Raw genomic sequence first — 115,343 nt, forward strand, 5'->3', positions numbered from 1 at the left:
AAGATATATAATCTCGTTATGAGCGATATAGAGCCGAGTTTCATCATTGATGAAAGCGGGGGACCCGATTAGTAGGGGTGAATTTTGCGAAACGATTGTAATGGTCGCTATCGTGAATAGGGCAGCCTGGACGTGCCCGAATCCGTCAGCTAACCTCGTAGGCGAATGGCGTCAGGATTCCGCAAGCATTGGGGTATCCCGTGCTTTTTTTGTGATGTTTTTTAACGTAAAGAGGTGATTCTCATGAGAGATCCCAACAAAAAACGACGTTGGCGGTTAACGCCTCCGAGAGTGCTTGTATGCGGGTTTGCTTTTATTATTTTATTAGGTGCGCTCCTGCTTATGCTTCCGATATCGAATGCGGATGGTAAGTCCTTAAGCTTTATTGACGCGCTATTCACAGCGACTTCAGCCGCGTGTGTAACCGGTCTTGTCGTAGTGGATACAGGTACTCATTTTACGATGTTTGGCCAGATCGTTCTGTTGACGCTCATTCAATTAGGTGGTCTTGGCTTTATGACAATGGCGACGATGTTTGCCATCGCGTTTCGGAAAAAAATATCACTGCGTGAGCGGCTTATTCTTCAAGAAGCGATGAATCAGGGCACCATGGAAGGGATTGTCCGATTAATTCGCAAAGTTATAGGATATGCACTCGTCATAGAAGGTGCAGCCGCGTTATTGTTCTTTGTACGTTTTTCTTATGACATGCCAATTGGACAAGCTGTTTATTATGGTATTTTCCATGCAATTTCCTTATTTAACAATGCGGGCTTCGATTTGTTCGGGCCGATTACTGGACCGTTTTCGAGCTTAACCAGTTATGTAGGTGACCCGATCGTTAACTTGGTAGCGATGTTCTTAATCATATCCGGGGGTATCGGATTTATCGTACTATCTGAATTGTATGATTATCGACGTACACGTAGACTGTCTTTGCACAGTAAAGTCGTGTTGTCGACGACAGGCTTCCTGATCGTAGTTGGTGCTGTCGTCATCTTTATTTTTGAGTTTACGAATACGAAGACGATGGCCAATATGCCTTTGATGGATAAAATTTGGGCGTCCTTCTTCCAGTCGGTTTCACCGCGTACAGCAGGGGCGAACAGCTTAAATATCCCTGATATGCGACAAGCATCTCAGTTCTTTATCGTCATCCTGATGTTTATCGGTGCATCTCCAGGTTCCACCGGGGGCGGTATTAAGACGACGACCTTCTCGATTCTAATAGGTGCTGTGCTGGCTATGACTCGCGGCAAAGAAGATATCGTAATGTTCAAATACCGTCTTGCTAAAGATCGTATATTCAAAGCGGTTACGTTAACTTTGCTTGCACTTGGACTTGTATTATCCGTATCGATGATTCTGTCGACGACAGAAGATCAGGAGTTTCTCGCGATATTATTTGAAGCGACGTCTGCTTTCGGTACAGTAGGCTTGTCTATGGGCGTTACACCAGAGCTGTCTGCGTTCGGTAAGGTGCTCATCAGTCTGACGATGTTTGCAGGGAGATTAGGGCCGCTCACGTTGGCGTATGCTCTAGGGCCGAAGTCGGAACGTGAATTGTACCGACATCCGGAAGGTAAAATAACGATAGGCTAATGAAGAAATGGGTTAACGTATTTAATACGACCAATATAGATGTTTAGGATTGTTTACAACTTAGAACAGACTTAGAAAAGATTAAAGCAAGCTTTAATGGATGAGGAGAAATTATACACTATGGAAGTTCAACAATTTGCTGTTATCGGAATGGGACGCTTCGGCTCCAGTTTGGCTCGTGAGTTAATGGAGCTTGGTCATCAAGTGCTCGGTATTGATAAAAGTGAAGAGGCAATCGAAGAAATCGTTGATGATATTACCCATGCGGTTGTTGCTGATGCAACGGATGAAGAAGTACTTCGCTCACTCGGAATTCGCAACTTCGACTGCGTTATTATCGGCATAGGTGATAACATTCAGACAAGCATTTTGGTAAGTATTCAAGTAAAAGAACTGGGTGTGAAGAAGGTTGTCTGCAAGGCGCTGTCTGAGCTTCACGGCAGGGTGCTTGAGCGGCTAGGTGTGGATCGTATTGTTTATCCAGAGCGGGACATGGGTATTCGGATGGCGCACCATCTGGTTTCACCAAACTTGGTTGATTATATAGAGTTGTCCAAAGATTACACAATAGCAGAATTGAGTGTACCCCAATGCTTGGACGGTGTTAGTCTAAAGGCACTCGATTCTCGAGGACGTTTCGGCTGCAGTATTGTTGCTTTGAACAAGCCAAACGGTGACGTTATCATCGCTCCGACAGCAGATGATGTACTGGCTGCTAATGATGTAATGGTTATGATTGGTAAAAATAGGCAAATTGAAGAATTTGAAGAAGATATGATGTATTAATATTATCGTTTACGAAGGTGCACGTGTATTATATGAGACGAGAACCGCTTCTTAAATAAGGAAGCGGTTCTTTTTTATTGAGAAGTAGCGAAAGGGAAATCGTATCGTTCAAGAAGAAGCTAAATCGTCCATATTCCATGATTCGGAGCGGTGGGCTGCCTCCGACATAAAGAGGCGAAGTGCTTCACCTAGCGGCGCTTGCTCTGCGTAAACAAGTGAGGTTACTCGCTCTGTATGTTTCAGCTCCTCCATATCGACAGCAATCAAGTTGTTGTCCTCCAGCGATGCCCTGCGCAAATAGGATTTGGGCAGCAAAGCAACAGCTTGTGTTGTAGACAGTAATCGAATAATTGCTTCAAATGAGTCGATCTCCATACGAATGTCTGGCATAATACGATGTTTGCGGAATAGGTCATCAATCAACTTGCGGTACCAAGTTCCATGGGAGAATAGAACCATCGGGAGTGCATTTAGGTGGGTCATTTTCCATTGTTCCAGTGGAGCCATATCATGTGTGCGCGGGACGACAAGCATCAGATGGTCAGACAACAATGGTATAGATACGAGTCCTTGTTCCTTAATGGCATCCGCAACTAAGCCGAAGTCTACTTGCTTCTCTCTTACATACGAAATAATTTCATGCGTCTTGCCGGTGACAGCTTTTAATTGGGCATCGGGACATTGCTGCATAAACACCTCGACGAATAAAGGCAGCGTCGTCTGAAGTGTCGTGAGGCTCGCTCCGATTGTTACGGTGGATAGTCCTTCTGATTTATAAGCAGCAATCGACTTCAAAAAGTTTAGTTGTCTGCTGCGGATGTCGAGTGCAAATTCATAGGTCATTTGACCGACCTTTGTCAGCTCTAGTCGCTTGCCTTGTCGATTGAAGAGCTGTACATCTAGTTCTTGCTCCAATCTCCCGATTTGGCGAGAAAGGGCAGGCTGTGAAATATTGAGCCGTTTAGCTGCTTGGTTCAAGCTGGTGTGGTCTACGACTGTGGCAAATGTCTCTAGCAAATCTAACATGGAACGTTTCCTCCTGTGATCAATGATCTTGTTTCTATATTTGAAAAAACAGTAGGATTCCTTCTTTAGTCATACCCTTATGCATATAGGTTATTAAAATTATAAAAACATTGCAATTCCATTATAAGAGTAGAAGGAGTATGATGGAAGTGTCACAAGTTGTTCACAAGTATAAAAAAGCCGTAAGCGCTTGCAGAAAAGCAGTCTATTTGTCGAATTAGCGGGTAATAAGGAGTATGGATGGTTGTGACAAATTATTGACGCTTTCGACAACGACTAGTAAAATGAGGATGCCAATCTACCAAAAACTACATGCACGCAACGGAAAGGGGAAACGACAGAGAATGAAACGAGGTTATTTTTACTCTCGAAAGTTACACTCGTTACTAGGAGTTATACCATTGGGCTTCTTTATGATTACGCACATGGTCTCTAACTTCTCTGCATTCGAAGGCGGGCTTGATTCTTTTCAGGACAAAGTAGCACTTATTAACGGATTGCCGTTAGTGCTTGTCTTAGAAATATTCGGAATCTGGCTGCCACTCTTATACCATGGGGTGTACGGATTGTACATTGCTTATACAGCACGCAACAACGTAGGCAATTTCAATTACGGCCGTAACTTTGCATTTTTAATGCAGCGTATAACCGGAGTTATTACATTTATCTTCGTAACTTGGCATGTTTATGAAACGCGTGTTCAAATTGCACTTGGCAACTTGCGTTCTGAAGACCTAGGAACTCATATGAACAGTATTTTTGCGAATCCGTTCATGTTGGCGTTCTATGTTGTCGGTGCTGTTGCAGCGTCGTATCACTTCGCGAACGGTTTGTGGGCATTTTTTGTAAGCTGGGGTATCACTGTAGGTCCTCGCTCGCAAAAAGTATTCTCCAAAATTTGCATGGGCTTGTTTGTAATTATGTCTGTGTTGTTCGTGTTGGCGATCGTCGGCATGCGTCAAGAAGAGTTCGAAGCGGCAAGCGCGTTCCTCGCGTCTGCTAAATCGGTTATTGGTTAAGGGAGGAGCAACTCGCGATGGCTAAACAGAATATTATCGTCGTAGGCGGCGGTCTAGCTGGCTTGATGGCGACCGTTAAAGCAGCAGAGGCAGGCGTGCATGTTGATCTGTTCTCTTTGGTACCTGTTAAACGTTCTCACTCTGTGTGTGCGCAAGGCGGCATTAACGGAGCTGTAAATACAAAAGGTGAAGGCGACTCCCCTTGGGAGCACTTCGATGATTCAATATACGGCGGAGATTTTCTAGCGAATCAACCGCCAGTTAAAGCAATGTGTGATGCGGCACCAGGTATTATTCACTTGATGGACCGTATGGGCGTTATGTTTAACCGTACGCCTGAAGGTTTGCTTGATTTCCGTCGTTTCGGTGGTACGAAGCACCATCGTACGGCATTTGCAGGCGCAACAACGGGACAACAGCTGTTGTATGCTTTGGATGAGCAAGCTCGTCGTTGGGAAGCTGCAGGACTCGTATCTAAGTACGAGCATCATGAGTTCTTATCGGCTGTTATTGATGATGATGGCGTATGTCGTGGTATTTCCGTGCAAGATTTGCACACGATGGAGACACTTACATTCAGAGCAGATGCAGTTATTCTTGCTACAGGTGGTCCTGGTATCATCTTCGGTAAGACGACGAACTCTGTTATTAACACGGGAACAGCAGCAGCTGCTGTATACCAACAAGGCGTTAAGTACGCAAATGGTGAGTTTATTCAAATTCACCCAACGGCAATTCCAGGAGACGATAAGCTTCGTCTTATGTCTGAGTCTGCTCGTGGTGAAGGCGGTCGTATTTGGACATATAAAGACGGTAAGCCTTGGTACTTCCTTGAAGAGAAGTATCCAGCATACGGAAACCTTGTTCCGCGCGATATCGCGACTCGTGAAATTTTCCATGTGTGCGTTGATATGAAGCTTGGCATCAACGGCGAGAACATGGTCTATTTGGACTTGTCCCATAAAGATCCAAAAGAGTTGGATGTTAAGCTCGGCGGTATTATTGAAATTTACGAGAAATTCATGGGTGATGACCCTCGTAAAATTCCGATGAAAATCTTCCCTGGCGTTCACTACTCTATGGGTGGTATGTGGGTAGATTACAACCAAATGACGAACATTCCAGGTTTGTTCGCTGCTGGTGAGTGTGAGTACCAGTATCACGGTGCTAACCGACTTGGTGCGAACTCCTTGTTGTCCGCAATCTACGGTGGTATGGTTGCAGGACCTAAGGCAGTTGAATATGTACGCGGCTTGTCTAAGTCTGCGGAAGACATTTCTTCTACCGTATTTGATCGTGAGAAGAATAAGCAATCCGACAAATACGAGAAGCTGCTTAAAATGGACGGCAAAGAAAATGCGTATGTACTTCACAAAGAGCTTGGCGAATGGATGACGAACAATATGACGGTTGTTCGTTATAACGATAAATTGCAAGAAACGATTAACAAGATCAAAGAGCTGAAGAGCCGCTATGCTAATATCAACATTCATGATACGGCTCGTTGGAACAATCCGGGCGTGGCGTTTACTCGTCAGTTGTGGAACATGCTTGAGCTTGGAGAAGCGATGACGCTGAGTGCTTTGCTTCGCGATGAAAGCCGTGGCGCTCACTACAAGCCAGACTTCCCAGAGCGTGATGATGAGCGATTCCTCAAAACTTCCATTGCTTCATGGGCAGCAGATGGTCCTGTCATTAGCTATGAAGAAGTAGATACATCCTTGTTGAAGCCGCGTAAACGTGACTATTCGACGGACAAGAAGAAAGGGGAATAACGATGGCGGAATCGATGACAGCTACAAAAAAAGTTAAGTTTGTTGTGACGCGCCAAGATGCTCCGGAAGCAAAGCCATATACGGAAGAGTTCGAAATTCCTTACCGTCCGAATATGAACGTCATTAGCGCGCTGATGGAAATTCAAAGAAACCCTGTTGATCATACAGGCAAAGGAACTGCTCCTGTCTGTTGGGAATCGAACTGTTTGGAAGAAGTGTGCGGTGCTTGCTCGATGGTCATTAACGGCAAGCCTCGCCAAGCGTGTACAGCGCTTGTTGATAAGCTAGAGCAGCCAATTAGACTTGAGCCTATGCGAACGTTCCCTGTTGTTCGTGACTTGGTTATTGATCGCAAGCGTATGTTCAACTCTTTGAAGAAAGTCAAAGCTTGGATTCCGATCGATGGAACATACGACCTTGGACCAGGTCCGCGTATGGCTGAGCCGAAGCGTCAATGGGCATATGAATTGTCTAAATGTATGACATGCGGTGTCTGCTTGGAAGCTTGTCCGAACGTAAATGACAAGACGAGCTTTATTGGCCCAGCTCCAATCTCTCAGGTTCGTTTGTTCAATGCTCATCCAACAGGTGAAATGAACAAAGATGAGCGCTTAGAGACATTGTTGGATGATGGTGGTATTGAGGGCTGTGGTAACTCACAGAACTGTGTACGTGCATGTCCGAAGGGTATTCCACTTACAACATCTATTGCAGAAATGAACCGAGATACAACTAAACTTATGTTTAAGAACTGGTTCAAAGTATAATCATACAACGAGCACTCCCTTGCGACTTAACATTTTTATTACGCAAGGGAGTGTGTTTTTTATACGAATGTGACGATTGGTAGCAGGAATATTAGATATTTTGTCAAATATATTGAAGGAAGCAAAAAATGTAATAAAGCGTTTACAAAATTTTCTCGAGATCGTAACTTTTTACCTCACAGTGAGTAATACATTGTATACTACACATGAAAAGACATCCTCGTCTAAAAGTAAAAGCGTGCTAACTTTATCCAGATAAAGAAAAAAATGTGGCTTTTGGAGTTAACGATTAGAACGTTCCTACCGATATACAAATTATTCCGTGCAAAGATGACAGTGCTTACTAGTGTAAGGAAAGACATACAAATGAATCGGTACGCGCTCTTAATTGGGATTTGAGTTTGAATAACGGGGGGGCATCATTCATGATGGTTCAATGGTGCGAAAATGAAAAAGTCACATGGGGTTCGAATGGTTTGTATCGATGTATTAAGCCATTGGTTGATGAATGGGATCCTCTAGGATTACTTGCTTTGGGCGCACCTGATGATGAGTATGACTGTTTAACATTATACCTAATGGAAAGATGCTTAGAAGATTGGAACCGCTCACAACTAACACATGATTTATGTTCTTTCATCGAAGGCCATTTTGGAATAGGGCCTTGCATGATGAAAAGAGAGCGTGCACAGCTTTGGCATGAGCATATTGATCAATTCAGTTATGTACTATGCACCCACCGTGAAACACTTGAACTTGAAGTGCACAAGTTTATTGAGGTTTGCAGAACGAAGGCTAACTAGACATAAATTAAAACATGAAACCATACAAGTATCAAATCCATCCGTATTTAAAAAAAGAGTGTGCACACCTCCGACGTAACGGAAGGGTTCACACTCTTTTGCTTGCGGTTGATTCCATTCATGGACAAGGCAGATGGTTACTTGGTTACTTCATAAACCTCTTCAGCCATTTTAGTGCATTTCGAGCACCTGGGTATCGGAAGGGAATGTCAAGCCAAGTAGATTGAACGAGCAGGCTCTTCTCATGGGAGAACGTAGAGAAACTGAATTGGCCATGGTAACTGCCTATACCGCTCTCACCGACACCGCCAAATGGTAAATAGGGAGTTGCTAGGTGCATCAAGGTATCGTTGATACAGCCTCCACCAAACGATATTCGATCGGTTATTAACTGCTGCACGGCATGCTCTCGTGTAAACAAATAAAGGGCAAGCGGCTTCGGTCGGTCTGTTATTACCTTTATCACTTCTTCTATATCCTCATAAGGAAGGATCGGAAGAATCGGGCCGAAAATCTCATCTTGCATAACGCTGCTTTCCCACGTGATATCGGTTAGGATAGTTGGTTCGATCCGACGCTTTTCCTGATCATGACGACCGCCAAAAGCGATTTTTTCACCGTCTACATAGGAGGTAAGTCGAGTAAAGTGCCTATCGTTAATAATCGAAGGATAGTTATCGCTCGTTAGAGGTTCATCTCCGTAAAATTGCTTCACGACTGCTTGCAAACGTGAAATCAAAGCATCGTGTTGAGAGCGATGAACATAGACATAATCAGGGGCTACGCACGTCTGGCCCGCGTTCGTCCATTTTCCGAAAGCTATACGCTTGGCTGCTAGATCGATATCAGCATCATGGTGCACGATGCAGGGACTTTTTCCACCTAGCTCCAACGTTACTGGGATTAGTCGTTTCGCAGCAGCCTGCATCACGATGCGGCCGACAGCTGTACTTCCCGTAAAGAAAATATAGTTAAATGGAAGCTCAAGCAGCGCTTCATTCGTTTCGATTCCACCTTCAACGACAGTAACAAAGGAAGGAGGGAACAGCTCCTCTATAAGGCGCGTCATCAAGGCACTCGTATGGGGCGCCAGTTCTGAAGGCTTGATTACAGCTGTGTTGCCTGCTGCGATAGCTCCTATAAGTGGAGAGATGGCAAGTTGAAAAGGATAATTCCATGGCACGATGATGAGTACGGAGCCATAGGGTTCCGGAATAATGTACCCTTTGCTGCCTATATGAGTAAGAGGTGTACGAACTCGTCTGGCCTTTGCCCATTTTCCAACATGCTTCAGTGCCTGTCTTGCTTCATGCAGGACGATTCCAATTTCCGTGGCATAGGCTTCTGTATGGCTTTTGCCCAAATCACGATGCAATGCTTCTGCAATTTCCAGCTCATAACGGTGAATCCCATCGATGAGCGTTTGTAGAGCTTCACGTCGCTGCTGGATATCCCGTGTTCGTCCTGTATGAAAATACTGCTGTTGGCTCTGTAATAGCTGCTCCATTGCTGTCCGGCCTCCTTAGCTGTTATGTATATAACTATTTAATCACATTTAATAGATAGTATTCAAAAGAGTCTTTGTAGGTTTGCATTGGTAACAGTCGTCCTTCATAATAAATACATATCAGATGAAAGTAGGGATAATCTTTGGCACCACGCCCGAGCAACTCGTCTACAAGGCTGGAACCAGCACAGAAACCGACGGATCAGACTCAGCCGGCGACATGGACTTCCAAGAAGATGACCCGAAGAACGTTTATAAAGTATGGCATTGGTGCAGCAGTTGGAGTACCTTTATTAAGTGGAGCTTATGCGAAATGGGTGGAGCCTTATCAGCTTAAAAGGAGGACGCTCACGATAGCGTCTGAACGTATTCCTGCCTCCTTTGATGGTGTGACCATTGCCCACCTGTCAGACCTTCACTACGGTGAATTCGTGACGAAGGATCATGTAGCCAACATTTTTGCACAGATAATGGCTAGTAAGCCTGATATGATCTGTTTTACTGGCGACTTGGTTGAAGACCATGTCATGCCTGCAGAGGCAATCATCGAATTAATGCTTAAGCTTCAGGCTCCTCTAGGTAAATATGCAGTACTGGGCAACCATGATTATGTGAGAGATAGTCGAGCCTATCTTAGTAGTGATCCAACAGATCTCGTTACCGCTTCACTGGAAGCCGCGGGTTTTCATGTACTAACAAACAAGCATCATCAAATTCATTATAAAGATACATCTATAGCAGTGGCTGGTATTGATGATGCACTGGAAGGCAACCCTGATATGGAGACAGCGCTTTATGGATGCCCACCGAATATATGGTGCATGCTGCTGGCCCATGAGCCGGATTGGGCTGATATTGCGAGTCGTTATCCTATCGATCTTCAGCTGTCAGGACATAGCCATGGCGGGCAGGTACGCGTTCCGATAGTCGGTCCGCTTATGCTTCCTTTGATGGCAAAGAAATACCCTGATGGAATGTATCAAATTTCGCGAAATCAGGCGAAATTTCCTGAGAAACCAACTTTGCAATTACATACAAGCCGAGGAGTAGGCATGACGCTTATGCCGATTCGGTTCTTCTGTCCACCCGAATGGACGCTTATCACTCTACGAAAAGAAACGAAATCATCCACATCATAAGCTATCAAACAGATATGATTCAAAAAATTGCCGCGATTAGAAATGTTAGCGTTAAGATGAGATAATTATCTATTGCCGAGCTTCCTGCAAATCTATTAAGATCATAGTAATATCTTAATTAGAAGAGCAGAATTGCGTATTTGAGAGGAGGCAGCACCAACTATGCAAACCATAGCTGTTTTATCAGACATACACGGTAACATGCAAGCATTGGAAGCCGTATTGCTGGACATTGAACGGCAGGGTGCTGATAAAATCATTTGTTTGGGCGATCTCGTTGGTAAAGGACCGAATCCTACAGAAGTGACCGATTTGATTTTTGCACAATGTGATGTTGTTGTGCGAGGGAATTGGGATGAGCTCGTTGTTAACATACAAGATGATGAGAATTTCAGCTGGCATGCTGATAAGTTAGGTGTAGAGCGGTTGGCTAAGCTCAAGCAGCTGCCATTTTCCTATGACTGCATTATTAGCGGACGCCATGTACGAATGCTGCATGCCTCCCCACAAAGTGTTTACCATCGTGTACAACCTTGGGATGATAAGGAGAAGCGTCTAGGCATGTTCGAATTTACAGCGCAGTTGAATGATCCGCTTCATCCGTGTCAGTCACCGGATATCGTCATATATGGTGATATTCATCAAGCGTATTTACAACATATTCAAGGTCGTACGCTATTGAATTGCGGGAGTGTCGGCAATCCACTTGATATGACACAAGCATCCTATGTGCTGATTACAGGGCAATTGGGCAGTATTGAGCAAGATTCGTTCTCTGTTCAATTTTGTCGAGTGCCTTATGATATCGAGCAGGCCGTACGAGCAGCTGAGAGAAGCGATATGCCTGCCGTTAAGCCTTATGTCCGTGAATTGAGAACAGGTGTGTACAGAGGCTTGCAGAAGCCTGAGTGAGCATGTCTATGCTGCCATGATCTCGGTTAGTCACGGCTGCTTTATTATACGTATACGTTAACTAAAAAAAGCGGTCTTACTTGAAAGGATCAATTGTCCTTCTCGTAAGACCGCTTTTTTTACTATATGGACTTTTTCAGTGTATCTGAAGTGACTAACCCTAAAGATTAGGTTCGACTTCGCTTCGCAAATATTTTTCCGTATTCACCGTGAGGATGAATGTCTGCATGCTCAGTTTGGATGGTGGAGTGAGTAATATTGTATTTCTCCTTAAGGGTCTCATTTATAGCCAATATGACGCAATAAGGTTGAATATTTTCTCTCACAAAGACATGAGCCGTTAACGAATAATGATCGCTAGATATTGCCCATAGATGCATTTCATGAACATCCTCTACACCTTCAACTTCATGAATATCGGCGCGGATTTGTTCAAGATCGAACTTGTCAGGGACAGCTTCCATAAGGATGCAGTACGATTCCCGAATAATACGTGCCCCACCTAGGAAAATAATGCAGCCGATTACGATACTGATGAATGGATCGAACCAGATCATACCTGTGAAATAAATAAGCAGAGCAGATACGATAACGCCAATGGAGCTTAGTAGATCTCCGATAAAGTGCCATAGGGCACTTTGTACATTTAAGTTTTCTTCTTCTTTCATACTGCGGCTTAGTACGATCGTAAGAACGATATTGACGACAAGTCCGATGCTGCTAATAATAAGCATCAGCTGGAAGTCGATATCAACAGGATTAAAGAAGCGGCGTACACCTTCGATAAAGATACCAATAGAAATAATTGCTAATGCTAATCCATTTAGAAAGGACGCTATAATTTCGAAGCGCAAGTAACCGAACGTGTAGCGAGAATTAGATGCGCGTCTGGCCATATAAATGGCAGTCATACTCAAGCCGAGTGCGATGACATCAGAGATCATATGGGCCGAATCAGATAAGAGGGCTAGTGAGCGAGACATAATACCGCCGACGATCTCGACTATCGTAAAAAATAATGTGAGCAAAAGCGTAATCCATAACGTTTTTAAAGAAGAGGATTGTACTTTAGCATGCTCTAAATGGTGATAATCAGTAGATGGCAATGGTGCAGATTTCATTTCAAATCACCTCATTTTACATTTGCTTTACCTTTTGTTACACAACCGTAATATTGCTGTTAACGTCACATAATGTTCTGAGGGTAATATAATAGCAAGACCCCCTTTTGATGAATATATATCCCTTGAATAGAACCTGCGATGGCAGGTTCTTTTTTTATTTATCGGACTTGGAGACGTTGTTCGTAATAGAGATAGGGTGATCAACCCTCTTATGAGAACAAATAAAGCTGTTCATCGACTCGAAAGAATGAGTGATAAGAACAGCTTGTGCGATCAGGTATGTAGCGGTACGATTTGTTTTTGTTTTGCTTTGTAATACACCCAAGAGGAGAAGCCGATTTCTTGTAAGCGAGCCTGTACCTCTTCCCACTCATCTCCAACGCGTTCTGGCTTATGTGCGTCAGAACCAAATGTAATATCAACTCCAAAATAAAGTGCGCGCTCCAAAATAGCATCCGAAGGATACCATCCGCCGCTTTTCTTTGTTTTGCCTGAAGTATTGACTTCGATTGCGATTCCTTGTTCAGCGACAATACGCAAAGTCTCATCTATCACATCCGGCGCATCAATATCGGAGAATGCTGGATAGTTTCCTTTCATCGCATCGATATGGCCAAGTATTTGGAACATATTTGAACGTGCTGATTCCTGAATAAGTCGGTAATATTCTGTTTTGACTTCTAGGTGTTGAGCGGTGTTCAAGTCTTTCCAGCGCGATTTGTTGAAGATGCTGACATTAAAAGTATGGTGAACAGAACCGATAATATAATCAAATGGGTAGCGGGATAATGTTTCGTGATACAGCTTCGCATATTCAGGGAAGAAGTCTGATTCAATCCCAAGCAGCACATCGATACGACCTTCATACTCTTGCTTTAACGTAAGAACCTCTTCCACATAAGCTGGAAATTCACTTTTACGCATTGTAATCTTTGGGAAGGGCTGTTCCTCTTCATAGCCAAAGTATGGAGTATGATCCGAAATACCGATCACCTGTAAGCCTCGCGCTATACCAGCTTCAATATAATCTCTAATTGTGCCGTTAGCGTGACCGCATCGAACGTGGTGAGTATGTAAATCGAACTTCATGATGCACTGCACCTCCTCTATTTGTTGTGAACCGACTCTTCCTATTTTTACTCGGAACTAACAAATTGATTCTCAGGCATGCCTTTCAAGTCGTTCAAAAATTGCTGCATAGCTGAATTTAAGTAGCGTCCCGAACGGTACATTACGCCAACAGGATGGGCTATTTCTAGTTCATTGACTTGCACAATTTTCATCGTGCCGCGTTTAAGTTCGTTGCTGATCGTTAGCTTGGAGACGATGGCAGCACCAAGATTCAGCTCTACCATTCGCTTTACTTCTTCACTACTGGATAAGTCCATAACGACATGTGGATGGATGTTGTGCTTGCGAAATACGTCATCTGCAAATCTTCTGCCGACTGTATCAGGTGACAGCATAATAAGCGGAACGTCCTTGAGCATGTCCATCGTAGCATGAGTGTACTGTGCTAATGGATGATCAGGGCTAACAACGAGTTCGAACGTATCATAATAAAGGACTGATGATACTAAGCTCGGACTTTTCTCCAGCAAATAGCCAATGCCAATATCGACGGTCCCGTTTTCGATCTGAGCAACGATTTGAGAAGAAGACATAGATAGTATCGTTGTCTTAATTAGCGGGAATTGATCCTGAAAATAAGACAAGATACGCGGCAAAATCTGAATGGCAATCGATGTCGTCGTGCCAAGTACGATATGACCTTGCGGTATTTGGTTCAGATCAGCAAGCTTCTGCTTAAGGTTATCTACTGTATTCAGAATTTGCTCAGCGTGTTCCAGAAATAGCTTGCCACTGTCCGTTAGTGTAACAGGTTGGTTGCGATCAATTAGAACAGTCTTAAACTCATCTTCTAAGCTCTTAATTTGAGCAGACACAGCGGGCTGAGTAAGATTCAGCAACTCACCAGCCTTACGGAAGCTCATTGTTTTTGAGATTGTCAGTAGTGTTTCCAGTTGGCTCAAGTTCATGACAGTCAGTCCTCCTCTTGATACCGGATTTATATGTAGAAACAAGAACCTTGACCTGTTACGTTAGTTAGCGTGAACAAGTAAAGTTAAACCATACCGTGCTTTGTAAATAAAATTTGTCATAATGATTATTATAGATGAAGGGGTGGAAATGGGCAATGATTAGCCATTTCTTCCATTTAAAAGTAAAAGTTTTCATCTTATTCCCAGACAAAAAAGCTTGGAATAGGGAGAAAGAAGTTGATTCCTTAGCCTAGTAAGTCTTTATTGACGCAAAGTTTATCTTACCGCAAAATATGAATAATCGCTCGCTTGCTCAAATATAGTGATGGCTATCCAGCAGCAGCATATAATAGCGATAAACAAACAGGTGGATGAGCCTCATGAGGAGGAAAAGAATGATTACGAAGCAGCAACGCAGTTGGATGATGTATGACTGGGCTAACTCTGCTTTTGCTACGACGATGATAGCGGCTGTGCTGCCTATTTTTTATCAGACAGTGGCAGCTTCTACACTCGACAAACATGTGGCGACTAGCTACTGGTCTTTTACACAGACAACGGCCATGATTCTCGTTGCGCTGATCTCTCCCTTACTTGGGGCAGTGGCTGATTTGTCACAGCGTAGAATGGCTATTTTGAGAGCGTTTGCATGGACGGGTGCACTAAGTTGTGTGCTTATGAGCCTAGCCGGTACCGGTGATTGGCTGCTTGTATCGGCCTTATTTATTGTCGGTACGCTCGGTTTTTCTGGTGGTAACACTTTCTATGATTCATTGCTTCCCACTATTGCTTCATCTGAACAAAGGGATGAGCTATCAGCTAGAGGGTATATGTACGGCTATATCGGTGGAGGCATATTACTTGCACTGAACATTTTGATGTTAGAAAAATATTCATGGTTCGGTATTTCCGACAAGCTGACTGCTACACAGATTGTATTTGTATCTGTTGGGATCTGGTGGTTCCTTTTCTCTCTTCCATTGTTCCGTACGATAAGAGACCCTAAAGAGTGGAATAGGAAACCGGTTCGTTTTTATGCGAATCAAGGGTTTAGTCGAGTCATTCGTACCATTCGTGAAATTCGTCGTTATCCAGAGCTGTTGAAATATTTACTGGCATTTTGGTTCTTTAATGATGGTATCACTACGATTATTAGTATGGCTGCTATTTATGGAGCTCAGCTTGGTATCGGAACAACGCATTTAATTGCTGCGCTTCTTATTACACAGTTTGTAGGTATTCCTTTTACCTATTTATTTGCCAGATTTGCAAAACGCCTTGGCTCCAAGCGTTCCTTGTATATCTCCTTATCGATATATATGATTATCGTCCTGCTCGGTTATTATATGCAAAACGCAGTTCATTTTTACATTCTTGCCATTATGGTCGGCATGGTACAAGGTGGAAGTCAAGCAGTAGCACGGTCCATTTTTAGTCAGTTAGTTCCCAAAGGACGAGAGTCAGAATTTTTCGGCTTCTTCAGTCTTTCGAGCAAAGTATCAGCTTCCATTGGCCCAGCTGTGTTCGGAGTAGTTGGTTTGTTAACAGGCTCTACAAGGTTAGCTATTTTATCTATTTTATTGTTCTTTATTGTAGGTATATTGTTGTTTATGAGAGTAGATATCGCAAAAGGAAAAGTTGAAGCGGGTGAAGGTTAGCCATAACCATTATGGAGCTGTGGGGAGGACTCGAACATGGAAATGATCAAGGATATCGATCGTAATCGCCGTATTGAACAGTATGCATTGAACGCCTGGCCAGCTCTCCAAACGAATGTACTTGATGGATGGTTGCTTCGCTTTGCCGATGGGTATACAAAGCGTTCTAATTCGGTAAGCGCTATCTATAATCAGTCAGAAGTCCAATCTTATGATCAGCTATTAGAAAAGATCCAGATTTGCGAAAGATTATATGAGGGTATGGGTCTTGATGTTATTTTTAAGATGACGCCTTTTGTACCTAATTCTCTCGATGCTCTGTTAGCTGATGAAGGGTATCAATATGTCGAACCTTCCAGTGTACACATTCTTGAATCGCTGCATGATCTGAACGGGCTTGAGGAGTATCGTGAACAAGCAGAGTCATCGAGACTAGAAGTGGAAGTATGCGAATATATAAGCCAGAAATGGCTGGATATCGTAGCGGACTTTAATCATCTCTCCACACAGAATCGCCAAATTACAAGACAACTATTATCGGATTCGCTGCTGCGGAAAGGATTTTTCATTTTATATGTGGAATCTGTTCCTGTTGCTTGCGGATTAGGTGTAGTTGAAGGAGATTATATCGGTCTCTATGACATCGTTACAGCTGAGCCTCATCGCAACAAAGGCTATGGAGAACAGCTTATTAGAGGGATATTGAATTGGGCTATGTCAGTTGGAGCGACGAAAAGTTATATCCTTGTCGTGCAGAGCAATCATAGCGCGAAAAGATTGTATGAGAAGCTGGGCTATAAAGAGATCTATACGTACTGGTATCGTGTTAAAGCAAATAGCAATAAAGCATGATGATGTTGTCAAAATGGAAAAGGCAGTTCCAGTCCTACTGATGTTATGCTGGACGGAACTGCCTTTCTGTGTAATTAGAGGACTAGTAATCGGCCTTATTTCGGCTTCCCATACGGATAAATAGCTTAACGATTTCTACAATCGGCACAATGCTGAATGCAGCTGCGACAACGATCAACCATTGCTCGCTATTCAAAGGCACAACGCTAAACAATTCGTTCATATAGGGAACCCAAATGACGACCAGTACAAGAACACCTGCTGCTAGTGCAGCCCAGTTCAAGTATCGGTTGGAGAAGACGCCAATTGTGAATATCGATTTTGTATTGGAACGAACGTTGAACACATGAGTGAGCTGAATGAGGCCCAGTGTAGCAAAGGCCATCGTAACAGCTACAGCTTCATCATAATGGGTATGTCCCCACCAATAGGTAAGCAAAGTTAAGGCTGCTTCCAGCAATCCTTGATAAATAATGCTAGTGCCAACACCACCTGCGAATACGCTTGTTTCAGAACTACGCGGCGGTTGTTTCATAATGTCTTGTTCCGCTTTCTCCAGCCCAAGCGCGAGCGCTGGCAGCGTATCGGTGACGAGGTTAATCCACAGGATGTGGATTGGGAACAAGATCTTCCAGTTCAACAGTGTAGCAATAAATAACGTGACAACCTCACCCAAGTTGGCGGAGAGTAGAAACTGGATTGTTTTTCGAATGTTGCTGTACACTTTACGTCCTTCTTCTACAGCGACAACGATGGTAGAGAAGTTGTCATCCGCTAGCACCATATCCGATACGCCCTTGGATACATCCGTTCCCGTAATCCCCATCCCAATCCCGATGTCCGATGCTTTTAAGGCTGGAGCATCATTGACACCGTCGCCTGTCATCGCAACGACTTTGCCATGTTTTTTCCAAGCTTGGACAATCCGTACCTTGTGCTCAGGAGACACTCGGGCATAGACGGAGTACTGGGTCACTTTGCTCATGAAGGTTGGTTCATCCAGCTCGTTAAGTTCACGACCCGTGAGCACGCCGCTCTCATCTTGAATAATGTCCAGTTCCTTCGCAATAGCGGCGGCTGTATCGCGATGGTCGCCCGTTATCATAATTGGGCGAATGCCAGCTTCTTTGCATATGCGGACGGCTTCCTTTACTTCTTCACGCGGTGGATCGATCATGCCGACTAATCCGATAAAGGTTAGATTGGCTTCAACCTCGTTTGGTTCCATGGAATGTGGAAGCTCAGGCTTATCACTGTAGGCAAGAGCAAGCACACGCAGTGCCTTCTGAGCCATCGTTTTGTTGGCAGCCTCAATATTGCGCCGATGCTCTTCAGACATATCCACCGTTTGATTGTCAATATGGATGCGGCTGCATCGTTCTAATAGCACGTCAGGTGCGCCTTTGGTCATTACACGAAATACTTTGTTGCCTTCAGTAGGCGGCATTTCATGCACCGTCGTCATTAACTTGCGATCCGAATCAAAAGGAAGCTCAGCCCGGCGAGGGAACTGCTCTTCTCCTTCACGCTTATCAAAATTCCGATGCAGGGCAAACTCGACGAGTGCCGTTTCGGTAGGGTCACCTATATAGTTGATTCCTTTTTTACCGGAATGATCAGAACTACCTGCATTACCTGCATCCGTATCGGTTTCCGTCATTTTCGTATCATTACATAATGTCATGACTTGGAGTAGAATATCGCTCCCTGATATCGTGCTCAGGTCTGTTTGCTCGTCTTGCAGCCCGCTGTTGACATAGACCTGCTTTACCGTCATTTTGTTCTGAGTAAGGGTCCCTGTTTTATCTGAGCAAATAATTTCGGTACTGCCGAGTGTTTCAACAGCTGGCAGCTTGCGGATGATCGATTTTCGCTTCGCCATTCGCTGCACGCCAAGAGCCAATATAATAGTGACGATAGCAGGGAGTCCTTCTGGAATCGCTGCCACTGCCAAGGAGATGGATACGAGCAGCATCTCGAGCCACGCTCGCCCTTGGAACATGCCTACACCGAATATGATGACCGCTACAACAATAATAATGATGGTGAAGTATTTACCCAGCTCATTAAGCTTCTTTTGCAGTGGAGTGATATCTTCATCTTCTTGCGAAATAAAGCTGGCTATTTTGCCGACTTCCGTATTTTCAGCTGTTCCCGTGACGATACCGACACCACGCCCATAGGTAACACTGCTGGACATATAGGCCATATTTTTTCGATCACCAATGACGACATCGGGCTTGTCCAAAGGAGCTGTATCTTTTTCAACGGGTACCGATTCCCCCGTTAATGCAGCCTCCTCAATTTTGAGAGAGGCTGATTCAATCAGCCTTATATCGGCAGGTACAACATTGCCGGCTTCTAAAACGACAACATCACCTGGTACGAGATCCTCAGCCTTTACCTCAATCGTCTTGCCACCGCGTATAACGCGGGCGTTGGGTGACGACATTTGCTTAAGGGCATCTAGTGCTTGTTCTGCCTTGTTCTCTTGCAGTACGCCGAGAACAGCGTTGAGTACGACAACGACAAGAATGATGATCGCATCCGTCAACTCGCCAAGAATCCCGGATATTAAGGCAGCGACAAGCAGAATAATAATCATCACATCTTTGAATTGAGCGATCAGCTTTGCGATAATAGACTTACGTTTTGCTTCTTGCAGCACATTTTTTCCGTATCGCTCAAGTCTTGCGGCAGCTTCAGCTTCTGTAAGGCCGTTCCGCGAAGAATCGAGCTTGGCAATGGTTTCATCGTAAGATAGTGTGTAATAAGCCTCTTGCGAGGATGTACGGTCTTGCTGTTTCTGTACTTGTTCCACTGATGTCATCTCCTAGCGATTAGTCTTGTACATAGAGCGAGGCCGTGTACAATCGTACAAGCCCTCGAGTAGGATTAGAGACTTGATGTTCAGTTACCTAGCGTCGATTAAACAAATAAGTATCGATAAGATATAGTAACGTCATTAACAAGATTTGAAGCTGTACAACTGGGTGATAAATCGGACCGCGATTGCATAACGGCACACAATAGCATGTGGAAAAACGTACAAATTCATTCGTATCTCATATATGTTTAGTCAAATGGGAATGTTCATGGTTAAATAGAGTTATACGTGAGCAAGGTTAGCAAGATCATTAATGAAAAGTTCGTTACTGGTAAGGAGGAGCGGGAGATGCACGATTCTGTCTGCAGCGATGAACAGGCTTCGATTCGCCACATCGGCATTATGGATATTGGATCGAACTCCGCCCGTTATATGATAGCTAAGTTGTATGGGAATCGTACCTTTCATATGTTGGATCAAGGAAAGGAAACGATACGGCTCGGAGCTGGATATGACGAAGAAGGGAGTATTCCAAATCAGAAGGTGGACGAGCTGCTGTCGGTCATTCATCGATTCAAACAGCTCGGAGAAAATTATCAGCGTTGTGAATGGATAGCGGTTACGACCGCAGCCATGCGCAAAGCTGCAAATGGTGAGTATATAGTTCGCAGAATTTATGAGGAAACTGGCATTACCGTACAAATGATTAGTGGGGATAGTGAAGCCTATCTCGATTATGTTGCTGTATTATCAACAGTTGATGTTCAAGATGCGGTTATTATGGACATGGGCGGCGGTTCTACAGAATTTATATGGATGGAGAATCGTCAGTTCAAAGAGAGTATTAGTTTGCCAGTCGGAGCGTTGACGATCGCGGAAGATTACGAGGTTGAAGATGCACTGACAGCAGACACGGAGACCTATCTTCGATCCATGACTCGCTATTGGTTAAGGCATGTACATTGGCTCAAGGAAGCCCAAGGGTTGCCACTGGTGGCTATTGGAGGGACGCTTCGCACGTTAGCCAAGATGGATATTGATGAACGGGAGTATGGAGTCGACTCCTTGCATCATTATGAATTTATGCCTGAAGAGGTTGAAGGCTGGCATCAGCGTATAAAAGGGATGGACTTGGAAGAGAAGCAGGCGCTGCCTGGTTTGTCTAAAGATCGAGCAGCTATACTGACAGGATCTCTAACTTTTATAGATGAATGTTTGCTTCGATTCGACTCATCCAAAGTAATGGTCAGCGCCAAAGGTGTGCGTGAAGGTGTGCTGTTCGATATGCTGCGTGGCGAAGGGATACAACTTGATCATCCACTGAAATTCAGCATTTATCATCTTCAGCAACGTTTGGGCTTGAATAGTAGACAAGCTGATCGGTTATGGCAGCTTACGAATGCCCTTATGCGACAGTTCCAACCTATACTTGGTTGGGAAGAGGAGTGGCAGAGGGTTGTTTATGCAGCTGCGCAATTACATGATATAGGCGTATCTGTAAGCCATATGGAACGGGAACGTCACACCTTTTACATGATTCGTCATGCCGAGTTATATGGTCTGACACCTCGCCAAATTGCATTGAGCGCCCTCGTAGCTACGATGGACTTTAAGCATAAGGTTCCTAGGGAGTGGGCGGCAGTAGAAGCCATTCTTCAACCTGGAGATCAGACTATGGCTGCTAAAATGGGGTTAATTATGCGCTTGGCGCTTGATTTAATTCGCGGATACGGCTGCCAAACAGCAGAAGATGTGTCCTGTATCGTTAAAGATGGGGAAATCATTCTTAAGCTGCAAGGATCTGCTGCTCAAATCCCTTGGCGCGGAACGGAAATGTATGCACTTCGTGCCGGTTGTCGACGTTGGCTGAAGCGAGAATTGAAGCTGTCCTGAGCTGTGTAAAACATTAGAAACGAGTAATAAACAACAAACAATAAGCCGCTCACAAGCCTGCTGTGTCGAAATAGACGAGCATAATAGGCTTGATGGCGGCTTATTTGCTGTATCGTTACATGTATCTGGTAAGTTAAATATCGTACCTGAACGGATTAACGGATTAAGAAGACCAAATAGGATCTTCAATCACGATAGGGCGGTTATGTTCTAGCGGAAGTCCTGTCTCATAGGAATGATTGCCAACGGCCAGCTGGAGTGCTTGTTTGGCAGCATCTACATTTGGCATTTGCGCATTGTGCATCCAGGAAACTTCGTTCCAATGTGTAGGTTGTGTTTCAACCGTAGCTTTACCATCCACAGAGGCAAGCTCTCGTGCTCGCCAATAAGTGAGAACAGCCTTAATAGCACGTTCTGCATCCACGGCAGCAGCTTCCCACATATCCCATACACTTGTACTTGTTAGCTGTTCCAAACCTGTTGGATCAGGCCATGGGCGCCGTGCTTCGTTCATGACATCATACGGGGCAACTTTTTTCTTGTACATCATCGGCTCAATTTGATTAAAGGTAACAATTCGTTTCAAACCATATGGATCATGGAAAAGCTTCTGTGCTTGCACCATATCGCGTATGGATTCATTCCAAGCTTCGCGACGTATTTTTCCAGCAAATTCAGGATAATGAGCTGCTACGACTGCTTCAAACGAATCTAGCATGTTCGCTGAGAAGCTGGGTCCTACGTCAATCCATTTCCATACCGGAGTTCTCCACGTTTCCACTCCGAGCTTGCGCTTGGCCACATGGGTATCCATCAGCACCTCAAAACGTTGGTGATCCCATTTCTTGAACCCTGACCGTACAAATACATACGGATGCATATGACGATCAAGAATATGATGCAGTAGAAATCCCAATACATAGACTGCATCGGCACGATTTGTAGGATTAGAACGTGTGAGCAGATCCATTAAGACAGGGCCGCATTGTTGATTATGCATGGCACTGCCGACTTTGTTCATCGTCTTATCTTGTTTCCAAGGCAGGAAATGATGATAGAACAAGAAGTCTGGACCTTGGCAGCCCATATTGAACCATTTGCTATGCGATTGGTTGTCGATCCACGAAGAAAGGCCTGCCTGCTTTATTACTTCTTGGCCGAAAATCATATGAGTCCAAATGTTAGGCATAATTCTTCCCCCTAAACATGTCATATTTTATCTGTAATCCGATTTCCTTCTATACTCTACAAAGATGAACGGCTCATTGTCTATTGTCAACCCTTTCTCTATGTAAATCGGTTTATTCCAAAGGGATCATGAGCAATAGCTGCAATTGTAGACTAGCATGATAAAGCGTTTACATGTACACTAAGTAGTGTTCTATGTGTTATCGTTAACATATAAGAATTTTCATAAAGGTTGCTTAGACAATATGTGGAGAGATAGGTGGAGAGAAGTATGGAACAGTTCCGATTACCGAAAATTGACGTGCCTAAGCTGGAACTGCCTCAAGCAGTAAAGCAGGTATTGGCAGAAGCAGAAGCACAGTTAGCGCATCGACCGAAGCTGCTGAAAATGTTCAAAAATTGTTTCCCTAACACACTCGAAACGACGACAAAGCTATTGGATGACGGCACTACCTTTGTTCTAACAGGAGATATTCCAGCCATGTGGCTGCGCGACTCCGTTGAGCAAGTGATTCACTATGTGCCATTTGCTAAAGATGATGCAGATCTTCAACGCATTATGGGTGGACTTATTAAGCGTCATATGTTCTATATTAACTTGGATCCGTATGCAAATGCATTTAACGAAACGGCAAATGATTGGCATTGGGATGCGAACGATCAAACCGATATGTCCCCTTGGGTGTGGGAGCGCAAATACGAGTTGGATTCCATGTGCTTCTCGATCCGTCTTGCCTATATGTATTGGAAAGAGACGGGGCGCACCGATATTTTTGACACGAACTTTAAGTCAGCGATGCGCAAAATCGTAGATGTCTGGAAAACAGAGCAGCGCCATTTTGAGCAATCTCCATATCGTTTCCACCGTGAAAATTGCCCAGATATCGATACATTGCGCAATGATGGGATGGGCATGCCTGTAAACTATACAGGAATGACATGGTCTGGCTTCCGCCCTAGTGACGATGCTTGTGACTTCCATTATCATATTCCGTCCAATATGTTCGCAGTCGTATCGCTTCGTCACATGCAGGAAATCGCGAAATACGGTTTCCGCGATGAAGCTCTCGTAGCGGAGATGCACAAGCTGGAAAAAGAAATTGATCATGGCATTCAGCTATACGGTGTCGTGACGCATCCGACATATGGCCGCATTTACGCTTATGAGACAGATGGATACGGCAACAACTGCTTACTCGATGATGCGGGTACACCAAGCTTGCTCTCGATTCCTTATCTTGGGTATGCGTCAGCTGATGATCCGATTTATCAAAATACGCGCCGCTTTATTTTAAGTAAGGAAAATCCGTTCTACTTTGAAGGAAAAGCAGCGAAAGGTATTGGCAGCCCGCATACACCAGACGGCTACATTTGGCATATGGCGCTTTCGATGCAGGGCCTGACAGCTTCTTCTGATGAAGAAATGTTGAACATGATTACGATGTTGGAATCTACGGATGCAGATACAGGATTTATGCATGAGGGTTTCCATTCGGATGATCCTTCTATTTTTACACGTCCATGGTTTGCTTGGTCGAACAGTTTGTTCGCTCAGCTTGTTCTTAAAGCGATGCAGCGTGGATTGCTTAAATAGTATAAAATGGGATATACAGTAAGAACGAGCGGTGCTCGTTCTTTTTTATTCAAGAAACTTGAAATAAATATGACATGTAAGTAGTGATTTATAGGCTGATTTCAGTATAATAGTCTTAGTGTTTTCGGGTGTATAGGACGTATGTTACATCTTGAACATACTTCTTGGTGTCAGAAAGGGGCGAAAGATGTAAGATGAAAGCCGAGTGGGTACATCCTTTTTTACAGTCTGCATGCAGCGTTATTGAACAAATCTTACAAGTTCGCCCAGAGCGTGGGGAACTTGAATTGTTAGCTTGGCATGGGACACATGATCTACATATCCAAATTGCCTTGACAGGTCAGATGTCAGGTGTTGTTGCATTTGGATTGAAAGAAGGGGCAGCAGTGAAGATGGCTTCCGCGATGATGGGAGGCTATCCGTTAGAAACGCTAGATGCGATGGGGGAAAGCGCGATCTCAGAGTTGGGCAATATGATTAGTGGCAACGCTTCAACGATGCTGTACAATCAAGGCATCCATGTCGATATTTTGCCGCCGCAGCTCGTTCCACTGCAAGCTATACCGAACTGTGGAACCAATGCAATGGCAGTTCCATTGCATGTACATAATGTTGGTCGTCTGGATATTATGATGAAGATAGAAGGATAAACGCAGAGTGCATTCATGATGGATCATTGGTCCTATAAGGAAAGTTGCTGTACAGAAGAGGTGGAATTATGAGTTATACGAACAATCATTCATTGCGCGATAAAGTCATTCTTATTACAGGTGCATCGAGTGGCATAGGCGCTTTAGTAGCTCGATATGCAGCAGAAGCAGGTGCCGTTCCCATTCTGGCTGCCCGATCTACAGAGAAACTAGCAGAAGTGTCGAGCCAAATTACACAACGACATGAATGTATCACCTTGGATGTAACGGATGCAGCGGATGTAGAGCGGGTCATTCATGATGTAATCGACCGCCACGGTCAACTTGATATTTTAGTGAATAATGCGGGCTTTGGCTTGTTCGAGCTTACACATGAGATGGGGCTTGAACACTTTGAAGCGATGATGGACGTGAATTATATGGGGCTTGTTCGCTGTACGAAGGCAGTTCTGCCGGATATGCTAGAGCGTCAAAGCGGACATATCGTCAACATTGCTTCAATGGCTGGAAAAATAGGGACTCCTAAATCAGCAGGATATGCGGCATCCAAACACGCGGTACTTGGCTTTACGAATTCGCTGCGCATGGAGCTGGCGCAAACCGGTGTGAAGGTGTCTGCGATAAATCCGGGACCGATTGATACTCCATTTTTCCAGTTAGCTGATCCAAGCGGGCAATATGTGAACAACGTGCGCTGGTTTATGATGAAGCCGGAGAAAGTTGCTCGTCGCATTATTCGTGTCATGGAACGTCAGACTGCTGAAGTGGATATGCCTTTGCTAGGCGCAATCGGTACGAAGCTGATGCAATTATTCCCGGGACTATCTGGTCGCGTTGCAGGACGTATGTTGAACAAAAAATAAAGGCAGCCACTTGGCTGCCTTTTTTATATGAATATACGCATAATTGCTCAAATTACAAAGTTGGTTTATCAGTACAATTTACTCATTTACTCCAGAACGGTGCGCAGCGTTAGCTGAATTTCTTCCTGCGTTTTCGCTACAACTGAATCTGGGGCCTTAATGCCGAAATCACCAAATGTTACTTTGGTTGCTCCATCCAGATACAACTTTCCATCTTTGAACATCGATTCTGCTTCAAAGCGCACTTCTTTTGTTTTCCCTTTTACAGTCAGCTTGCCGTTAATGATAAACGATTGTTTTTTACCTTCTGTCCAAGCTGGATTCCACTGTTCAAAGGATACTGCCTCGAAAATTGCTTCAGGATGAGTGACTGTGTCAAAATATTCAGCGGCTTTTAGATGACCGTCACGATCGCTGTTACCCGAGTTGATTTGGTTCATATCTCCTTTGGCAATTGCTTTCATTTGTGCGGGATCCTGCAAGTTAAAGTCCCATGTACCCGTAATCCCGTTCATTTCAAAATTAACGGTTTCTTTGGATGTTGTAACCGAGAAATACACTTTAGATTCCTTGTTTATCGTCCATGACTTATTCATTTGTTCGGCTGTCAGTGTTTGGGCTTCGCTTACTTGCTTCGTATTTTCGCTGGCAGCTGCTTGGATGTTAATATGGTTGCCTACATAATAGTCGTATAGTGCGTAACCTCCAATACCGATTGTAGCTGCTGCTGATACCGCAATGATTATTATTTTTTTCTTCATCATATCCTCCTACAGTAAATAAGCTCTCGTATTCTCGTATTGCTTGCCTCATGTGGTTTATAAGTATCATAATAATGGGTTAAGCTGAGATGGCCTTGAGCGGTAGCTGAAAGTTTCCTGAATGCGTTCAATGGCATTTACAGTGCGTTGGCCAGTTATGTCCGGCGTAAACATTAAGTTTGTATTCAGCAGGCATTCAGCGGTTATTCAGTTACGTCGTTGTTGATCGTGTACAATAGAGTGGAGGGGTGAGAACAGTTGCTTCTAGTAAAAGGAATTAAAATACTGCTCGTTGATGATGAGCCGAATATATTAGAGTTTTTGGAAATGGGATTGGAGAACGAAGGCTTTCAAGTATTTACAGCTCAAAATGGTATGAGTGCAGTTACGATGGTCAAGGAGCATCAGCCTCATGTTGTCATCCTTGATGTAATGATGCCCGGTATGGATGGCTTCGAAGTATGCCGGATGCTAAAGAAGCTGCACAATGCAGCGATTATTATGTTAACGGCAAAAGATGAAGTCGGGGATCGCGTCAAAGGGCTTACGTTAGGTGCTGATGATTATATGGTGAAGCCGTTTAGCTTTGAAGAGCTGCTTGCACGTATTCATGCTCGAATTCGTAACCATTACCCACATTTATTAAGTGAGGTTGCTATTGGACCATTCCGCATTGATGATAGAAAGTTGGAGATTAGTTATAACAAGCAGGTGCTGGATTTGTCTCCGACGGAGTATGCGCTGCTGAAATATGTAGTGACCAATCATAGTCTTGTTTTAAGCAAATCCATGATTTTGGATCATGTATGGGGCTATGATTTCGGTGGAGATGACAATATCGTGGAGGTTTATATTCGCTCTTTGCGCGATAAGCTGAACGATCGAGAGCATCAAATAATTCGAACTCGGCGAGGTGCCGGGTATTGGGTGGAGATTCAGGGATGAAGCAGAAACAAGATCGCATACGTCGATTTTTTGAACCGAACTCGCTTCGTTTTCAGCTGCTCTCGCGGTCGCTGTTTATTTTATCTGGACTGCTGCTGCTGATCGGTATTGTGCAGTATACATTCATGAAACAGTTCCTCTATCAAAATAAAGCGGAAAGTTTGCTCAGCCAAGTGCGTAATATTCCATATCAACTATGGGAATACACGGATCAAATGCAAGGCAAAAATGAATATGTAGATGCGCTGTTGTCTCTTCGTACGCCTGATGTTCAATTTGCCCTTGTCTACACAGATGGCTATGTAAAAGATTTATTTGTTGACCCCTATAACAAAGGAACGCCGCGCATGCCTGAAGTCATCTATACAGAAGTGCTGGAAAGTGGCGTGTGCGACTTCAAATATAAAATAACAGAGGACGAGCATGGTGGAGAGCATTTAGTTGTGCTGCAGCCTATCAAGACGGATAACAAAGTCACTGGACTTGTACAGGTTAGTTCGCCAATCGGTTCCTTAAAAAATGTGCTTATTCCGCAGCTTGTTACCTATTTAGGTGCTTCTTTGCTTGCACTGCTAATTGGCTTGTTTATGTATTTGTCTGTACTGCGCCGTACGTTGAATCCTTTGTCTCATATGGAAAGAACCGTTGAGCACATCAACTCGGGCAATCTAGCGCAGCGGCTGCCTGTTGATCAAGGACAATTAGAAATCGATCGTGTATCGATTGCATTCAACGGCATGCTTGAGCGGTTGGAACAATCATTTAAGTCTGAACAGGAAGCAAAGGAACAGATGCGCCGTTTCGTTGCAGATGCTTCTCATGAGCTTCGTACGCCATTGACTTCGATTCGTGGCTTTCTGGAAGTGCTGATGCGAGGGGCAGCTTCTAATCCGGAACGGTTGGGCAAAGCATTGAAGAGTATGTACGGGGAAGCAGAGCGTTTGCATAGGCTCGTAGAAGATCTGCTGAGTCTCGCGAAGCTGGACCGTGAACCTATTATTCAATTACAGTCAGGGGCGATCGATCGCGTCATCTTCGATATGGAGCAGCAGCTTTTATTGCTGGCTGGTGATCGAACCGTACAATTGGATGTTGAAAAAGAGGCGCTGTGCTTATTTGACAAGGATATGATGAAGCAAGTCATTCTAAACTTGTTCCATAATGCGGTACAGCATACAAATGCGAAGGAAGGCGTAATTCAACTGTCGCTCCGTTATACAGGGAATTGTGTTGAAATCGATATAAAAGATAATGGAGTTGGGATTGCGGCTGAACATGTACCGCATCTATTTGAGCGATTTTATCGGATTGATTCGTCTCGCACGCGTAAATGGGGTGGAGCAGGCTTGGGACTTTCCATTACCAAATCGATTATCGATAAGCATAATGGGAGCTTGCATGTAGAAAGTGAGCTTGGTAAAGGTACGTTATTCCGCGTGATACTACCTTCTGTGAACCAATCAGCAGGTTCTAAGTAAAGAAAATGGTCGCTCGAATCATGAAGAAAGTTGGAGGATGCTCCTTCATTCGTTATAATGATAGGAAGAGCAATCATCGATGGGATGCAGAAGAGAGGAAAATGAATCGTGACATTAACATTTAAACAATTACCTATAGATACAATTTATGCAGATAAGTTGGAGCAGCGAGGTATCGTAACGCCTTCGCCTGTACAGGCGGAAGCGATTCCTGCTGCTGTTGAAGGACGCGATGTGCTGGCTCAATCCCAGACAGGAACAGGTAAGACGCTGGCGTACTTGCTGCCGGTTCTTACACGTATCGAGCTGGATAAAAGCGCTTTGCAGGCAGTAGTTGTCGCGCCTACGCAAGAGTTGGCGATGCAGATCGTGCGCGAGGCAGAAGCGTTGGCGGGCGCGGAAGGGCTTATCGTGGCACCGCTTATCGGAGGCGCGGCCTTGAACCGCCAGCTGGACAAGCTGAAACAGCGTCCACAGCTTGCAGTAGGTACGCCAGGGCGTATTCGCGAGCTATTGGACATGAAGAAGCTGAAAATGCACGAGGTTCGCACGATCATCATAGACGAGGTGGATCATGTGCTGCGTCAAAGCGGGGCAGGAGATACAGAATATATCATGAATCGAGCACTACGTGATCGTCAGCTGTTATTCTTCTCTGCGACGTTGCCTGCTGAAGTGAAAAAGCTTGCTTCGGAATGGATGAAGGATCCCGTAAATGTCGGTATCGAACCGGATAAACGTGTTGCGGACACCATTACGCACTCCTTTATCGTATCAGAGGAGCGCGACAGAATAGACATGCTTAGACGTCTTGTGCGTCACTACAACCCGAAAAGCTCCATTGTGTTTGTCAATGATTCGGACATGATCGGCGAGTGGGAATCGAAGTTGAAGTATGCTCATTTATCAGTAGGTACTTTATATGGGAATGCTCCGAAGCAGGAACGAGTTCAGGTACTGCGCCGATTCCGTGAAGGTGAGTTCCAACTGCTGCTCGCGACCGATGTCGCTGCTCGTGGCTTGGATATCGCTGATCTCGAGATCGTATTCAGCTTGCAGCCTGCAATCAGTGCGGAGCACTATGTACACCGTGCAGGACGGACAGGACGTATGGGTCGTAAAGGGATATCTGTAAACCTGATTACGGAACGTGAGCTTTTCATTATGCGTAAGTTCGAGCGTGAGCTTAATATCGAAATTCAAGAATGGTCGTACTCTGATGGCAAAGTTCGTCTTGTTGAAGAGGGAGCGGTCAAGCGCAAACCTCAAGCGCGCAAGCCAGTTGAAACTCGACAATCTAGCTCACAGCGCAAGACGAACGATCGCCATCGCGATAAGAAGAGTAAAGGTGCGCCAAAGTGGTTGAAAGCGAAGCAGCAAGACAATGGGGATAAAGGCCGCCCTCAACAATAACAGGGGATTAAAGTCGGTCACTCACCATAATAAAGAAAACAAATGCTAGCGCCCTAGGGCGCTAGCATTTTTCTTAACGAACATGCAATTTATAACGGATATCTTCATTTGCAAACTTGTACACATATAACAAATATTGACCCGGCTCCGCTTCGTACGAAGCATTCATGCCGCGACCTTCCAGCTCAAGTGGATACACAACAGGTCGCTCCAAATCGCCTTCCTTAAATAACATCCAGTTTACGCCTTCACCAGCTTGCTTCTCCAGCTCAATGCGCAAATCGGATGGCTTGTCCACAGTAACGAGGAAAATGTCCTGCGTATCTGTACCTTCAAGCGCCCCAAGCGTTGTCCGATTCATCGGCAGTGGGTTGCTAACTGAATCAGGTGTATCATTAGGCTCAGATTCAACCAATGGTTCCAACTCTTTATCCGGTTTTGTTTCACCATCTGGCGAAGATGCTGCCTTCACTTTTAATTGATACGGCTGCTCGCCAGCACCTATTTTATATACAAATACATAATACGTCCCCGACCTAGCGGATACAGAACCTGTTAAGCGATTTCCTTCAACTTGTGTCGGATAACCTGCGAAGTTGGCCATATCAGATTCATGATAAACAATCCAAGCTAAACCATCTTGATTGGCTGCTTCCAGCTCAATGCTCCAATCCTCTTCTTTGCTCACTTCAAAACGGTAAATATCCATGTAGTCTTCGTCATTCACTTTACCGCTTACGACTTTCCCGGAACCGTCCACAACGACTGCCTCTTCCGGCTTGTTGTTTGGCTCAGCGTCTACATTAACTTGCTTATCGTCAGGCTGTTGACCGCTGTTGCCGTCTTCTTCACCTGAACCGTTATCGCTACCATTTCCGTTGCCATCTTGGCCGCCATTGTTACCATTTTCACCACTACCGTCTTTGTCACCATCATCCGGCTGTTGACCAGTACCTTCACCGTCTGGAAGTTTGCCGTGGAACACAACATCATAAACAAATCTTCCTTCGTTATCTACACGATAGTTTGTAAAATAAGCAGTTACTGTTTTATAGCCGTTCCATGGCTGCTCAGACAACGTACGCAAGAAGCCGTCTGCGAGCTCGCTCATCACTTTCCAGTCATCTGTTTTTCCAGTAGACATAGTGCCCGTGTACGTTCCTCTAAGCTCAAATGTATTGAAAAATGCAGACTTCTTCTCCTGCGTAACGACATCGCTTATTCGAGCTACACGTGTAATTTCATCGTAAATGGAGGATGCAGACTTCGGCGCAAGTGGGCTCATATAGTCGTCAGACACCAGAGGTACCGTCATGCTGTCAAACTGCGCAACATGATCCGCAATGGAACGCTGATACGCTTCATTCGTATGTGCATTGATGCTCAAGTAATTAAGCTGCTCACTATAAGCTTCTGCGTTTCCGCTTCGAATGGCCGTATGGATGCGATCAAGCTGCATCATATCGTTTTGATACAAGTAATCATATAGGGCAAACGAATAGTTATAGAAGTTCCACGTTCCATACTTCGAATTTACAGTGTCTGATACGGTAAAACGTGTCCCTCTATCATATTTTATGTTGCTTACGACTGATTTTCGCGGCTTAATGCCCTCAAGACGTGTCGCTCCTGCAAAGAATTCAGCTCCGCCTTCCTCAAACCAAGGCATACGTCCTCCGTCATACAGTTGACCTTGTCCCCAGCCGCCTGGTACCCCGTAGCGCCCTTGTAAATAATGCGTAACTTCATGTCTAAACAATTCTTCAAGGCTGTAAATACTCTGTTCAGCTGTTCGATCGTATGTAAAGAACGTCCCGTCTCCTTCAATGTAAATACCGCCGTTGTTGGTCTCATACCCATATAAATATTTGTTCATCCGATATTCATCCGGATTGTTGTAAATGACGACCGTAAGCACATCGTCCACATTTCCTGGTTCCAATGCTTTATCATGACCTGTCACGCGGAAAAATTGAGCTTGTACTTCTTTAGCTGCCCAGTATAAACGCTGGATCTGATCATCACTCAAATTTCCACCTGTTTTAAATACAACTTTGCCTTCGTCGAAAACAGTCTGTTTCGATAAATATTTCTCTTTTCCCGCTTGCTTCAGCGCGTCCATGTTTACTTGATTGCCGTTAGCATCCACTCGAGCATAGTGTTGTTCAATCTGAGCTGCCGCTTCAAAGTATAGTTCACTAAGCGCGGAATCTTTCTGCATCACATCCGTAAGGATACGATTTGCCTGCATTGGATCGCTATAGTAATGACCGAGCGCCCCCGTGAAGTAAATTGCATTGTTTGTTAACCAGACATGGTCTTGAGAACGTGGGCCGTTTTGAGCCAAACGGAAAAATTGATCCAAGTAAGCGTCTATTGCTCCTTTGAACGAAGCTTCGCGACTTTTATCATCCATGCGCCACATCAAATTGTAGCCCACACCATCTATAAGGCTAAAGTAAGAATTAGATGCAGCATTGTCATTTGCCAAAACATCCACACGGTCGACAAACTGTTTCACAACTTCAGCCAAATGATTAATCGTATCGACATCAACGGTGGAATTCGAAATCATTTTACCTGTGGAGCCAATGACTTTGTTTTGAACATCCGTTCCCCAAGTAAACGCTGAATTTTGAGTAATGGCCGTAATGGCAGGCATCACTTTTTCACGATAGGCTGTTGTATTAAGCTTGGACAATCCGTCATTATAGAAACCTAAATAATAGCCTGAACGGAGCACCTCTACCAAAGTAGTAATGCCTTTTTCATCTTCTGCTGTAAATGAAGCCCCGCTTGCTGCAAGCTGATCCACAATGGCCTGAAAACGTGCTTCATCTTCATAAAAACGCTGTACATCGTCATTATATTTAAACAATTCGGGCATTTGCGTCCATTCAATGCTCATTAGCAGTTCAGTTAACTGGTCGTACGGCATTGCGTTTAATTGCGCCATACTATAGGTGGACTGCTTGTTACTTAGAACGGATCTACTCTCTTGCTGAGGAGCAGGCTGCTGTTGATCCAAGCTGCCAATCGGATCTGCAAGCACATCTGCTCGCGCACCTTTACCTGATACCATTTTCATAACATCAGAATGTGCTGGCATTTGAGATAAATCACTGTTTACCTTGTTGTTTGCCGCGCGACTATTTACCTTACTGCTGCTCGTCGCACTCTCAGCCGCTACTGTCACCGGACCGCTTATCGCAACAACTGCCGCAATAAACATTGCTGTACATCTAGACCAACTTTTTGTTCTCATGATGCAAAATTCCCCTTTGTGAGTATTAGATTAATATTCGTTTGATTATATGAACATTAATTAATATATCGGAAGTAAAAGGGGCTAATGACATGCAACTATATGACTGTTTTTACTTACAAAAGCGGGTCTTTAGTACGGGGAATATTATTGGGGACTGAAATTGATGAATGATTGAGCATCGAGTATACGCTATTTATATGTATGTAGTGTTGAAATATGGAAAAATATCTATATACTCATAGAAAGATGCTGAATAATGTAAATAATTAGTTGGCATTTATATTTAACCCACACCAAGTGTAAACCCTCAAAGCTCGATCTTCGTTGATGATCTACTACTTTTATGATTAACGTATAGAGAGGGGAATCCAATTGTTATTTTATACTCGTCGTTGGAAAATCATTGTTGTGTATTGTCTTGTTCTAACATTATTGGCTGGATGCACAAGTGGGGACAAGGGTGAGCTGCCTCCTTTGCCTGAGGATGGATCTGGGACCATTAGAATCTTATTCGGGGATGAGCAGCAGTTTATGAACGAGTATGGAAACACGTTCAATGTAAAATACCCTGAAATAAAGTTTGAAATTGTATCTACCAAAGAGCTCTATGATTCACTAGGCCCTGATGACGATTACTATGAAAACTATATTAATTTTGTGAAAAAGAAAAAGCTCGATGTTGTCATGCTACCTCAATCTGACTATGAGCATTTTTCGAGTGTAGGGGCGTTATACCCAATCGAGTCGCTTATCAAAGCGGAAAAATATCCGATTGATGATTTTCATCCGGGTGTCATTGATCTATTGCGAGAGCTAGGAGGGAACTCTTTGAATGGGCTAGCTGTCCAATTCGACTCGTCTGCGCTGTTTTACAACGTAGATTTGTTCAAGGAATATGGAGTAGAGCTTCCTCGTCATAAAATGTCGGTACAGGAGATGCTGCAGCTCGCAGATCGTTTCAATAGCAAATCCGAGGCAGAAAAAGATCGAGTATACGGATTCCACAGTGAATATATGGCCCCTACACAAATGCTGTTCTCATTAGCGGAAATGTCGAATCTCCAATTTGTAGATGCTACCGCAGAAAAAATAGTAATGGACAGTGAGGCATGGAAATCTATATTTGTTAGTTATGCAGAGCTTGTAAAGGAAGGTAAGACGAATCTAATTAAACCGACTAGCGATATGAGGCCGGGACAAGGATTCGCACAAGGAAAGGCAGCAATGACAATCGGAAGCTTATTTATGATCGAGCAAATTCAGAATCCTCATCGCTATGGTCAAGATGAAAATCAGAAGAAAAAAGCGTTCGAGTGGGGGATGGTTACGGTCCCTATTGATCCAGCTAATCCAGATGAATCTTCTATGATCCAGTTGAGTAGTATTTTTGCAATTACGAAAGATTCGATTAACAAGCGTGCTGCATGGGAGTTTGTAAAGTTCAGCGCTGGTCCCGAGCTCGCTCGTATTCATAGCCGGAATGTTAATAAATTAACAACACGAACGAAGTATCAGCATGAGATTGCGGGCAAAAGTACGGAAGCGTTCACGTTATTGAAGCCAGGATCAAATGCTCGTGCTTTATATCGAACCTTTTATAAAAACAACGTATCTGATGAGTTCTATGCATCGTTTCAAAATAAACTAAATGAATCTATTATGGCTGTTGCTGATGGGAAAAAGTCGCCTGAGCAGGCGTATGAACAATTATTGCCGGAGCTTCAGAAGGACTTGGATATAGATCGTCAAAAGAGAGAGGACAAGAAAGCGAAATAATAAAAATAGTAGCTATTTAGGTGCGTTCAGCAGCTCTTCTATTAGAGTTGGGGGACGCACTTTTTTGTACGTGTGTAAGAAGTAAATAAAAATTAAGAATTTACAAATTTATGAACAAAGGATAACTCTTTTATACAGTTCAAAGGAAATACGAGGAATTTATAAAACCAAAAGATGGTCTATCTTATCTAGTAATTTAGAAGGAGAGTGGAGAAATTGAAAAGAGAGAGTTATTCACGTCATGGGAAGCTGCTGCTTGTGTTAAGTCTGGTCGTCACGATGCTGGCAGCTTGTACAGGAGGCAGCAAAAGTGATTTGCCTCCTCTGGCAGAGGATGGTACCGGTAAAATTAGAGTCATGTACTGGGGCGAAGAAGAATTTTTGCTCGATTACGGGACGCCATTCAATGTAATGTATCCTGATATTGAGTTTGAGGTTGTGCCAATGGCTGAGTTAAGGCGCTCTATAGAACCTGATGATAACTACACGGAAAAATTGACCGAATTTATAAAAGATAAAAAGCTGGATGTAGTGCTGTTAAATCAAGAAGAATTTAAAAAGATTGCGAATGAAGGAATGCTATATTCACTAGATGCGCTCATTCGAGACGAACAATATCCAATCGATGATTTCCACCCAGGTACCATTGATATTCTGCGTCAGATGGGAGGGAACTCTTTATATGGATTATCCTCATACTTTGAATCGTCTGTCCTATTCTACAATGAAGATTTATTTAAAGAATATGGGGTGGAGCCGCCTCGACCTAACATGTCGGTAAATGAAGTGCTGGAACTAGCCGAACGATTTGAAAGCAAGTCCAATCAAGGTAAAGATCGCATTAACGGTATACATAGCGAGTATATGAGTCCTGGTATGATGCTGAGGTCTTTTGCATCTATGGCTGGCTTGCAGTTCGTTGATCCGAAAGCAGAAAAAATCGTAATGAACAGTGAAGCATGGAAAAAGCTGTTTATCCAATATGCTGAACTAGTGAAAGACAAGAAGACGAATTTTATTGAACCAGACAAACAGGATGGTTATGCCCACGGATTTCTCGAGGGGAAGTCGGCTATGCTCATAGCGGATTTATGGATGATGGACAACATTAGAAGTGCTCAACTACACAATCAAAGTAACAAGAAAAAGACGTTTACATGGAATATCGTCCCTGTTCCCATTGACCCAGCTAAGCCAGACGAATCTCAAATGGTCAAATTTGGCGGCATTTTTGCGATGCTGAAAGATGCCACGAACAAGCGCGAGGCATGGGAGTTTATCAAGTTTAGTGCAGGTCCAGAAATGGCTAAAGTTAATGGCAGCTTTTCTAGTAAGTTAACGACACGTACGAAATATCAAAAGGATATTTGGGGAGCTAACATGGGAGCATTTACGAAGCTTAAGCCTTCTCTTTCTCCTTCTCTTCAAGAGACACTTACTAAAAATAAAATATCGGCATCATTTATTGAACAGATAGATCAGTCTATTTATGAGGCCATTCATTCTGTTGTGGATGGGAAGAAATCCTCAGAGCAGGCTTACACTGATCTGCTGTCAGAGCTTCAGAAGCATTTGGATGAAGCCAGAGTAAAAGGACAGAAAGAAAAGGATAAGCCGAAAAAATAAGTTTTAAATACGGTTTGAGGAAAAATATGATACTTCTATTTTCTAGTAGATATATAAAAGGAGAGAAAAGACGTTGAAAAAGATACATGTTGGACGTCATGGGAAGCTGCTGCTTATATTAAGCCTCGTTATGACGATGTTATCTGCTTGTACAGGAGGGGCTAAAAGTGAGCTCCCGGAGCTGCCTGAAGATGGTTCGGGTAAGATTCGAGTGATGCACTATAGCGAACAGCAATTTATGAGTTTCTACGCGGTTCCTTTTAAAGTGAAGTATCCGAATATCGAATTTGAAATTGTTCCAGCAAGTGAATTTTATGGCTCCATAGACCCTAATGATAACTATACCGAGAAATTAATTGAATTTATAAAAAAGAAAAAGTTGGATGTGGTGCTGCTGGATCAAAAAGAATATGAGCAGGCAGCTAGTCAGGGAATCTTATATCCGTTGGATTCGCTTGTAAAAGACGAAAACTATCCGATTGATGACTTTCATCCAGGGGTTATTGAACAATTGCGGCAGTTAGGTGGAAATACGCTGTATGGACTGGCTACTGCTTTTCAATCTTCTGCCCTGTTTTACAATGTAGATTTATTCAAAGAATACGGTGTAGAGCTGCCGAGGCACAAAATGTCTGTAACAGAAGTATTGGAGCTTGCCGAGCGGTTTGAAAGCAAATCTCAAAAAGATAGTGATCGTATATATGGAATGAATAGCACATATATGTCTGGTGGACATATGTTGCAAACTTTTGCGTCCATGGCAGGGCTGCAGTTGGTTGATCCGAAAGCTGAGAAAATTCTCATGGACAGTGAAGCATGGAAATCGCTATTTATTCAATTTGTGGAGCTTATCAAGGATAAGAAGTGGAACATTGCTGCGTCAAATGGTTATAACAACTATGATCCATCCTTCACAGAAGGAAGATCAGCTATGACGATAGGCCATACATGGATGATGAAGCAAATGAAATATGCTCAAGATTATGACAAAGATAAAAAAATGTTCAACTGGGAAATGGTGACGGTCCCTGTTAATCCAGCTATGCCAGATGAATCATCCCAGATTCAAATGAGCAACATTTTTGCGATGACGAAAGATTCGACTAATAAACGTGCGGCATGGGAATTTATCAAATTTAGTGCTGGTATTGAAATGGCCAAAATTAGAGGGAAATCTTCAGGAGAGTTGACGACGCGTTCAAAATATCAAAAGGATCTATACGGAAAAAGTGTAGAAGCGTTTACGATGCTGAAGCCGTCAACTGCTCCAACGGTTCGTGAGACAATGGTAAAGAATAACGTATCGGACATCTCATTTTTCGGAAATGCAGAGAAAGCCTTTGAAGAAGCGTTTAAGTCCGTTGTCGATGAGAAAAAGACTGCAGAGCAAGCTTATGAAGAGCTAGTACCAGAACTTCAGAAGCATTTGGATGAAGCTAGACGGAAAGGGCAAGAGGAACAAGCAAAAAAGAAAAAATAAGCGCTCATTAGCATGCATGGATCAACAACAAAAACATAATAGAACACAAATAATAACGAATGCTGTCACAAAGTGCAGCATTCGTTTTGTTTATACAGATAGACAGCTAAGAAACATACATCATGAAAACTACGGTTGTTGATGAACCAATCTTATACGTACGCACATCATATAAAACTCATATTTTCTGCTGAATGGCTGTAGCACTGCTCCCTCTAACGGTCGCTATTGATGTTATTTGCACAAAATCGCCCATAGTAGAATTTTAACGGTCGTAAGAGCGCTTATTTTAGCAGTAAGGGCGAACATCACCGTTTCAACTGGCAAATAAGCTTTCTGGCGTCCTTTAAAACTTAGAATAAGTAAAAATAAGCTGAATAGCCTCTATGACAACCGTTAACGGAATAATGAGTAGGTTGGCAGTTGATTATCGAATATTTGAGTTGTAAAACTCACTTCTTTAAGGACGAGAAGGTGATTATTTGGCATGCGTAATTTTCTAATAGATGGTTATTCAACAGGCGTGCATGAAAACAAATAATGTATAGATAGGGAGAGGAAAATGAACATACTAAGTCGGTTTAAACAATGGAAAATCGTTGTCATCGTAAGCCTCGTCGTCGTACTGCTAACGGCTTGTACAGGGGGAAATAAAAGTGAGCTTCCTCCTATGCCTGAGAGCGGAGAAGGAACGATTAGAGTGTTGTACTGGAACGAAGAGCAGTTTATGAAAGACTATGGATCATCTTTCAATGTGAAGTATCCCGACATTGAGTTTGAAGTAGTTTCAACGGGTGAGATGTTTCAATCGATTGGACCGGATGATGATTACCATCAGAAGATGCTCGCATTTGTGAAAGACAAGCGGCTTGACGTTGTCATTTTGAATCAGCCTGATTATGAGCGATTTTCATCAGAAGGATTACTGTATAAAATAGATTCGCTTATCGAAGATGAAGAGTATCCAACTGCTGATTTCCATCCTGGAGTTATTGACCTACTGCGGGAAAAGGGCGGTAATGCGCTGTATGGATTAGCTGCTCATTTTAGTGCTAGTGCCTTGTTCTATAACGTAGATCTATTTAAAGAGTATGGGGTTGAGCCTCCACGCCATAAGATGACTGTAAATGAAGTGCTGGAGCTTGCAGCGAGGTTCGATAATAAATCTAACAGTGACAAGGATCGTATTTATGGATTTGATGCCGAAAGTAGGGAGCTTGGCTACATGTTAATTCACCTTGCGGACATGTCCAATTTGCTGCTAGTTGACCCGAAAGCGGAAAAAATAGTAATGGATAGCGAAGCATGGAAGACTTTGTTTTTCAATTATGCTGAACTTGCAAAGGAAAAAAAGATCAATTATTATGATCGCGCGAGCAATGTATTTGGATCTGGGTTTTATGATGGAAAAGCAGCGATGATGATAGGAGAAGAATGGGCGATAGGGCAAATGAAAACGGCCCAATATTTAAGCAGCAAAAATGGAGCAAAGCCAAAAGCGTTCGAATGGGGGATGGTTACCATTCCTGTCGATCCATCTAGACCAGACGAGTCGAAGATAATAACGTTATCCAGCATTTTATCGATGATGAAAGATGCGCCTAACAAGCGCGGGGCATGGGAATTTATTAAGTTCAGCGCAGGAATTGAAATGGCTAAAATTACGGGTAAATCAGAAGGAAAACTGACGACACGGACCAAATATCAAAAGGATATGGCTGGAAAGAATGTAGAGGCATTTACGATGTTGAAACCAGCGACCAATTCACCATTTTTATATGAAACGCTAAATAAAAATAAGGTGTCTCAGGAGTTTTTCCAAAATCTATTTACGGAATTAAATACTACTTTCAAGGATATTGCTTCAGGAAAAGTCACTCCGGAACAAGCATATGGAGAGTTGCAAATAAAGCTTCAGCAGCAGTTGGATACGGCTAGAGAAAAAGGCGCTGCGCAAAAAGCTAAGATCAAGAAATAACACTTGAGTAATAGACGACCAGTGAATCCATTAGGACTTGCTGGTCGTTTTATATTCATTGATTTTTATAATAAATCGTTACACAGCCTCAGTTGTGTCATGGCAAATGCAGTTTTATACTTTAACTAAGAACATATATGGATGTTTATCCATAGGAAGTAAATTCACACACAAATTACCTCTTGGTTGCAAAATACACTTCATCTTTATTTCTTCCATCACATTTGATCAAACACAGAATGAACCAGCTTAATACGTAAGCGCTTTATTATTAGTGAAGGCTGCGTCCCAGCTACTCATCATGATCGTTTACATCTACCCAAGCTCAAGAAATGTATAGGCGCAGTATTACTATATGAAATAGTTAAAGAGAGGGGAATGATCATGTCTAGTTGGACTCGTCCATGGAAGTTGGTTGTCGTGTTAAGCCTTGTTGTTTCGCTGTTAGCTGCGTGTACAGGAGGAAGTAAGAGTGAACTGCCGGAGCTGCCTGAGAATGGGGCCGGGAAAATTACGATTATGCATTATGGCGAAGAGCAGTTTATGAGCGAGTTTGGCAATACATTTAGTGTGAAGTTTCCTGAGATTGAACTTGAAGTAGTCGAAATGCAAGATTATTTCCAATCACTAAAGCCAGAAGATGATGGTGATAAGAAACTTGTTGAGTTTATTAAAAATAAAAAAATAGACGTTGCTATGTTGAATCAAGACAATTACGAGTCTCTTTCTTCGGCAGGGGTGCTATATAAGCTAGACACCATCATTCAAGATGAAAAGTATTTAATCGATGATTTTGCACCTGGTGTCATGGATTTGATTCGTGAGAAAGGTGGCAATGCAATTTACGGATTGCCGACATCGTTTAACAGCCAAGTTTTATTTTACAATGCAGATTTATTTAAAAAGCACGGTGTAGATCCGCCAACGAACAAAATGTCTGTTACGCAAGTTCTTGATTTGGCCAAGAGATTTGATAGCAAATCTAAAGACGAGAAGGACCGTATTTATGGCATTCATACAGGATATTGGAGTCTCGCCGATTATTTGCTTTATCTCGGGGAGGCAGCGAATATGCAAATCATCGATCAAAAAGCAGAAAAAGTAGTGATGGATAGCGATGCTTGGAAAACGCTATTTTTCGATTATGCGGAGCTTGTGAAAAGTGGGAAAATCAACGTGAATGACCAGAATGCTAACGGAGGATATGATCCCGGTTTCGCTGGCGGCAAGTCGGCTCTTGGTATTGGTCAGCAGTGGACGATTGAACAAATGAAGTATGCGACGCGCTACGGTCCAGATGGGAAACCAGGCAAACCATTCGAATGGGGGATGGTTACTGTCCCTGTAGATCCAGCGAATCCGGATGAGTCTTCCTTAGTAGAGCTTTCTGAAATTTTTGCGGTTACGAATGATTCACCAAATAAGCGCGCAGCATGGGAATTTATTAAGTTCAGCGCGGGACCAGAGATGGCCCGTATCAATGGCCGTTCGACTAGAAAGCTAACAGCTCGAACGAAATATCAAAAAGAAATTAACGGAAAGAGCATGGAAGCCTTCACGATGCTTCGCCCTGCTAAAAATAGTTATTCTGTATACGAAACCTTAAATAAAAACGACGTGTCGGGGGATTTCCACTCGACGTTGACGATGAAATTAAATGAAGCGTTGACGGCCGTGAAAGATGGCAAGAAATCAGCGGAACAAGCCTATGCGGATTTACTGCCAGAGCTACAGAAGGCGCTTGGAGAAGCGAAGCAAAAAGGAGCAAAGGAGAAAGCAAAGAAAAAATAGCCGCTTACATCAAGCGGGTTAGCAAAGCACGCCCAGCAGCTTATCCAATAAGCAGACAGGGCGTGTTTTTCATTGCTGCCAAGGTTAGTTGTAATGTGAAAATTATGGATATATAATTTAACTTGTGCATGTTGATAGGTACATATATGTTTTCAAAGCAATCCGGATGCTTTGTTTACGTCCTTCCTCTTACGTCTAGCATTCTATCTACGGCCCATCTGAAAATCCTCTTAGATCACACATCACCATATACGAAGATATGATTTCAATTGATAATTTCTTGTGATAGTAAGGCTGTGTCACTCGTATTTCACCATGACCTTTACCTCCATTGAATTATTAGACGCAGTATAACTATAGTAATTGCCTTAATAGAGAGGGGAATGAACATGTCGAGTTGGACACGTCAATTAAAGCTAGTAGTTGTGTTAAGTCTTGTCGTCTCATTATTGGCCGCTTGTATAGGTGGAAGTAAGAGCGAATTGCCTGAGCTTCCTGAAAATGGCGCGGGAAAAATTACGGTCATGCACTGGAGTGCAGACCAGTTCATGAATGAGTTGGGAAATACGTTTAATGTGAAATATCCCGAGATTGAGTTTCAAGTAGTCGAGTCTAGTGAATTTCATGATTCTTTCAAACCAGAAGAAGGGGAAGGGGAATACGACAAAAAGCTTGCCGAATTTATTAAAAAGAAAAAAATAGACGTCGTTATGATACAGCAAATGGAATACGAGAAGTTGGCCAAAGCAGGAGTTCTACACAAGCTGGATACGATCATTCAAGATGAAAAGTATCCGATGGATGATTTTTATCCTGGTATTGTTGATTTGCTCCGTGAAAAAGGAGGTAATGCGATCTATGGGCTGCCTAGCGGGATAAATTCTATGGCTTTATTTTATAATGTAGATTTATTTAAGAAACACGGTGTAGAGGCTCCTACACATAAAATGTCGGCTCAACAAGTGCTCGATCTAGCGCAGCGATTCCCAGGTGGGTCCGATGAAAAAGAACGTATTTATGGAATCCATACGGAGTATCGGCCTGTAGGTGACCATATGTTATCATTTGGAGAAATGTCCAACCTTCAAGTTATTGACCAGAAAGCTGAGAAAGTGGTTATGAACAGTGAAGCTTGGAAAGAGTTATTTACTAGTTATGCTGATTTAATGAAAGACAATAAAATAAATGTGATAGATATGAAAAATCAAGGCGGTTCTTATGGAACTGGCTTTTCGGCAGGGAAGGCAGCTATGGTTCTCGGTCATACCTGGATGTTCGAAGAAATGAAATATGCAGCCCGATATGGTCCAGACGGGAAACCAAGTAAACCATTCGAGTGGAATGTGGTTACGGTGCCTGTTGATCCAGCTAATACGGATGAATCTTCTAGTGTGAGCTTGGGTGAAATATTTGCAATCACGAACAATGCGGTGGACAAGCGAGCGGCTTGGGAGTTTGTTAAGTTTACGACTGGTCCTGAAATGGCCAAAATTAACGGGCGCTCTACTCGAAAATTAACGGCGCGAAAAAATTATCAAAAAGATAAAGACGGCAAAAGTCTAGAAGCTTTCACAATGCTGCGCCCTGCGAAAAATAATTATTCCCTATACAGTGCGTTAGAAAAAAATGATATATCTTATGAATTCAACCAGACATTAACTACGAAATTGGATGAGGCACTTACAAATGTGAAAAATGGCAAGAAATCTGCCGAACAAGCTTATAATGAGTTGATTCCTGAGCTTCAGAAGGCCCTTGAAGAGGCGAAGCAAAAAGGAACCAAAGAGAAGGCGAAGAAAAAATCGTAGGGTAATAAAAGAAAATAGCAGCGCGATAGCGGGCACGTCCAGCAGCTTATCCCAATAAGCAGGCAGGGCGTGCTTTGTTTATTCGCTTATAGCTTGCGGATTCGATATAATGGCATAGAGAGGTGAATGGAAGATGAATCCTTTATTAGAGGTCAATCAATTAACAGGTGGATACAGCATCGGCAGGCCTGTTGTACATCAGGTAACGTTTGCTGTGAAGCCTGGTGAAATGGTCGGCTTGATCGGCCTGAATGGCGCAGGCAAAAGTACGACGATGAAGCATATATTAGGCTTGCTTGATCCACAACAGGGACAAGTGCTAGTCAATGGAAAGCAGCTTAGCAGCGGGGCTGAGGCGTATCGTGCAGCGATAGCTTACGTGCCGGAATCGCCGCTCATGTATGATGCGTTAACCGTGTATGAGCATTTAGTCTGGTCAGCTACTGCTTATGGCGTAACCGAACAACAATTTGAAGAGCGAGTTGATGAGCTTGCGAAGCTGTTTCATATGGAAGCTCATTTACATAAGGCCGCGCAGCATTTATCTAAGGGAATGAAGCAGAAGACGATGCTGATGTGTGCGTTTATCGCACGTCCTCCACTCTACATTATAGATGAGCCGTTTCTAGGGCTGGATCCGCTTGGTATTCGCTCGCTGCTTCAATATATGAAACGGATGAAGGAAGAAGGAGCTGCTTTGCTTATCAGCTCACATATCCTTTCTACCATTGAGCAGTATTGTGATCGTTTTGTCCTGCTTCATCATGGCAAGGTGCTTATTGACGGTACCTCACAGCAATTGAAATCGGGCCTTGAGACTCGTGGGGTAGCCATGTCAGAGCAAGCTCGTTTAGAAGATGCGTTCTATGCTTGGGTCGGGGATGATAGCGTATCATCGGAGGTTCCTGATGAGAGATAGCGTTGAGCGTTCAGCGAGTACTTCTCGAAGCTCGTACGAACAAGCTGATGTGCGCAAGTGGATACATCCAGAAAAACTATGGGCGGATCGAGTATTCTCGTATTGGCAGTCGATCATTCCTTACGTAGGGTATGTAATTCGAAGTGGATTCGGATTTATGATAGCCTTGTTATTTGTTGCAGGAACAGCTCTATATGCATCTTACTTGGAGCGTGTACCAGCAGACTTTCCTGTTCGATGGTTGGCATTGGCTATTTTAGTGCCTACGCTTGTTCATATGACGTATCGGACATTTATCGTGGAAGCAGACCGTGTGTTTTTTCTGCGTATTGCGCATAAAATGCAGCCTTATTTAAGACGGAGTGTTCGATATAGTCTTATTCCTCGACTGCTGCTGACGGCAGTTGTATGGACAGTCATTTGGCCTATATATCAGCGGGTGGAAGTATCACCTAAGCCTTATTTGTTAATGCTTATCGTTTTGCTAGTATTGAAGCTAGTCGTAGCTTATGGCGTATGGGTAGAACGGCATGTGACAGATAAAGATTCTTTGTTTTGGCTTGATTGGTCACGTAAAATCGTATGCGTACTATTTATCTGGGCTTGGTTGTGGTTTCCTATACCCGCCGCAGGTCTGCTCTCGGGAGTGATTGGCATTGTTTATTTGTTGGGGCTCCGTCGTGTGTCTGTTTTAACTTTTGCTTGGGATGCACATATGGAGGCAGAACGTGTTCATCAACAGCGAATCCAGCAATTTTTAAGCAGCTTTGTAGACTTGCCGGCAATGGATGAGCGAAGATATGCACGACCATGGATGAATTTGCTCGGCAATCGCTACTCATTCCGTCAACCCTATGCCTACCACTACATGTTGGCCAAGACTATTATACGCAGCGAGTGGTTAGGTATATGGATGCGTTTAACGGTGATCGGAACGCTGCTTATTACATTTGCGAAAGATACGCCTTGGAACGGATTGCTGCTGCTGTTATTCCTTGTAGCTATTAGTGCGCAAAATCGGACCTTGTTCCAACTTCATAAGCACGATGTATGGTACCAACTGTATCCGCTTTCTCCAAGTGCGAAGAAAGATGCAGCACTAACATACAGCTCAGCATTTCATCTCCTATCTGCGCTTATCCTGCTCGTACCTGTTATACTGGGTTCTACTTCGATCATGTACCGAGCTGCAGCAGCAGGAATCGCTGTTTTGATCGTAGGATGTACTCGATGGTCTCGTGGACGCTCGAAGCTGCAAGATGAAGATGAAGAAGATTAATGCAAAATAAGCCGGGAGTACAAGCCTCTTTACCGACTATCGGTAGAAGCTTGTGCCCCGGCTTTTATAATGGAACGTTTAGTTCCGTTCACGTCAAAGTATTAAAAATTATCGGGAAAGCCTACTTAGGATTCTTTAGGCATCCCACTTAGATGCTCATGAATCAATTTCCACTGGTTGTTATCTTCTCGAACAAATACATTGGTAGCTCGACCGCTGCCAGATGCAAATTCACCATGGATATATCCTTCCCAATGATACGTGTACAAGCAGGTAGCTTGAACTTCGCTCATAGCAATCCACTGCATATCAGAGGCAGCGTATACTTCTTCTCGTACGAGATCCCACGCTTGCTCGAAATAGTGCTGGATTTCATGATGTGTTCTGCACGTTCGATTGGAGAACCAGTAGACCGCATCAGGATGAAGCAAGGTACGAACTTGATTGAAATCATGTGTGTTCGTGGCTTCTATATAGTTAGCTAGTGCCTGTTCATAGGTGTTCATATCAATATTACTTGCTCACTTTCGATGAAGTCAGATCAAGAACACCTTGATAGATCGTATCAAACAGCTCAGGCAGATGTTCTTCTTCAATACAAGAGAATGCAACGCGAAGATCCGTCTCACCTAGAGCAATTGTGCCGATGCCGTACTGCTCCAGCAAGTGGACACGCAGATCTTCAGCGGACACCTTGCTAAGACGCAAGCACATAAAGTAGCCGGAGTTGAAAGGATAATAGCTCCAAGCACCTTCATATTTACCGCTGTCGAGCAAGGATTTGACGACGTTCGCACGAGCTTTCATAATGTTAAACTTTTCTTGCTTCTGTTCCGCAAAGGCAGGTGACTGAAGTGCCTTAAGCACAAAAGTTTGAGAAGGATGAGGGCCGCTCGATATGGTCGAACGAATAATACCCATAGTCTTCTGCTCTAAGGCAGCAAGCAGCTTTTCGGAAGTAGATGCATAGGTGATGAACCCTACACGGAAGCCCCATACATATTCTTCTTTCGTTGCGCCGTCTACCTTCACTGCTAGTACATTTGGATGCAGAGATGCCAACGCCCCAAATAGAGATTCTTGTACGGAATCTTCAAAGAACAAGCCGTAGTAAGCATCGTCTGAGACAACGACAAGCTTCATTCCGTTCTCAGCTGCCTCGCGAATAACGGACACAATAGCTTGCGCTTCTTCTCCTCCCGGTGTATATCCTGTCGGATTGTTCGGGAAGTTAAGCAATATGATTGCTTTTCCTTTGCTGGAATGCGCTTGAAGCACTTGGCGTAAACCATCACTATTGAATTTCATTTCGTCGTTATATAAAGGATAGTAAGCTATTTGTGCACCGCGACGAATATTGAAAGTTAGCTCGTAATTCTCCCAGTTCTTATCGGGCATCACGACGATATCGTCTTCATCTGCAAACAAATCTGCAACGATGCTTAAGCCATGCGTCAATGCATTCGTCACGATAGGATTGCTAATAAGCTTCCCTTCCAGAGAAGGTGTTTCTTTGAAAATCTTTTCCTTCCAAATACTGCGAAGCTCAGGCTTACCAGCAGGAGGGGCATATGGATAAAGATCCTTTGGTTCGAAGGCGGACAGCTGATCTTGGATGACTTTTAGATGCATGGGTCCTTTGCCTTCTGTTGCAATACCGATTGTTGCATTGAATTTTTTCGCTTTAGCTGATGCTTCAGCAGACTGGTTCAAAATCCCCTCTTTAGGGAAATAAATGAGCTGTCCAAGGCGGGATAACATGCTGTACACGTGTTCATTTTCTTGACGAATGGATTCATTCAATTGCTGAGCTAGTGGGTTCATCATCTTCATCCTTCCAACGTCGATAATAATCGGTTACACAATGCCTTTATTATAGCACTCGCAGGAGAGATCGTCATCGTCGTAGTGGAAAAGGGTGGATATTTATAGGCTGCTATTTCGAAAAAGAAGAAATTGGACAAATGAGAAGGAGAAAACATGTAATTAAATATCGAAATGAGCAGGAAAAAAGCTTATGCTTATATAAATGAAATAGAATTAGTTTAAGCACGGAAAGGGGAGTATACAGATTGCTGCACGCATCAGCGTCTTCTTATGTACTTAAGCCAGGAATTGCTAAAATCACTTGTGAACCGAATTGGAAATGGCTGAAGCGGGAGAAGCCGCTGGAAAACTTCGACTTATTCTATGTTTGGAGTGGAGAAGGACAAGTCGTGCTCAATGATCAACCTTATGAAGTAAGTAAGGGAAGCTGCTTCTTATTCAGGCCTGGCGATCATACGAGTGCAACGCATCATCCGCAGAAGCCATTAACGCTTACCTATATTCATTTTAATATTGATGCTGATGTTACAGCTATACCGAAGCCATATCGACAGTTAACGGAGACGGTAGACTTTGAGCATTTGCTAGCACGATTCGTTCGATTGCATGTGACGCAACCTTTTGGAGCTGAGGTAGAAACACAGCTTGTATTGAAGCAGCTGATGATATATCTTCTGCGTGACGAGCTTGAAGAACCACAGGACCGGAAATTAAGCCAACAGTTAACGATGTCTGTTCATGAGGTTGCTAACTATATTCGGCAAAATCCAGGACTTTCTCATCGGATTGAAGATCTAGCCAAGCGGGCGCAGCTGTCGCCGCGTTATTTCTCTGTTAAATTTAAAGAGCTTATCGGTGTATCTGTACAAAATTATATTATTCGCTCACGTATTGAGCGGGCTGAGCATTTGCTTCATCATGCAGGCATGAATGTGACGGAGGTAGCTGACGCCTTAGGCTATCGAGACATCTTCTTTTTCAGCAGGCAGTTCAAGCAGTATACCGGAAGAAGTCCTTCTGAAATAAGATAGCGAAGCCGGTGATACTTTTTACACGATTCTGCGTACATATTTAAGGCACTGTGGAAGCAGCTGCTGGTATGAGGAATGAAATACAGCCTCTTTCTATGATAAAATAGGCGTACATAACTTTATAGTTAAAGAGGGGATTAACTTGTCTAATCAAAGCAATTTGAAAGAGTACGGCATTTTGTTAAGCGCAATCGAAGTTCATGGCAAAGAATTTTCTTCTCGTATGCGCGGTTACGATGCAGATGAGGTCAATCATTTTTTAGACCAAATTATTAAAGACTATCAAGCGTTTGAACATGTTATTGCTGACCTAGAGAAAGAAAATAAAGAATTGAAGCACAAATTGAATCAATCGGCACCCTCTGCGGCTCCTGTGAGCCTTAGTGCTGCTGTGCCAGGCTCAGGTCAGTCACAGCAATTGGAAGATTTGTTGAATCGCGTTCGTGATTTGGAGTTCCATTGTTGGGGACGAACAAAAGGGTAACGAATATACAGATTCCGAACCTGCATAGGTAAGTAAAAAAAAGCATCCCGTATACGATTATAAGTCGTAATACGGGATGCTTTTTTTCGTGTTTTGTTGTGAAAGCTGCCAATTTAGTGTGTTGGTCGTTTCGTAGACTTGGCATGAAGGGTACCTAGCGATTCGCCCATCTTCACACGTGAACCAAGCTCTAGATCGGAACTAGGCGTGAAGGTGTCGTTCTCTGTAAGCAACACGATCGTAGAACCGAATTCAAAATATGCCATATCTTGTCCACGCTCATAGGCAGGAAGCACGGCATCGTCTGCATAACGAATGCTGCTTACATTTAATGCTCCAACTTTGACGACAGATACCTCGCCCTGTTCATGGCGAATATACGTTATCAGTCGCTCATTGCGACTGAGCACTCTTGGCATATGGCGCAGGCCAAAGTCGTTAACAGGATAAACTTTACCCGGTACATGCTCACTTTCGACAGTTGTGCCTGTTACAGGGGCATGGATCCGATGGTAATCGGTAGGGCTCAAGTAAAGAACGAAGAAAAATCCATTCTTGTACTTCTGTGCGTGAGGAGACTGATGCAGCAACTCCTCCAAGGTGTAGTCTTGTCCTTTGACATTAAGGATAACACCTTCCTTGATCGTACCCATTCCAGTAATAAGCGCGTCAACAGGACTTAGCAATCTGTCGGTCTCCTGTACGAGCGGGCGCTTGCCTGGCTTTAGCTTTCTTGTGAAAAAATCATTCAGTGTCGCATACTCATGCAAAGCTTTCTCGGCTTCTTCCACGTTAATTCCGTACGACTTAGCGAACCTTGGAATAAGGGGGCGGCTAGCTCGAGAGTTGGCGAACGATCCTGCTGCTTGTGACACCCACTTGCGGGATGACAGCTCCGTTAGAAGACGCAACAATCGCTTCATCATCATTTGTTATCACCTATATTGTTGGGCGCCTCAATAAGCGTCCGTAGTCATCATGGAAACTGTCGCTTCCTTTCGACTATCTTGACATAGAACGCTTTAATTTTCAATAACGGATCTGGTATTCGCAAATTGAGCTTCTGAATCACTTGATCGTTTAGGACGAAGAAGATGGTGGTTGAAGCAGGCTGGCTCCATAGGCAATAGGGTTTTCATACGTAGCTTTCCATAATTGAAGTAGCTTTGCTTCTTTGAAGCTATAGCGCTGATCACGTCCGTTGCACTCAATAAACAGTGGACAACCATCAGGTGAAATGCCAATGTCGAGCCCAAAATCAGCGACGTTCGGAAGGATATTGGCGAGCACATGAGCAATGTGAAGGGAGAAGTTGGATACACGATTTAATAGAACTTCCGCAGTAAAATTAGGGAGTGACGCTCCGACTAGCTGCTCGAAAGGGACGACCGCTCCTCCCTGAGCTACATTCGTAACAAAAGTTGTAGTAGGAGCTACTTTGCCGACTACACCGGTTATTTTCCAGTTTCGGTCAGAACACTTCTGTACGGAGACACGTAGGTCGAATGGCCTTCCAGCATATTTGGATAGAGGCAAGGTTTGTTGAACGAGATACGTGGATTTAGCTTTGCGGATTCGATTGAGAATGACTTGTGGGATGACCTCTCCTGTTGTGCGTTGTTGCTGCCAGCGCTGCTTACCTAATCGTGGAGTAGTAGGATAAATAGCTTGCCAGCCGCGGGAGGTGCGCTCCATTTTCATAATGCCTTTGCCAACACTGCTATTGTTTGGTTTTATGATGAGCGACTGATGCCGCTTCATAAGGGTGTGTATCGTTTCTTCAGAAGCAATCTCGGTCTCGGGGAGGAATGGATAGAGGTACGGATCTTTACGTAGTATTTCATGGATGGTCATCTTTCCGTAGCGATTTACTTGATTGTATAGGATGTAGCCGCGATCAATGATCGTTTGAATCTTTCGATCATAGCGAGGATTTGTATAGATGGCTCGATTGTGAATTACTCGAGGTAGTGCAATTTTACGAGAAACATAACGCTTACCTTGGCGCATATAGGCTTTCACCTGCATAGAATGCATATCTACGTCTTCAAGGCGAAAGTAGACAGGAATTACCTCATGCCGGGATGCCGCTTCCTCATACCATGCTAATTTCTCTTGCCCTGTCTTGCCAACAGCTACGCCTCGAAGCATACGATCATTGAACAATATTCCGATACGTTTATACATGGAGCTGTTGGACATGGACAATGCACCTCACTCGGATAATCGTTATGTAAGCTTTCCGAATCCATTGTATGCATGCAAGAATAAGTTTGTTTGGGCTTGTGCAGATGAGTGATATGAACATTGTTGAGGAAAGGAGGTGTGCTGTGCTGTGCGAATTCCACGAGTAGCTATCATTACACCTGGCACTTTTCCTATACCATCTGGTTCCAGCAGTTCAGTCGAACGAGTCGTTGAGCATGTGGTCAGTTTATCTCAATCTTCGATGAAGGCGATTATCTATGGCAGGCGTTGGCCTGGGCAGAGTTCGTATGGCTTTGTGGGAGATGTGCCTTGTGTGAGAGTTTCATCATCAGGCGCTCGATCGTATGTAAAGCAAATTATACGCCAGCTGCGCGCTTATAAGCCGGATATTATTCAGATTGAAAATAGACCTCGCTTTATACGCACGCTGCAGCGGGCGTTTCCCCATGCACGTATATGGTTGAATCTGCATTCGCTAACGTTTGTTTCATCAAAATATGTACCGAGACATGTACTAACAGAGTTGCTTCAGAAAGTGGATCGGATTTGGGTGAACAGTCATTATTTATACCGCCAAGTAGCTGCATTGGTTCCCTCATGCTCTTCTCGAATCGTAATCAATTCGCTTGGGGTTGATCGAACACGGTTCAAGTCACGCTGGAGCTTGGAAGGGGCTGCAGCACACATCGAAGGCAAGCGATCAAACGGATGGGAGCATAAGCAAGTTGTCATGTATGTAGGACGTCTCATTCCGCTAAAAGGAGTTCATTATTTTTTGCAAACTATTCCACAATTAGTGGAGAAACATCCTGACACGATGTTTGTTGTAGTGGGCAGCGCTTTCTATGGCTCAACTCGCAAGACGAAGTATGTGCGCAAATTGGAGCAGTGGGGAAGTCGCTACCCCCAGCATGTTCGGTTCATTCCTTATGTACAGCATGAAGATGTTCCGAAGTGGTATGCAATGGCTGATGTTGTGGTTGTACCGTCTGTTGATAAAGAGGCATTCGGCCTCGTAAACGTGGAAGCTATGGCAACAGGCGTGCCTATTGTTGCTTCACGGGCGGGGGGGATTCAAGAGGTAATTATGAATGAGGAGACAGGGATTCTTGTACCATCTACCCAATTAAAATTGCAATTAGGCAATGCTATTTCCCGACTGTTGCAAGATGTTGAGCTTCGTGAACGAATGGGGCGTGCAGGTGTGCGGCGTGTTGAACAACTTTTTACATGGGAGCATACAGCAGAGCGTTGGATGAATGAGGTCCGGGCAAGTGACAGCGGTACACCAGCCCGCATATGATACCCTAGGCTTAGACTGCAGCCCGCAAGAAAGGAGAGAACTCATGAAGAAGAAGAAAATAACACGACCTCTTCAGCCTACTGCTCAAAAACCGAAGAAACCACTCTATTACGTTGATAATCCACATACATCTGAGCTTGGAATGTTGGATAAGATGATGAAGAAAAAAGGGCAGGACACGAGACATAAGCAGGCAAAGCTCAACGCTTTGGCCGAATTTCCAGTTATGTCTTCGGAGTTAGAAGAGATCGATTTGATGGAAGATCAAGAAGACGGTTTCGTTGCAAAGTCAGGTCGCCATTCATCGGATACATTTGAATTGGAGGATCACGACGATGTAAGAGAGCATGTTTTTACGGAGGATGAGATAGAAGGAACGGAAGTCGATTCTGCTGTAGCCCATCTGGATAAAGCTGAGCAGCTTGAGTACGGTAGGATAACTCCAACAGAAGATGATAAGGAGTTTGAAGCAGGAGAACATGATCCAGTAATTTCATCTCGGGAAGCAGGTAAAGTTGGAGAGCGGAGAGAGCGAGAGCGCAATGAACGTAATGAGCGGAGAGTAAGACGGGAGGCCCAGGAAGAGGAAGAAGCATCTTCATCCGCTGCATCCGGTCGCTCAGAACAAGATCGAACGCCGAAGCGTGCGCAGGATCGATATCAAGAACGTAACAGACGCAGAGAATCAGAAAAGGTTGTTCAAGAAGATGATTCAGCAGACTCTAGTACTGGATCGGAGCAGCACCAATCGGTATCGGCTTCGTCGCCTGATCATGACGTAGAGTCAGAAGGAAAAGGATCACGGAAAAAGGCGACATCTGTGCAAGAAGATAAGTCTCACTCCCCCACTTCAGCGCAAGAGGAACGGCAAGCTGCGAATAAAGAGCAGTGGATTGCGGAGAAGCGGGGATCTCAGCGTTCTAAAGCATTTATTTACACAGATGACATCGCAGCAGAAGCGGTTACCACTGAGAAAATAGCGCCTCACGCTATCGATGGGAGCAAACTGAAGCGCGAAAGTGTTGATACGGATACGATTCGCGATTACGCGATAAACGCGATCAAAATAGCAGATGGTGCAGTGACGGGATCAAAACTTGCACTAGAGTCGATCGCAGGAGAGCATCTGATTCGAAATGCCATATCTGGTGGGAAAATTCGGGATCGTTCGATTACAGGCGAGAAAATCCGTGATGGCAGCATAACATCTGAGAAATTGGCTGATAAAACGATTGATTCTTCGAAGATTGCAGAAGGTTCAATCGATACGAAACATTTGCGGGCGCTCATTATTTCAAATGAATTGATTCAGGATCATTCCATCACGGCAGATAAAATCCGAAGCGGCTCGATTCATACCGAGAATCTTGGAAACGAGAGTGTGGATACATCCAAACTTGGTGAAGAAGCAGTTACGACGTCTAAGCTAAGAGATGGTGCCGTAACCGCGGAGAAACTTGCCCTAGGAAGTATTAGTAAGGAGCATTTATCGAATAACAGTGTATCAGGCAGTGCCATTGCTGATCATACGGTAGAAAGTCGACATATAGCTGAAGAGCAAGTGCTGACGGAACATTTGGCTCCGGGAGCAGTTAGTGCGCAAAATATCCAAAAAAATGCCGTACAAGGGCAGCATATTTCAGTTGGCGCGATTCAATCTCAACACCTGCAAGAATATGCAATTCGTCAAGAACATATCGGCCAAGGTGAAATTCAAAGCTGGAACGTATCCGATCATGCCATTACTTCCGGCAAACTAGCCGATCAAGCGGTTACGACGATCAAGCTTGTAGAACAAGCGATTACTTCTTCCAAAATAGCCGATCAAAGCATCGTGCCGTCCAAAATAGCGGAAGAAGCTATTCAGTCTCGCCATATTGCGAGACAATCGATTGAAGCTCCACATCTTGCACCTGCTGCAATAGAAAGTCAACATATTAGCCCTGATAGTATACGGCGTGAGCATATTAAAAATGAGTCCATCGATGAGCGGCACTTGAGTGATGGTGCAGTCACTTCATACATTATTGCTCCCGAAGCGGTACAATCTCAGCATATCGATAAGCGTGCCGTAGCTACCGAACATATTCAGGACAGTGCTATTCATACTCCTCAAATTGCAACCAGCGCTATCGTAACCGAGCATTTAACCGATGCGGTTGTAACTCGCAACAAGCTTGCAGATTGGAGCGTAACATCCGCCAAGCTGGCAGACGACAGCGTACAATCACGACACTTGCAGCAGAGCTCTGTCACTTCACAGGCAATTGCATCTGGCTCTATCCTCGATACACACATTGCACCCGATGCTATCCATTCTAGCCATATTCGTGCCCAATCCGTTGATACAGGCATGCTAAGAAATGAAAGTATTTCTAGCGACAAATTGATGCCCCAAGTCATTCGAGACCGTCATATTGGTCCTGGTGTGGTATTCTCTCATCATCTAGCAGACTACGTCGTCACCTCACTCAAGTTATCGCCGGAAAGTGTATCTACCGATAAAATTAGCGATATGGCTGTAACGGCAAGCAAGATCGCCCAGCAAAGTGTGACTGGAGATAAAATTGCTGCTGGCAGTATTGAGACTGCCCATCTAATTGAGGGGGCTGTCACGAGTGATATCATAAGTAATCATGCGATTCAGTCCAGTCACTTGGCTGCAGGCATTATAGCTACAGAGCATTTACAGGCGGAATCTGTAGCGGAGCACAATATTGCTTCAGAAGCGATTACGACTGAGAAGATTGCTCCACAGAGTATTCTTTCGAAACAATTGGCGATTGGCAGTGTTCGTTCTCCTCATATTGCAGATGAATCCATTAGCAGCGGGCATTTGCAGCTGAACAGTGTAAGTACCGCTCATATTCAATTACAGGCGATTACCGAGCAGCAGTTATCCGAAGGTAGTGTAGGAGCTGCGCAATTGCAGCCAGATAGCGTTAGTGAGTTCCACATTCGAGAAGGCAGCATATCTTCCACGCATTTGAGAGAGCAGGCGGTGCAGGAGCAGCATATTGCTCCAGGTTCCATACAGCAGACACATTTGACCGATAGGCTTATTGGCGAACAGCATCTAGAACCGCAATCCGTATCAGCAGATATCATCCAGGATAACAGTATCACTTCTGATAAAATTAGTGCCAATGCTGTGCTCAGCAAGCACATTGCATTAGAAACGATTTCCGGCAAGCATGTAAGAGTAGATGCCATTCAAGGCTATCACATTAAAAAAGGCAGTATTAATACATCTCATCTTGCCTCTGACATCTTAAGTGGTGATCAATGGCCAGATCAGAGCATTGCTGGCAGCAAGCTGAAGCCTCAAGGGATTACGAGCGGACATATCGTAGAAGAAGCCATTCAGTCCAATCACATACAGCAAGAAGCTGTAAAGACGGAACATGTTGCCGAACAGGCGATTGCGAGCAGACATATCGCGGATTATGCAGTTGGCAGTGAACATGTTCAAGCAGAAGCCATTAAGAAAGAACATATCCAGTCCGATGCAGTATCTACCGCTCACATCACACGCGATGCCGTGCAGAACTATCACATTGCACCTGGACAAATCGAAGCTAGACATTATGCTCCGAAGTCCATTAAAGCAGAAGCCATTGAAGAGCAGTCTATTCACCGCACTCATATAACCCCTCAGGCAGTAGGAAGCGACCAGTTAGAACCAGGCAGTGTTGCACGTCAGCATATTGCTTTGAATGCTGTAAGTGCAGAGCATATTCAGCACTCTGCAATTGGCTCGATTCATCTGCAATCTGAACTCATCGATGCACGTCATTTGAAACCAGGGATTGTGACATCGGAACATCTAACAGAAGGTGTTGTACTTCCGCATCATCTGCATGAGCAAATTATCGAAGAGTCTCATATTCAGTCCAATTCGATTCGCTCGGATATGATCAAAGATGGTGCAATCGATAATACAAAGCTTGCTGATGGTGCTGTAAGTAAGAGTAAGCTTGCTGAGAAATCGGTTAGTGGAGCCCATATTGCAGAGAACACAATCGAGAGCCATCATATTAGCAAAGGTGCTGTGGAAGGCGAGCATATTGGTGCTTTGGAAATTACGAGTGAGCATTTGCAGCCGATGTCTATTGGTTCTAGACATCTTGGTGAAGGCATTATTCATAGCGAGCATCTGCAAGATGAAGTAGTTTCAACGGAAAAATTGAGCGAGCATGCGGTTACAAGTGAGAAAATAGCACCGAAGTCGATACGTAGTGAACACATAGAACCTTATGCGATAAGCTCCTACATGCTGCAAGATAACAGTATTATTGCAGAGAAGCTAGCTGATGGCAGTGTAAATGGGGAGAAAATCGGCAAACGCACGATCAGCAGCTCGCACTTGATGAATCAGTCCATCCAATCCGAGGTTATCGGCAATAATGTAATTGAATCTCGCCATATTGCAGACTTTGCGATCCGTACCCAACATATTGGAGAAGGGGAAATCAATCATCATCACTTAGCAGAAGCCTCTGTCCAAGGGGAGCATCTGCAGCGGGGACTTATACAGACCGAGCATTTGACTGATTACGTGATTACGAGCGATAAGCTGCGGCCTGGCTCTGTAGGAAGTGAAAGCTTATCTGTGGGAGCTGTAGCAAGCGCTCATATTCAGCCTCAAGCCATTCATTCTGCATTGATTGAGGATGGAGCCGTAACAAGCGATAAGTTGGGCCAGCACAGCGTTGGTTCGGAGCAGCTTGGCCAAGGTGCTGTGAATGCCGTTCATATCGTACCAGATGCAGTATGCGCTGAACATGTTGCTGAAGGGGCTGTCGGGTCTAGACAGCTCGCATCCCAAGCCATTCATGCGAACCATATTCAAGATGGTGCTGTAGCTGCCCAACATTTGCAAGAGAAGTCAGTTGCTCCTTCTCATATCCAACAATCTGCGATTCGTACGGAACATGTTGCAGATGAGTCGATAGGGTCAGAGAAGCTGCAAAATCGAGCTGTTCATAGTAAAAAGCTTGCACTGAAGTCAGTTGGAGCTGAGCATATACAAGATGAAGCGATTCATTCTGCTATGCTTCAACCGAACAGCGTGGATAATGAAAGAATTGCGAATGGGGCTATAACAGGTCTGAAAATTGCCTCAGAGTCGATTCATTCTTCTCATTTGAGAAACGAATCGGTTCTGGCTGAGCATTTAGGCAACGGTGTTGTCAATTCCCGTACGTTACGGGCCCAAGCAGTGGATTCCTCCCATATTGCAAACGGGGCAGTCCGCAGCGATCATATCGAAGTTCAGGCGATAGGCCCACATCATTTACAATCGTTCGCGGTTATGTCTGAACATCTTCACGATGAGGCAATTACACAAACAAAGCTGGCAGCAGGAGCGGTTACAGCCGAAAAGATTGCTCGCGGCGCGATTAGTGGTGATCTGCTTGCAGAGTCAGCGGTGTCCTCAGCTGCAATCGCTTCTGGAGCTGTAACAGGGGATAAAATAGCGCTTGAAGGAATAGGGACAGAGCATATTGCGCCTCAATCGATACAGGAGGAGCATCTAGCTTCTCAGGCTGTGAAGTCAGCCCATATTGCTCCACAAACTGTCCTAGCTCAACATATTCAGGCTGGCGAAATTGGAGCGGAGCATATGCGCCCGATGTCGATAGGCCCTGAGCATTTGAAGCCAGGCGTCTTCCAGCTAGAGCATTTATTTACGGAAAAATGGGATGGCAGTCACATCAATGATCGATCCATTTCGTATCAGCAACTGGTGGATCATACGATCACATCCGAGCAGATCGAGCCTTATGGCATTGAGTCGGAATCTCTTGCGATTGGAGCGGTGACGCGAGAAAATATTTCGCCAGAAGCGGTTCATTCTGAGCATATTGCGCCTTCGTCGGTTCGGGGGGATCATCTTGCAGATGCCAGTGTTCAGAACGAACATTTTGCAAAAGGTGCGGTAGATACCGAAGCACTCGCAGATTGGAGTGTTAGCGCTGCGAAGTTGGCTGCGGGTGCAGTCCGCTCAAGCCATTTGGCCGATATGGCTGTATGGTCCCAGCATATTGTGGATGAGGCGATTCATTCAAATCATCTTCTCGAATCTTCAGTGGTTCGTGAGAAAATTGCTCATCGAGCTGTAGACAGTGATCGAATCGCCATTGACAGTGTAACAGGCATGCACATTCAAAATGAAGCTGTCAGCGCTCGTCATCTTACACCTGATGCGGTATCTGGGAAGCATATTCAAGCAGATACGATAGCAGGTGTGCATATAACTGCTGATGCCATTGATGCATCACATTTATCTGCTTTGTCTGTTCGGGGACATCACTTAGTAGAAGAAGTAATACACAGTCACCATCTTGCTCAAGACTCTATCCATGCAGGACACTTAAAAGAAGAGATAATCGAAGCGCGCCATCTCACTCCGAATTCGGTTAAAGGCGAGCATATCCAGCTTCATAGCATTACAACTGACCATCTCACAGAAGGCGTGATCGGGGAGGAGCACCTACAGGAAGGAGCAGTCACCTCCAGAGCTATTCATCCTTCCTCTATTGATAGCACTCATCTTGCTCATGCAGCAGTAGGCCATGATCATGTTCAACCTAGCATTATTGACGCTGAACATGTACGGCCTAATGCGATTGCTTCACTCCATCTTCAAGATCAAGCAGTGACTTCAAGCAAAATGGGGCTGGAGGCTGTACAAGGCAAGCATTTAGCAGAGGGTGCGGTGTCGTCCTATGTGCTTGGTGCCTTTTCAGTCACAAGTGATAAGGTAGCGCCTGATACGATATTGCCTGAGCATCTCTCTATTGGGGCTGTTGAAAGCAATCATGTTTCACCTCAAGCGATACGGTCAGAACATCTCGCGGTGCACTCGATAAGCGCTCATCATATTGGCGCTGGAGAGATTCAAGCTGAGCATTTGCAGCCTCAGGCGATAGGTCCAGAACATTTAAAGCCAGGCGTCTTCCAATTGAAACATCTATGTGGGGACGATCAAGGTCTAGATGGCTCCTTTATTCTCGATAGTTCGCTTACTGGTGAGCAATTGGCTGCGCACACGATTACATCCAAGCAGATTGAGGCGCTAGGTATACAAGGCGAATCGCTTGCTGAAGGTGCAATAACACGCGCGAAGCTCGCGGTTGAAGCTGTTCATGCGGAACATCTTGCGCCGACTTCTATTCGCAGTGGCCATATTATGAATGAAAATATACAGGGTAGGCATATTGCTGAAGGTGCAATTAGCGGAGAGAAGCTGGCAGATGCGAGCGTTACTTCTCACAAGTTGGTCCATGGCTCCATTCAAGCTGACCATCTTGCTGGAGCTTCCATTCACTCTATTCATCTTGCAGAGGGAGCCATTCGTTCAGGGCACTTGCAGGAGCTGTCTGTACTTCGGGAGCACATGGCCCATCGTGCGGTAGACAGCGAGCAGATTGCAACGGATAGTATTGGCGCAGAACATCTTCAAGTCGATGCCGTAACATCACGCCATCTGGCTGCTACAGCAGTAAAGGGCATTCATCTTTCCCCTGAGAGCATTCAAGCTGTTCATTTGCAAGATATGGTGATCGAAGAGCGTCATATCGGAGATCATGTCATAGGCGGAGAGCATGTAAGACCGTTCAGTATTATGGCAGATCATCTTTCTCCTTTATCGATTAGCGGCGAGCATCTTCAAGAGGGATCGGTAACAAGCCATTCCATTCGTCCGCATTCTGTGGAGAGCATTCATCTTGCCAATGAAGTAATTGGCGCTAAACAAATGCAAGCTGATTCGGTTACGGCGAAGCATATTCAGCCGAATGCGATTGCTGCTCAGCATGTGCAGGAACAGGCAATTACTTCGGAAAAAATTGCGTTTGGTGCTGTAGGCGAGGATCATTTGGCATCTGATTCGATTCGTGAGGATCATCTTGGCGAGAATTCTGTATCTACAAGCGCACTCATGCCGAAGTCCGTCACAAGTGATAAGCTGTCTATTTGCGCCGTGCAGTCTGATCATTTGATAGATGAAGCTATTCGCTCTAATCATATTGGTACAGGTGTCATTCGAGCATCGCATATTCAGCCGATGTCGATTAATCAAGAGCACCTGACCGCTGGTGTCATTCGCGAGTATCACATGACCGTGGAGGCTGTACAAGGGGCTCATATTGCTCCTTATGTCATCGAATCAGGGCATTTGCAGGACTCAGTTGTAGAAGAACGTCATCTCGCTTATCAAGCGGTGAAAAGTGAACATTTGCAGCCTCAAAGTATAACGAAAGATCATGTCGCGCCATCTGCCATTAGTGCCGATCATTTGCAAGAAGGTGCAGTTACTGCCCGTGCGATTCGACCGTTGTCCATTGAAGCGGCTCATCTTACTCCGGGCATGATCAATGCCGAACATGTGCGGGTGCATGCCATAAGCAAACAGCATATTCAGCCTGAAGCTATAGCGAACGAACATTTGCAAGAAGGCAGTGTTGGTTCAAGCAAATTGGCTCCAAATGCAGTGACTGCCGCACATCTTGCTCATGGCAGCGTGCAAGCGGGTCACATTGCGCATGGAAGTGTGCAAGCAGGGCAAATCGCCCACGGCAACGTGTTAGCCGTGCATCTTGCTCACGGCGGTGTGCAAGCGGCACATATCGCTAAGGGGAATGTGCAATCCGCCCATTTAGCTCTTGATAGCATACAGGCTGAGCATATTGCCAACAATTCTGTGCTTGCTGAGCATTTGACAACTGGGGCAGTAGAGACCGATGCTATCGCAGATTTCAGCATCATCTCATCCAAGCTGGCGCTTGAATCCGTGCAGGGCGATCACCTTGCAGAACTGTCCGTAGCTTCACAGCATATTACAGATGGAGCGATTCGCTCTTATCACCTGCAAGAGCTGTCTGTCATCCGTGATCATATTACGATGGGGGCAGTGGATGGAGACCGTATAGCGGTAGACAGCATCAGTGATGGGCATATCCAAAACCATGCGATCTTGGAGCGTCATCTTGTTGATGAGTCCGTAGCAGGCAGGCATATTCAGCAAGGTGCGGTTAGCCATTCTCATCTCGCAGCTGGAGCAGTGGCAGGAGAGCATATTGCTGCTCAAGCAATACAGTCTCCTCATTTATCACCTTGTGCGGTCAAAGCTCGGCATGTCGGAGTCGGGGAAATTATAGGCGTACACATTCAGCCTCAATCTATCGGCGCAGAGCATATTCAGCAAGGTGCGATTCAATTCAAGCATCTTAACTTGGAAGATTTGAGTGGAACGAAGCTGCTCGATCAATCAGTAGGCGGCGAAAAACTGACTGAGGGTGCTATCCAAACATCCCACTTGGCAGAAGCAAGTGTAACGAAAACGCAAATCGCTCCGCTTGCGGTAGGCTGGAATCAGTTGGATGAGTCGCTCAAACAAAAACTTGCTAGTCTAGAGTCATCCGGGGAATTGGCGGCTTCTCCTTCCGACACTGTTCACTCAGCAGGAGATCGTAAAGTACCGCTTCAGCAGTTTGGCAAATCTGATTTTTCGTTTGACAACTTCGCTGAAACCTTAGAAGTGAACTTGACCTTCGATGAAGCTTATGAAGATGATCAGTACGTTGTCGTTGTCACGGCTAATCATCCCTCCTGCTACGCGGTCCTTAAAGAACAGTATCCAACGCATGCCGTAGTAGAGCTAATTCGTACGAGAATAAGCCCGACGCCTAAAGGACAGCTCTCTTGGATTGCGATCGGTTAAATGAACGAACGTAGGCTGGATGTATCATACATCCAGCCTATTTGTGTGCTGCCATTTAGAAATCAGGTCGTCTGTACGCTTGCCGTTACCGTGTGCGCATATAACCATACAATATGGATAGCGATACACGATAAAGGGAGTTAGGAGGATGAGGATGCCTAGGATGAAGCGTAGAATGCGGAGCAGGAGGAAGGTTCAACCGAAGCTAAAAGGCAAGCAACGTGGCGTACAGCGGCGTCGAATAACACGAACAGGTCGTTCACGCGGCCGTCCCAATGCGGTACGTTATGCTGCCAAGAAGAGCAGTAAGTCGTCACTGCTTTCAACAGCTGACACATACGATTCCTCGCATTATCGTAATGCTTATCATCATAACCCCATCGTATCTGTTATTATTCCTGTCTTAAATGAACGGAAGACGATTCGCCGCGTCGTCCTGGAAGCGCGACGGATCCATCCGCACACGGAAGTTATCATTGTTTCTAATGGTACGACAGATGGTTCAGATCGTCTTGCAGAACGGGCAGGAGCCAAGGTGCTGCGATACAAGCAAGCGCTTGGACACGATGTCGGTCGTAAGGTTGGTGCAGAAGCGGCAAGAGGTTCAATTCTGCTGTTTATTGATGGGGATATGGTACTTGCGGCTAAACAATTACAGCCATTTGTGCAGGCGATAAAGAATGGTGCCGATGTAGCATTGAACCAATATTCTGGTCCAAAGCAGCAAAGAGATATACATCCTGTTGTTTTGGCTAAGCATGCACTAAACGCACTGCTTCAGCATTCAGAATTGCGTGGAATGTCGATGACAGCAGTACCGCACGCGCTGAGTCGCAGTGCTCTGCAAACAATTGGTGTAGAACATCTTGCTACTCCACCTGTAGCCCATGCTATTGCCCTGCAAAAGGGCCTGAATGTGAAAGCTTGTACGTATATTCCTGTAGGTAAGCTGAATATGCGCCGTGCCCGTTCGACTGCTGCAGATCCATTAAAGTTAGTTGTGGACAACGATCATATGCAAGCAATTCGTTGGTTGCTGGAGCATACAGATCGTCGGGGTGGATTAACAGACTTGAATCGGCAGCGGCAGCAAGTGAGGTGATTGGCATGCAGGCATCGGCAAGTGAAGGGCGATTTAGGCGGCGAGCCGGCTTCAATCGGAACCGTGGAAGAACAGCAGCTGTGCGGCGGCTTAAGTCACATTCTTCTCCATCGCGGTCGCATAAGCGAGTCACTGAACAAAGTTATGTTCGGCGAACTTCTCGCTCGAAACGTAAAGAGCATCCTACGTTGAAACGTGTGCAGCGTTCGAGAGCAGTAAGAAAAGCGAGTTCATTGAAGACGATGCAGCGTTTGAAGCGCAGCAAGCAGGTGATGAGTCCAGTGCGAAAAGTGGATGATTTTCCATTATATCGTGGGGGATTTTCGCAAGTGCGGTCAGCAGCCAGCCAACTGCTTTACAGCAAGCGTTCCCTCCGAGCGGCGGGAAATAGAGATGCTGCGCAGTGGGGGCAAGCAGATAGGGAGTTGTCTTCCTTGCAGCTTACACGCCAAATGAATCAACGTTTTAGCCAGGCATTGCAATTAGAAGGCATTGCCTCTACTCCTGACGCCCATACAAGCTATGCGGATATGATCGCTCTAGGGCGTAGCTATGCTGAAGGATACGCGGATGTTCGGAATGATGTTGGTGCAGATGTTATTCTGCTTCCGACATCAATGAAGCTTGGCGCGGTGCTATGTGCTTATAACGAGCAGGATAGCATTGCTACAATGTTGAAGCAGCTTGCTAAATTGCCGCTGGATGAGATCGTAATTGTTGTGAATGGTTCGGTGGATCGAACGTTTGAGCTTGCTAGAAAGTCGTTGCCAGAAGCAGTTGTTATTCATTTTGAAAAACCGCTTGGCCATGATGTAGGTCGTGCAATAGGTGCGAAGCTGCTGCAAGTGGATGCTGTATTATTTACAGATTGTGACTTTTCGATCGATGCGGAGCAGCTAGGAGCTTATCTGTGGAGTGTCGCCACTGGTGTAGATGTAGCATTAAATGATATCCGCCCTTTCATGGATAGGTTTGAACAGCAGGATGGTATTAGTTACTGCAAGCAGTGGCTTAATCAGGAGCTTGGACGGTCTGACTTGGCGATGAACTCCATGACAGCGATTCCTCATGCGTTAAGCAGAAAAGCGATCAGCATGATTGGCTATGAAGCGTTGTATGTGCCGCCGAGAGCACATGCTTTGGCTGTGCTGCATGGATTGAACGTACAAACGGCATGTGCCGTCGATGTGATTACACAGAATCGTTTACGTACTACGAATATTGGTGTAGGAAATCCAGTAGCCCAGCTTATTATCGGTGATCATATGGAAGCATTGGAAACAGTGTGGAATTGGAAGCGGGACGAATTGAATGCCGTACAATCGGAACGCGCCGATATTGCTTGGAGGAGGAATAAATGATGGCTCTCCAGCAAGAAAAAGCTCCATTAACAAGTATCGTTATACCGACATACAACCGCTGCGAGCTGCTTCGTTCCTGCGTTGAAGCAATCCACACCTATACCCATACACCCTATGAAATTATAGTCGTAGATAACGGTTCCACAGATCAGACGTTATCGTATTGTCTAGAGGAAGGGCTTACCTGCATTTCTTTGCCCTCTAACACAGGCTTTCCATATGCCTGTAATGCAGGAATGCGCTTGAGCTCTGGAGACGTTGTCACCTTGTTGAATAACGATGTTATTGTTGCTCACCGTTGGTTGGACCAACTGTTGGCAGCGCTGATGTCGGAACCTCAAATTGGTATCGTTGGTCCTGTAACCAATTATGCGAGTGGCAAGCAGCAAGTCCACCATCCTTACGATACGATAGAACAATTCCAACATATCGCTTATAAAGTGAATCAAAAGCCTGATCCGTCTAAATGGCTTCGCGTGCAGCGGGTTGTAGGACTGTGTTTCGTTATGAAGCGAGCTGTTGTGGAACGAATCGGATATTTGGATGAGCGCTTTAGTCCTGGTCACTATGAAGACGATGATTATTGTCTGCGTGCCAAAATGAATGGCTTTCAACTCGTTGTGTGTGAAGATGCGCTTGTTCATCATTACGGCAGCCATAGCTTCAAAGAGCATGGCCAAGAACAGTTGGACCAATTAATTGCACGCAATTATGAGCGCTTCAAAGAAAAATGGAGCGTAGATCCACATCAGTTCATTTAAGGAGGGAGAAAGGTGAAAGGGATCATTCTAGCCGGTGGAACTGGTTCACGCTTACTGCCTTTAACGAAGATGATGAATAAGCACCTGATTCCGATAGGTAAGTTTCCGATGATTTACTATGGGATTGAACGATTAAAGGAAGCGGGCATTACGGAGCTGTTTATTGTGATTGGCAGCAAGTCCGTACCTTTATACGTAGACTTCATCGGAAGCGGCCAGTCTCTAGGTGTGCATGTATCTTTTTTAATTCAGGAGGGAGCGGGAGGGATCGCTCAAGCATTATCTTTAGTTGAACCTTTTCTAGCTCCGAATGAACGTTTTGTTGTGTTGCTGGGAGACAATTTATTTCACGATAGTCTAAAGCCCTATTTACAGCAATTTGAGAACCAAGGCGATGGTGAAGCACTAGTACTGCTTAAAAAAGTAAAGGATGCGCATCGTTACGGGGTTCCTGTGTTGGATGAGCAAGAACCTGAGCGCATTATTAAAATAGAAGAAAAGCCTCGCAAGCCCAAATCCAGCTTTTGTGTTACAGGCATCTATATGTACGACACAGCCGTGTTTGAACATATCCGCCATATATCTCCTTCCGCTCGTGGTGAATTAGAAATTACAGATGTGAATAATGCCTATGCTTCTAAAGGATTGCTGCAATATAATATTTTGAATGGGTGGTGGACGGACGCCGGAACGTATGAATCGCTGCATGCTGCGCGTATTAAACTTGGAAGGAGAGGGAAGCGATGAGCCCTGTTACAGCTTCTTCACACCGTCGTCGGCGTTCTGCTGTCAAAGAGAAAGGGTTCCGAAAAAGACGTCGTGTGAAGAAGCGCATGAGTAAGCTGCGCACGAGTCTTGGCAGTGTGCGGAATGGAGTACGCTCTCATAAACGCAGTCAAATCATTCGCCGCTCTTCCAGTTTGAAGCGACAACCTGCTGCTCCCTCGCCTGATGGTAATTCTAACGATCCCCCTCCCACTCATGCTCCGTCTACTGTTAATGAACCCTCACATGCTTCCCAAGCCGACATGGCGAATCTTTCAACAGAAGCTGTTAAGATTCAGGTCGAACCAAAAATAGAGTCAGAAAAATCGTATAGGAAGGCCTACAGAAAAGGAAAGTACGATGGAGGAGAAGCTTTGTTGTCAAAGCTCATTCCAGAACATCTTATTTTACCGGATATTTCATTGGAGCATATTATTGCCTTGGGCTTTGAACAAGTTAAACATCTTCTGCTGCCTCTTACTGATCCTTTTGTCATCTTTGTAGAGATGAAACAAGCGCTGTTGGAGGGGAGACCACTTTCGGTCGTTCGACTTGGAGATGGAGAACTATTGGCATTAGCACATGATCGACTCATATCCTCTCAAGAAATTCGTGATCACTCCCCGTTCGTTGCTACTTCTGGTTTGACGGTACCTGATCATGCAGGGCGTGAAGCGCTGGCGGAATCGGTACGAAAAGCTACTTATGTAGGCGTTCCTATTTCAAGGCTGCCATACTTCCAAGGTCTTTTGTATCCTGTTTGTCGTGAGTACGGTCTATCTTTGCAGCATATGCGAATTACCTATTCGACGGTGAATTATTTAATAGCGCAGCTTGGCTATTTGCAACAGCTGCTGCAAGGAAGAAATGTATTGCTTATCGGCAATGCAGCTCAAGAGCTAAGGAAAGTGCTATCGAAGCGAGGTGTCATCATTAGCGGTATGATTGCATCAGTGTCAGGAATGAAGGACATACCTCGTGTCATGAGGGAAGCAGCTTCTATTCCATTTGATATAGCTTTAGTGTCGGCAGGCATTCCCGCTGTTATTATAGCGGAACGTATCGCTTCTGAGCTGGGTAAAGTTGCTTTGGACTTTGGTCATTTAGCAAATAGGCTGGCAGAAGGGGAGCTGAGCTTTTAAGAGTTGTTCATGAAATGGAGGTGGACGTATTGTCACGACTATCTCAGCAACTTAAGCGCGCTGGACAGACAAAGCGTAATCACAAGTTGCGTAGTACGCCATTAAAACGCTCAAATCGGAGATTAAGGTTTGCTAAAGAACAATATAAAAAAGGATATGCAGCAGGGTACCAAATGGGCATTGCTTCTGGAAAGGAGCAATTCGACCATCACATAGACGGAACTAGCATTATTATTCCGACTTACAACAAGTTGAATATGCTCAAGCAATGTATTGCTAGTATTCAGCAGTATACATCAGAGGCTCACGAAATCATTGTAGTAGATGATGCTTCAACGGACGGCACAGCTGCCTATTTACGCAAACTATCAGGGCAGATTCGCTATCAGATTCATGACAAAAATTATGGCTTTGCAGGATCGATTAATACCGGCTTGAAAATGGCAAAAGGCAAAACGATATGTTTGCTAAACAACGACATTATCGTTACAACAAATTGGCTGGGTAATTTACTGCATTGCTTAGAAAGTGATCCTGCGATTGGTATGGTTGGTCCTGTAACTAATTTTATTAGCGGCGAACAACAGATTGAGGTTGCGTATGGCACGAATCAAGAAATGCAGCAATTTGCACGGCAATACAATGAGCAGGACGCGAGTAAATGGAAAATGGTTGAGCGAATAGTCGGGTTTTGCATGCTGTTTCATAAATCCTTTTTTGAAGAGATTGGCTACTTAGATGAAGGGTATAGGATCGGGAACTTTGAGGATGAAGACTTCGTCATTCGTACACGTCTGGCAGGTCGAAAGCTAGCGATTGCTGGAGATTGTTTCATTCATCATTTCGGAAGCCAAAGTATGAAAGAGCTTGGCGAGCAACTGCAAGATATTTATAAAAAGAATGAAGCTTTCTATCAGCAGAAATGGAGCAATCCTTATGAGTGGGTACAGCGGGTGACGGAATGGTCCGAGTCTAAATCTAAAACTAAATCTCTATCTATGTCGACAAAGAATGAGATGGAGACAGGAGTATCCCTGCGAGCGATTTCCTTCTATCCGACACATATTGCGGTTACGGGGCTGAATGGAACAATTTTTTGGGTGGAGCAGGGTATAAAGCATCCTATTCGAGGCGCATATCCTTTTCCTACTGTTAAGCTGTCTCAAATTGAACTATTGTCTTGGCCCACAGGTTCGGATATAGAAGCGGACAGAGCGGCAGAGAAGTGGCGGAAAACGACGAATCAAGACGGTTCTGTACCTGACGGGGGCGTTTTTGTTACAGAGCATGGCCGTTGGTTTCAACGAGATGGTATTACATGTCGTGCTGTTATAAGCGAATATGCGCTTAAGCAATGGAAACTGAATGATCGGGTAATGTCACGATCAGAGGCGGAGAAACTGCTGTGGGAAGAGGGGTTGCCGATTATGGCTCCTCCCGTCTTTGTAAACAGCAATTTGTGAGCGGTATAAAATCGACTTGGGCATGCAGGCTGCAGCGGAGATTTCGTGTCTGCATGCTGGTCGATAGATAATCATTTTATATACAACAGCAATTGATAGGCAGATGACGGTGAGCTTTAGCTCATGAGCGGCATATCGTATATCAATCTAGAACGAAATTGAGACAGCGAGCTCTATTTCATGCAAAAGGGACCATCGAATGAACGGAGGTACGACCGATGAAGCCTGAAGATAAAGTAAATGAAATCATTGTCCATATGGCTCACACCCATAATCAGATGGCAAAAATATTGCAGGCAAAGCGTCAAGTTGCCGTTAGAATGTCACAGCTTGTTCATGCTGTTCCGGATGAGCTCCCTCAAATCGAACATATATCTGAGGTTAAGGTGCAATCAGGACAAGTTACGCGCTGCCTCATCGATTATATGGTAAGTATTGCTGATCTGGAGGACGCGATGGCCGAGCAATTGAAGCTGGTGTTGAAGGACCTGCAGGAGCCCGAAGAAGAATAAAAAAGCAGTTTACCTTTTTCAGTAGCAGTAAGGAGGAACTAATTTGGATCGTGAACATGCTAACATTCGAATTTTGGAATCTATGGCGGACATGCAATGGAATATTGCGATTATGCTGGAAGCTAAAACTTTGGAAGCAGAGAAAGTGCGTAATTGGCTGTTGAATCACATGGTTGCCAGTGACAGTGCTGACGTTTATGAACAAACGAAAGATGCGTTAGATGTCCACACTCAAGTTATAGAGGTTATCGCTGGACTAACAAGATTGCAGCAGAGTTTGAACCGTAATCTGCAAACAATTCTTGATCCTGATGGACAGGATGAACAAGGAGCGGGTCACGCGAATAATGGTGCATTTAAAGGTCCACTAGATCTGGAAGAAATGGCATGACGCAGCTTCACAGGCAAGCGTCAAATCAAGTCGCAGAGCATGGAGCAAAGCTAAAAGAACAAAGATCTGTTACTGATGCTCTTCGTCGCAATTATCGATCGGAACGAGCAGTTTCGGCTCAGCTTCATTTGTTGGAGGCGATTGAACGGAGTCAAGCTGCAATAAGTTCGCTTCTAGATCGGTTTTCCCCTCACGCCGAACACTTAGCCACGTGCAAAAAGGAGAAAGTATAATCCTACATGCAGGGAGGGATGAAAGAGATGAAGAAAAAAAGAGAGAAGAAAAAGCGGACGGATTTGACTCGGCGGAAAGCACGTATCCGGCGCCAATCGACAAAAGAAAGTAATAAAAAGACCAAACCTGCCTCTGAGAAAACAACCAAACCACGGCGTCTCTCCAAGAAACGTGTACGTACAACAACTTCCAAATTACCAGCCAAATCTAAGAAGCGAGTAAATCACGCATATGATAAAAGCTATAATGAAGCATTCAATCAAGGTTTTAACGAAGGATTTGCAAAAGGCTTCGAAGATGGACACCATATCGTATACAGTCAACAGGCTTAATACAACTTTCAAGTATCAAGATACGGAATGATTATATGTCTGAATCTCAGGTGATGCCATGCAGCAAGTTAGACAGAAAGAACGTGCAAAAGGACGACGGGACGGCTTCTCCTCAGGATATAAGCATGGTTATCGCCTTGGTACGGCTGAAGCGGTAGTGTCACAAATTCCTATGATGCCGACGAATCCGTCGCCGATGCGAATTCTTTATATTCCACAAGGATTTGAAGCGATTGACCACGGATGCAGCGTTGCTTTGAGCAAAATGAGCAGTGCATATGCGGAGGCACATCCTTCTCGACTTGTAGAAGAAGCGCAGCGTTTTAAGCCAGATCTCATTGTCGTACTGAATGCCCTGCATGTTTTTCCTCAAGAACATCCCGAACATATCATATGGGCGAAGCAGCAAGGTATCAGGACTGCCATATGGTTTGTAGATGATCCTTACTTCACTCAAGATACAGCAGTACTAGCTCCGTATTATGACTTCGTGTTCACTCATGAACAGCAATGTATTCCCTTCTACAAACAGCTGGGTTGCCGGCATGTTTATCATCTTCCTCTCGCAGCAGCAACAGAGCGTTTCCGCCCTATTCGGTCAGATTATCGTTATTGCCATGACATCTGCTTTATTGGCAACGGATTCTGGAATCGAGTAGCGTTTTTCGACAGTTATGCGGAGCAGCTTATGAAATACGATATTTGTATTGCAGGCGGCTATTGGGATCGAATGGTGACGCATGCTCGTTGGGGAGATCGACTTCGTTCAGGGTGGGTTCCTTTAGATGAAAGTGTTTATTATTACAATTCATCCAAAATTATACTAAATATTCATCGACCACATGAACAAGGGGCTGACAATCGAAATACATTTGACCTGCCTGCACAGTCGATTAATCCCCGTACCTATGAAATTGCTGCGTGTGGTGCGTTCCAGCTTACCGATGTCCGGAGCGACCTTACCCAAATGTATACGCCAGGCTGGGATATTGAGACCTTCCAGACAGGCGAAGAACTCATGCAAAAAATTGAATATTACTTAGTCCATGAAGAAGAGAGGATGCGTATCGCTATGCGTTCTCTCCAGACCACATTTATGCGCCATACGTTCGAGCATCGAGTGCGTCACATGCTGGATGTCATAGAAAGGAGCTATTCGGTATCAGGAGTAGCATTATTAAACTGACAAAGCATGCAGTGAAGGAGGTATAGAATGACTGGTGCAACAGAGAAAAAAGGCATAGTCAAGCAATCCCGGCCATCATTGCTGCATCAGGTGCGGTCAGCTAGCCATAAAGGAGCGCGTGAAGGTCACGAACGAGGATACGGAGAAGGTTATTTTCGTGGAAGAGCGCAAGCACTTGTGCATGCACTTACCGAGCATGCTCCTCAGCGCCAATTACGTATTATTTACGTATCATCAGGCAAAGGTTTCCCTTATTCGCCGCTTGATGAAGCTGTCGTATCGACGCTGCAATCGATGGCAATAGACGTTCAGGTAGCGGGACCCAAAGATTCTATAGCAGTATTTGCTGTAGAATATCGCGCAGACCTGGTTCTCGTTCTAGATGGAATGGATTTTCCAGCTGAGCAGCTTATAGAGCTGAAGGCTCTTGCCATACGTACGGCTCTATGGATTACGGATGATCCCTATTATACAGATCGGATGGCAGCAGTTGCTCCCTATTATGATTATATTTTTACTTTAGAATCCACTGCGATAGAATACTATCAGTCTTTAGGATGTAGACAAGTGCATCATTTGCCTTTTGCTGCTTTTCCTGAGCATTTTACGCCGAGGGCATCTCCAGCCCCATTTCAGAACGATATTTCTTTTATTGGTTCTGCCTATTGGAACCGTGTTCGCTTCTTTGAACCGATTATGGATCGCCTCATGAAGCACAAAGCCCATTTTTCAGGATTATGGTGGGATCGGCTGCCCCAATATAAAAAATATAAGTCATCGATTAAGCTTGATTTGTGGATGGGGCCAAAAGAAACAGCGGAATTTTATAATAGTAGTAAAATTGTAATAAATATGCATAGAACACATGATGATACGACAGTAAACCAAAATTCCAATCAAATTTTAGCAACTTCTCCTAATCCTCGCACATTTGAAATTAACGGCTGTGGAACGCTGCAGCTGACAGATATTCGAAGTGATTTAGCTCAATTTTATGTGCCTGGGGTAGAGCTTGTTACGTATGAAAGCCCTGCCGACTTGTTGGAGAAAGCGGTCTACTATTTGACGCATGAAGAGGAACGTAGAGAGATTGCATTGCGCGGATTAGCACGTACGTTGAAAGATCATAGCTATGCGAAACGTATTCAGCAGCTATTGAGCATTATATTTGATCGTCAAGCGGAGTGAGGAGAATTTACCTTATGGAGCTTGTTTTTTGCCCTCGGCCTAGAACAATTAGGTGGGGGTATTTTTGCTGCCTATTCGATAAGCAGACTCTTATTGTAGGGTATGAGGGAAGTCGTTTTTTTCCAGATGAGGGATCTATTTTGAAGAATGGATGATTATCGGCAGTAATTATCGATTTTCAGCGGATAAGAAGTCAAGAAAGCGTTATTATAGGGGTTATTTGCTGATTATCTCTTTATATCTTTCGTTTTCATTGAGAATAGAGAAAGCTCGAGATTGAGTGAGGAAATGATATGAAAATAAAAGATTGAAATGGTTTATATGACTGCCATAAATAGGGATTGTCTAAAATGAGCGTTGTGATTCATTTACAGTCTCGGAGCAGAGGAGTAAGATTCAGTTCAGCAATAGCAACTACATTCCGTAGCGTCTGTAATCGCTGAGTTCCGCATAAGGTGCGGAAGCGGGGGAACCAAATGCAAACGGCTGCCTGACTTAAGTTTAAAAGGCTGCAGCAATCGTTTGTTGGGGTGAATCCGGATATCGGTACGCAGTTCCAACTCATCGTTGGAATGGGTGCAGAGATCTGGTAGGGCAACTCTTCGAGCCCGAATCCGACAGCTAACCTCGTAAGCGTCCGAGGAGAGGCGTGCCTGAATACCGTTATGTATACTGGCGCATTTCGAATTGCCTCACACCCGAAAATGATCGCTGTACGGATTTCAGGAGGAATGAACAAGATGCATAATGAGGGGCGCATGGTAACGGTATTTGCTCCCAATGCGATGGGTATTGATTTTTTGAAGCAGCTTCGAGGGGCAAATGTGCCTGTAGCAGCGATATCGAACAATACCCGGCTAACAGCAAGTATGGAGAAATTAGGTGTGAAGCATATTTGCAGCGTGAAAACAACATCGCAAAGGAAGGCAACGGCGCTGCCAGCTGTACCTGTAGGGCGCATGTATGTATTTGAGCAAAGCTTCGCACTTACTTGCCGCTTGTTGCAGCAGTGCCGTCCTTGGACGGATGAAATGATTACGGTAATTACAAAACAAAATTATCCGAAGTCGATTTATCGGATGCTGGGTGCAGACATGGTCATTTATACGCAATCAGACCAAGTATCCTTTCTATTGACTGATTTATTGAGTCAAGACAGCCATCAACCTGCTTGAACGGTTTAATCCTTCATAGCCATGACACATACGGCACAGGTGATGATAGAAATACAATCAGATAGCTTTGGGCTTTGCTCATCGCTGAGTCCCTTTATAAGGGAACGGGGGAACCAATCGACATGCAATCGCATGTCTGGGGTGAGTCCGGATGACGACTCGACTTCCATCACAAAGATGGATCATCGAATCCGCATCTGGTAGGGCGACTCTTGCGTCCGAATCCGTCAGCTAACCTCGTAAGCGTCCGTAGAGGCAGCCTTATTTCGTCGTGGATCGATACACGGTTTCTATAGCTGTGTTTTATTTGGCCACGCGGAAAGGGGACCTCCTTCCGCGTGGCCTTTTTGCGTCCCGACAAGTCAGTATGCTTGCCGGCAAGAGCGAAAAACCAAGAGAGCGCAACAGCATCTGACTAGACAAAGGGGAGGAATGGTACATGTTCGATGCGGTGATGTGTATTTTACTGTTGATGTTAGGCATTGCAGCATATGTCGTCATACATTGGTGCTCGCAAGAAATCGATAGATGAGGTGAAGAAAATGATGATCGCACTGGGCGTTGTGATTGCTGCACTATTTCTATACTTAGCATACGCGTTAGTTAAACCCGAGAAGTTTTAAAGTAAATGAGCAAGATGCGAAGTGGAATGATCGAAGTGGGGTTAAATCTAGAGAGGTGGAACGAGAGATGACGTTACTAGGCTGGGTGTCGATTGGCCTTACTCTACTGCTAGTGCTAGTGTTGGCGCGACCAACAGGTATTTATCTAGCACGAGTATTTCATAGTGAAGGGGCGCGGATGCCGCTTAACGGTCTATTTGGACCGATAGAGAAATTGTTGTTCAAGCTATTTGGCATTAAAGAAACGAATCAGACGTGGAAAAGTTATGCCACAGCATTAATCTCAACCAATATATTTATGATGCTGCTCGTTTACGCAGTACTGCGCTTGCAAGGCAGTCTGCCGTTGAATCCAAGCGGCATAGCGGGCATGGAGCCAACATTGGCATTCAATACGACGATAAGCTTCATGACCAATACGAACTTGCAGCATTACAGCGGGGAAAGCGGCTTAAGCTACTTGTCTCAAACGCTGGGTATTACGTTCATGATGTTTACAGCACCAGCGACTTCGTTTGCAATCGCATTTGCCTTTATGAGAGGAATTGCAGGCAAGCCGCTCGGTAACTTCTTCGTAGATTTGGTGCGCAGCATTGTACGTGTGTTAATGCCGATTGCCATTGTAGCAGCGATTCTATTTGTTGCGTTAGGCGCTCCGCAGACGTTTGCACCGACTGAGACGGTAACAACGCTGCAAGGTGCAGAACAGCAAATTGCTCGCGGTCCAGTAGCCTCCTTGCTATCTATTAAAGAGTTGGGTAATAACGGTGGTGGATTTATGGCCGTAAACTCGGCGCACCCGTTTGAGAATCCAAATGGAATTAGCAATTTGCTTCATATCGTACTTATGCTGCTGCTGACAACCTCACTTCCATTTGCGTATGGTCGCATAGTTGGAAGTGCGAAAGAAGGAAGAGTGCTCTTCGTTGCGATGTCGATTATGTTCATCATGATGCTAGGCATAGCGACTACGGCAGAGCAAGCAGGAAATCCAGCTTTACATCAGCTTGGTATGGCTGGCCCGAGTATGGAAGGTAAGGAAGTACGCTTAGGAGTAGCTCAGTCGGCTTTGTATGCGGTCGTAACGACAGCATCCGAAACGGGTGGAGTAAACACTATGCATGACACATTGACACCGCTCGGCGGATTAGTTCCGCTCGGAAATATGATGCTCAATACGGTATTTGGCGGAGTTGGCGTAGGATTTGTAAACGTATTGATGTATGCGATGATTGCCGTATTTTTATCAGGCTTAATGGTAGGACGCACTCCTGAATTTTTGGGACGCAAGTTGGAAATTCGGGAAATGAAGCTCATCGCGGTAACACTTATTATTCAGCCGATTCTTATTTTGGTGCCGACTGCGATTGCGCTTGTATTTTATCCAGATACGATTTCAAATGCTGGCTTCCATGGTATCTCACAGGTGTTGTATGAATATACTTCCTCGGCTGCTAACAACGGGTCAGGATTTGAGGGACTTGGCGATGCAACGCCATTCTGGAATATATCAACGGGCTTAGTGATGTTCTTCGGACGCTATATTAGCATGATTACGATGCTGGCTGTTGCTGGGTCGCTGATGGCGAAACGTCCAGTACCGGTCACATCAGGTACATTTAAGACGAGCAACGCAACGTTCGGTACGATTTTTGTCGGTACGATTCTCATTGTCGGTGCCCTGACGTTCTTCCCGATTCTTGTACTTGGACCGATTGCAGAACATTTGACTTTGTGGAAATAATCGTTTGCGAACGAGAGGAGAAATAAGCAATGAGTACGGTACAATCGATGAAAACTCCGTCATCGTATGATAGCGGGTCTCGAAGTGAAATCAAAAAATCGAAGTCGATGTTTGGTGGAGACATCGTTCGGCAAGCTTCCATAGATGCTTTGCGCAAGTTCCATCCGAAGTTTATGGTGAAAAATCCGATGATGTTCCTTGTGGAACTTGGCTTTGTCATCACGCTGTTGTTAACCATTGTACCTGATGCGTTCGGGAGTGCAGCCCCACGTTGGTACAACGGGGTTGTTAGTTTGATTTTGTTTGTGACGGTGTGGTTTGCCAACTTTGCTGAGGCATTGGCGGAAGGCAGAGGGAAAGCACAGGCCGATTCCTTGAAGCAGACGAAGAAAGACTTGTGGGCACAAAAGGTTACAGCGACAGGTACGATTCGCGTATCTTCAGCAAGCTTGAGAAAGGGCGATATTATTATCGTTCGTGAAGGTGAGACCATTGCTGGGGATGGAGAAGTCATTGAAGGTTTGGCTTCGATAGATGAGTCTGCAATTACGGGGGAATCCGCTCCTGTACTAAAGGAATCAGGTGGTGACTTTTGCTCCGTCACAGCTGGTACACGTGTGGTAAGTGACTGGGTGAAAGTTCGTATTACAAGTGATCCTGGTGAGTCCTTCTTGGATCGTATGATTGCCTTGGTTGAAGGAGCAGAACGTCAAAAGACGCCGAATGAATTAGCTTTGCATACGGTACTTGTAAGCTTGACACTTATTTTTCTTATCGTAGTCGTTACGCTGCCATTCTTCGGCAAGTATTTGAACATTACGCTGCATACGGCAGAATTAATCGCTCTTCTCGTTTGTCTCATCCCGACGACAATCGGTGGTTTACTATCTGCGATTGGGATCGCTGGTATGGACCGTGTTACCCGCTTCAACGTCATAGCTACTTCTGGTAAAGCAGTAGAGGCATGTGGAGATATTCATACGATCATTTTGGATAAAACAGGTACGATTACTTACGGAAACCGTCTTGCGAATGATCTAATTCCGGTCAATGGCAATAGTGTACAGACATTAGCACGTTGGGCAGCTGTAGGATCTCATGCAGATGAAACGCCGGAAGGACGTTCTGTATTGGAGTGGCTTACGAAGCATAGCCTTAGCTATGATCGTGAGCTGTCTGAGCAAGGTGAGTTTGTTCCATTCAAAGCAGAGACGCGGATGAGCGGTATTGATTTGCCAGATGGACGACTGGTTCGTAAAGGTGCGGTAGATGCGATTAAGCAATGGGTGGCAAGTAAAGGCGGCCCCATTCCATCAGACCTTGATGGTGTTACAGAAAAAATTGCGAAGGCAGGCGGTACACCGCTGGCTGTTGCAGTAGATGATCAGATTTATGGCGTTATTTATTTGAAAGATACGGTAAAGCCGGGCATGCGCGAACGGTTTGAACAGCTGCGCAAAATGGGGATTCGCACCGTTATGTGTACAGGTGACAATCCGCTGACAGCTGCAACGATTGCACGTGAAGCTGGAGTAGATGACTTTATTGCGGAGAGCAAGCCGGAAGATAAGCTGGCTTTGATTCGTAAGGAGCAAGGAGAAGGCAAGCTTGTTGCGATGACGGGGGACGGTACGAATGATGCGCCAGCATTGGCGCAGGCGGATGTCGGTATTGCCATGAACAGCGGTACAACCGCAGCAAAAGAAGCTGCCAATATGGTCGACTTAGACTCTGATCCGACGAAAGTGATCGAAGTAGTAGCCATCGGCAAGCAACTGCTTATGACGCGCGGTGCACTGACTACGTTCAGTATTGCGAACGACGTGGCTAAATATTTTGCCATCATACCGGCTTTGTTTATGATCGCAATCCCTGAATTGTCCGCTCTCAATATAATGGGCCTTCATTCACCAATGTCGGCAGTATTATCAGCACTTATCTTCAATGCGGTTATTATTCCATTATTAATTCCGCTAGCGATGAAAGGTGTGGCATACAAACCGCTTAGCTCGGAACAACTGCTGCGCCGCAATATGTTGATTTACGGATTAGGTGGTCTTATAGCACCGTTTATCGGTATTAAGCTTATTGATTTAGTGGTCGGTGTCTTCTTGTAGAAGGCTTGGGAAATATAAGATTGAAATAGTTTCATTATTATTGGCCAAAAGAAAGAGAGCAGAATCCTGTTGTAGAAACGAAGTATTCGCCTTTGTAGTCGAGTTCTAACCATATCATCTAAACAAAAGAACTCGACTACAACAGCGTTCGTAAACAGGATCTGTTCTCTATAAATGAAGGCCAATATATGTTTATTAATTATTTCCACTTCAACACTTAAACAGAGATAAAAAAGATATGAAAAAGGTTTCTTTATAAAAAGGTTACGGAATGAAGGTATAAATAGACAAAGAAAAAAATAACTTCGTATTTAATTCGTATTTTAAATAACTAGGATATAAAGCGTAAATACGCGAAAGGATGACCTTGCATGAACACACACGCCACACCATCAATGAACAGTGAATCGTCTGGCTCTCATTCACAAGGAAATAAGCAAGGGGGCGGGCTTGGCACCATCATCCGAATGAGTATCGGCCTTATGATCTTATGCGGCCTTGTGTATCCATTTGTTATGACAGCAGCAGCTCAGACGCTTTTCCCGTACCAGGCGAACGGAAGTCTAGTAAAAGATGAGAATGGTCAAATTGTTGGCTCTGCCCATATTGGTCAGGCTTTTACAGATTCGAAATATTTCCACGGACGTGTATCCAGTATTGAATATAACGGAGTTGGTTCCGGATCAGGCAACTTAGCACCAACGAATGAAGCGCTGACAGAGCGTGTTGAGCAATCGATGAACGATTGGCAGGAACAGAACCCGCAAATGGCAGTATCCGAGGTTCCAGCTGACCTGTTGACGAACTCTGCTTCTGGTCTTGATCCACATATTACTCCTCAAGCAGCAAGTGTGCAGATCCCTCGTATTGCGAAAGCAACAGGACTGTCTGAACAACAATTGACGCAGCTAGTGAAGAATCATACGGAAGAGCCTGACCTTGGAGTGTTTGGTGAAGCTAGAGTCAATGTGCTGTTATTAAATATGGAATTGGAACAATTGTTGAAATAGATATAGCAGTAGGTATGCCGATTCTAGTGATATGGAATCGGCTTCTTGCGTGGATTGAAATTCATAGGATCGGACGGGAGGTTGGTCATGAAAGAAGGTGATGCTTATCGCAGGCGCTCACCCGAAGTACTTCTTAAGCTCATTGAAGAGATGCGACGCGGTCGATTATGCATTCTTGTGGCAGTGGCCAGCGGCGCTGGGAAGACGACTCAATTGATTCATGAAGGTGAGCTAAGAGCGAAAGAAGGCTTGGATGTCGTCTGGGGAACTTCTGTGCCAGAGCAGGACGCCGCTGCGGCATCAATGGAGGCAGTTGCAGCTATACGATGGGCTCGTGGTCACTTGCAGTTGGAAGATTTGGATGTAGCGCGTTTGTGCGAACGCGCACCTGATATTGTGCTAGTAGACGGCCTAGCCCAGCCGAATCGCCCGGAAGCAGAACGGCAACGCCGTTTGGACGATGTTCGATTCTTGTTGCAGCACGGTATTAGTGTCATCGCGACGATGAACGCCTATGAAGATGAGCGTGTTAGTGAACAGGCTCGTAGGATCGCTGGTGTCGATCCAAAATGGACCTTGCCAGCAGAGGTGCTGCAGGCAGCAGATGAGGTCCGCTTGCTGGATGTAACCGCAGAGACGTTAATAGAGCGTAGGCAGGTTCATGCGCAGCAGGAACGTGTATCGTTCGCCGCGACAAATAAAAAGGCGCATAGTAAACGAGTTTCTGAACGAAGCCGGCTCAGCATTTTGCGCGAGCTGGCTTTGCGCACGATAGCGAATGATGTGAATGGCTCGTTGGAGCAGCATCGGCACGAGCTTGGTTTAGAGGGGCCATCTGGTGTGACGGAACGTATTCTCGTCCTCGCCCAATATGGATGGAACGGTTCTATTCATGTGCGCCGTGGTGAGCAGGTGGCGAAACGATTGAATGGAGAATTGTTTATTTTATCGTTTGTCGATCCAAATCTACCCTTAACACAGCTCCAGCTAACCTTTCAACGATCATTGAAGAAGCTGGTACAAAAGATAGGCGCATCATGGGAGGAAGTTCCCTTGTCCTCGCGCAGGCGTATAGCAGGATTATTGTCGCAATATGCATGGACGCACAGTATGACTCGAATCGTATTAGGCCATTCACGCCAGTCGAGGTGGCAGGAATGGATACATGGTTCCCTTGTGAATGGTTTGCTGCGCACAGTGGAGCATACGGACTTGTTCTTTGTGGCAGATCGTTCGGAACGCGAAGGAGAACGTGTATTTCCTGTGAAGACGGAGCAAAGGCTGCCGGTACAAGCATTTAAGCGTTGGACAGCAGGTGAGCTCGAAGAGCGTGCGGATGGGCTGAGGCGTGGACATTTTAAAATTATAATTGGTGCAGCGCCTGGTGTTGGCAAGACATACAAAATGTTGCAGGAGGGCAACCGACTGCTGGAGCAAGGGGTCGACGTCGTTATTGGTCTTCTTGAGACGCATGGGAGACGGGAAACGGCCGCTCAAGTTGGAGCATTGCCATGGATTGAGCGACAGAAGATCAAATATCAAGGTCATTTATTAGAAGAAATGAATACAGCGGAAATTTTAGCGAGAAAGCCAGAACTGGTGCTCGTTGATGAATTGGCGCATACGAATGTACCGGGCAGTGTGCATACTAAGCGATATGAAGATGTCATTCAGCTGCTGGAAGCGGGCATTTCAGTCATGTCGACGGTAAATGTCCAGCATATTGAGAGCTTAAATGACGCGGTGGAGCATTTAACAGGGGTGCGTGTTAGGGAAACGGTTCCTGATGGGGTGCTTCGTCTCGCAGATGAGATGGAATTGATCGATGTTACCCCATCTACGATTCAAAAACGAATGCAGGATGGGCTCATTTATGCGAAAGATAAGGTTGATCAGGCACTGAGCAACTTTTTTCGCATACCTAACTTGATTGGGCTTCGTGAGCTTGCCTTGCGTGAAGTGGCAGATGATGTCGATGAGCGATTGGAATCGTGGGAGCGGCGTGCACTGCTGCGTGGGCCTTGGAGACGCAAAGAGGTTATCTTTGTATGCGTTGAGCCTGACGAGCGTGCGGAACGTCTTGTGCGTCACGGGTTTCGAATTGCGCATCGGCTAAAGGCGGAGTTATATGTTGTCTGTCTTCCTGTGGCGAATTTGCTTCCATCGCGGGGTGGTAAAAATACTACGAATCAACCATTTCTTAAATGGTCTGAACAAACGGAAGCATTAACAGTACGGCTTGGTGGGACATTTTGTGTTCAAGCAAGTGTCCAACGTCGACAATGGGCGCAGGAAGCGGTTCGCCTTGCTGATGAACATAAAGCCTCTCAAATGATAGTAGGTGTCCCTGCGCGACGGATGCGTAAATCACATATGGGACGTATGCGAATGTTAATGCGAATTGCTCGTCATATGGATGTATTAGTGGTTACTGATAATGAAAGGGAAAGGGTATAAGAAATAGAGCCAATAGAGAAAAAAGAAGGTGGAACCTATTTTTTTATGCTGTCACATACGTGCAAGAGAGGGGAAACGGCTGATTTCAATCGGCCGTTTTTACTGTTTTTTTAGGCTGACGCAAGTAAATTGTACACTTGGATAAGGTTCAAATGTCGTGCCGATATGTGACCTATACTAATATATTGAAGTACATTGGTGAAGAGAGGGGGGACTGACCCTGTGACCTATGGGTTGACAGGTAACTGCTATGAGATCACGTATCGTGTGCTTCTCTCATCTATGTAATCAAACGTATATTACAGGTGCAGAGAAATTGATCCTCTTTCTCATGCGTGAGCTTCGTTCCAACTTCGACTTCGAATGCATTCTGATCGTGCCTCAGGAAGGGATATTGTCACAAGAGGCGGCAGATGCAGGCATCCCTTATTATGTTCAACCTTGCCGATTGTTCTACTCCATGATGGAGCCTCATGCTGCCTTGCATGATGAATTGGAGCAAATACGCACACATTCGGAGTGGGACGCGGTCGTCGACTTACTTCGGCGTCTAGAGCCTGATTATGTACTGATAAACACATGTGTGCATGCCATCCCTGCAGTAGCAGCTCGATCGTTGAACATTCCTGTCATTTGGCAGATTACGGAGAAGATTCCGGACAATGCGTATACGTCCCATGCAGCAGCAATCGTGCATCAATATGCAGAGGCGGTTATTGGTATATCTCAATCCGCATTGGCCTTTTTGACACGCTATCCTCAAGCATTCCCCTCCTCACCGCCCCCTGTTCTTTTTACACTTCCACCTTCATGGGACGACAATGCATTGGAGCCTAGCTTATGGACTCAATCAAGAGCGAAGAAGCGCTCTGAGCTAGGCATCCCTCCCGATACGTGCTTAGTCGGGTACGTAGCTGCAACGATAACTTCCCAAAAAGGACTGGAACATTTCGTGTGGATGGCGATGCAGCTAGCAGAAAGAAATACGTCAACCCGCTTCATCGTTATCGGATGCCCCGCTCATCAAGATTATTTCGAGCGATGTCAGCAGCTTGTGCAGCGCTCTTCGTTAAAGGACAAATTCTATTTTGTTGGTTTCGAGAACAAGATTCAGCATGTATATCCAGCCATTGATATTGTCGTGACGCCAAGTCTCTTTCCAGAAGGATTTGGTATGACAGCATTTGAGGGACTCATCTTCGGGAAGCCTGTCGTTGTGTATCGCTCAGGAGGCTTGGAAGAAATACATCAATTTACGGGGAATGAGCGCTATATTGCCGATGTAGGTAACTGGCGTGAATTGTCCAGCATTGTCAACGGATTGATTAGTAGTCAAGAACAACGGACAGCAGCAGGTATTCATAACTATAACGCAGTTAGACAAGTGTATGGTATCGAGCATTATCGAAGTTTGCTGGCTGCATTTTGGAACCTATTTCGAGAACAGAAGCGAAGAAATATTGCTGTACAGACAGATTCAACTGACAGTCAACATGAGCTTGCTATTGATCCTAATGTTTTTAATGTTCTTAATGTTCTTAATGTTCCTAGTGAAGTAATCAGGCCTGCGCGTTCCCGTCCCCAGAAGCCTAGCCACAAGCGTCGAAGATCTCGAAGAGGTCGGCGTCCCCCAAAAGCGTCGCGCAAATCACAATCTACTCGAATTCGTAGCAAAGCGTTTAGAGCATTTAGACAGCATAAGCCACTACCATCCGTCCAGCGGAAACGAAAAAAGAGAAGAAAGAACGTCAGGCGAATGCGCAAGGTGCTGCGGACTGCGAGCAGGAGGTGAATGAGGAAGCGATGCGTGTTATGACCATTTTAGGTACAAGACCAGAAATTATTCGACTTAGTCTTATTATGAAGCAGCTTGATCAGCTGTCGGAGAAGCATATTATCGTGCACACTGGTCAAAATTTTACCCACACATTAAGTGATATCTTTTTTGAAGAAATGGGACTGCGCTCTCCCGACTATAAATTGTTCGATCAACAGCAGAGTGTAGGTGAGCAGTTATCGATTATGTTTCGTGAGATTGAAAAAATATGTCTTCAGGAGCGGCCAGATCGCGTGCTTCTGCTCGGCGATACGAACAGTGCATTGAGTGCGATAGTCGTGGAACGGTTGGGAATCCCGGTTGTGCATATGGAGGCTGGCAATCGCTGCTTCGATTTGCGAGTACCTGAAGAAAAAAACAGGCGCATTATCGATACGGTTTCAAGCATTAATATGCCGTACACCGAACAGAGCAAGAAGCATCTTATCCAGGAAGGCATTCCAAGTCAACGAATCATACTCACAGGCAACCCGATCTATGAGGTATTGAATCATTATAAGCCGCAGATTGAAGCAAGTACGATTTTGAAGAAGCTGAACTTGCGGCGTGGAGATTATTTTATTGTGACAACCCATCGGGCTGAAAATGTAGATTGCGCTGAGCATTTGGAGCAGATTATGCAAAGTTTGAATGAGGCGGCTGAACGGTACGGCAAGCGAATCATTTGCAGCGTACATCCTCGTACGAGAGCTAGGATGGAGAATGCCCCACAGTTGTCGCTGAACCCGTTGGTAGAATGCTATGAACCATTTGGATTTTTTGATTTCGTGAAGCTGGAGCAGAATGCAGCTTGTGCAATTACAGATAGCGGCACGGTCCAAGAGGAATGCTGTATTTTTCACGTTCCTACTGTGACGATACGCAATACGACAGAACGTCCTGAGACAGTTGATTGTGGGAGCAACGTAGTGAGCGGACTAAAGACGAAGCAAATTGTAGAATCCATTGGCGTTATGACTTCACTTCCGACGAGTTGGGAATGTCCAAAGGGGTACTTAGAGCCCCATGTTTCACATACTGTGGTGAAATTTTTGCTTGGAGGGAAAATGGATGTTTAAGAATAAGCGCATCCTTGTGACCGGTGGTACGGGATCGTGGGGATATGAACTGATTCGTCAATTGCTGCCTCAGCATCCGAAGGAAATTATCGTGTTCTCACGCAACGAATCAAGTCAGGTTGCGATGAGTCGAGAATTTGAGAATAGCAGCTTAAGCTTCTGTATTGGAGATATTCGGGATCTTCAAGCGCTTCGAACGGCAAGTAAAGATGTGGACTATGTGTTCCATCTTGCTGCGCTTAAGCATGTTCCTGTATGTGAAGAACAGCCGTATGAGGCATTAAAAACGAATGTCGTTGGAACCCAGAACGTAATCGAAGCAGCCATCGAGAACCGAGTTGAAAAAGTAATCTACATCTCGACGGATAAAGCGGCGAACCCTTCGAATTTTTATGGAATGACGAAAGCTATCGGAGAAAAGCTTATCGTGTATGCGAATTTGCTTCCTTCTAGCACACAATTCGTCTGTGTACGCGGCGGCAATGTGCTTGGCACAAATGGCTCGGTTGTGCATTTATTCAAGGACCAAATCCACAGCAAACGTCAAGTTGGCATTACCGATATGAAAATGACTCGATTTTTCTTAACGCTTCAAGATGCGATAACACTGCTGTTTAAGGCATCGGAAGAAAGCCACGGCGGTGAAATATTTGTTATAACGATGCCAACTTGCCGAATTGTTGATCTTGCAGAGGTGCTAATTGAAGCCTCAAATGTCGATGGGGTTTCCATTATTGAGAAAGGGATACGACCAGGCGAGAAAATTCATGAAATATTGATGAGTGATTATGAAAGCTTGACGACGGTTGTATACGATGAGCAATATCTTGTTATTTTACCAACGCTGGATATTCCAGGGCTGAAAGAGAAATATGCACTGTACCCACCCGTTGAATTTAATAGCTTCAGCTCTGAACAAAACGTAATAAGCAAGGAAGAAATCCATCAGATGCTGCAACGAGGGGGCTTCCTTTAATGAAGCTACTTATTATAGGCGGTAATGGGATGGCGGGCCATATTTTGGTCCGTTATTTCCGTCAGAAGCCTGGTTATCATGTGTTTTACACGTCACGAGACATCGAAGATGAAGAGTCGTTATGGCTTGATATCACAGACGGATCGAATCTCGATACGCTAATTGAAACGGTGCGTCCTCATGTCATTATTAATGCTGCAGGCATCCTGAATGAAGAGGCAGAGCGTGCTCCGCTTGAAGCCTATCAAGTAAATGCATGGTTGCCGCACCAGCTGCGACGGAAAGCAGATCATATTGGCGCTAAAGTTATACACATAAGTACAGATTGCGTATTTTCAGGCAAGAGCGGCAAGTATATAGAAAATGACAAGCCAGATGGGACATCCGTGTATTCGGTGACAAAATCTCTCGGTGAATTAAAACAATTTAATCCTCATTTAACGATCCGCACATCTATCGTTGGACCTGAAATCCGCCCCCATGGAATTGGACTGCTGCAATGGTTTTTGAAGCAAGAAGGGGAAGTGAAAGGTTATAAAAGAGTGTATTGGAACGGCGTAACAACATTAGAACTAGCGAAAGCGATTGACTATTATTTGCGCCGTCCTATTTACGGACTGATTCATCTTTCTTATCCAATTCCTATTAGCAAGTATGAGCTGCTTAATCTGTTCCAGCGGGCATTTGGCAAGCAGGATGTAAATATTGTGCCAGATGCGAAATATGAAAGTGATAAATCACTCGTAAATACACGCGAGGATGCTGATTATAGAGTCAAACCGTATCCGGCCATGTTGGAAGAATTAGCGAATTGGATGAAGCGCAAATGAAGGACGCTTCGATTGTAGTGACAGGAGCGTCTGGGTTTACAGGTTTGCACGCATGCCAGACACTTGCTGCGCTAGGGATGAAAGTAACGGCTTTCGTAAGGCGCAGGGCTTCATTTGATCAAGCGCTAGCGATAAATCAAATCGAAGTAGATTTGTTGAAGCCGAAGGCACTTCATCATTTTATGCAGCAAGTATCACCGCAATATGTGCTGCATTTGGCAGGGATGAATGCGGTGCAGCAATCTTGGCGGGCACCTGCTGATGCGATGCACATTAATATGCTTGGAACTGTGCATGTGCTGGAGGCGGTGCGGGAGCTGCCAGACACACGAGTGCTTGTTATTACTTCAAAGCTGAAATCTGCGCCGACTGCTTCTAGCTCTAACCTGCACCCCTATGCCATCAGCAAATGGTTCCAAGAACAGGCTGCGCTAGCATGGTCTCAACTGTATCAGATGAACATTATGATGGCTGAACCGTCCAATCTGATTGGGCCTGGACCATCGACAGGCATTTGTGCTCTGCTAGGTAATTATACGGCACGATGTGAGCATGGGGAACATGATCAGCCGTTCACCTTTAGCTCGCGGGCGGATTGGAGAGATTACTTAGACGTAAGAGATGCAGTGGCAGCATACGCACATATTTTGCAGCGTGGTGCAAGGGGGCGCAGCTATCAGGTAGAGAGCGGACAAGTGAGATCACTTCAGGAAGTATCGGAAGCATTTCAAAAGATGGCGACAACGAGCATTCCTTACCAATGGAAAGATACAACACCGCTAGCTGAACCATTATCTGCATCAAAGGATGTAGATAGCAGCAGTAAATTAAATAAGGATCAGCAGGAAGTGCTGCCCTTGCCTGAAAGCTGGGGCTGGAAACCCAAATATTCGTTTACAGAATCAGTAGCGGACATTTTGAAATATTATCGCCAACTGAGGAGGTGACCGCGCAACGATGCAGCCTTTAGTGACGATTATTATGCCTTTTTATAATGATCCCTATGTGGATAGAGCCGTAGTAAGTGCATTGAATCAGACCTACTCGAACATTGAAATTATCGTTGTTGATGATGGTTCATCTCAATTTGCAGATCGAGTGCGTCAATTTGTACCGAGAGTTCATTATTTGGGCAAAGCAAACGGTGGTACCGCATCAGCTTTGAATCATGCCATTAAATATGCTTCAGGGCAGTATATCGCTTGGTTAAGTTCAGATGATCGCTTCTATCCAGATAAAATACGCCAGCAAGTACAATTTATGCAGGAACGACAGTCTATCATCAGTTATACGAATTTCGACTATATTGATTCTTTTGACAACGTAACGTCTACGAATGCCGCGCTCTTATTTCAACATGATCTAGACTTCTATCGAAGCTTCCTGCATTCTAATCCGATTAACGGTTGTACCGTTATGATGCACCGCAGTTTGTTCGAACGCATTGGTGTGTTCAATGAACATTTGCCATATACGCATGATTTAGATTTATGGTATCGGACAATGTTGGCGGGGTATAAATTTCATTTTCTGAATGTCTCGCTAACAGCATATCGCCGTCATGAAGCGATGGGAACGATTCGCCATCAAGCTGCGATACTGCAAGAAGTGAAAAGGACGAATCAATGTTATCATCCTCATTTAAGGCATTTAATTAACCAAATGTCTAGACGTTGATCGATGCGCAGAGTGAATGTTATAGAAAGCAAGCAGACCCTTTGTCATATAAGGAAGATTCATTCCTTAGTGTGCCGAAGGGTTATGCTTGTTTGTACATAAAGAGGCATCTGCAAATAGGTAAATCGGCATAAAGTAAAAAAGATAGGAAATAATAGGGTTGACATTATAGGGGTGGGGGGTATATGATTTGAGTATCAAAGCAAGCGTAAGTTGTTGTTCGAGCAGAATGGAAGGCTGCTGCGGATAGCAATTTTTAATTAACATAATCCTATTGAAGCTGGAGGGATAAGTATGTCGGAGCAATCGGCTAGTTTGAAACAAACTTCGCTGCAAATATCAGGTATGACCTGCGCGGCATGTGCGAACCGAATTGAGAAAGGTTTGAAGAAGTTAGAAGGCGTCACTGATGCGAATGTAAACTTCGCATTGGAACGCGCCTCTGTGACGTATCAAGCTGATCAAGTACAAATGGAACAGCTGGAAAAGGTAGTTGAGAAATTGGGTTTCAAGACGGTAAAAGAAAACGTTGATTTTGCGATTACCGGAATGACTTGTGCGGCTTGTGCCACAAGAATTGAAAAAGGGTTAAGCAAGCTTCCAGGTGTAACAAGTGCTTCTGTAAATTTCGCTCTGGAGACAGCTCATGTAGAGTTTAACGGTGCAGAAGTAACGGTTGATAACATTCAGGGCAAGGTCACGCAACTGGGATACAAAGCACATCGCAAGTCCGATTCAGATACCCAAGAGGGGTATCGTGAGAAGGAAATTAAGACGCAAAAGATTAAATTTATTGTCTCGGCTATTGTTTCATTCCCGCTATTGTGGGCGATGGTGAGTCACTTTTCCTTTACTTCGTTTATATGGCTCCCAGAAATATTTATGAATCCTTGGTTCCAATTCGCTTTGGCGACGCCGGTTCAGTTTATTATCGGTTGGCAGTTCTACGTTGGTGCATATAAAGCGTTGCGCAATAAGAGTGCAAATATGGATGTTCTCGTTGCATTAGGAACGTCAGCGGCTTATTTCTACAGTTTGTATTTATCATTCGAATGGTCTACGTCCGCTCATCAGGGACACGCACCTGCCCTTTACTATGAAACAAGTGCTGTATTGATTACGTTGATTATTTTAGGAAAACTGTTTGAAATGGTTGCAAAAGGACGTTCCTCTCAAGCGATTAAAAAGTTGATGGGATTGCAGTCAAAGACTGCTCTCGTAATAAGAGATGGTCAAGAAATAACGATTCCTACAGATGAAGTTGTTATTGATGATATTGTCGTTGTTAAGCCAGGTGAGAAAGTAGCTGTCGATGGAGTTGTAGTATCTGGTACTTCATCCATTGATGAGTCGATGCTGACAGGAGAAAGTATTCCGGTTGAGAAAAAAGTCGGTGACGAGGTTATTGGGGCTACGATTAATAAAAATGGTGTGCTTCGTATTCGTGCAACGAAGGTCGGTAAAGAAACGGCACTTGCTCAAATTATTAAAGTAGTAGAAGAGGCGCAAGGTTCCAAAGCTCCGATTCAACGTGTGGCGGATCAAATTTCAGGTATTTTTGTTCCGATCGTTGTCGCTATAAGTGTTATTGCTTTTGCGGTATGGTTTTTCTGGGTTGCGCCGGGTGAATTCAGCACAGCTCTTGAAATTTCAATTGCTATACTCGTTATTGCTTGTCCATGTGCATTAGGTTTGGCAACACCAACTTCTATCATGGCTGGCTCAGGACGTGCTGCAGAATTAGGTATTTTGTTCAAAGGCGGCGAACACTTAGAGTCTACACACCGTATTGAGACAGTTGTTCTTGATAAAACAGGTACAGTTACAAAAGGTCAACCGGAGTTGACAGACGTTGTTACAGCAAATGTAGATGAGGCATCGTTCTTACGCTGGGTAGGTTCAGCTGAAAAGAACTCAGAGCATCCGTTGGCAGAAGCGATCGTAGCAGGTATTGCGGCAAAAGGAATTGAGATGCCAGCATCTGAGCAGTTCGAAGCGATCCCAGGCTATGGTATCCGTGCTGTAGTGGAAGGTCGTGAAGTATTGGTTGGTACTCGCAAGCTTATGGCGAAGTATAATATCGCTTGCGAGCAAGCATTTGAACAGATGCAGCAGCTTGAAGATACAGGGAAAACGGCGATGCTTGCAGCTATTGATGGCCAATTTGCTGGTCTAGTAGCTGTAGCAGATACGATTAAAGAAACATCACAAGCGGCGATTGCACGTCTGAAGCAGCTTGGTCTTGAAGTGATTATGATGACGGGTGACAATGAACGTACAGCGAGAGCGATTGCGAAGCAAGCAGGTATTGATCATGTGCTTGCTGAGGTTCTTCCTGAAGGTAAAGCTGCCGAAATTAAGAAGCTGCAAGCACAGGGCAAAAAAGTTGCTATGGTTGGCGACGGTATCAATGACGCACCAGCGCTGGCAACTGCCGATATCGGAATGGCGATTGGTACAGGGACAGATGTGGCGATGGAGGCTGCTGACGTAACGCTTATGCGCGGCGACTTGAGCAGCATTCCAGATGCAATCGCGATGAGCCGTAAGACGATGCGCAATATTCGTCAGAACTTGTTCTGGGCGTTAGCCTACAATTCACTGGGTATCCCAATTGCGGCTATCGGCTTATTGGCGCCATGGTTGGCGGGTGCGGCAATGGCATTAAGCTCTGTATCTGTAGTTCTAAATGCACTTCGCTTGCAGCGGGTGAAGCTATAATATAGCGATAACGATGATATCGAGTGTGAACATTCGTTTGTTCGTTGATTAGTATCCTAACGGTAAAGGTACTGCCTCCAAGATGGATTTCATTACTTTTCATTACTCGCCAGCTGATAAAAATAGCTCCAACTATATATACTAAGGCGGAATACGAACTACAAATAGGAGGCAGTAACCGATGATTCTTTCAACGACTTCATCGATTCAAGGCAAGGAGATTGTCCAGTACACAGGCATTGTAAATGGTGAAGCGATTATGGGTGCTAATGTGGTAAGGGATATTTTTGCTTCGGTCAGAGATATTGTAGGTGGCCGTTCAGGTGCCTATGAGAGCAAGCTTAAAGAGGCACGTGATATCGCGCTTACAGAAATGAAACATCAAGCTGGGACGCGCGGTGCAAATGCGATAGTCGGTATTGATATTGATTATGAAGTGATACGTGACGGCATGCTTATGGTGGCGGCTAGCGGAACGGCTGTCGTTATCAGATAAAAGGTAGACAATCGTATTAAAGAAAATGGAGAAGTACCGTCCGCCTACAGGAGGCATTGGACGGTACTTCTTTTTTATGATGAGCCGGGAGAAGCAGCACCGTATGACCGTACCTCGCCGTCTATCCTTCTCCCGTTTGTTTTTTGTACTGCTCCAAGACAGGAGCAATTACATCAAGATCAGGGATGGAATAATGCTTCGGCAGCCAGTGATATACTTCGTTCCATATGGAATCTTCGACAAGCAGCTCGGGAACCGATGACGTGGTCAAAAATAAATTGCTGTACAGTTGGCCAGGCACTCGCATCGTTGCACCACCTTTTGTTAAATCGCAGCTTTATAAGCAGAATTGCAGAATAGTAGTATTGTAGAATTACTATACTGGCTTACCAGTAACACGTTGATATAAGTGAAACATATCTTGATTGTAACGTGCCAAAGACCAATGATGCATACCGACATGTTGAGCATGCTGTCCCATTTGAATTCTTTGAGTATCATACTGCAGTAAATGGTGCAAATGACGAAATAAGGAATCACTATCGTTAACAGGAACTACAACTCCTGTTGACCCATGCTGAATCATCTCAGGCAACCCGCTCGCTGAAGAGACGACGACAGCACAGCCAGCGACTTGCGCTTCAATAACAGAGAGCGGTTGATTATCTTGCAAACTAGGCTGTACATAGATATCAGTGAGCGCCATGAAGCGAGGTACGTCAGAGCGAGCTCCCCAAAATACAACATCTGAACCTAGTCCGAGCGATTCGGCTTGCTGAATATACTCACTTTTGTTATCACCTTCGCCAATAAGCCAACATACCCAATCCTGTCTTATTTGTTTTAAGGCGGACAAGGCTTTGAGCAATACTTGAATACCTTTGAGGTGGACGAAGCGACCTGCGTAGGTAATGACTTTTTTATAAGGAGGTACAACAGCTTCATTAGGTACATGCATCTGAGCGTGGAAACGGGCTGTATCAATTCCGTATGGAAATACACTTACGTGTGTATCTGGTACTCGGTAATCTTGGCCTAGTACTTGCTTCAGCCAGTTGGAGGCGGCCAACGCGTGATTGGCTGATAGAATGCCTCTCTTTTCTAGGGAGGAATAGTAAGTATAGAGCAGATCATAATTGCTGCTCGGCAAAGCATGTGAGTCGATAAGCAGCTTAATTTCGCCAAGCAGTGATCCGTGCGGATTAACTAAGAGCGGGACATGAGGGGGCTTCACCCGAGCGATGGAGCGGGCAGAAATAGCGTCATGCGTATGGATGAGGTCGTATTGGCCTAAGTTTAATGTTGATGCAGTGAGCTCCATAATTAAACGATCCACTTCTGTATGATAGACGACAGCATTGGCACTGAGGGGAGTATGATTCAAATGGGTTTCGATTAACGGTGAATAATGGGATTTGATGAAGCGGCGCTGCTGATTGACGAGATGATAGTAATGAACATTGTTGCCGAATATGTCTACCTCATGCCCTCTAGCCCGAAGATCATGTGCTAGACGTTCCATTAGGGGCCATACACCGCCGAGATGGGGAATTTCCCAATACGTTGCTAGCAGTATTTTCATTCGCAACCCCCCTGCTGTCATAGTTAGATGCTCTAATATATGGGGAGCAGATCAAATTTGTATAGGCAGTCCTCCTAGAGCAGCTGTGAAATGGACGGAAGATGAAAAGGGAGTGCGTTGCCAATCGGTTCCTACTAGCATATCGTAATCACGATATCGCTAATGCAAGCTGAAAATAGCGAGGAGAAGATACTATGAGCGTATATTACTCGCAACAAATTGATAATGTGGAACGGAACGGAAAAGCCCCCTATGACAAAATTACCTTGTTAGTCCGAAATCAGTGTCCACAGCAATCCAACTTGCTTGTCAGGCTAACGGCCAACGATGCCGTGTTTGCTCAGCATCTTCATCGGCTAATGCCGACCGGTGTACCCAACGCTGAAGTGCAGTTATCTGATATTCGGCTTATAGGTGGGAAAATTGTTGTCCAGCTCTTCACGACGATATCAGGTCGTCATCCATTAGATGTTATTCTTCGCGTGTACAACCGTAGAGGACACATTATTCATGAATGGGGCATGTTGTCATTTACAGAGATTACGGGCTGATAGGGGACTTTACTTTGGAACTGGAACAGCGAGTTGAGGAGCAGCTCGTGCATCGCTCATAGGAAGGAGAGTGGCGTGATGCGTATTATTGTTACAGGAGGGGCCGGATTTATCGGATCTCACGTTGTGGAAGATTTGATATCGAATGGCCATGAAGTACATGTGCTAGACAATTTTAGTACGGGCAGTCGCAGTTGGATTCATCCTTCAGCCATTACGCATGTCGGTGACATTCGCCGACGTGCTATAGTGTCGCTCATTCAGTCGTTACAGCCCGATGTGATTGTACATTTAGCAGCCCAAGCCGATGTGAAGAAGTCACAGGAAGATCCCTATGACGATTTAGCTGTAAATGCAAGCGGTACGATTCGATTGCTGCAAGCGTGCGCCTCAATACCTAAAACCCACTTTATTTTTGCTTCCACTTCTGCTGTGTATGGCGATCAGTCTCATACAACGATCAGCGAAAGTGATTCCCTCCATCCAAGTTCATGCTATGGATTATCCAAATGGACTGCTGAGCAGTACATTCGCTTATTTTCACAGCAATACGAGCTTCGAACTTCCATCCTTCGATTTGCAAACGTATACGGACCTCGACAAACACCGAAAGGTGAAGGCGGAGTCATCGCTTTGTTCACCGATCGTATTTTGCACAATAAACCGCTCCTTATTCATGGAGATGGTGAGCAAACAAGGGATTTTATTTATGTAAAAGATGTATCAGGTGCTATCCAATCCGTTGCTGCTCATCACTTGTATGATACATTCAATGTTAGTACAGGAAAGTCTGTTTCCATTAACGAGCTAAGCCTTATATATGAACAGTTGTCAGGTAGAAACATTCAACGGCAACGGGGGATGAAGCGAATTGGTGACATTCGGCATAGTTGCCTAAGTGCGGATAAGCTTCAGCATCAATCTTCTTGGCGGCCTAGCTATCCCTTACATCAAGGACTGGCATTAACATGGCAATATGCTGCAGCAGTTCAGTCTGGCCAGAAGTCGAGTATATAACAAAAAAACATCCAATCCTATTGTTGAAAAGTACTTAGGATTGGATGTTTTCTTATTTACGCTTGTTGTGAGTAAGAACGAGTACGTGGTTCACCATATTAAGAAAGTCCGTCTGATATTTGCTTGGTGAAAAATGATTTTTAATATGGAAGAGTCCTTGTTCACGTATAGAGGCACGTAAAGCTTGATCTGAAATGAGCGAGCGACCTTCTTGGACAGCCTGTTCAATGTTGCCAAAAGGATAAAATTTTCCGGTTACATTATGAGTAATAAATGCACGGACTCCATCTGAATCCGTACTTAGAACAGGGCAACGGCAGCACATTGCTTCGGCAACCGCATAGCCGAACCCCTCGGCTTGGGACGTAGAGAGCAGGAATCCGCCTGAGTCACCGATCATCGAGTAGTAATCCGCCATATGAGCATGAGGCACACGATCACGAATCGTCAAAATATGCTGCAAGTTCAGCTTTTGGATGAAAGGCTCGAATTGCTGACGATCTTCTTCCACATATATCGTCGAATCGTAAAACATCCATAAACGGACATTGGGCATATAGTAGTGCATCCAATAGCCAATTTCTAAAAAGTGCTTCCAGTTCTTATTGGATTCTAATCTTCCTACCCAAGCAACTATAGGGGTAGATACAGGTGGATTGTATTTATAATGCATCGTATCTGTGTTCACTACATTAGGAAAAGAGTATTGTGGGAGCCATGGACAATATTTACGAAACAATTGGACAAGATGGGCTGTCTTAGGGAGATGAACGCCAGATGCATGTTGTCTTAAGTACGGGACAGCTTCCTGTACGGTTCGTTCCGCAAGGCTAATATGCCCAAGACCCTGTGCTTCAAACAGAATAGGACCTCTGTAACCTAGCCTGCGAAGTCGCTCCAGCATTAAATAGTCTGAGGAAACGATAACAAGTTGGTAACGGTTAGTGCGAATAAGTTGTGCAATATCTTCATCAAACGATGTCGTATACATTGGAATCGAGGTCGGATTGTGGATGACACTTCCTGGATTCGTATACAGGAGATGGCCTTCGATACCTACATGTTTGAGTACGTGACAGCGTTGGCGATTTAACGTATCAATTCCTCCGCTTGGTACGTAGAACGTGAACAGGATTTTCAATCTTACCCGCCTCCAACGATGTGGCGTAAATACCTTTGAATGCTTGTTAGCATTGTATGAGCTTGAACCGACTCCGGTGTGGGCAAGTTGTCTTGCTTCACAATCCGTTTAGAAGCGGCTGTATGGCAGCATTGGACATGCTTTCCTACAGGGGAATGCCAACTTTTTATTAGCATTTGCAGAGTGCTTGATGAGCATGATAACAGATGGCGGCATCTTATCAATACTCATCACCCATCATAAGGAGGATTACGTTCATGCGTATGAAGACAGCGCTTCTGACATTGACAGCAGCAATAGTCATGATGACAGGTTTGACGGGATGTTACAATAACGGGACAACTACAAAAGGTGCGCACCCGAATACGACTCATAACTATTCGAACGGTATGGCTCCTTACGGTACACCTAGCACAAATGGATATGGCTATCCAAATGGCTACGGGACTCCGTATTCAACAGACGGAAGATATTCTCATCACTACAACCGTGATGGCATGAGCGGTTATGGCTATAATGGCTACAGCAACAACTACAACAATGGCTATAGCAATGGATATCGCGGTTACGGCACAAATCGCATGCATTCGGGCCGTAATGCTACTATGAGCCAAAAAGCAGCTGATAAAGTGGCTTCTATTCCCGGTGTTCATCGCGCATATGTTGTAGAAAGCAACAACAATGCTTATGTTGCCGTAACTACCACTTCTATGCATGGGAAGGGTGGGGTCAACAAAGCAAATACAGGCAATCATCAGACTTTGTCTCAAGATATGAAGACGAAGATTGCGAAGGCAGTCAAGCAAGTGTCGCCAAACTGCCAAAACGTGTATGTATCTGAAAATCCTGATTTTGTAAACCGCATGTCTCAATATTCAAATCATGTAAGAGCGGGTCATCCATTCGAAGGATTTGCAGTTGAGTTTAATGAGATGACTAGACGGGTATTCCCTACAAATGCAGGGCATGCTGTAAAATAACGTATTAATTATGTATCAATAACGGATAATATTTGTTCAAAATAATGGGCTGCTATCGGATCGTCAATATGAAGGGTACAAGGTGCTCTTCTGCTGGCGGATAAGATTTCAGCCCATTTTTTCTGTGCATCGCACCAAGTGTAAGTGCCCTTCATACTATAACTTTGACTGTATCCCTTAACCTTGTTAAATCTACACAAAACTCGGGCAAGGAGGGGTGACACTTGAAGGGCAGCGATCACAAGAGCAAATTCCTTTTAACCAACCGTGAACGTGAAGTCTTTGAATTGCTCGTACAAGACAAAACGACCCGCGATATCGCGCAGCAGTTATTCATCAGCGAGAAGACGGTTCGAAACCACATCTCGAATGTGATGCAGAAACTAAATGTAAAAGGTCGTTCACAAGCGGTTGTCCAGCTTATCAAGCTTGGGGAGTTAAAAATCTGATAGCAGTTCACGCCCTTATCGTTTAACCTTTGTAATCTTGCCTTTACTGTCACTACGGTAAGCAGGAATAAAAGGTTATGGGATGAGCAAGTTCAAGCAGCTTGCATCAGATATGTTTGAGCGTCCGACACAGTGCTTTCACGGGCACTGGCAGGGACGCTTTATTTTTTGCAAAGAACTACTTATACGACGAAGAAGAGTGACTACCTAATTCATTTAGGTAATCACTCTAGATTTAAAACGGATATTAAAATTTAAAATTTAGCAATCCCATTCCATCAGCTGTTCACGACAGTTCATCATTTTTACCAACTGCGACTTCGGATAGCCGTGCTGCTGCGTCTTTTCGCTGCACATCGAGCAAGAACAATGTACTTTGCCTTTAGCGAAACGTCCTTCGTATTTTACCGACCAATCCCACCGAGCTGCTATCAGCTTCTTGCGTTGAATGATCCGCTTTCTTTGATGTCTAGCATAGGCTTTGTTGCGATTTTTGTTATGAGGCTTCATGCCATCACGCTCCCTTGGAAAGAGGCTCCGCCCATAGAGGACACCAAGGGTATTAGCTATTCGTCTACAGGCAGAGCGTGAGAGCGTGTAGATATAAGAATAGAATGATAGTAGGTCACCTATTTCATTTAAAGATAAATAAAAAGAAATGCAGATAATGCAGTCGTTACATTTGCATGTTGTGAAAATAAAGATATGAAAATGAGTATAACACGCTTGTATGTACATATAAAAAACCTTCAACGCCACTAATGAGAAAGGGGACTGACCCGAGTCTGCTTCATGTGGTATTGAAGGTTTTATTGTAAAATAGCTTAACTCGTATTATTTGTAGTAATACGGGCTGTGCAATTATCAAATTACCGTTATTGTTTAAGCTTTAGCTGTTCCTTTTACCCATACGTCTCTGACGTTCAGGTCACGGTCTGTTAGCACGAGGTCAGCTTGCTTCCCCACTTCGATGCTGCCTGTCATTTCATCAATGCCGATCAATTGGGCAGGGTTGATGCTCGCTAGGCGGGAAGCCTCTTCAAGCGACAAGCCTACTTGATTGATGACGAATCGAACCGCTTCGATCATTGTCAATGTGCTGCCTGCAAGCGCACCGCCTTCTGTAAGGCGGCATTCGCCATCCTTCATCGTTACAGCAAGACCGCCAAGCTCATATTGACCGTCAGGCATGCCTGCAGCTGCCATCGCGTCTGTAATGAGCACGAGTTTACCAAGTGCTTTAGCGCGAGCGAGCAACTTGATGCAAGCAGGGTGAACATGGATGCCGTCGGCAATAATTTCTGCCGTGATGCGGTCATCTGTTAACACTGCACCTGCAACGCCTGGATCACGATGATGAAGGCCTGTCATCGCATTGAACGTATGGACAGCTTGATTTAAGCCTGCATTCGCAGCGACGGTCATCTCATCATACGTTGCCCCTGTATGACCAGCAGCAACGTTAATGCCCTGTGCACGGCACCAGCGAATCACTTCGAGCGACTCGTTGCGCTCAGGAGCAAGTGTTAGCTGCTTCATAATACCAGGATGCTTCTCATGCCACTCCTGCAACCATTCCAATTGCGGGTCCATCATATAAGCATCGTTTTGAGCGCCTTTATATTTTGGATTGACGAATGGTCCTTCCAAATGTAGACCTGCGAGCTGCGCGTAGGACGAGCCGTTGCTGATGTAGGATTCTACAACTGCTACTACGCTGCTAAGTGCTTCGCGGGACTGCGTCATCGACGTTGCCAGCATTGCTGTCGTGCCATGTTCCATATGGAACTTTGTAATCGTATCGTATGCTTCTGCCGTTGCATCCATAAAGTCCGCGCCGAAACCGCCATGGACATGAACATCAATGAAGCCGGGCAGCAAGTAGCCATTGTCAGCGTCAATCGCATCGGACAGCCACGCTTGTTCTGCTTCTGTCAGTTGTGCTTGTGTGCCGATATAGGCAATACGACCATCAACGATACGAACTACACCGTTAGAAATAATGCCGTTCAACGTCACGACTTGAGCATTTTTAATCGTAAAAGTTGTCTTATGCATGGAAATGTTTCGCCGCCTCTTTGTCGAGAAGTACCACCACGTTAGGATGTGTTTGCAGCAAGGATGCTGGCACTTCCGTCGTAATTGGACCCGTCAAAGCGCGGTGAACGATGTCAGCTTTTTCTGCGCCGCGAACGACAAGCATGACCATTTTTGCTTTAAGAATGGAGCCTACGCCCATAGTAATTGCTTGTGTAGGAACTTCGTCAATCGAGTTGAAGAAACGTGCGTTCGCTTGGCGAGTTTCTTCTTTCAAGTTCACGACATGCGTTCCTGCATGAAGCTCTGCATCTGGCTCGTTGAAGCCGATGTGACCGTTGTGGCCAAGTCCAAGCAATTGTAGATCAATCGAAGCTTTAGCAAGCTGCTCATCGTAGGACTTGCTTTCTGCTTGTAAGTCAGCTGCATTACCGTTAGGTACATGTGTTTGTGCTTTATCGATATTAATATGGTTGAACAATTGTACGTTCATGAAGGAACGGTATGTTTCTGGATGATCGGCTGGAAGTCCACAATATTCATCCAAGTTGTAGGATGTAACATCTTTAAAGTCAACATAGCCTTTTTCATTCAAGCGAATAAGCTCTTGGTAAATACCGATTGGCGTGCTTCCTGTTGCTAAGCCAAGAACAGCAGTAGGTTTCGTTTGGATAAGGCTCGCAAAGATACCTGCTGCGATTTGGTTCAATTCTTCGTTAGTGTTAAAAGTCATAATATTCATTATGCCATTACCTCCCTTTATCTTTACGGTACTTGCGTACCATGCGATACGATTGTTCTAGCATTGGAATATGATCGTCGAATGCTTCACTGACCATGGCTGCGAACAACGTGTCAATCACGTGCAGCTGAGCGATTCGAGAAGCCATATCTCCTCTGCGCATGCCTTCCTCTAGTGAAGAGGCGAATAAGTTAATATCAGCAAGCTCTGCTAAGCGGCTGGAGCCAACCTTGGACAGCGATATCGTCGTAGCACCGCGCTCCTTTGCGCATTGCAGCGCTTCAATCGTCTCAGGTGTTTCACCTGAATAAGAAATCGCGACAACAACATCTTCTTCTGTCAAATTAGCTGCTGATGTAATTTGCATATGTGGATCTTGGAACGCCGTAGTCCGTTTGCCAATCCGAATCAGCTTTTGATAGAAATCAAGCGCTACGATACCGGATGTAGCTACCCCATATAAATCAATTTGGCGCGCTCTATTCAATGCAGTTACTGCCCGTGTCAAGGAAGGTATATCCAATAGGCGAGTGGTATCTGCGATAGAACGGAGATGATTGGCCTCGATTGCCTTGACGATGTCCGCTAGCGGATTGCCTGCAATAATATCTTGGTAAGTTAGCGGAGATGTCTGTTGGGCAAGATCGGCAGCCAGCTTCGTCTTAAAGTCGGGAAATCCACGAAAATGGAACGACTTGCAAAAGCGCGTCACGGTTGCTGCTGAGGTGCCAGACTGTTCTGCCAATTCTGTTATTCCCATATTGATCACATTGCTCGGGAATTGCAGAATGTACGCAGCCAGCTTGCTTTCTTGTTGATGGAACTGATCATGTCGCTGCTCTATAGCATGTAGGATACTAGACAAAGCTATCAACCTTTACAATATTAATGTAAAAATCATTTTCGTAAACAGTATCGTTGGTGTGAAAATTATTTTAATGAGATACCCTTAGCATATAAGACATTCTGTTCAGTTGCAATAGATACAAACAAAGTTCATGGAAATACCAATTCTCTGTTAAAAATGATGTGCAGAGCATTTGTGAAAGGCCCCAACTAAAGTAATGCATGTATGTTAGATTGTCCCTCTTATGTGTAAATCAAAATAAAATCAAAATCAAAATCCTATCGATGTATCTTAATATTCGATTTGTATCTGAATGTATAGGTGATATAGGTAATGTTTGAATAAGTAAGGGGATGTCCAAAAAAAGTGTCCGCATGAATTAGATAACGTTGCAATTTACACGTATAGGTCTCACTAATGACTCCAAAGTACCTTTAAAGTACCTCCTAAAGTACCTCGAAAGGGGATTTCAAAGATCTAGGATCTTAATATCTACTTTAAAGTGGAAGCAGAGGTTGTTTTCTCGTAAAAAAGAGGCTTGGTAACGGGAGTTTTTAGCTATGTGTCTACAATCGAGACAAATGTGCAGTTATTTATTTTGTAAAAGTGCTTATTAGAGGAATTATCCGCAAATATGCAGTTATTTTTACCTCTTAGTCCTCTTTGAGTCATAATGGCTTAAAATAACTGCACATTTGTCCTTATTTGTATCTAATCGCAGATTTTTAAATAAAATAACTGCATTTTTGTCCATATCAACATTTAACGCAAGTTATGCGCAACTACGTTGCTCATAACTGCTCATAATGCAACAGCTACCAGAACGATTCTTATCCGCTTTATGTTGCTAAATGGGAACACGATCTTCTAGAAATCCTCTTAATTCCTCTTAAATCCACTTAGTTACTTTTAGCTGCGCTAAATACTTATCTTCCTAAAGTTCGTTGTTCGCGATACTGGCTAGGGGACAACCCAAGTCGCTTTTTAAAGGTGCGATGAAAATACGTATAGCTCTGGAACCCGCACATCTCTGCGATTTGCTCCAATGACATATAGCCATGCAGTATCCGCTCACATGCCATATTTAAGCGGCACTCTATCGCGTAATCCATAATGGACTTGCCTGTTGCCCCCTTAAACAGATGGGAGGCACGAGATTCGCTAAGCTGAACATAGTCCGCAACGTCTTTAATCGTAAACGGATCAGCAGATGATTGTTCGATAAATTGCTTCATTTTGAGCACAGTACGCGGCAAGTCATGAGCCGCGCTCAATCCAGGTCCTGCTAACGTTCGTTCCATGTAGCGAAATAATACATACGTTAAATGCTCAACGATATCGTTCATGTTCGTAGGGTCTAATCGATGCTCCATCATAATCTCCCGCCATATAGCTAACATTCGATCTTCCAGATCAATCTCAACGAGCGGTTCTTTAAAGTGTTTAGTCCACCATTGTTTCACCATAGGTCCATTAATAATTAAGTAGTAGTCAAGACTGTGTACTTTGGTTAGCGGGATGAGCTGTTCGGGATCGGTATAGCCAATTTTTAAATTATAATAATCCCCTGGCTTAAGCAGCAAAAGGCTTCCGGGCTTAATTGGCTTGTCTGCTCCATCTATCGTTGTATGGCCGCTTCCCTCTAACTGCAGTCGAATTAAGTAGTGTTTCATCTCTGGAATAATTAAATTATGTGCTTTGGAATGACGGGCATGTCCAGAAAATAAAACATCGATGGGCCGTGTTGTCTTCGTCGATTGTTGTTCCATGCTGATGCCTCATTTCATTCGTAGTCGTGTATAGCATTCGCTCTTACTATTAGTATACTCAGCAGGATTGTTCATGTATAGGCTATATCCTTCATTCTCAGTCAGAGATGGATATGGCACAATGAAACCATCAGTAAGAAAGCGCTTTACTCTTTTGTTTTGTTCATCGCTTTTTTACCGAGTCGGTCCTGATTTACGATTTCCATGATTGAATTCGAATCACTTGAATGATGCTTTTAAAAAATATGTTCCAAAGACGATGAGGTGGATTAGCATGCAAATTGGCTTGCAGCTGTATACCGTTCGGGAAGAAGCGGCGAAAGATTTCACTGGTACGCTTTCTCGAGTAGCAGAGATGGGGTATAAGGGCGTTGAATTAGCTGGTTACGGCAACCTGAAACCGGGGGAGCTGGCATCAACACTTAAAAGTAATGGCTTGCAGGTTGCTGGCAGTCATGTAGGTATAGAGCAGCTGGACAAACATTTAGATGAACATATCGAAATGAGCTTAGCTATTGGCAATCGATATTTGATCTGCCCATGGTTGGATAAAGCGCAATACGAAACGATGGATGCGTTGAAGCATACAGCATCTATATTGGAGCAAGCAGCGGATCAAGCTGGCAAGCACGGTATTCAAATTGTATATCACAATCATGAATTTGAATTTACCACGGCAGTAGCAGGGAAAACGGTGCATGATTGGATGTTTGAGCTTGTACCATCATCAAAATTACTTGCGGAATTAGACGTATGCTGGATTCAATATGCAGACTTTGAGCCGCTCGATGTGATTGTGCAGCATGCGAAACGACTTCCGCTCATTCATTATAAAGATTTGAAACGCACGCCGGAAGGCCCGCTTACCGTAGAGCTTGGTCAAGGCGAGCTGGATCTTGTCGCGATTGCTCGCACCGCTGAAGAAATTGGCGTGGAATGGCTTATTGTTGAGCAGGACAACACACAGCGATGTGCTATGGAAAGCTCGGCAGCCAACTTGGCGTGGATAAAGAATCATCTTCAGCTAGTATAGTTTTTAAAATGCAAACAGCATCGGCTGTCCAAATATGAGGAGGAATCGTTATGTCTAAAGTGTATCGAATTGCGATTATTGGTTGTGGCGGTATTGCGAACGGCAAGCATATGCCATCCTTGGCTAAGCTTAAAAATGTAGAAATGGTAGCATTCTGTGACATTGAGGAAGAGCGCGCACAGGAGGCGAAAGAAAAGTACGGTACAGCGGAAGCAGTTGTAACAACAGACTATAACGAGCTTCTTGCAGATAAAACCATCGATATCGTTCATGTATGTACACCAAATGATTCTCATGCGGAAATTACGATAGATTTCTTGGAAAACGGCAAGCACGTTATGTGTGAAAAGCCAATGGCGAAGACAGCGGCAGACGCGCGTCGTATGGTAGAGGCAGCTGAGCGCACAGGTATGAAGCTGACGGTGGGCTACAATAACCGTTTCCGTTCAGACAGCCAGTATTTGAAAAAAGTATGTGAATCAGGAGATCTTGGCGACATCTATTTCTCCAAAGCACATGCGATTCGTCGCCGTGCAGTTCCGACGTGGGGTGTGTTCCTTGATGAAGAGAAGCAAGGTGGCGGACCGTTAATCGATATCGGTACGCATGCTTTGGACTTGACGCTCTGGATGATGGACAACTATGAGCCAAAGGTTGTACTCGGATCGTCATTCCATAAGCTTGGCAGCCGTAAGGATGCAGCAAATGCATGGGGACCATGGGACCCAGAGAAGTTCAAAGTAGAAGATTCTGCTTTCGGTATGATTGTGATGAAAAATGGTGCGACAATTATGCTGGAATCAAGCTGGGCGCTGAATGTTACACAAGTTGGTGAAGCGATGTGTACATTGAGCGGGACAGAAGGCGGCGCAGATATGTGGAATGGCCTGACGATTAATGGCGAGAAGCATAGCCGCTTGTATGAGCAGAAGATTGAAATGAATAGCGGTGGCGTTGCATTCTATGATGGCGAGACAGAGAGCGCTCCTGATCTTGAAATGCGTCTATGGATCGACGCAATTGAGAACGACAAAGAACCGGTGGTTACGCCGAAACAAGCTTGTGTTGTTTCTGAAATTCTTGAGGCGGTATACGAATCAGCTAGCACGGGAAAAGCCGTATACTTCGAATAATTCGAATAAATAGATTGGATCAAACAGGGATACTAGAGGAGGAATTGCAATGAAACTGGGCGTATTTACGGTGCTGTATGGACAGCTTCCATTAGAAGAAGCGTTAGATACCATTGCTGCAAAAGGGGTTGAGGCAGTCGAGATCGGAACAGGAGGCTACCCCGGCAACAAGCATGCGAATCCGCATGAACTGCTAGCGGATCGAACGAAGTTGGAAGCTTTTCGTGAGGCGGTTGCCTCCCGAGGCTTGACGATTAGCGCGTTTAGCTGCCATGGTAATCCGCTTCATCCGCAAGCGCCGATTGCGAAAGCGTTCCATGATGATTTCATGGCGACAATTGACTTGGCTGCGGAGCTTGGTGTTCCTGTTGTAAATGGCTTCTCTGGTTGCCCCGGGGACCATGAGGGTGCGAAGTATCCGAACTGGCCTGTGGCGCCGTGGCCGAATGATTTCCAAGAAATTTTGGACTGGCAGTGGTCGCAGAAGGTCATTCCATACTGGAAAGAAGTGGGCCAATATGCAGCTGAGCGCAATGTGAAAATTGGTCTGGAACTTCACGGTGGTTTCTCTGTGCATACGCCTGCTACCCTTCTTAAATTGCGTGAAGCGGTGGGCGATGTGATTGGGGCTAACTTGGACCCAAGCCATATGTGGTGGCAAGGTATCGATCCAGTGCAAGCGATTCGCATCCTTGGTCGAGAAAATGCGATTCACCATTTCCATGCGAAAGATACAACCATCGATCCTGTGAATGTACATCGTCACGGTATTACGGATATGCAATCTTACTCGAACATGCTGGACCGTGCATGGCAGTTCCGTACAGTCGGCTACGGACATGATGCGAAGACGTGGGCAGATATCATTAGTGCGCTGCGCCTAGTAGGATACGATTACGTGATTAGTATTGAGCATGAAGATGGCTTGATGTCAATCGACGAAGGCTTCACAAAGGCTGTTCAAGCGTTACAGCCGATTTTGATGAAAGAACCATTAGGTGAAATGTGGTGGGTGTAAAGCGTTAATCTGACGAGGATCTAGGATCTACTATACTTGATAACATAGACAATAGGAGCGGAGCCATCATGACACAACCAATTAAAGTAACGATCTGGAATGAATATCAGCATGAGAAGCGCAATCCGAAAGTAGCAGAAATTTATCCGAACGGTATTCATAGTGCAATCGGCGATGGACTTGGTTCCTCGTTCGTAGTTCGTCACGCAACTTTGGATATGCCTGAGCATGGATTGACAGAAGAAGTGCTTAATGACACTGATGTATTGCTTTGGTGGGGTCATTTGGCACACGGAGATGTGGACGATGCGATTGTGGAACGCGTATACAACCGTGTTCTTCGTGGTATGGGACTTATCGTGCTGCACTCAGGGCATTTTTCAAAAATATTCAAGAAGCTGATGGGCACATCTTGCGACCTAAAATGGCGTGAAGCTAACGATAAGGAGCGTCTATGGGTTGTTGCTCCAGGTCACCCAATTGCAGAAGGCATCGGCGAATATATCGAGCTTGAAGCTGAGGAAATGTACGGTGAGCATTTTGATATTCCGCAACCAGATGAACTTGTATTCGTCAGCTGGTTCAGCGGTGGCGAAGTGTTCCGCAGTGGCTGCACGTACACGCGCGGCCAAGGGAAGATCTTCTACTTCCGTCCAGGTCATGAGACATATCCTACGTATCATAACGAACAAATTCAACGCGTCATCCGCAATGCAGTCGAGTGGGCGAAGCCGTCCACGCGCAGCTATCCGGCGTATGGCCATGCACAACCGCTAGAGCCGTTGAACGGTTAATAGATAAGCAATTCGATAACCTGCCTTCGATATAGAGGGCAGGTTATCTAGGTTGACGAATGTACTTTTATCATATTTCTATTCCTAGAGACTGGATGTGTGGAAGATGACAGCAAATATGGAACGCAAGCTGCGTGTAGGTGTAATTTCAACGGGAGGCATTTTCCGCGGTGCTCATATGCCCGCTTTTCTGGCCAATCCACATACGGAAATCGTCGCGGTATGTGATACGCATAAACCTTCCGCTTGTGCCGTAGCCGATGAAATCGGACAAGTCCGTGTGTACACAGAATGGGAAGAGATGCTGGAGCAAGAAGAGCTCGACATTATCGATATTTGCTCGCCTAACTATTTGCATGCACCATTGGCCATCGCGGCTTTGGAGCGCGGTCTGCATGTATTTTGTGAAAAGCCGGATGCGATTCATGCTGAAGAAGCTCTTCGTATGAAGGAAGCGGCGGAGAAGAGCGGCAAAGTACTTATGGTCATGCGTAACAACCGTTATCGCTCACGTCCGAAGTTCCTGAAGCAGTGGATTGCGGAAGGCGGTGCAGGTCACCTGTATACAGGCCGCTGTGGCTGGATACGCCGTAAGGGTATCCCAGGAAAAGGCGGCTGGTTTACGACGAAAGAGCTGTCTGGCGGCGGTCCGCTCATCGACCTTGGTGTTCATATGATTGACTTGTCGATGTGGCTCATGGGCAATCCGAAGCCGATTGCTGTAACAGGCGCGACATACAGTCACTTTTCTCAAGCGAAGATCGAAGGCGAATCCCGCCATGTTGAAGGCAATACGTATGATGTTGAAGACTTGGCAACTGGCTTTATTCGCTTTGATAATGGAGCAACGCTTCAAGTAGAGGTCAGTTGGGCTTCTCATATCGAGGAAGATGACGTATTTGTGGAAATGCGTGGTACCAAGGGCGGCTTCTCTATGCGCAATGAAACATTCAAGTTGTTTACCGATATCGGGGGCCAATCAGTCAATTCAGAACCACAAGTTCCAATTGGCGGCTGGGGTCATCAAGAAAATGTAAATCATTTTGTAGATGCTGTGCTTGGTTTAGTGGAGCCTGAGTTTACGCCAGATCAAGGCGTAGATATGATTCGTATCCTAGATGCGATGTATCAGTCAGCGCGTGAAGGCCGTGAAATTCGTTTGGACTAGGCGATCACAGTTATGTTAGTAATGTTAAAAGTTGTTTCAGATTCGGACATGCAGAAAGCTAGCCATTTGAGATAGGATTAGAAAATAGGAGACTGCTGCACAACGAGTTGCAAGGATTGGCTGCGACTTGTTCTGGGCAGTCTTTTCTTTTTGGATAGGCGACGAAGATGTGATGTGGAGGTTTTCGATTGTAAGAGAATGAATCGAGTAAGCACGGTTAACAAATGCTTCCCTAACAGGTACAATAGTGGAATAGCATGAGGCACATGCAGTGAAACTATGCGTGTTGCACGTATGATTCATATGCCGATTGCATGTCTATGGTTGTATTTTATTGAGGTGAATGAAAATGAAAGCATGGTATGAACAAAGCTTTGGTGAAGATTATTTGCTTGTATATAAGCATCGTGATATGCAGGGTGCTGTAGAGGAAGTTCAACGAATGGTGAGCTGGTTGGAACTCCCTGAAGGCGCTCATATATTGGATTTATGCTGTGGGATGGGGCGTCACTCGCTTGCACTTGCAGAAGCAGGTTATCAGGTGACAGGGATGGATTTGTCAGAGGTGCTGCTTCGTGAAGCGCGCCTTCATGACCAAGGAGAGCAAGTCGAGTTCGTTCATGGTGATATGCGTAAGCTGCCGTTTGACAATACGTTTGATGCGGTCGTCAACGTATTTACCTCGTTCGGCTATTTTGAGCGAGATGAAGAGAACGGTCAAGTTATTGCAGAAGTAAGCCGTGTGCTTAAGCCCGGTGCGCCATTCCTGATCGACTTTTTGAATCCTACCTATGTAGAAAATCATCTCGTTGCGGAGTCTGAACGTGTGGATGAAGGTAATCGAATTACGGAAACGCGTAAGATTGAAGATGGCTGTGTAAAGAAACACATCATGCTAACACATTTGGACACGGGTGAGGTTCGTCATTACGATGAGCGAGTTAAACTGTACGGTCGAGAGCCGTTTGAACAGATGCTCTCCGCAGCAGGGTTGCAGCTGGATGCCGTATTTGGCGGCTATGACGGGGCGCCTTACGATTCAGAGACATCAACAAGATTGATCATGATCGGGCACAAACGTTAACTCCTATACTCGCAAGCTCGATCGATTATTTATATATTCATACATCTGTATAGTAAGTGAGATCCCTAGACTTTAGTGGAAATAGAGAGGAAGTTGAGAGGATGGCAGAGGAGAAGCGTTGGCAAGGTCAAGCATGGGCTGAAAGTGAACATTGGAGTATTACCGTTTGGCAGGATGAGCATAAGCAGCTGGAACCTATTTATCAGATTCGCATACCGCTGCCCTTCTCGCTTCGATGGGTGAATGCTTATGCGATGCGTGAATCGGATCATACAGGATGGACGATTGTTGATCCTGGCTTGCGGACACCACAGGCAGAAGCGGCGTGGCAGGAAGTGTTGGACAAGTTGTCTATACATGTTGGCTCTCTACGTCAAATTATTTTAACCCACTATCATCCTGATCATTTAGGTATGGCAGGGATGCTGCAGCAGAAGTACGAGGTGCCTGTCGTATTGTCCCGCATTGGCTGGCAGCATGCTGTTATGCTATGGGGTGATGGTAATCAAATGGCACAGCGGATACAGCAGTTAATGCGTATGCATGGTGCACCTGAAGAGGTCATGGGGATGCTCGGGGAACATATGGATAGCTTTGAGACATGTGTAAGCCCGCTTCCAGAGGTTACATATATCAATGATGGGGATGAGCTTGTGTTTGGTGGTCGAACATGGGCAGCTATTGAAACACATGGTCATGCCCCCGGCCATATAAGTTTTTACAATAAAGAGCATGGTTTGCTCCTTGCAGGCGATCATGTGCTGCCGCAAATTACACCTAATGTAAGCTATATGCCGGGCAGCGATCCGCAGCCGTTGCTGTTGTATTTGGAAGGGTTAAAAAAGTTGTCGGGGTTAGAGGTGGAACTGGTATTGCCAGGTCACCGAAATCCGTTCTATCAGTATCACTCGCGTATTGATTATTTGCTTCAGCATCATGAAGAGCGCTTGGCTGAATGGCATGGAATGCTTGTGCGTGAACCGATGACGGCATATCAGTTATGTACACGCATCTTTGGGAATGTTGGGCGGCTTACGGTACACCAATTCCGATTTGCAATGGGAGAGACGCTGTCACATTTAATAGAGCTTGAACGCCGTGGACAGGTCAATTGTGAGCAGTCATTGGAGCCAGTTGGAGATGTACGTGTGTGGAGTGCTTGTACGCAGCGAACTGAGTGTACGATTAGTTAAAAAATGAACGATTATACTCAACAAGAAGGTTGTCCGTATTTGGCGCTATTACCAGTGCCTCGGACAACCTTCTTGTTTGATTTGCATGTATTTACATTTGTGAATTAGTTGAAATTAGCTTTCTAATTGTGCCTTTGTAGCAGCAGCTTGCAGCTCTGCTAGTTGACGCATATGCTCCATATCTTCCTCGCGCTCCGCTTGCTTGCGGTGAGCGATCCGGCTGCTCGCAGCAGCAGCGATTGCCCCGACAATATCATCCAAGAAGGTATGAATTTGGCCGTCACTTTTATCGTTTAGGCGTTCAAGGACACCGGCTTTCATTTTATCTACATAACCAAAGTTCGTAAATCCAATACTTCCATATACGTTAACGATAGAAAAAGCTAAAATTTCATCTACGCCGTACAGGCCCTCATCATTTTCCACCATCTCTTGCAGAACAGGGATGAGCTTGCCTTCCTCAGCCATCATATCTAGTTGAATACCTGTCAAAATGGCATTTTGTACTTCACGTTTGCGGAGCACTTGATCCACACTGTATTTGCAATAGTCTAATGTAAGTTCAGGGTAATACTTTTGCTGTAAGAACAAGACGAGCTCAGCAATATGTTCAAGCTCTATGCCTCGCTTCTTAAGTAAGTCTCTTGTCACCGATTCTACCAATTCGCTATTCAAACTGTATGGCTTTTTTGCATGGTTTTCTGTGCTCATGTAAGTCACCTCATTATATGTTCTTTCATGTATTACCGATTTATCCTACAAGTTAAGCATGCATCTTTCCAACAAAAATTGCAAATGTGGTCATGTTCCTGCTTGCTTGTTCGTATACATAGGACAAACAGGTGCGTTGACAGACTAGACTGTTTGTCGTGCGCATCACTACAGGTCAAGGAGGAATATATAACAATGAATCATGTATCTACCTCTGTATCTTCACGCTCCCGTATGTCGCGTCTTGGAATGTTGGCCGGTATACTAACGGTGACCGTTGGCTTGACTGCATGCGGTGGCGAAAGTGCTATCGATGCTCCTCCATTGGATGTGGAAATGCAAATGCTTCAGCAAATTGAAAACAATGCGAGCGGTGTGCAAGGGACAAGCATGCAAATTGGAGATGAACAAGCGAAGCCCAATATGACTGTGTATGCACGTGATCGTTATGGATATTTAGCCCCTATCGGGTATAAATGGGAAGCGAAGAGCAATGATGAGCTGGGCAAGGCGGCGCTGGAACTTCTTATTGAAGGCGGTGCTCATGCGGCGAAGCTGCCAGTGGATTTTAAGGCGACGATTCCTAAAGGAACTAAAGTGACACAGCTGTCGATTAAGCCAGAGCAGCAGCTTGCCATTGTAGAATTCTCCGATGAATTCCATCAATACAAAACGGAAGATGAGCGCAAGGTACTCGAATCTATCGTCTGGACGCTAACCTCACTGCCTGATGTGAAACATGTGCAATTATGGATGAATGGGCAGCGCTTAACGGCGATGCCAGTGGGGGATACACCGATTGATGGTCGTTTATCACGGAGCTTCGGAATTAATTTAGAAAGAGCGGACGGAGTAAGTGATATGTACTCCACGCCGGTTACCTTATATTTCACTGCTCTTACAGAGAAGGGGAAAGCATACTACGTACCGATTACAAGGTTGATTGCACCATCTACTGACCCGTTGACAGCAACGCTAGAACAGATGGTGGCAGGCCCGCTTAATCCTAATCAGCTGTCACGAGTGTTGACAGAAGAAACGAAGATTGGAAAGATTGAGCATAAAGGCGATCTTGTAACAATCAACTTGGAAGATACGATGTTTGAGCAGGGTGACAAGGTTCCGTCTGAGCTGATTAAAGCCGTTGTATTATCGTTGACGGAGCGTCCTGACATTGGTAAAGTTCAAGTGCTTGTTAACGGAGTTAAGGATATTAAAGGCACAGATAACAAAAACTACTCCGAGCCTGTATCCCGTGTAGAAGTGGATCCTGTTTGGAAAGGCTAATGTGGGACTTTTGACTGTAGCGGGCAGAGTCTCACATTTTGGATTACCAAAGATGCTTTTCATCCGTGACTTTGTTAAAATAGGAATGTTCTAACTAAATGGTGGTCATGTTGACGTAATGTAGGAGGCACAACAATGAGAAGCAACGGACGAAAGGCGGATGAGCTCCGCCCGATTACAATTCGTACGAATACGAATAAATATGCGGAAGGATCAGTGTTCATTGAAGTAGGCGACACGAAAGTTTTGTGTACGGCGACGGTTGATGAACGCGTTCCTCCCTTTCTTAAAGGACAAGGAAAAGGCTGGGTTACAGCTGAATATTCAATGCTGCCGCGTGCTACGCAAACGAGAAATCAGCGTGAAGCCAATCGTGGTAAATTAACGGGGCGTACAATGGAAATTCAACGTCTAATCGGTCGTGCATTGCGTTCGGTAGTAGATTTGCATGCGCTAGGTGAGCGTACCGTTACGTTGGACTGTGATGTCATTCAAGCGGATGGCGGAACACGTACGACTTCGATAACAGGTGCTTTTGTAGCGATGGCTATCGCGCTTAATAAAGTAGCTGAGCAGCATTCGTTAAAGAAGTTCCCTATTACAGATTTCCTCGCATCGGTAAGCGTTGGTGTTGTCGAGGAAAAGGCTGTATTGGATTTGAACTATGATGAGGATTCTACAGCTAAAGTTGATATGAACGTTGTGATGACGGGAAGCGGCAAATTCGTAGAGGTTCAAGGAACAGGTGAGGAAAGCCCGTTCTCACGTGCAGAGCTAAATGATCTGCTTGCGTTGGGTGAGAAAGGCGTGCTCGATATGATCGGGCATCAGAAAGAAGTGCTTGGAGCGATTGCAGACAAGATTACGGCTGCAGCAGCTTCCAACAAGGAGGCATAGGAGCTAATGCCTGTCGTGGGAGATACAATCCTTGTTGCAACACGAAATGCTGGTAAAGTGCGTGAGTTTACCCTTGCGTTTAGCGCTCTTGGGCTTCAAGTGAAGAGCTTGGCGGACTATCCTTTAATACCTGATGTAGAAGAAGACGGCGAAACTTTTCTTGAAAATGCGTTCAAGAAGGCGATGACCGTTGCTGAGGCGCTTCGAATTCCTGTGCTGGCAGACGATTCAGGTCTTGCTGTTGAGCGTTTAAATGGTGAGCCAGGTGTATATTCGGCCCGCTACGCAGGAGAGCATGGCAATGATGAAGCGAACAATGCCCTTCTGATCAACAATTTAAGATCATTAAAGGCTGACAGAGAGCAATACGTGCTGGCAGATGGGGAAGAAGCTGTAGGACTCAGTTCCGCGCAATTTGTTTGCGCGTTAGTGCTGTACGATCCGAACACGAAGCAGTCCTATGAAGCAGTTGGAACCTGTGATGGTGTCATCGTTGAACAGGCGCGGGGCAACTATGGGTTCGGCTATGACCCGCACTTCTACGTTCCGTCTTATGAGCGAACGATGGCAGAGCTGACTCCAGAGGAAAAACAACGCATAAGCCATCGCGGCGAAGCGTTGCGCCTATTGCTGCAGCGCTTGTCACTGGGTGTAGGACATTAATCTTTTCTTTAATGCCGATAATTCCGAGTGAAAAAGTATAAAATATTCCTTAATCCTATAGACATCTGATCCGTCTTCCGATAAGGTAGTATACATAAAGGCACCTTTGCAGCGTATATGTGTAAAGGTGCCTTTCTTCACATCAATATAATTCCAAATTGTGGACGGGGAAGGATGGTTTAAGATGAGTGAGGAGTATCAGTACGAATTGGAGACGCTAGCTATTCATGCGGGGCAAGAAGTGGACCCGGTAACACAATCGAGAGCAGTGCCGTTATACCAGACGACCTCTTACACCTTTAAAGACACCGACCATGCGGCCAATTTATTCGGGCTGAAGGAATTTGGCAATATTTATACACGCATTATGAATCCGACTACGGATGTATTTGAGAAGCGTGTGGCCGCATTGGAAGGTGGTGTAGGCGGCTTAGCGACAGCTTCTGGTCAGGCAGCAATTACATTTGCCATCTTAAATATTGCAGGGGCAGGAGATGAGATCGTTTCTTCCTCGACCTTGTATGGTGGAACGTATAATTTATTCGCCAATACATTAGCTAAGTTGGGCATTAAAGTTCATTTTGTGGATGCAAGTAATCCTGAAAATTTCCGCAAGGCCATTACTCCGAAGACGAAGGCGCTCTTTGCCGAGTCCATTGGAAATCCAAAAGGCGACGTGCTTGATATTGAAGCAGTAGCTGAAATCGCTCACAGCAATCACATTCCTCTCATCGTAGATAACACATTCCCTAGTCCTTATTTATTGCGTCCAATCGAACACGGTGCTGACATCGTTGTTCATTCTGCTACCAAATTCATTGGTGGTCACGGTACGACGATCGGTGGCATCATTGTTGATAGCGGTCGCTTTGACTGGGCTGCAACCGACAAATTTCCTGGTTTGACAGAGCCTGATCCAAGTTATAACGGCATTGTGTATACAGAGGCTGTAGGTTCTCT

The 115,343-nt window shown here is 44.8% G+C and carries 92 protein-coding genes and 3 riboswitches (1 of these 95 running past the window's edge); of the genes, 70 read left to right on the top strand and 22 right to left on the bottom strand.

Annotated elements, in window-relative coordinates:
* Positions 1–21: 21 nt before the first annotated feature.
* Positions 22–180, top strand: a riboswitch (cyclic di-AMP (ydaO/yuaA leader).
* Positions 181–243: 63 nt separating this feature from the next.
* On the top strand, positions 244–1,602 hold the full coding sequence (locus FPZ44_RS21840) for a TrkH family potassium uptake protein (protein ID WP_144993928.1): 1,359 nt from the start codon (positions 244–246) through the stop codon (positions 1,600–1,602).
* A 120-nt stretch (positions 1,603–1,722) separates the two neighbouring features.
* Positions 1,723–2,388, top strand: a complete 666-nt coding sequence (locus FPZ44_RS21845; protein WP_144993930.1) for a potassium channel family protein — start codon at positions 1,723–1,725, stop codon at positions 2,386–2,388.
* Positions 2,389–2,496: 108 nt separating this feature from the next.
* Here the strand turns inward: FPZ44_RS21845 and FPZ44_RS21850 are convergent, their stop codons facing one another.
* Positions 2,497–3,414 (bottom strand): LysR family transcriptional regulator, encoded by a 918-nt coding sequence (locus tag FPZ44_RS21850; protein ID WP_144993932.1) that lies wholly within the window; start codon positions 3,412–3,414, stop codon positions 2,497–2,499.
* A 344-nt stretch (positions 3,415–3,758) separates the two neighbouring features.
* Here FPZ44_RS21850 and FPZ44_RS21855 point away from each other — a divergent pair, with 344 nt between their 5' ends.
* From FPZ44_RS21855 to FPZ44_RS21870, 4 genes are all read left to right on the top strand, one after another.
* The gene (locus FPZ44_RS21855; RefSeq protein WP_144993934.1) at positions 3,759–4,433 is read left to right on the top strand and encodes a succinate dehydrogenase cytochrome b558 subunit; all 675 of its coding nucleotides are present in this window, start codon (positions 3,759–3,761) and stop codon (positions 4,431–4,433) included.
* Positions 4,434–4,450: 17 nt separating this feature from the next.
* Positions 4,451–6,208 carry a succinate dehydrogenase flavoprotein subunit gene (gene sdhA / locus FPZ44_RS21860; RefSeq protein WP_144993936.1) on the top strand — a complete coding sequence of 586 codons (1,758 nt, stop codon included), beginning with the start codon at positions 4,451–4,453 and terminating at the stop codon, positions 6,206–6,208.
* A 2-nt stretch (positions 6,209–6,210) separates the two neighbouring features.
* On the top strand, positions 6,211–6,975 hold the full coding sequence (sdhB, locus tag FPZ44_RS21865) for a succinate dehydrogenase iron-sulfur subunit (protein ID WP_144993938.1): 765 nt from the start codon (positions 6,211–6,213) through the stop codon (positions 6,973–6,975).
* A gap of 425 nt (positions 6,976–7,400) precedes the next feature.
* Positions 7,401–7,778, top strand: coding sequence for a hypothetical protein (locus FPZ44_RS21870; RefSeq protein ID WP_144993940.1), 378 nt, complete (start codon positions 7,401–7,403; stop codon positions 7,776–7,778).
* Positions 7,779–7,923: 145 nt separating this feature from the next.
* On the opposite strand, the gene FPZ44_RS21875 is transcribed toward FPZ44_RS21870, so the two are convergent.
* Positions 7,924–9,285: an aldehyde dehydrogenase gene (locus FPZ44_RS21875; protein WP_144993942.1), complete on the bottom strand. Its 1,362-nt coding sequence runs from the start codon at positions 9,283–9,285 to the stop codon at positions 7,924–7,926.
* Positions 9,286–9,428: 143 nt separating this feature from the next.
* Between FPZ44_RS21875 and FPZ44_RS21880 the strand changes: the two genes are divergently transcribed.
* On the top strand, positions 9,429–10,424 hold the full coding sequence (locus FPZ44_RS21880) for a metallophosphoesterase (protein ID WP_261378474.1): 996 nt from the start codon (positions 9,429–9,431) through the stop codon (positions 10,422–10,424).
* A 162-nt stretch (positions 10,425–10,586) separates the two neighbouring features.
* A complete protein-coding gene (locus tag FPZ44_RS21885) occupies positions 10,587–11,336 on the top strand; it encodes a metallophosphoesterase family protein (protein WP_144993944.1) in 750 nt (249 codons plus the stop codon).
* 167 nt (positions 11,337–11,503) lie between these two features.
* Here FPZ44_RS21885 and FPZ44_RS21890 read toward each other — a convergent pair whose 3' ends face one another.
* The 3 genes from FPZ44_RS21890 to FPZ44_RS21900 form a co-directional block, all read right to left on the bottom strand.
* Entirely contained in the window at positions 11,504–12,457 is a 954-nt protein-coding gene (locus FPZ44_RS21890) for a cation diffusion facilitator family transporter (protein ID WP_144993946.1), read from the bottom strand.
* A 276-nt stretch (positions 12,458–12,733) separates the two neighbouring features.
* Positions 12,734–13,549: a histidinol-phosphatase gene (locus FPZ44_RS21895; protein WP_144993948.1), complete on the bottom strand. Its 816-nt coding sequence runs from the start codon at positions 13,547–13,549 to the stop codon at positions 12,734–12,736.
* Positions 13,550–13,596: 47 nt separating this feature from the next.
* A complete protein-coding gene (locus FPZ44_RS21900; protein ID WP_144993950.1) occupies positions 13,597–14,499 on the bottom strand; it encodes a LysR family transcriptional regulator in 903 nt (300 codons plus the stop codon).
* 398 nt (positions 14,500–14,897) lie between these two features.
* Here FPZ44_RS21900 and FPZ44_RS21905 point away from each other — a divergent pair, with 398 nt between their 5' ends.
* Complete coding sequence (locus FPZ44_RS21905; RefSeq protein ID WP_144993952.1) at positions 14,898–16,160, top strand: MFS transporter; 1,263 nt, start codon at positions 14,898–14,900, stop codon at positions 16,158–16,160.
* Positions 16,161–16,196: 36 nt separating this feature from the next.
* Positions 16,197–17,012 carry a GNAT family N-acetyltransferase gene (locus tag FPZ44_RS21910; protein WP_261378475.1) on the top strand — a complete coding sequence of 272 codons (816 nt, stop codon included), beginning with the start codon at positions 16,197–16,199 and terminating at the stop codon, positions 17,010–17,012.
* Between the two features lie 82 nt (positions 17,013–17,094).
* Here FPZ44_RS21910 and FPZ44_RS21915 read toward each other — a convergent pair whose 3' ends face one another.
* A complete protein-coding gene (locus FPZ44_RS21915) occupies positions 17,095–19,833 on the bottom strand; it encodes a calcium-translocating P-type ATPase, SERCA-type (RefSeq protein ID WP_261378476.1) in 2,739 nt (912 codons plus the stop codon).
* 354 nt (positions 19,834–20,187) lie between these two features.
* Between FPZ44_RS21915 and FPZ44_RS21920 the strand changes: the two genes are divergently transcribed.
* The gene (locus FPZ44_RS21920; RefSeq protein ID WP_144993956.1) at positions 20,188–21,732 is read left to right on the top strand and encodes a Ppx/GppA phosphatase family protein; all 1,545 of its coding nucleotides are present in this window, start codon (positions 20,188–20,190) and stop codon (positions 21,730–21,732) included.
* 163 nt (positions 21,733–21,895) lie between these two features.
* Here FPZ44_RS21920 and FPZ44_RS21925 read toward each other — a convergent pair whose 3' ends face one another.
* Positions 21,896–22,921, bottom strand: coding sequence for a zinc dependent phospholipase C family protein (locus FPZ44_RS21925; RefSeq protein ID WP_144993958.1), 1,026 nt, complete (start codon positions 22,919–22,921; stop codon positions 21,896–21,898).
* Between the two features lie 270 nt (positions 22,922–23,191).
* Between FPZ44_RS21925 and FPZ44_RS21930 the strand changes: the two genes are divergently transcribed.
* From FPZ44_RS21930 to FPZ44_RS21940, 3 genes are all read left to right on the top strand, one after another.
* Positions 23,192–24,514, top strand: coding sequence for a glycoside hydrolase family 125 protein (locus FPZ44_RS21930; protein ID WP_144993960.1), 1,323 nt, complete (start codon positions 23,192–23,194; stop codon positions 24,512–24,514).
* Positions 24,515–24,708: 194 nt separating this feature from the next.
* Positions 24,709–25,164, top strand: a complete 456-nt coding sequence (locus FPZ44_RS21935; RefSeq protein WP_144993962.1) for a chemotaxis protein CheX — start codon at positions 24,709–24,711, stop codon at positions 25,162–25,164.
* Between the two features lie 68 nt (positions 25,165–25,232).
* On the top strand, positions 25,233–26,027 hold the full coding sequence (locus FPZ44_RS21940) for an SDR family NAD(P)-dependent oxidoreductase (protein WP_144993964.1): 795 nt from the start codon (positions 25,233–25,235) through the stop codon (positions 26,025–26,027).
* An 86-nt stretch (positions 26,028–26,113) separates the two neighbouring features.
* Here FPZ44_RS21940 and FPZ44_RS21945 read toward each other — a convergent pair whose 3' ends face one another.
* Positions 26,114–26,791 (bottom strand): YceI family protein, encoded by a 678-nt coding sequence (locus FPZ44_RS21945; RefSeq protein ID WP_144993966.1) that lies wholly within the window; start codon positions 26,789–26,791, stop codon positions 26,114–26,116.
* Between the two features lie 255 nt (positions 26,792–27,046).
* Between FPZ44_RS21945 and FPZ44_RS21950 the strand changes: the two genes are divergently transcribed.
* The 3 genes from FPZ44_RS21950 (at position 27,047) to FPZ44_RS21960 (ending at position 30,624) form a co-directional block, all read left to right on the top strand.
* Positions 27,047–27,733: a response regulator transcription factor gene (locus tag FPZ44_RS21950; protein WP_144993968.1), complete on the top strand. Its 687-nt coding sequence runs from the start codon at positions 27,047–27,049 to the stop codon at positions 27,731–27,733.
* Positions 27,730–29,211: a sensor histidine kinase gene (locus FPZ44_RS21955; RefSeq protein WP_144993970.1), complete on the top strand. Its 1,482-nt coding sequence runs from the start codon at positions 27,730–27,732 to the stop codon at positions 29,209–29,211. Before FPZ44_RS21950 ends, FPZ44_RS21955 begins: the two co-directional genes overlap by 4 nt.
* A 105-nt stretch (positions 29,212–29,316) precedes the next feature.
* Positions 29,317–30,624, top strand: a complete 1,308-nt coding sequence (locus FPZ44_RS21960) for a DEAD/DEAH box helicase (protein WP_144993972.1) — start codon at positions 29,317–29,319, stop codon at positions 30,622–30,624.
* A gap of 73 nt (positions 30,625–30,697) precedes the next feature.
* Here the strand turns inward: FPZ44_RS21960 and FPZ44_RS21965 are convergent, their stop codons facing one another.
* Entirely contained in the window at positions 30,698–33,889 is a 3,192-nt protein-coding gene (locus FPZ44_RS21965) for a collagenase (RefSeq protein ID WP_144993975.1), read from the bottom strand.
* A gap of 375 nt (positions 33,890–34,264) precedes the next feature.
* Between FPZ44_RS21965 and FPZ44_RS21970 the strand changes: the two genes are divergently transcribed.
* The 8 genes from FPZ44_RS21970 to FPZ44_RS22005 all read left to right on the top strand — a co-directional run bounded on the left by FPZ44_RS21970 (position 34,265) and on the right by FPZ44_RS22005 (position 46,549).
* The gene (locus FPZ44_RS21970) at positions 34,265–35,668 is read left to right on the top strand and encodes an ABC transporter substrate-binding protein (protein ID WP_144993978.1); all 1,404 of its coding nucleotides are present in this window, start codon (positions 34,265–34,267) and stop codon (positions 35,666–35,668) included.
* A 216-nt stretch (positions 35,669–35,884) separates the two neighbouring features.
* On the top strand, positions 35,885–37,294 hold the full coding sequence (locus tag FPZ44_RS21975; RefSeq protein ID WP_144993979.1) for an ABC transporter substrate-binding protein: 1,410 nt from the start codon (positions 35,885–35,887) through the stop codon (positions 37,292–37,294).
* 73 nt (positions 37,295–37,367) lie between these two features.
* Entirely contained in the window at positions 37,368–38,774 is a 1,407-nt protein-coding gene (locus FPZ44_RS21980) for an ABC transporter substrate-binding protein (RefSeq protein WP_144993981.1), read from the top strand.
* A 562-nt stretch (positions 38,775–39,336) separates the two neighbouring features.
* Complete coding sequence (locus tag FPZ44_RS21985; RefSeq protein WP_144993983.1) at positions 39,337–40,752, top strand: ABC transporter substrate-binding protein; 1,416 nt, start codon at positions 39,337–39,339, stop codon at positions 40,750–40,752.
* A gap of 384 nt (positions 40,753–41,136) precedes the next feature.
* Positions 41,137–42,543: an ABC transporter substrate-binding protein gene (locus FPZ44_RS21990; RefSeq protein WP_186786185.1), complete on the top strand. Its 1,407-nt coding sequence runs from the start codon at positions 41,137–41,139 to the stop codon at positions 42,541–42,543.
* 389 nt (positions 42,544–42,932) lie between these two features.
* On the top strand, positions 42,933–44,351 hold the full coding sequence (locus tag FPZ44_RS21995) for an extracellular solute-binding protein (protein WP_186786186.1): 1,419 nt from the start codon (positions 42,933–42,935) through the stop codon (positions 44,349–44,351).
* Between the two features lie 133 nt (positions 44,352–44,484).
* Complete coding sequence (locus FPZ44_RS22000; protein ID WP_144993989.1) at positions 44,485–45,270, top strand: ABC transporter ATP-binding protein; 786 nt, start codon at positions 44,485–44,487, stop codon at positions 45,268–45,270.
* Complete coding sequence (locus tag FPZ44_RS22005) at positions 45,260–46,549, top strand: ABC transporter permease (protein ID WP_186786187.1); 1,290 nt, start codon at positions 45,260–45,262, stop codon at positions 46,547–46,549. Before FPZ44_RS22000 ends, FPZ44_RS22005 begins: the two co-directional genes overlap by 11 nt.
* 125 nt (positions 46,550–46,674) lie before the next feature.
* Here the strand turns inward: FPZ44_RS22005 and FPZ44_RS22010 are convergent, their stop codons facing one another.
* Together FPZ44_RS22010 and FPZ44_RS22015 are read right to left on the bottom strand one after the other, a co-directional pair.
* Positions 46,675–47,055, bottom strand: a complete 381-nt coding sequence (locus FPZ44_RS22010) for a YybH family protein (RefSeq protein ID WP_144993993.1) — start codon at positions 47,053–47,055, stop codon at positions 46,675–46,677.
* 7 nt (positions 47,056–47,062) lie between these two features.
* Positions 47,063–48,373, bottom strand: coding sequence for an aminotransferase class I/II-fold pyridoxal phosphate-dependent enzyme (locus FPZ44_RS22015; RefSeq protein ID WP_144994227.1), 1,311 nt, complete (start codon positions 48,371–48,373; stop codon positions 47,063–47,065).
* Between the two features lie 248 nt (positions 48,374–48,621).
* Here FPZ44_RS22015 and FPZ44_RS22020 point away from each other — a divergent pair, with 248 nt between their 5' ends.
* A complete protein-coding gene (locus tag FPZ44_RS22020) occupies positions 48,622–49,407 on the top strand; it encodes a helix-turn-helix domain-containing protein (protein ID WP_144993995.1) in 786 nt (261 codons plus the stop codon).
* 142 nt (positions 49,408–49,549) lie between these two features.
* The gene (locus tag FPZ44_RS22025; RefSeq protein WP_144993997.1) at positions 49,550–49,891 is read left to right on the top strand and encodes a DivIVA domain-containing protein; all 342 of its coding nucleotides are present in this window, start codon (positions 49,550–49,552) and stop codon (positions 49,889–49,891) included.
* 113 nt (positions 49,892–50,004) lie between these two features.
* Here the strand turns inward: FPZ44_RS22025 and asd are convergent, their stop codons facing one another.
* Together asd and FPZ44_RS22035 are read right to left on the bottom strand one after the other, a co-directional pair.
* On the bottom strand, positions 50,005–50,817 hold the full coding sequence (gene asd / locus FPZ44_RS22030; protein WP_186786198.1) for an archaetidylserine decarboxylase: 813 nt from the start codon (positions 50,815–50,817) through the stop codon (positions 50,005–50,007).
* A 154-nt stretch (positions 50,818–50,971) separates the two neighbouring features.
* Positions 50,972–52,093, bottom strand: coding sequence for a YheC/YheD family endospore coat-associated protein (locus FPZ44_RS22035; RefSeq protein ID WP_144993999.1), 1,122 nt, complete (start codon positions 52,091–52,093; stop codon positions 50,972–50,974).
* A 133-nt stretch (positions 52,094–52,226) separates the two neighbouring features.
* Between FPZ44_RS22035 and FPZ44_RS22040 the strand changes: the two genes are divergently transcribed.
* From FPZ44_RS22040 to FPZ44_RS22175, 28 genes are all read left to right on the top strand, one after another.
* Positions 52,227–53,402 (top strand): glycosyltransferase family 4 protein, encoded by a 1,176-nt coding sequence (locus tag FPZ44_RS22040; RefSeq protein ID WP_144994001.1) that lies wholly within the window; start codon positions 52,227–52,229, stop codon positions 53,400–53,402.
* 43 nt (positions 53,403–53,445) lie between these two features.
* Positions 53,446–63,129 (top strand): WIAG-tail domain, encoded by a 9,684-nt coding sequence (locus FPZ44_RS22045; RefSeq protein ID WP_144994003.1) that lies wholly within the window; start codon positions 53,446–53,448, stop codon positions 63,127–63,129.
* Between the two features lie 154 nt (positions 63,130–63,283).
* Positions 63,284–64,231, top strand: coding sequence for a glycosyltransferase family 2 protein (locus tag FPZ44_RS22050; RefSeq protein WP_261378478.1), 948 nt, complete (start codon positions 63,284–63,286; stop codon positions 64,229–64,231).
* A gap of 5 nt (positions 64,232–64,236) precedes the next feature.
* Positions 64,237–65,592, top strand: a complete 1,356-nt coding sequence (locus tag FPZ44_RS22055) for a glycosyltransferase (protein WP_144994005.1) — start codon at positions 64,237–64,239, stop codon at positions 65,590–65,592.
* Entirely contained in the window at positions 65,589–66,353 is a 765-nt protein-coding gene (locus tag FPZ44_RS22060) for a glycosyltransferase family 2 protein (RefSeq protein WP_261378479.1), read from the top strand. The genes FPZ44_RS22055 and FPZ44_RS22060 overlap by 4 nt, the downstream gene beginning before the upstream one ends.
* 12 nt (positions 66,354–66,365) lie before the next feature.
* Positions 66,366–67,100, top strand: a complete 735-nt coding sequence (locus FPZ44_RS22065) for a sugar phosphate nucleotidyltransferase (RefSeq protein ID WP_144994007.1) — start codon at positions 66,366–66,368, stop codon at positions 67,098–67,100.
* Positions 67,097–68,260 carry a GT-D fold domain-containing protein gene (locus FPZ44_RS22070; protein ID WP_261378480.1) on the top strand — a complete coding sequence of 388 codons (1,164 nt, stop codon included), beginning with the start codon at positions 67,097–67,099 and terminating at the stop codon, positions 68,258–68,260. The genes FPZ44_RS22065 and FPZ44_RS22070 overlap by 4 nt, the downstream gene beginning before the upstream one ends.
* Positions 68,261–68,289: 29 nt before the next feature.
* The gene (locus FPZ44_RS22075) at positions 68,290–69,723 is read left to right on the top strand and encodes a glycosyltransferase family 2 protein (RefSeq protein ID WP_261378481.1); all 1,434 of its coding nucleotides are present in this window, start codon (positions 68,290–68,292) and stop codon (positions 69,721–69,723) included.
* 218 nt (positions 69,724–69,941) lie between these two features.
* The gene (locus tag FPZ44_RS22080) at positions 69,942–70,235 is read left to right on the top strand and encodes a nucleoside-diphosphate sugar epimerase (protein ID WP_144994011.1); all 294 of its coding nucleotides are present in this window, start codon (positions 69,942–69,944) and stop codon (positions 70,233–70,235) included.
* Between the two features lie 43 nt (positions 70,236–70,278).
* Entirely contained in the window at positions 70,279–70,626 is a 348-nt protein-coding gene (locus tag FPZ44_RS22085; RefSeq protein ID WP_261378482.1) for an alpha-helical endospore appendage domain-containing protein, read from the top strand.
* Positions 70,623–70,859, top strand: a complete 237-nt coding sequence (locus FPZ44_RS22090; RefSeq protein WP_144994013.1) for a hypothetical protein — start codon at positions 70,623–70,625, stop codon at positions 70,857–70,859. The genes FPZ44_RS22085 and FPZ44_RS22090 overlap by 4 nt, the downstream gene beginning before the upstream one ends.
* A 27-nt stretch (positions 70,860–70,886) precedes the next feature.
* Positions 70,887–71,192: a hypothetical protein gene (locus tag FPZ44_RS22095; RefSeq protein WP_144994015.1), complete on the top strand. Its 306-nt coding sequence runs from the start codon at positions 70,887–70,889 to the stop codon at positions 71,190–71,192.
* Between the two features lie 58 nt (positions 71,193–71,250).
* Entirely contained in the window at positions 71,251–72,378 is a 1,128-nt protein-coding gene (locus FPZ44_RS22100; protein WP_144994017.1) for a CgeB family protein, read from the top strand.
* Positions 72,379–72,405: 27 nt separating this feature from the next.
* The gene (locus FPZ44_RS22105; protein ID WP_144994019.1) at positions 72,406–73,566 is read left to right on the top strand and encodes a CgeB family protein; all 1,161 of its coding nucleotides are present in this window, start codon (positions 72,406–72,408) and stop codon (positions 73,564–73,566) included.
* A 427-nt stretch (positions 73,567–73,993) separates the two neighbouring features.
* A riboswitch (cyclic di-AMP (ydaO/yuaA leader) is annotated at positions 73,994–74,218 on the top strand.
* Between the two features lie 79 nt (positions 74,219–74,297).
* Positions 74,298–74,741, top strand: coding sequence for a hypothetical protein (locus FPZ44_RS22110; protein ID WP_261378483.1), 444 nt, complete (start codon positions 74,298–74,300; stop codon positions 74,739–74,741).
* A gap of 72 nt (positions 74,742–74,813) precedes the next feature.
* A riboswitch (cyclic di-AMP (ydaO/yuaA leader) is annotated at positions 74,814–75,001 on the top strand.
* Between the two features lie 285 nt (positions 75,002–75,286).
* Positions 75,287–75,364, top strand: a complete 78-nt coding sequence (gene kdpF, locus FPZ44_RS26955) for a K(+)-transporting ATPase subunit F (RefSeq protein WP_261378498.1) — start codon at positions 75,287–75,289, stop codon at positions 75,362–75,364.
* A 67-nt stretch (positions 75,365–75,431) separates the two neighbouring features.
* Positions 75,432–77,108 carry a potassium-transporting ATPase subunit KdpA gene (gene kdpA / locus FPZ44_RS22120; protein ID WP_144994021.1) on the top strand — a complete coding sequence of 559 codons (1,677 nt, stop codon included), beginning with the start codon at positions 75,432–75,434 and terminating at the stop codon, positions 77,106–77,108.
* A 29-nt stretch (positions 77,109–77,137) separates the two neighbouring features.
* On the top strand, positions 77,138–79,225 hold the full coding sequence (kdpB, locus tag FPZ44_RS22125; protein ID WP_144994023.1) for a potassium-transporting ATPase subunit KdpB: 2,088 nt from the start codon (positions 77,138–77,140) through the stop codon (positions 79,223–79,225).
* Between the two features lie 371 nt (positions 79,226–79,596).
* A complete protein-coding gene (gene kdpC, locus FPZ44_RS22130) occupies positions 79,597–80,235 on the top strand; it encodes a potassium-transporting ATPase subunit KdpC (RefSeq protein ID WP_261378484.1) in 639 nt (212 codons plus the stop codon).
* A gap of 87 nt (positions 80,236–80,322) precedes the next feature.
* The gene (locus FPZ44_RS22135; RefSeq protein WP_144994025.1) at positions 80,323–82,692 is read left to right on the top strand and encodes a universal stress protein; all 2,370 of its coding nucleotides are present in this window, start codon (positions 80,323–80,325) and stop codon (positions 82,690–82,692) included.
* Between the two features lie 250 nt (positions 82,693–82,942).
* A complete protein-coding gene (locus FPZ44_RS22140) occupies positions 82,943–84,484 on the top strand; it encodes a glycosyltransferase family 4 protein (protein WP_144994027.1) in 1,542 nt (513 codons plus the stop codon).
* An 11-nt stretch (positions 84,485–84,495) separates the two neighbouring features.
* A complete protein-coding gene (gene wecB / locus FPZ44_RS22145) occupies positions 84,496–85,587 on the top strand; it encodes a non-hydrolyzing UDP-N-acetylglucosamine 2-epimerase (protein WP_144994029.1) in 1,092 nt (363 codons plus the stop codon).
* Complete coding sequence (locus FPZ44_RS22150) at positions 85,580–86,563, top strand: polysaccharide biosynthesis protein (RefSeq protein ID WP_144994031.1); 984 nt, start codon at positions 85,580–85,582, stop codon at positions 86,561–86,563. The genes wecB and FPZ44_RS22150 overlap by 8 nt, the downstream gene beginning before the upstream one ends.
* On the top strand, positions 86,563–87,393 hold the full coding sequence (locus FPZ44_RS22155; protein WP_144994033.1) for a dTDP-4-dehydrorhamnose reductase family protein: 831 nt from the start codon (positions 86,563–86,565) through the stop codon (positions 87,391–87,393). The genes FPZ44_RS22150 and FPZ44_RS22155 overlap by 1 nt, the downstream gene beginning before the upstream one ends.
* A complete protein-coding gene (locus FPZ44_RS22160; RefSeq protein ID WP_222429831.1) occupies positions 87,390–88,340 on the top strand; it encodes an NAD-dependent epimerase/dehydratase family protein in 951 nt (316 codons plus the stop codon). The genes FPZ44_RS22155 and FPZ44_RS22160 overlap by 4 nt, the downstream gene beginning before the upstream one ends.
* A 10-nt stretch (positions 88,341–88,350) precedes the next feature.
* Positions 88,351–89,070 (top strand): glycosyltransferase, encoded by a 720-nt coding sequence (locus tag FPZ44_RS22165; RefSeq protein ID WP_144994037.1) that lies wholly within the window; start codon positions 88,351–88,353, stop codon positions 89,068–89,070.
* Between the two features lie 294 nt (positions 89,071–89,364).
* A complete protein-coding gene (locus tag FPZ44_RS22170; protein ID WP_144994039.1) occupies positions 89,365–91,791 on the top strand; it encodes a heavy metal translocating P-type ATPase in 2,427 nt (808 codons plus the stop codon).
* A gap of 181 nt (positions 91,792–91,972) precedes the next feature.
* A complete protein-coding gene (locus FPZ44_RS22175; RefSeq protein ID WP_144994041.1) occupies positions 91,973–92,287 on the top strand; it encodes a YbjQ family protein in 315 nt (104 codons plus the stop codon).
* A gap of 121 nt (positions 92,288–92,408) precedes the next feature.
* On the opposite strand, the gene FPZ44_RS22180 is transcribed toward FPZ44_RS22175, so the two are convergent.
* Together FPZ44_RS22180 and FPZ44_RS22185 are read right to left on the bottom strand one after the other, a co-directional pair.
* Positions 92,409–92,594 (bottom strand): hypothetical protein, encoded by a 186-nt coding sequence (locus tag FPZ44_RS22180; RefSeq protein ID WP_144994043.1) that lies wholly within the window; start codon positions 92,592–92,594, stop codon positions 92,409–92,411.
* Between the two features lie 69 nt (positions 92,595–92,663).
* Entirely contained in the window at positions 92,664–93,869 is a 1,206-nt protein-coding gene (locus tag FPZ44_RS22185) for a glycosyltransferase family 4 protein (RefSeq protein WP_186786188.1), read from the bottom strand.
* A gap of 194 nt (positions 93,870–94,063) precedes the next feature.
* On the opposite strand from FPZ44_RS22185, the gene FPZ44_RS22190 reads away from it, so the two are divergent.
* On the top strand, positions 94,064–94,420 hold the full coding sequence (locus FPZ44_RS22190; protein WP_144994048.1) for a hypothetical protein: 357 nt from the start codon (positions 94,064–94,066) through the stop codon (positions 94,418–94,420).
* Positions 94,421–94,498: 78 nt separating this feature from the next.
* Positions 94,499–95,437, top strand: coding sequence for an NAD-dependent epimerase/dehydratase family protein (locus FPZ44_RS22195; protein WP_144994050.1), 939 nt, complete (start codon positions 94,499–94,501; stop codon positions 95,435–95,437).
* A 52-nt stretch (positions 95,438–95,489) separates the two neighbouring features.
* Here the strand turns inward: FPZ44_RS22195 and FPZ44_RS22200 are convergent, their stop codons facing one another.
* Complete coding sequence (locus FPZ44_RS22200) at positions 95,490–96,578, bottom strand: glycosyltransferase family 4 protein (protein WP_144994052.1); 1,089 nt, start codon at positions 96,576–96,578, stop codon at positions 95,490–95,492.
* A 257-nt stretch (positions 96,579–96,835) separates the two neighbouring features.
* Between FPZ44_RS22200 and FPZ44_RS22205 the strand changes: the two genes are divergently transcribed.
* Positions 96,836–97,558 (top strand): YhcN/YlaJ family sporulation lipoprotein, encoded by a 723-nt coding sequence (locus FPZ44_RS22205; protein WP_186786189.1) that lies wholly within the window; start codon positions 96,836–96,838, stop codon positions 97,556–97,558.
* Between the two features lie 224 nt (positions 97,559–97,782).
* Positions 97,783–98,007: a helix-turn-helix domain-containing protein gene (locus tag FPZ44_RS22210; protein WP_028594140.1), complete on the top strand. Its 225-nt coding sequence runs from the start codon at positions 97,783–97,785 to the stop codon at positions 98,005–98,007.
* 261 nt (positions 98,008–98,268) lie between these two features.
* On the opposite strand, the gene FPZ44_RS22215 is transcribed toward FPZ44_RS22210, so the two are convergent.
* From FPZ44_RS22215 to FPZ44_RS22235, 5 genes are all read right to left on the bottom strand, one after another.
* Positions 98,269–98,517, bottom strand: a complete 249-nt coding sequence (locus tag FPZ44_RS22215) for a hypothetical protein (RefSeq protein ID WP_144994056.1) — start codon at positions 98,515–98,517, stop codon at positions 98,269–98,271.
* A gap of 372 nt (positions 98,518–98,889) precedes the next feature.
* Positions 98,890–100,065: an N-acetylglucosamine-6-phosphate deacetylase gene (nagA, locus tag FPZ44_RS22220; RefSeq protein ID WP_144994058.1), complete on the bottom strand. Its 1,176-nt coding sequence runs from the start codon at positions 100,063–100,065 to the stop codon at positions 98,890–98,892.
* Positions 100,058–100,786, bottom strand: coding sequence for a glucosamine-6-phosphate deaminase (gene nagB, locus FPZ44_RS22225; protein ID WP_144994060.1), 729 nt, complete (start codon positions 100,784–100,786; stop codon positions 100,058–100,060). The genes nagA and nagB overlap by 8 nt, the downstream gene beginning before the upstream one ends.
* Before the next feature lie 7 nt (positions 100,787–100,793).
* Positions 100,794–101,651 (bottom strand): MurR/RpiR family transcriptional regulator, encoded by an 858-nt coding sequence (locus FPZ44_RS22230; RefSeq protein WP_144994062.1) that lies wholly within the window; start codon positions 101,649–101,651, stop codon positions 100,794–100,796.
* A gap of 908 nt (positions 101,652–102,559) precedes the next feature.
* Positions 102,560–103,402, bottom strand: a complete 843-nt coding sequence (locus FPZ44_RS22235; RefSeq protein WP_144994064.1) for a helix-turn-helix domain-containing protein — start codon at positions 103,400–103,402, stop codon at positions 102,560–102,562.
* Between the two features lie 274 nt (positions 103,403–103,676).
* Here FPZ44_RS22235 and FPZ44_RS22240 point away from each other — a divergent pair, with 274 nt between their 5' ends.
* The 7 genes from FPZ44_RS22240 (at position 103,677) to FPZ44_RS22270 (ending at position 110,825) form a co-directional block, all read left to right on the top strand.
* Positions 103,677–104,435, top strand: coding sequence for a sugar phosphate isomerase/epimerase family protein (locus FPZ44_RS22240; protein WP_144994066.1), 759 nt, complete (start codon positions 103,677–103,679; stop codon positions 104,433–104,435).
* Positions 104,436–104,485: 50 nt separating this feature from the next.
* Positions 104,486–105,568, top strand: a complete 1,083-nt coding sequence (locus FPZ44_RS22245) for a Gfo/Idh/MocA family protein (protein ID WP_144994068.1) — start codon at positions 104,486–104,488, stop codon at positions 105,566–105,568.
* A gap of 49 nt (positions 105,569–105,617) precedes the next feature.
* Positions 105,618–106,586, top strand: a complete 969-nt coding sequence (locus FPZ44_RS22250) for a sugar phosphate isomerase/epimerase family protein (RefSeq protein WP_144994070.1) — start codon at positions 105,618–105,620, stop codon at positions 106,584–106,586.
* Between the two features lie 68 nt (positions 106,587–106,654).
* Positions 106,655–107,380: a ThuA domain-containing protein gene (locus FPZ44_RS22255; RefSeq protein WP_144994072.1), complete on the top strand. Its 726-nt coding sequence runs from the start codon at positions 106,655–106,657 to the stop codon at positions 107,378–107,380.
* 106 nt (positions 107,381–107,486) lie between these two features.
* Complete coding sequence (locus FPZ44_RS22260) at positions 107,487–108,548, top strand: Gfo/Idh/MocA family protein (RefSeq protein ID WP_144994074.1); 1,062 nt, start codon at positions 107,487–107,489, stop codon at positions 108,546–108,548.
* A 349-nt stretch (positions 108,549–108,897) separates the two neighbouring features.
* Positions 108,898–109,632, top strand: a complete 735-nt coding sequence (locus FPZ44_RS22265; RefSeq protein WP_186786190.1) for a class I SAM-dependent methyltransferase — start codon at positions 108,898–108,900, stop codon at positions 109,630–109,632.
* Positions 109,633–109,733: 101 nt separating this feature from the next.
* Positions 109,734–110,825 (top strand): MBL fold metallo-hydrolase, encoded by a 1,092-nt coding sequence (locus FPZ44_RS22270; RefSeq protein WP_144994078.1) that lies wholly within the window; start codon positions 109,734–109,736, stop codon positions 110,823–110,825.
* 114 nt (positions 110,826–110,939) lie between these two features.
* Here the strand turns inward: FPZ44_RS22270 and FPZ44_RS22275 are convergent, their stop codons facing one another.
* Positions 110,940–111,536, bottom strand: coding sequence for a phosphatidylglycerophosphatase A family protein (locus tag FPZ44_RS22275; RefSeq protein ID WP_144994080.1), 597 nt, complete (start codon positions 111,534–111,536; stop codon positions 110,940–110,942).
* 195 nt (positions 111,537–111,731) lie between these two features.
* Here FPZ44_RS22275 and FPZ44_RS22280 point away from each other — a divergent pair, with 195 nt between their 5' ends.
* The 4 genes from FPZ44_RS22280 to FPZ44_RS22295 all read left to right on the top strand — a co-directional run.
* Positions 111,732–112,823: a GerMN domain-containing protein gene (locus tag FPZ44_RS22280; protein ID WP_144994082.1), complete on the top strand. Its 1,092-nt coding sequence runs from the start codon at positions 111,732–111,734 to the stop codon at positions 112,821–112,823.
* Between the two features lie 135 nt (positions 112,824–112,958).
* Positions 112,959–113,720, top strand: coding sequence for a ribonuclease PH (gene rph, locus FPZ44_RS22285; protein ID WP_144994084.1), 762 nt, complete (start codon positions 112,959–112,961; stop codon positions 113,718–113,720).
* Between the two features lie 6 nt (positions 113,721–113,726).
* On the top strand, positions 113,727–114,383 hold the full coding sequence (gene rdgB, locus FPZ44_RS22290; protein ID WP_144994086.1) for an RdgB/HAM1 family non-canonical purine NTP pyrophosphatase: 657 nt from the start codon (positions 113,727–113,729) through the stop codon (positions 114,381–114,383).
* Between the two features lie 184 nt (positions 114,384–114,567).
* On the top strand, positions 114,568–115,343 hold the 5' portion of the coding sequence (locus FPZ44_RS22295; RefSeq protein WP_144994088.1) for a homocysteine synthase. It continues 526 nt past the right edge of the window; only the first 776 of its 1,302 coding nucleotides appear in the window; its start codon is at positions 114,568–114,570; its stop codon lies beyond the right edge, outside the window.

Source organism: Paenibacillus agilis (assembly GCF_007786455.1).
Classification (GTDB): Bacteria; Bacillota; Bacilli; order Paenibacillales; family Paenibacillaceae; genus Paenibacillus_B; species Paenibacillus_B agilis.

Coding starts and splice junctions, on each gene's coding strand:
- FPZ44_RS21840 (WP_144993928.1), top strand. CDS start 244: ATGAGAGATCCCAACAAAAAACGACGTTGGCGGTTAACGCCTCCGAGA.
- FPZ44_RS21845 (WP_144993930.1), top strand. CDS start 1,723: ATGGAAGTTCAACAATTTGCTGTTATCGGAATGGGACGCTTCGGCTCC.
- FPZ44_RS21850 (WP_144993932.1), bottom strand. CDS start 3,414: ATGTTAGATTTGCTAGAGACATTTGCCACAGTCGTAGACCACACCAGC.
- FPZ44_RS21855 (WP_144993934.1), top strand. CDS start 3,759: ATGAAACGAGGTTATTTTTACTCTCGAAAGTTACACTCGTTACTAGGA.
- sdhA (WP_144993936.1), top strand. CDS start 4,451: ATGGCTAAACAGAATATTATCGTCGTAGGCGGCGGTCTAGCTGGCTTG.
- sdhB (WP_144993938.1), top strand. CDS start 6,211: ATGGCGGAATCGATGACAGCTACAAAAAAAGTTAAGTTTGTTGTGACG.
- FPZ44_RS21870 (WP_144993940.1), top strand. CDS start 7,401: ATGATGGTTCAATGGTGCGAAAATGAAAAAGTCACATGGGGTTCGAAT.
- FPZ44_RS21875 (WP_144993942.1), bottom strand. CDS start 9,285: ATGGAGCAGCTATTACAGAGCCAACAGCAGTATTTTCATACAGGACGA.
- FPZ44_RS21885 (WP_144993944.1), top strand. CDS start 10,587: ATGCAAACCATAGCTGTTTTATCAGACATACACGGTAACATGCAAGCA.
- FPZ44_RS21890 (WP_144993946.1), bottom strand. CDS start 12,457: ATGAAATCTGCACCATTGCCATCTACTGATTATCACCATTTAGAGCAT.
- FPZ44_RS21895 (WP_144993948.1), bottom strand. CDS start 13,549: ATGAAGTTCGATTTACATACTCACCACGTTCGATGCGGTCACGCTAAC.
- FPZ44_RS21900 (WP_144993950.1), bottom strand. CDS start 14,499: ATGAACTTGAGCCAACTGGAAACACTACTGACAATCTCAAAAACAATG.
- FPZ44_RS21905 (WP_144993952.1), top strand. CDS start 14,898: ATGATTACGAAGCAGCAACGCAGTTGGATGATGTATGACTGGGCTAAC.
- FPZ44_RS21910 (WP_261378475.1), top strand. CDS start 16,197: ATGGAAATGATCAAGGATATCGATCGTAATCGCCGTATTGAACAGTAT.
- FPZ44_RS21920 (WP_144993956.1), top strand. CDS start 20,188: ATGCACGATTCTGTCTGCAGCGATGAACAGGCTTCGATTCGCCACATC.
- FPZ44_RS21925 (WP_144993958.1), bottom strand. CDS start 22,921: ATGCCTAACATTTGGACTCATATGATTTTCGGCCAAGAAGTAATAAAG.
- FPZ44_RS21930 (WP_144993960.1), top strand. CDS start 23,192: ATGGAACAGTTCCGATTACCGAAAATTGACGTGCCTAAGCTGGAACTG.
- FPZ44_RS21935 (WP_144993962.1), top strand. CDS start 24,709: ATGAAAGCCGAGTGGGTACATCCTTTTTTACAGTCTGCATGCAGCGTT.
- FPZ44_RS21940 (WP_144993964.1), top strand. CDS start 25,233: ATGAGTTATACGAACAATCATTCATTGCGCGATAAAGTCATTCTTATT.
- FPZ44_RS21945 (WP_144993966.1), bottom strand. CDS start 26,791: ATGATGAAGAAAAAAATAATAATCATTGCGGTATCAGCAGCAGCTACA.
- FPZ44_RS21955 (WP_144993970.1), top strand. CDS start 27,730: ATGAAGCAGAAACAAGATCGCATACGTCGATTTTTTGAACCGAACTCG.
- FPZ44_RS21965 (WP_144993975.1), bottom strand. CDS start 33,889: ATGAGAACAAAAAGTTGGTCTAGATGTACAGCAATGTTTATTGCGGCA.
- FPZ44_RS21985 (WP_144993983.1), top strand. CDS start 39,337: ATGAACATACTAAGTCGGTTTAAACAATGGAAAATCGTTGTCATCGTA.
- FPZ44_RS21990 (WP_186786185.1), top strand. CDS start 41,137: ATGTCTAGTTGGACTCGTCCATGGAAGTTGGTTGTCGTGTTAAGCCTT.
- FPZ44_RS21995 (WP_186786186.1), top strand. CDS start 42,933: ATGTCGAGTTGGACACGTCAATTAAAGCTAGTAGTTGTGTTAAGTCTT.
- FPZ44_RS22000 (WP_144993989.1), top strand. CDS start 44,485: ATGAATCCTTTATTAGAGGTCAATCAATTAACAGGTGGATACAGCATC.
- FPZ44_RS22005 (WP_186786187.1), top strand. CDS start 45,260: ATGAGAGATAGCGTTGAGCGTTCAGCGAGTACTTCTCGAAGCTCGTAC.
- FPZ44_RS22010 (WP_144993993.1), bottom strand. CDS start 47,055: ATGAACACCTATGAACAGGCACTAGCTAACTATATAGAAGCCACGAAC.
- FPZ44_RS22015 (WP_144994227.1), bottom strand. CDS start 48,373: ATGAACCCACTAGCTCAGCAATTGAATGAATCCATTCGTCAAGAAAAT.
- asd (WP_186786198.1), bottom strand. CDS start 50,817: ATGATGAAGCGATTGTTGCGTCTTCTAACGGAGCTGTCATCCCGCAAG.
- FPZ44_RS22035 (WP_144993999.1), bottom strand. CDS start 52,093: ATGTCCAACAGCTCCATGTATAAACGTATCGGAATATTGTTCAATGAT.
- FPZ44_RS22045 (WP_144994003.1), top strand. CDS start 53,446: ATGAAGAAGAAGAAAATAACACGACCTCTTCAGCCTACTGCTCAAAAA.
- FPZ44_RS22050 (WP_261378478.1), top strand. CDS start 63,284: ATGCCTAGGATGAAGCGTAGAATGCGGAGCAGGAGGAAGGTTCAACCG.
- FPZ44_RS22055 (WP_144994005.1), top strand. CDS start 64,237: ATGCAGGCATCGGCAAGTGAAGGGCGATTTAGGCGGCGAGCCGGCTTC.
- FPZ44_RS22060 (WP_261378479.1), top strand. CDS start 65,589: ATGATGGCTCTCCAGCAAGAAAAAGCTCCATTAACAAGTATCGTTATA.
- FPZ44_RS22070 (WP_261378480.1), top strand. CDS start 67,097: ATGAGCCCTGTTACAGCTTCTTCACACCGTCGTCGGCGTTCTGCTGTC.
- FPZ44_RS22080 (WP_144994011.1), top strand. CDS start 69,942: ATGAAGCCTGAAGATAAAGTAAATGAAATCATTGTCCATATGGCTCAC.
- FPZ44_RS22090 (WP_144994013.1), top strand. CDS start 70,623: ATGACGCAGCTTCACAGGCAAGCGTCAAATCAAGTCGCAGAGCATGGA.
- FPZ44_RS22095 (WP_144994015.1), top strand. CDS start 70,887: ATGAAGAAAAAAAGAGAGAAGAAAAAGCGGACGGATTTGACTCGGCGG.
- FPZ44_RS22100 (WP_144994017.1), top strand. CDS start 71,251: ATGCAGCAAGTTAGACAGAAAGAACGTGCAAAAGGACGACGGGACGGC.
- FPZ44_RS22105 (WP_144994019.1), top strand. CDS start 72,406: ATGACTGGTGCAACAGAGAAAAAAGGCATAGTCAAGCAATCCCGGCCA.
- FPZ44_RS22110 (WP_261378483.1), top strand. CDS start 74,298: ATGAACAAGATGCATAATGAGGGGCGCATGGTAACGGTATTTGCTCCC.
- kdpF (WP_261378498.1), top strand. CDS start 75,287: ATGATCGCACTGGGCGTTGTGATTGCTGCACTATTTCTATACTTAGCA.
- kdpA (WP_144994021.1), top strand. CDS start 75,432: ATGACGTTACTAGGCTGGGTGTCGATTGGCCTTACTCTACTGCTAGTG.
- kdpB (WP_144994023.1), top strand. CDS start 77,138: ATGAGTACGGTACAATCGATGAAAACTCCGTCATCGTATGATAGCGGG.
- kdpC (WP_261378484.1), top strand. CDS start 79,597: ATGAACACACACGCCACACCATCAATGAACAGTGAATCGTCTGGCTCT.
- FPZ44_RS22135 (WP_144994025.1), top strand. CDS start 80,323: ATGAAAGAAGGTGATGCTTATCGCAGGCGCTCACCCGAAGTACTTCTT.
- FPZ44_RS22140 (WP_144994027.1), top strand. CDS start 82,943: ATGAGATCACGTATCGTGTGCTTCTCTCATCTATGTAATCAAACGTAT.
- wecB (WP_144994029.1), top strand. CDS start 84,496: ATGCGTGTTATGACCATTTTAGGTACAAGACCAGAAATTATTCGACTT.
- FPZ44_RS22150 (WP_144994031.1), top strand. CDS start 85,580: ATGTTTAAGAATAAGCGCATCCTTGTGACCGGTGGTACGGGATCGTGG.
- FPZ44_RS22155 (WP_144994033.1), top strand. CDS start 86,563: ATGAAGCTACTTATTATAGGCGGTAATGGGATGGCGGGCCATATTTTG.
- FPZ44_RS22160 (WP_222429831.1), top strand. CDS start 87,390: ATGAAGGACGCTTCGATTGTAGTGACAGGAGCGTCTGGGTTTACAGGT.
- FPZ44_RS22165 (WP_144994037.1), top strand. CDS start 88,351: ATGCAGCCTTTAGTGACGATTATTATGCCTTTTTATAATGATCCCTAT.
- FPZ44_RS22170 (WP_144994039.1), top strand. CDS start 89,365: ATGTCGGAGCAATCGGCTAGTTTGAAACAAACTTCGCTGCAAATATCA.
- FPZ44_RS22175 (WP_144994041.1), top strand. CDS start 91,973: ATGATTCTTTCAACGACTTCATCGATTCAAGGCAAGGAGATTGTCCAG.
- FPZ44_RS22180 (WP_144994043.1), bottom strand. CDS start 92,594: ATGCGAGTGCCTGGCCAACTGTACAGCAATTTATTTTTGACCACGTCA.
- FPZ44_RS22185 (WP_186786188.1), bottom strand. CDS start 93,869: ATGAAAATACTGCTAGCAACGTATTGGGAAATTCCCCATCTCGGCGGT.
- FPZ44_RS22190 (WP_144994048.1), top strand. CDS start 94,064: ATGAGCGTATATTACTCGCAACAAATTGATAATGTGGAACGGAACGGA.
- FPZ44_RS22195 (WP_144994050.1), top strand. CDS start 94,499: ATGCGTATTATTGTTACAGGAGGGGCCGGATTTATCGGATCTCACGTT.
- FPZ44_RS22205 (WP_186786189.1), top strand. CDS start 96,836: ATGCGTATGAAGACAGCGCTTCTGACATTGACAGCAGCAATAGTCATG.
- FPZ44_RS22215 (WP_144994056.1), bottom strand. CDS start 98,517: ATGAAGCCTCATAACAAAAATCGCAACAAAGCCTATGCTAGACATCAA.
- nagA (WP_144994058.1), bottom strand. CDS start 100,065: ATGCATAAGACAACTTTTACGATTAAAAATGCTCAAGTCGTGACGTTG.
- nagB (WP_144994060.1), bottom strand. CDS start 100,786: ATGAATATTATGACTTTTAACACTAACGAAGAATTGAACCAAATCGCA.
- FPZ44_RS22235 (WP_144994064.1), bottom strand. CDS start 103,402: ATGGAACAACAATCGACGAAGACAACACGGCCCATCGATGTTTTATTT.
- FPZ44_RS22240 (WP_144994066.1), top strand. CDS start 103,677: ATGCAAATTGGCTTGCAGCTGTATACCGTTCGGGAAGAAGCGGCGAAA.
- FPZ44_RS22245 (WP_144994068.1), top strand. CDS start 104,486: ATGTCTAAAGTGTATCGAATTGCGATTATTGGTTGTGGCGGTATTGCG.
- FPZ44_RS22250 (WP_144994070.1), top strand. CDS start 105,618: ATGAAACTGGGCGTATTTACGGTGCTGTATGGACAGCTTCCATTAGAA.
- FPZ44_RS22255 (WP_144994072.1), top strand. CDS start 106,655: ATGACACAACCAATTAAAGTAACGATCTGGAATGAATATCAGCATGAG.
- FPZ44_RS22260 (WP_144994074.1), top strand. CDS start 107,487: ATGACAGCAAATATGGAACGCAAGCTGCGTGTAGGTGTAATTTCAACG.
- FPZ44_RS22265 (WP_186786190.1), top strand. CDS start 108,898: ATGAAAGCATGGTATGAACAAAGCTTTGGTGAAGATTATTTGCTTGTA.
- FPZ44_RS22270 (WP_144994078.1), top strand. CDS start 109,734: ATGGCAGAGGAGAAGCGTTGGCAAGGTCAAGCATGGGCTGAAAGTGAA.
- FPZ44_RS22275 (WP_144994080.1), bottom strand. CDS start 111,536: ATGAGCACAGAAAACCATGCAAAAAAGCCATACAGTTTGAATAGCGAA.
- FPZ44_RS22280 (WP_144994082.1), top strand. CDS start 111,732: ATGAATCATGTATCTACCTCTGTATCTTCACGCTCCCGTATGTCGCGT.
- rph (WP_144994084.1), top strand. CDS start 112,959: ATGAGAAGCAACGGACGAAAGGCGGATGAGCTCCGCCCGATTACAATT.
- rdgB (WP_144994086.1), top strand. CDS start 113,727: ATGCCTGTCGTGGGAGATACAATCCTTGTTGCAACACGAAATGCTGGT.